The organism is Umezawaea tangerina (assembly GCF_003002815.1).
Classification (GTDB): Bacteria; Actinomycetota; Actinomycetes; order Mycobacteriales; family Pseudonocardiaceae; genus Umezawaea; species Umezawaea tangerina.
In genome coordinates, this window is record NZ_PVTF01000001.1 from 1,193,662 (window position 1) to 1,278,869 (window position 85,208).

The window sequence follows — 85,208 nt, forward strand, 5'->3', positions numbered from 1 at the left end:
ACAAGCAGGCGTTCGACCTCACCACCGGCGCCTGCCTGGACGACCCGGCCGTGTCGATCGCGGTCCACGAGGTCCGGGTGCTCGACGACGTCGTCCAGGTGAGGTGTCCGTGATCTCCCTGGACGTCGCCCCGCTGGCCGGGTACACCGTCGGCGTCACGGCCGCCCGTCGTGCCGACGAGCTGTCGGCGCTGCTGGAGCGCAAGGGCGCGACCGTGCTCCAGGCGCCCGCGATCCGGATCGTGCCGCTGTCCGACGACACCGAGCTGCTCGCCGCGACCCGGCGGCTGGTGACCGAGCCGGTCGACGTCGTGGTCGCGACCACCGGCATCGGGTTCCGCGGCTGGGTCGAGGCCGCCGAGGGGTGGGGGCTCGGCGCGCGGCTGCTCGACTGCCTCGGCCGCACGAAGGTGCTCTCCCGCGGCCCCAAGGCGAAGGGCGCGGTGCGCGCCGCCGGGCTGACCGAGGCGTGGTCGCCCGACTCGGAGAGCAACGCCGAGCTGCTGGAGTACCTGCTGCGGTCCGGTGTGGAGGGTCGGCGGATCGCCGTGCAGCTGCACGGGGAACCGCTGCCGCACTTCGTCCGCACGCTGCTCGAGGCCGGGGCGGAGGTCGTCGAGGTCCCGGTCTACCGCTGGACCCTGCCGGTCGACCCCGCGCCGCTGCACCGGCTGCTGGACGCGGTGCTGGCCCGGCAGGTGGACGCGCTGATGTTCACCAGCGCGCCGGCGGCCGCGAGCGTGCTGCGGGTGGCCCGCGACACCGACCGGCTCTCCGCGCTGCTGGCGATGCTGCGGCGGGACGTGCTGGTGGTGGGCGTCGGGTCGATCACGGCCGGTCCGCTGGTCGAGATGGGCGTCCCGGTCGTGCAGCCCGCGCGGTCCCGGATCGGGGCCATGGCGCGGGAGCTGGCGCTGGTGCTGCCCGAACGCGCGGTGCGGCTGAGGATCGCCGCGCGGGAGGTCGAGGTGCGCGGACAGGCGGTCGTGGTGGACGGCGAGCTCCGACCGGTCGCACCCGCCCCGATGGCGGTGCTGCGCGCGCTGGTGGACGCGCGGGGACGGGTGGTGTCGCGCAAGGAACTGCTGGCCGTGCTGCCCGGCGGCGGTGAGGAGCACGCGGTGGAGACGGCGATCGGGCGGCTGCGGACGGCGCTGGGCGAACCGCGGCTGGTGTGCACCGTGGTGAAGCGCGGGTACCGGATGGCGATGGAACCGTCGGGGGTGGCGGTGTGACGCTGGTGCTGGTGGCCCACGGGACGCGGGATCCGCGCGGGGCGGAAGTGGTGGAGGAGATCGCGGCGCTGGTGCGGGCGCGGTTGGGGGACGTGGGGGTCGAGGTCGCCTACGCGGACGTGCGGGGGCCGGACGTGGCCTCGGTCCTGCGGGGGATCGCGGGTGGTGCGGTGGTGGTGCCGGCCTTTTTGGCGGCCGGGTACCACGTGAGGGTGGACGTGCCGGGGCAGGTGGTCGCCAGCGGACATCCGGACGTGGTGGTCACGGAGCCGATCGGGGCGGCGTTGGTGCCGGTGCTGCGGGAGAGGCTGAAGGAGGCGGGGTGGCGGCCGGGGGACGCGGTGGTGCTGGGTGCCGCGGGGTCGTCGGACGCGAGGGCGTTGGGGGACGTGGAGACGGTGGGGAGGGCGTTGGGGGCCGAGGTGGGGTACGTGGCCACCGCTGCGCCGTCGGTGGGGGACGTGGTGGCGGGGTTGAAGGCGTTGGGGCGGAGGGTGGCGGTGGCGTCGTGGTTGTTGGCGCCGGGGGTGTTCCAGGGGAGGTTGGAAGGGGTGGGGGCGGATGTGGTGGCGGGGCCTATAGGGGCGCATTCGCGGGTGGTGGAGGCGGTGCTGTTGAGGTATTACGAGGCTCGGTGTTTTTTGCAGGTGGCTTGAGGGTGTGGGTTTTGTTGGTGTGTGTGTGTGTGTGTGTGTGGGTTTTGTTTTGGGTTTTTTGTCTGTGGTGAAGTTTGGTCTTCTCGCCTGTGGCGGAGTCTTGTTTCGGAGGCCCTACCTTTGGTGAAGTCCGGCTCCCGGCCGTCCCACCCCGCGAGTCTGGCTCTCGACCCTCCCACCCCTGGGAAGCCCGGCCCCCGGCGCGCGATTGTCTCAATGCCCGATCTTCGTTGTCAAGACGATAAAGCCATCTTGACAACGAAGATCGGGCAGGAGGGCGCTGTGGATCGGGGGCAGAGGGGAAGTCTGGCTTCGCCAGCATCGGCTTCGCCGACTCAAGCATCCTCGCTGCGCGTCGGACAAGGCCCCAGGCGCTTCGCGCCGGATGCGCGCTGGCGGGCTGCGCCCAATGTGTGTGGGGTGCTCGTTGTGCGTTGGGCCTAGAGGCGTCCCGTTAGAAGAGGGTGGGGGTGTTGTCTTCTTCTTGGGGTTTTACTGCTTCTTCCCAGCGGTAGGTGTGGAGGTTGATTTTGCCGTTGGTGGAGGGGACGCCTTCTTCTTCGAGCAGGCGTAGTTGTTCTTCGGCGATGTGGGGGGCGCAGGTGCCGTTGGCGCGGAGGACTCGGTGCCAGGGGAGGGAGGTGTGGTCGGTGTTGAGGAGGTGGCCGACCAGTTTTGCGGTGGGGGCGTGGGAGAGGTCGGCTATGTCGCCGTAGGTGGCTACGCGGCCGGCGGGGATTTTTCTGATGGTGTCGCGGATCATCTCGTGCAGCAGCTCGTCCACGGGACAAGTCTGGCAGTTGGAACTCCGGTGACCGGGCGGGGTCGGGGTCACTGCCCGGCCACCGGAGGAGACGGGGTGTGTGGGATCAAAATGGCCTAGACCACTGTGGGTGTCAAGATCTTCGGGGGTTTCTGTCGTCGCTGGTCCGGTGGTTGTGGGGTGTTCGGGCTTTCTCCGTCCTTTTCCTTCTTCTTTGTCACCGGGAGTGAGGTGGGGGCGACGCTGGGCCACCCGGCGGGTGCTCCCTCGTCTTGTCGGTGCAACGTGGTTCCATCACACCCGTGGTTTCCAACTCCTCACCCCTGCTGGTGCGCCGGTCGCCGGAGGACCGGCCCCGTCCGCAGTGGGACGAGTCGGCTCGGCGGGTGTTCGGGCACGGGGCGGGGTTCCTGCGGGTGTTGGGTGGGCCGGGGACGGGGAAGACCACGTTGTTGGCCGAGGTGGCGGCTGAGCGGGTGCTGCGGGGTGGGGCGGATCCGGAGAGCGTGCTGGTGCTGACGGCGAACCGGCAGGCGGCGGAGGCGATGCGGGCGCGGGTGACCCGGTTGCTGACCCGTGAGGCCGAGTCGGGTGAGGCGGTGTTGCGCACGGTGCGCGAGCCGCTGGTGCGCACGGTGCACTCGTACGCGTTCGCGGTGCTGCGCGCGCGGGCGGTGCTGGCGGGGGACCCGCCGCCGCGGCTGCTGTCCGGGCCGGAGCAGGACGCGCTGGTGCGGGAGCTGCTGGCCGGTGACGTGGAGGACGGGGCGTGGAACTGGCCGGAGCGGTTGCGGCCCGCGATCGGGCTGCCGGGGTTCACGGCGGAGCTGAGGGACTTGCTGCTGCGGGCGACCGAGCGGGGGCTGGGGCCGGAGGACCTGGTCGAGCTGGGGCGCCAGCAGGGGCGGGAGGAGTGGGTGGCGGCGGGGCTGTTCGGGCGGCAGTACGAGGAGGTGCTGCTGCTGATGGGCGGCGACTCCTCGCCGTCGATGGCGCCCGCGCTGGACGCCGCCGAGCTGGTCGACAGCGCGCTGCTGGCGTTCGACGAGGACCCGGAGCTGCTGGAGGCCGAACGGCGGCGGGTGCGGCACCTGTTCGTCGACGACGCCCAGCACCTCGACCCGCAGCAGTACGCGCTGCTGGAGCGGATCGGCTCGACGGCGGAGGAGTTCCTGCTCGCGGGTGACCCGGACCAGGCGATCTTCTCCTTCCGCGGCGCCGATCCCGCGCTGCTGGCGGAGGCCGACCCGCACGAGCGGGCCACGGTCGTGCTGAGCCAGGGCCACCGGATGACGCCGGAGGTGCGCGCGGCCGTGCACGGGCTCGCGGCCCGGCTGCCGGGGCACTCGCCCGCCCGCGAGGTGCTGGGCGCGGGTGGTGAGGGCACCGTGCAGGTGCGGCTGCTGGCGTCGGCCGCGCAGGAGGCGAGCTGGGTCGCCGACCAGCTGCGCCGCGCGCACCTCATCGACGAGGTGCCCTGGTCGGAGATGGCGGTGATCGCGCGGTCGGCGACCAGGGCGCTGCCGGTGCTGCAACGGGCGCTGCTCGCGGCCGGGGTGCCGGTGGCGGTGCCGGGGGACGAGCTGCCGCTGGCCCAGCAGCCCGCCGTGCGGCCGCTGCTGGCCGTGCTGCGCTGCGCCGCGGTGCCGGGCAGCCTGGACGAGGACACGGCGGCGATGCTGCTGTCGTCCGCGCTGGGCGGCGCGGACCCGTTGGCGCTGCGCCGGTTGCGGCGCGGTCTGCGCAGGCTGGAGATGGCCGCGGGCGGCGACCGGCCCAGCGGGCAGCTGCTGGTCGAGGTGATCGAGTCGAACGACCGGCTGGCCGCGCTGGAGGACGCCGAGGCGATGCCCGCGCGCCGGGTCGCGAACCTGATCAGCGGTGCCCGCAAGGACATCGCGGCCGCGCGCAGCGTCGAGGTCGTGCTGTGGAACCTGTGGCAGGGCTGCGGGCTGGAGAACCGCTGGGTGAACCAGTCGTCGCGGCGCGGCACGGTCGGCATGCAGGCCGACCGGGACCTGGACGCCGTCGTCGGCCTGTTCGAGGCGGCCGCGAAGTACGTCGACCGGCTGCCCGGCTCCACCGTGGAGGGCTTCGCGGACTACCTTGCGGCGCAACGGATCGCGGGCGACTCGCTGGCCGCGTCCGCCCCGGTCGGCGAGGCCGTCGCGGTGCTGACCGCGCACGCCGCCGCCGGTCGCGAGTGGACGGTCGTGGCGATCCCCGGCGTGCAGGAGGGCAGCTGGCCGGACCTGAGGCTGCGCGGGTCGCTGCTCGGCGTCGAGCGGATGGTCGACCTGGTCGGCGGGATGGACCCGGCGGACAAGGTGTCCGCGGTGGCGCCGCTGCTGGCCGAGGAGCGCAGGCTGCTGCTGGTCGCGGCCAGCCGGGCCCGCCGGACGCTGATGGTGAGCGCGGTGCGCGGCGAGGACGAGCAGCCCTCGCGGTTCCTGGACGAGCTGGACGACCTGACCACGGACGCCGTGGAGCGGCCGACGTTCACCCCCGAACGCGGGCTCGTGCTGGCCGAGCTGGTCGGCGAGCTGCGCCGGGTGCTGTGCGACGACGACACCGAACCGGACCGGCGGCAGCGCGCCGCCGTGCAGCTGGCCCGGCTCGCCGAGGCCGGTGTGCCCGGCGCGCACCCGGACTCCTGGTACGGCCTGCCGGAGGTGTCCACGGGCGTCCCGCTGTGGACCGAGGAGCACACGGTCAGCGTGTCCCCGTCGACCATCGAGGTGCTCGCCAAGTGCCCGCTGCGCTGGGTCGTCGAACGCCACGGCGGCCAGGACCCGGCCGAGCTGGCCTCGGTCACCGGCACGCTCGTGCACGCGCTGGCGCAGGCCGCGGCCAGCGGCGCGGACGAGAAGGAGCTGCGGGTCAGGCTGGACGAGGCGTGGACGGCCGTCGACGCGGGCGCGCCCTGGTTCTCCCGGCGCGAGCGCATCCGGGTCGAGAAGATGCTCGACACGTTCCTGGACTGGCTGGTCGGCAGCCGCGGGCAGCTCACCCAGGTCGCCGTCGAGGAGGAGATGCTCGTCGACGTCCCCAAGCTGGAGGGCGGCCCGTCGCTGAAGGTCCGCGGCCGGGTGGACCGGCTGGAGACCGACGCCGACGGCCGCCCCGTCGTGGTGGACCTCAAGACCGGCAAGCAGCCCGTGTCGCGCGACGACGCCGAGGCCCACCCGCAGCTCGCCGTCTACCAGCTCGCGACCGCGCTCGGCGGCTTCACCCACCTCGGCCTCGCCACCGAGCCGGGCGGCGCCCGGCTGCTGTACGTGGCGAAGGAGGACAAGAAGACCGGAGCCGTCGAACGGGCCCAGGCCCCGCTCGACGAGCAGGGCGTCCGCGTCTGGCTGGAGGCCGTGCAGGACGCCGCCGGCTCCAGCGTCGGCCCGCGCTACCAGGCACGGGAGAACTCCGACTGCGACCGCTGCCCCGCGCGCACGACCTGCCCGGTGCACTCGTCGGGCAGACAGGTGGGACAGTGACGTCCGTGGACGTCGACCGCCGGGTTCTGGCATGAGCTTCGCCAGCCCGTTCGAGGTCGCCACCGCGCTGGGGCTGCCCAAGCCGACGGCCGAGCAGGCGGCGGTCGTGGCGGCGCCGATCGAGCCCGCGCTGGTCGTGGCGGGCGCGGGCGCGGGCAAGACCGAGACGATGGCCGCCCGCGTGGTGTGGCTGGTCGCGAACGGCATCGTGACCCCGGACCAGGTGCTCGGGCTGACGTTCACCCGCAAGGCCGCCCGGCAGCTCGCCGAGCGCATCCGGCTGCGGCTGCGCAGGCTCGCCGGGTCGGGGCTGCTCGACGAGCTGGACCCCAGCGGCGAGCGGCGGGCGGCGGTGCTGACGGCCGAGCCGGTCGTGCTGACCTACCACGCGTACGCGGGCAGGCTGGTGACCGAGCACGGGCTGCGGCTGCCGGTCGAACCGGGCGTGCGGCTGCTGACCGAGACGTCGTCGTGGCAGCTCGCGCACCGGGTGGTGTCGACGTGGACCGAGGACCTGGACACCGACAAGATCCCCGCGACCGTCACCGGGTACCTGCTGGCGCTCGCAGGCGAGCTGGGGGAGCACCTGGTGAGGCCGGAGGCGCTGCGGGAGCACGCCGACCGGCTGGTCGCGGTCATCGAGAACGCGCCGAAGACCAAGCGGCAGAAGGACGGCCTGCCGGAGAAGCTGCGCGACATCATCGCGGCGCAACGCCTGCGGGTGAACCTGCTGCCCCTGCTGGAGGCCTACCAGCAGCGCAAGCGGCGTGAGGCGGCGATGGACTTCGCCGACCAGATGAGCCTCGCCGCCCGGCTCGCCAGCGAGCACCCGGAGGTCGCGCAGGGCGAGCGCGAGCGGTACGGGGCGGTGCTGCTCGACGAGTACCAGGACACCGGGCACGCGCAGCGCGTGCTGCTGCGGTCGCTGTTCGGGCGGGGCGAGCCGATGCCGGTCACCTCGGTCGGCGACCCGGCGCAGGCCATCTACGGGTGGCGCGGGGCGAGCGCGGCGAACCTGCCCCGGTTCACCACGGACTTCCCCGGCCCGGAGGGCAGACCGGCCACCCGGTACGGGCTGCTGACCAGCTTCCGCAACCCGCCCGAGGTGCTGACCCTGGCCAACGCCGTGTCCGGGCCGCTGCGCGACGCCGGCCTGGAGGTCGACGAACTGCGGGCGCGCGACGGCGCCGGGCCCGGTGACGTGCGGCTGGCGCTGCTGCCGGACGTGCGCCAGGAGCTGGACTGGCTGGCCGACTCCGTCGCGCGGCAGTGGCAGGAGCACCTGGACGAGAACGACACCCCGCCCACGGCCGCGGTGCTGGTGCGCCGCCGGGCGGACATGGGGGCCATCGCGGCCGCGCTGCGCGAACGCGGGCTGCCGGTCGAGGTCGTCGGGCTCGGCGGCCTGCTGGACGAGCCCGAGGTGCGCGACCTGACGTCCGCGCTGCGCGTGCTGGTGAACCCGCTGGCGGGCACGGCCGCGGCCCGGCTGCTGACCGGGTCCCGGTGGCGGGTGGCGGCGTTCGACCTCGCCGCCCTGTGGCAGCGGGCCCGCGAGCTGGCGGGCGCGCCGAGCCGCCAGTCCGTGGTGGACGACCCGCTGTCGGTGCTGGCGGACGCGCTGCCGGGCGAGCACGCCGAACAGGCCGGGCTGGCCGACGCCTTGGACGACCCCGGTGACCCGGCGGCGTACTCGCCCGAGGGCTACCGGCGGATCCGCAGGCTCGGCGGCGAGCTGGCGGCGTTGCGGCGCAGGCTGGACCAGCCGCTGTCGGAGCTGGTCGCCGACGTCGAGCGGACGCTGCTGCTGGACATCGAGTCGATGGCCAGGCCCGGCGGGGTCGGCCGCGCGCACCTGGACGCGTTCGCCGACGTCGTCTCGGACTTCGCCGCCGCGAGCCCGTCCGCGACGCTGCCGTCGCTGCTGGACTACCTCTACACCGCCGAGCACGCCGAGGACGGCCTGGAGCCCGGCGAGGTCGAGGTCGCCGAGAACCGGGTGCAGATCCTGACCATGCACTCCGCCAAGGGCCTGGAGTGGCACATCGTCGCCGTGCCGCACGTCGTGAAGGACGTGTTCCCCGGCCGCCGCAAGACGTCGTGCTGGCTCAAGGCCGTCGCCGAGCTGCCCGCCGACCTGCGCGGCGACGCCGCCGACCTGCCGACGCTGCGGATCCCGCGGGGCAGCGACCGCAAGGAGGTCGAGGTCGCGCTCGACCTGCACGCCGAGGAGTTCGAGGAGCGGCGGCTGATCGAGGAGCGGCGGCTGCTCTACGTGGCGCTGACCAGGTCCGAGCACAGCCTGCTGGTCTCCGGGCACTGGTGGGGCGAGACGGGCGAGAAGGTGAAGGGCCCGTCGCCGTTCCTGGTCGAGATCCACGAGCTGTTCAAGACCGCCGAGGACCCGCCCGGCGAGATCGTCACGTGGTCGGGCCCGCCGACCGACGACGAGGCCAACCCGCTGTCCAGCGAGGTCAAGACGGCCCAGTGGCCCGCCGACCCGCTGGGGAGGCGGCGGCAGGCGGTCGTCGACGGCGCGGAGATGGTGCTGGCCGCGCTGGACCTGCGGGCGCGGGCGTCGGCCCGGCCCGTCGAGGTCCCCGAGGAGCTGCCCGAGGACTTGGCGGGGCTGGTGGAGCCGCCCGAGGACGAACCGGACTACGAGCCGCCGGAGGACGAGCCGGAACCGCACGACGACCTGGCTGGGCTGGAGGAGCCGCCGGAGGACGAGTGGGACGAGCCCGCCTCCGTCATCGAGCCGGTCCCGGAGCCGGTGGTCGAGCCGGTCGCCGAACCGCTGGTGGAGCCGGTCGTGGGGCAGGCCGTGGAGTCGCTTGTCGACGAGGAGGTGCCCCCGGAGGACGAGGACGACCTCGACCCCGAGGGCTGGTCGCGAGACGTGGACGTGCTGCTCGCCGAACGCGCGGCGGCGGCGAACCGGCGCGAGCAGGTCACCATGCCGGGGCACCTGTCGGTCAGCCAGCTCGTCGAGCTCGCCGCCGACCCCGACCAGCTGGCCCGCAGGCTGCGCCGCCCGCTGCCGTTCCCGCCCAACCCGATGGCCCGCCGCGGCACCGCGTTCCACACGTGGCTGGAGAAGCGGTTCGGCGCGAGCAGGCTGCTGGACCTCGACGAGCTGCCCGGTGCCGCCGACGACGGCGCGGCCCCGGACACCGAGCTGGAACGGCTCCAGCGGGCGTTCCTGGCCAGCGAGTGGGCCGACCGGATGCCGCACGACGTCGAGGTGCCGTTCGAGGCGGAGGTCGACGGGATGTCCGTGCGCGGCCGGATGGACGCGGTGTTCGCGGACCCGGACGGCGGCTGGACGGTCGTGGACTGGAAGACCGGTGCGGTGCCGGACGCGGACAAGCTCCCGGCGCTGTCCGTGCAGCTGGCGGCCTACCGGCTGGCCTGGGCGGCGCTCGCGGGCGCCGAGGTGCAGAGCGTGCGGGCGGCGTTCCACTACGTGCAGCACGACCACACGCTGCGACCGACCGACCTGCTGGACGCGGAGGGCCTGAGGGCCCTCATCCGCTCGGTGCCCGACCGAACGGCTAGGAGGTGACGCGGGAGCTGGCCGGGACGTCCTTGAGCACCCGGTCGTAGAGCACTTCCAGCAGCCACCGGCCGAACAGCGACGGCCCGAACTCGGTCGACCGGTCCTCCGGCGGCACCAGCAGTTCGGCCACACCGGACTCCTGGACGGCCACGACACCGATGCCGTAGTAGTCGAGCTCGATCAGCGGCCAGGACTCGCGGCCCTGCGGTCCGGGGAGGACCACCGCGCACGGCGCCAGCGTCATGAGCGTGCCGCAGGACTGCAGCGCGCGGTCCACGGTGGACTCGCCCACCAGGACACCGACGAGCTCCACCGCGGACACCGGGAGCTGGTCGTGGACGGTCGGCTCGAACCAGGACCGGAACCACGACGGGTCGGCCTGGGGAGGCCAGCCGTTGGCGGTCCGCCACGCGTGCACGTCGTCGCGAACCCGGACTACGGCGGACACCTGGTGGCCGAGCACGGCCACGTCGGGGACGACGATGCCGCGCCAACCAAGTGCCGACGCGGCTTGGTGGAGGAGCGGTTGCACTCGGGCATCCTATGGGTCGTTGCGGGGTCAAGGACAGTGGTCGCCGGCGTTGGGTGCCTACCCGGCCGCTGAGCGTGATCAGATCACATCGACGGCGCTCGCGGCGGTGCCGAGTGGCAGTGGTCTCATGCGGCCGAACGGCGTACCCGCAGCGCCCAGATGATCAACGGGATCTGGCCCGGCAGCCGTCCCCACGCGATCGCCTTCGCGCGCGGTCCCCTGTCCCGGTAGTCGATCGCCATCTTCACGTTGGCCGGGAACACCGCCGCGAACAGGCCCGCCGCCAGCAGTCCGCCGAGCCTGCGCGTCCTCGGCACGGCCACCGCCGCCGCGACCGCGATCTCCGCCACACCCGACGCGTAGGTCCAGGTGCGGGGCTCGCCGGGCAGCACGCGGGGCACGATCGAGTCGTACGGCCGCGGCTTGGCGAAATGCGTCACACCGGCCACGCCGAGCAGCCCGGCCAGCGCGAGGGCCGACCGGGACCGGGAACGAGTGGAAGCCATGGGGCAACACTGTCACGAGCCGGTTCGGGCCGCACCCAGGGGGTTTATTCTTCCCGCTCGTGACCGCTGATCCCGCGAATCCCGAACATCCCGAGCGCGCGGCGGTCGCCGCCCTCGCGGACGACTTCCTGACCCGGCTGCGGGAATGGATCGCCATCCCCTCCATCGGGGCCGACCCGGCGCACCACGGGGACGTGGCCGGATCGGCGCACTGGCTCGCCGACGCGCTGCGCGCGGACGGCTGGCCGGAGGTCGCGGTCTGGGACGAGGGGCCCGCGCTGCCCGCCGTGCACGCGTGCTGGCCGTCGGCGGACCCGGCCGCGCCGACCGTCCTGGTCTACGCCCACCACGACGTGCAGCCGGTCGACCCGCTGGAGCAGTGGGAGCACCCGCCGTTCGAGGGCGTGGTCGTGGGCGAGGAGCTGTTCGGCCGGGGCGCCAGCGACGACAAGGGGCAGGTCGCGATGCACCTGCTCGCCGTCCAGGCGCACCTGCGGGCCACCGGCGCGACGGCACCGGCGGTGACGCTCAAGCTGTTCGTCGAGGGCGAGGAGGAGTCCGGGTCGCCGCACCTCGGCGAGCTGCTGGACCGGCACGCGGACGACCTGGCGTGCGACCTCGTCGTGTTCACCGACACCCCGATGTACTCGCGCGACGCGCCGACCGTGAACACCGGGCAGCGCGGGGTGCTCGGCGCCGAGGTGTTCTTCACCGGCGGCACCTCCGACGTGCACTCCGGCCGGGCCGGTGGCGGCGTGCCCAACCCGGCGACGGCCATCGCGCGGCTGGTCGCGGCCCTGCACGACGCCGACGGGCGGGTCCTGCTGCCCGGCTTCTACGCCGACGTGGTCGAGCCGACCCCGCTGGAGCGCGCCGACTACGCCGCGCTCCCGTTCGACGAGGCCGAGTGGCTCTCCGCCAACGCGGGCGGGGCGCGCGCCGGGACCGGGGAGGCGGGCTGGTCGACCCTGGAACGGGTGTGGGTGCGGCCGACCGCCGAGGTCAACGGGATCCAGGGCGGGTACACCGGGCCGGGCCTGAAGACGATCGTGCCCGCGTCCGCGTCGGTGAAGCTGTCCTTTCGGCTCGTGCCCGACCAGCAACCCGCGAAGGTCATGGCCGCGCTCCGCGAGTTCGTCGCGGCGAACACCCCGGAGGGCGTCGAGGCCGAGGTGGTGGTGCGCGGCGACGGCGTGCCGGCGTACGCGGCCGACGTGACCCACCCGGCCACGCTGGCCGTGCACGAGGCCATGAGCGCCTCGTTCGACCAGCCCGTCCGGTACAGCCGCACCGGCGGCTCCGGACCCGCCGGTGTCCTGCACGACCGGCTCGGCGTGCCCGTCGTCTACTTCGGCGCGACCTTGCCGGATGATCGGATCCACGCGCCCAACGAACGCGTGGTCCTGCCCGTGCTGCTACGGGGCGCCGAAGCCGCCGCCCGCTTGTGGCGTCTACTCCCCGAGAGGCTGTCATGATTCGGCGGCTCAACCCGGCCGACCGGCTGACCGACCGGCCCGACCACTCCCTGGTCGGCGTCATCCGGATGCCCGACCGCCCGGAAAGCCCGGCCCGCGCCATCATCAAGCGCGTCGTCGGCGCCACCGCGGCCCTGTTCGTGGCCGTGCTCATCGTCTACCTCGACCGCGACGGCTACCGCGACGTCAACGGCGACGGCCTGTCCTTCCTGGACGCCGTCTACTACGCCACGGTCTCCCTCTCGACCACCGGCTACGGCGACATCGCCCCCGCCAGCTCCTCCGCCCGCCTGGTCAACGTCCTGGTCATCACCCCGCTGCGGGTGCTGTTCCTCATCGTCCTGGTCGGCACGACCCTCGAGGTCCTCACCGAGCGCTCTCGGCAGGCCTTTCGCATTCAGAAGTGGAGGACCAAGGTGCGCAACCACGTGGTCGTGGTCGGGTACGGGACCAAGGGCCGTTCCGCGGTCAGCGCACTGCTCGGCGACGACGTGCCGCCCAGCCACATCGTGGTGGTCGACACCAACCAGGAGTCCCTCGACTCCGCGTCGTCCATCGGGCTGGTCACCGTGCACGGCTCGGGAACGCGCAACGACGTCCTCCGCGTCGCCGGGGTGCCCAACGCGCGCGCCGTCGTCGTGGCCGCGAACCGCGACGACACGGCCGTGCTGGTCACCCTGACCGCCCGCGAACTCGCCCCCAAGGCCCAGATCGTGGCCTCGGTGCGCGAACGCGAGAACGAACACCTGCTCCGCCAGTCCGGCGCGGACTCCGTCGTCGTGTCCAGCGAGACCGCGGGCCGCCTGCTCGGCATGGCCACCTCCACCCCGTCCGTGGTCGACATGGTCGAAGACCTGCTCACCCCGGACGCCGGATTGGCCATCGCGGAACGCGACGTCGAACCGTCGGAGATCGGCGGATCACCCCGACACCTGCCGGACATCGTGCTGGGCGTCGTGCGCGGCGGGAGGCTGTTCCGGGTGGACGCGGCGGAGGCGGACGCGATCGAGTCGGGGGACCGGCTGCTGTACATCAAGAAGGTCACCCCGCCGGACGAGGACTGACGGGGGTACGGGGTCATCTTGGTCGAGGTGGCCCCGTTTTCGATGGTGACTTCTGGTCTTGTGGTGCGTTGGGTCCTGCTTTGTCTCTTGTCCGGTTCTTCGTGCCTTGGGTGTCGGCCTCGGTTCGTGGCCGACACCATGCACGCTCATCCCTCACCGCCAGGAGCTTGGTGCGGTGTCCCGGTGCTGGGTTTGTCCGGTTTGGAGTGTCGCCTGAGTCTGGCTTCGGATGGTGCTGAGGTCCTGTGGCTTTCGGCGGCAGTCACGCCCATCCCGGTGCCGGGTGTCTCTGGCGTCACACCTCTCCCGCCCCCAACCTGCACCCCTGTCTATGCGTTTGCCTGTCACCGCGCACCGCGCACCGCGCACCGCCTGGACTCCGAACCCGTGCAGCGTGGCCTTCGACTTCCGACCCTCGACCCCGCGCAGCGCGCCCCGGCCCATGGGCCTCGGACTCCCGTGCAGCGTGGCTGGATGTCCGCGTGTCCCGGCCCCCGGCCCCGTGCAGCGTGGTTGCGAATCCCCGAACCCGGACCCCGCGCAGCGTGCCTCGAACCCCCGACCTCGGACTCCCATGCGGCGTGGCCGGATGTCGGCGTGTCCCAGACCCCGGACTCGACCCCCGACTCCGCCCCGGATCTCGGGTCCCCGACACGCGCAGCGTGCCTCAGACCCCCACCTCGGACTCCCGCGCAGCGTGGTCGGGTGCCCGTATGCCCCGGCCCCCGGACTCCGCCTCCGGACCTCGGGTTCGGACCCCGCCCCGGACCTCGAACCCCGTGCAGCGCGCCTGGTGACCGCTTGCTCAAGATCCGAAGTTGTCCACACCCACCCCACCCATCCACAGGCAAGATCCACATCACCCCCTCAGACCCCCACCACCGGTAAACTGGCCGAAGGGCCAGCCCCCCTGGGAGTGGCGGGGGATGTCCGGGATGCGGCGGCTTGAGTCGGTGGTTTGGGTTAGGTCCTCCAGTCGGTGGCCCGGTCAGCCCGGCGGCAGGCTGCGGCTGGTCAAGCCCGGTGTCAGGGGCAGGGTCAGGGCGAAGGTGGCGCCTGGTTCGCCGGGTTGGGGGGTGGTGCAGGTGAGGTCGCCGCCGTGGGCGCGGGCGACGCCGCGGGCGATGGCGAGGCCGAGGCCGGAGCCGCCGTGGCGGCGGTCGCGGGCTTCGTCGAGGCGGGTCAGGCGGTCGAAGATGCGTTCGCGGTCGGGGTTGGCGACGCCGGGGCCGTTGTCCTTGACGGTGAGCACGGCGCGGCCGGCGAACACGCCGACGTCCAGCCGCACCTTGCCCTGGGGGCCGGTGGCCTGGCGGGCGTTGTCGGAGAGGTTGACGAGGATCTGGGCGAGGCGTTGGGGGTCGCCGAGGACGACGACCGGGATGCCGTCGGCTTCGATGTCGAGGTCGGCGGCGAGGAGCCTGCTGCGCGACACCTCGGCTTCGGCGAGGGCGAGCAGGTCGACGCGTTCCAACTGGAGCTCCAGGCCCGCGTCGATGCGGGCGAGGGCGAGGAGGTCGTCGACGAGCCGTCCGGCGCGGCGGGACTCGCGGACGAGCAGCAGGTTCATCCGGTCGCGTTCCTCGGCGCCCGCCTCGTCGAGGCCGGTCTGCATGAGCGCCTCGGCGACGGCCTGAACGCCCGCGAGCGGGGTGCGCAGCTCGTGCGCGGCGTCCGCGACGAACCGCTTGGTCCGCTCCTCCGACGCCCGCGCGGTCGTCTCGGCGCCTTCCAGCGAGTCCAGCATGTCGTCGAACGCGGCGGCGGTCCGACCCAGCTCGTTGTTGGTGCGCAACGGGTTCAGCCGGTGGCCGCGGTCGCCGCCGCTGATCGAGCGGGCGAGCGTGGTCATCGCGTCCAGCGGTGCCAACGCCCGCTGCACCACGAACACCAGCGCGCCCGCCGTGACCGCCAGCGCGCTGAGCCCGACGGCCACCAGCAGGTTCCGCAACCGGATCTGCGCCGCGGACAGCACCGACGTGTCGCCGTAGAACGTCATCGTCGACCCGTCCGGCAACGTGCGGGTGATGGTCTTGAACCGCTCGTTGTCGTCGGGTCGGCCGCCGTAGGTCGCGCCGCTCTGCAGCACCAGCTCCACCTGGACGCCGCGGCCGTCGACCTTGTGCACCAGCTCGTTGCCCGACACCTTCTGCGTCTTCACCAGCTGCTGCGCGGTGCGCGCCCGGTCCAGCAGGACGGTCTCGATGTCGCGGCTCGACTGCGAGGCGAACAGCGCGTCGACGACGAACACCAGCGTCACCATCACCGCGAACAGCACGATCATCACCGACAGGGTGACCCGCCGCCGCAGGGAGACCGTCTTGAGCCTGTTCACGGCTCGTCGGCCCGCAACACGTACCCCAGGCCGCGCACGGTGTGCAGCAGGCGGGGGCCGTTCTCCTCGAGCTTGCGACGCAACGCGCTCACGTGCACCTCGACCAGGTTCGGGTCGTAGTCCTCGTAGCCCCACACGGCCGTGAGGATCTGGGTCTTGCCGACGACGCGGCCGCGCTGCGCCGCCAGGTAGCGGAGCAGCCTCAACTCCGTCGCCGTCAGGTCGACCGGTTCGGAACCGCGCAGCACCACACCGGAGTCGGCGTCCACCACGAGGTCGCCGATCTGCACGGTCGACGGCGTACGACCCAGCCTACGCAGCACCGCGCTCACCCTGGCCACCAGCTCGGCCAGCACGAACGGCTTCACCAGGTAGTCGTCCGCGCCCCGGTCCAGCCCGCGCAGCCGGTCCGCCACGCCGTCGCGGGCCGTCAGCATCACCACACCGGCCCCGCTCGACCGCCGCACGACCTCCAGCAGCGCGAACCCGTCCCGCCCCGGCAGCATCACGTCCAGCACCACGAGGTCCGGCCGGAACCGCCCGAGGTCGTTCTCCAGCTCCCGCCCGTCCGGGCGCACCTGCACCTGGTAGCCCGCGTCGCGCAACGCCGACCCCACGGCCGCGCCGATGGCCTCGTTGTCCTCGATGACCAGCACCCTGGCAGCAGTAGACACCCGCTCATTCTGGGGCCGCGCGGCGCGACCGGCCCACCACCTTCAGCATCCGCTCAGGTGATCATCAACTGCCGGGCGGGGTTACCAGGCACCGGCCGGTCTGCAACGATCCTCGGCGTGGCGGTCAGAAGGAGCCCGGTGACGTGGGGTCTGGTCCTGCTGGTCATCGCACTGGTGGGCCTGGGCACAGCGGTCGCCTTGTGGTGGCCGCTCACCGGCGCGGGCACCGCCGCCCTGCAACGCGCCTCGGCGACCGTGACCCGACCCGCGTCCTGCGGGGCCGGGGGGAGCGCGCTCGACGAGGTCGAGGTGAAGGTGGACGGGCAGGTCCGCAAGGCGAAGCTCGACGGGTGCGGGCACCGGCAGGCCGAGGTCGTCGAGGTGCTGCTGCCGGAGGACCGGTCGGGGGAGCTGACCGTGCAGACGGCCGGTGCCGCGTCGGACGCGCCGCCGCTGAGGGCGCGGCTGGAGACGTTGATGCTGTGCCTGAGCGGGTTGGCGGGCGGGTTCTACGCGTACCTGGTCAGCAGGCCGGTGCCGCGGCTGAGGTCGGTGTTCCCGGCGATCTCCTAGTCCGGGCGCGACACCGGGTCAGCCGACCTGGTCGGCGGGGGCCGCGTAGGTGTTGCACGAGGCGGTGCTGTTGGACTCGTAGCCGCTCTGGGCCCAGTTGCCCTGGTTGGCGGGGCTGCCGTGGGCGTTCTTGTCGGGGGCTTCCTCCATGGCGTACTGGAAGTCCTCCTCGGCGCGGTTGGCGAGCTCCGAGCTGATGGACCCCTTGCCGCCGGTGGCGCTGAGGAACATGCCCGCGAAGCAGTTGGCCTGGAGCTCGATGCGGCGGGACATCTCCAGGCCCGCGGGGGTCTTCTCGCCCGCGTTGACGATCTTCTGGTCGGCGGCCCGGAGGATGCCGGTCAGGGCCTGGACGTGGTGGCCGTACTCGTGCGCGAGGGTCGCGAGGTGGGTGGCGGGGCGGTCGCCGCCGCCGTTCTCGCGCAGCCTGCCGGTGGGCATGTAGATCATGCGGTTGCGGCCGCAGTAGTAGGCGACGGCGTCCTCGGAGGCGGGGGCGGCGCCGCAGGGGCCGTCCGACAACTCCGGCGAGGCGTCGAGCTGGGGCGGGTCGAAGGGGAGGTTCTCGGCCTTGAGGACGGGACCCCAGGCGTCGTTGAGGCAGAGGACGCCCGCCGTGTAGTAGGCGGCGAGCTGGTCGTCGGAGGTGCCGAACTTCGGGAGGTCGCAGGTGATCTCGGGCAGGGAGGTGGGCTTGACGAGCAGCGGGTGGTCTTCCAGGCGCTGGATGGCGCGCGGGCGGACGGGCTCGGTGCTGGACGGCTTGGCCAGCGCGAGCGGGGCGGCCACGGGCCTGCCGGTGACGGTGGTGGACTTGTCCATGCGGCTGACCACGGCCAGGCCGAGCACCGAGCACACGACCATGGTCAGCACGCCGACCAGCATCGCCGGGCTGTTCTTCTGACGGGTGGCGCGGGTGGTGCGGGTGGCCTGGGCCGGGATGACCGGGTCGGCGTCCGCGTCGTCGGAGTGCGCGCTGTCGGAGGCCTCGCTGTCGGGGTCCGAGGTGTCGGAGTCGGGGATGTCGGAGTCGGGGGTGTCGGCGTCCGGGGTGTCGAGGTCCGAGGTGTCCAGGACACCGGCGAACACGACCGTCTCGGCGTCGTCGAACGGGCGCGCCGACTCGTCCGCGGGCTCGTCCACGGCATCGAGGGCGTCGGAGGCGTCGGGTGCGTCCGCGTCGGGCGCCTCCTCGGGCCAGTCGACCACGTCGGCGGCCTCGACCACCTCGACGGGCCGCACGACGACGGTGCCGTCGGACACGTCCGCCGCCGGGACGTCCCCGACCGGCCGCATGATCGCGGTGCCGTCGGGCTCGACGTACTCCGTCCGCGCGGTCTCGGCGGCGGCCGGGGTCTCGGCGGCGGCCGGGGCGGTGCTGACGGGTCGCATGATCGCGGTCCTGTCGGGTGCGGTCTCGGCGGCAGTCGGAGCGGCCTCGACCGGTCGCATGATCGCGGTGCCGTCAGCCGGCGTGGTCGGACCGGACTCGGCGTCCTCCGCCTGCTCCTTCACCACCGCGTCGACGACCACGGCCTCGGTGGCGGGAACGTCCCCGACCGGCCGCACGACCACGGTGGCGTCGGCGCTCGCCTCGAACACCCGCACGGGGCGCACGACGACGGTGGCGTCGGCGCTCGCCTCGAACACCCGGACCGGCCTCACGACCACCGTCGCGTCCGCTCCGCCCGAAGCCGTCCCGACACCCCCGTCCGGTACCCGACCGGTGTCGACTTCGGACACGGGACCGTCCTCACCAGCCGCCGAATCCCCCGACACCGCACCCGCGGCGTCCACCGGCTCCTCAGCGACCAAGATCCGCCCCCGTCACATCACCGCGACCAACAGCCCCGACACCGTACGTCCCCGGCCGCGAGTCCGGTGCGGACACGCCCCCGTGAGCCCGGCTCAGCTGACGCTCTCCGCGTCCGACACCCACGTGTTGCAGGCGCTGGTCTGGTTCGTGGTGAACCCGCGGTTGACCCAGGCGGCGTTGCGCTCGGGCGCGCCGTGGTCGCGGTTGGGGTAGATCGGGTAGTCGCCGCGGGTGCTCGCGTCGCGCAGCGCGACGTCGATCACGTCGCCGGGGATGGCGCCGTGCGAGAGGGGCGCGAGGGACATGCCGCCGAAGCAGGTGGCCTGCAGCTCCTTGCGGCGGTTGAGGTCGAGCCCGGCCGGGGTGTCCCAGCCGCCCTTGTCGTACTGGGCCTCGCTCGACGCGCGCAGGACGCCGGACAGCCACTGGATGTGGTGGCCGTACTCGTGGGCGAGCTGGCCGAGGTACTTGCCGGGGTGGTTCGGGTTGTTCGTGCCCTGCTCACCGGCGTAGTAGTTCGCGGTCCAGTAGATCGTCCCGTCGCAGTACATGGCGGTCCGGTCCGGGCCCATCGAGCCGCACGGGTTGGTGATGGTCGTGGTCACGATGACCAGCTCGACCGGCTGGTAGGGCAGGTTGGCCTTGGTGAACGACGGCTTCCACATTGCCTCGATGCACGGCAGCGCGGCGCGCAGGAAGACCTCCTGGCCGGAGGGCGAGTAGTCCATGCCGGGCAGCGGGCAGCCGTCGATGTCGAACGCGCCGAGCCCGGCGCCGTGGATGGGGTTGTCACCGAGCTTGATGACCGCCTTGGGCCCGGCGGGCTTGGACGAGGTGGCCGACGTGGCGGAACGGCTGGTGGGGGTCCGCGCGCTGGTCGTCGTCGTGGCGCTGGTCGTGGTCGTCGTGGGGGCCGTGTAGCTGTAGGTCGAGTACCCGGAGTAGGCCGAGTCGCTGGCCCGCTTCGGCGTGCCGGTGGCCGCGACGACCCCGATGATCGCGATGCCGAGGATGGCCACCGCGAACAGGACGCCCGCGACGAGCGGACCGTTGTTCTTGCGGGGCGGCGGGTAGGGCGCGTACTGGGGAGGACCCCACTGCTGCGGGGGGAGCTGCGGCGGGGACTGCTGGAACGGCTGCCGGCCCCAGGGCGCGGGCGGCGGCGCGGCCATCGGCGGCGGCATCACCGGGCGGGGCGGCGGCAGCGGCGGCTGGCCCTGCGGGGGCTGCGGCCCGCCGTACCAGGGAGGGGGCGGCGGCGCCTGGTTGTGGGGCTGCTGCTGGGGGTGCAATGGCGCAGGCACGGGCGGAGGCCCGACCGGTCGCGGTGGCGGCCAGCCACCCGGCGGTGGTGGTTGCGTCATTGGTCGAGGTTCCCCCATTATCGCTTCTACCCGAATCAGCACAAGAGCATAGGCGGACTCCGCTATTGTCCGCGGCCGTGTTGAAAAACTGGGGAATGGCGATCATCGGCGCGGTCGCGCTGTGCGGTTTCGCGGGACCGGCTTTCGCCCAGCCCAGCCAGCAGCCGCTGCCCGGTGCCGTGGGCACCGACGTGCGGCTCAAGCTGGAACGCGACGGCAAGGTGACCGTCACCGAGGTGGTGACCGTGCCCGAGGGCAAGGCGGTCCACCGTTCCGTGCCTCTGCGGATCGCCGTCGGCGACAACCGCGACCGGGTGTTCGAGATCAATGACGCCTCCGTCGAGGGCTCTGGCTCGGCGTCCGCGAACGCCGAGGAGTTCACCGTCTCGTTGAACTCCGGCACCTCCACTGTGCACTACGTGCTGACGGGCGCGGTCGCTCAAATCGGCGACGCTTTGGAGCTGAGGTGGCAGCCCGCGAGCGGGTGGGACACCACCCTGGACTCGGTCTCCATCTCGGTGATCGCCCCCGACGCGCCGCGTTCGGTGACCTGCCTGGCCGGTCCTCCTGGCACTTCTTCGCCATGCACGACGGCCGAGCTCGGCGACGGCCGGGGCGTGCGCGCGAAGGAGATCTCGCTGGCCGCGGGCGACCGGGTCGACATCGCGATCGGCCTGCAGGACGGCGCCGCGCCGGCGAACGCCGTGGTCGTGGAGAGCGGGGGTCTGGCGGCCGCGTTCGCGCTCACCCCGGCCAGCGCGCTCGGCCTCGCGGTGCTGGTGGTCGCGCTGGTCGGCGGGTTCGTCCTGCTCTGGTTCCTGCGCGGCCGCGACGCCCGCGCGCTGGCCGCCGACGTCGGCCCGGTCGACGTCCTGGTCACCAGCCCCGGCGGCGGGGTCGCGTTCGCCTCGCCGGACGGCGTGCTGCCCGGCCAGGTCGGCACGGTGGTCGACGAGCACGTCGACGTGGTGGACGTGACGGCGACCGTGATCGACCTCGCCGTGCGCAACTACCTGTGGATCTCCGAGGTCGGCTCCGACGGCGGGGTCATGGACTGGCGGCTGGTCCGGCGCAACCCGGTCGACGACTCGCTGTCGGGCTACGAGCGGGCCGTGTGCGAGGTGCTGCTGCCCGAGGGCACCGACGCGGTGCTGCTGTCGGAGCTGCGCTCCCGCCGGATCGACCTGGCCGAGGTGCGCGACCGCCTCTACACCGACGTGGTCGACAAGAACTGGTTCACCCGCCGCCCCGACTCCGTCCGCGGCCGCTGGTCCCTCTACGGCGTCGTCCTGGCGGTCCTCGGCGCCGCGCTCACCGTCGGGCTCGCGCTCAGCGGCGGGGCGGCGCTGCTCGGCCTGGTCGTCGTGGTCGCGGGCCTCGCCCTCACCTTCGGCGCCCGGTCGATGCCCGCCCGCACCAAGCGGGGTAGCGCGCTGCTGGAGCACGTCCGCGGCCTGCGCGGCTACCTGCACTCGGTCGCGCCCGGCGACATCCCCGAGGCCGACCGCGAGATGGTCTTCTCCCGGTCCCTGCCCTACGCGGTGGTCCTCGGCGCCACCGAACGCTGGCTCGGCACGTTCGCGCCCCTGAAGTCGGGGGCGGGCGGCACGCCGGGGCTGTACTGGTTCGGCGAGTCCGAGGGCAGCGCGGACCTCGGCCGGTTCGCCCGGCACTTCCCGGCGTTTCTGGGCGCGCTCGACGGCGTGCTCGCCCAGGCGGGGCACCTCCGATCGCTCCGGGGGCAGAAGCCGTAGGCTGCTTTCATGGCGCTACCCGAACTGCACAGGTTCACGCTTCCCAACGGACTGCGGGTGGTGCTCGCCCCCGATACGAGTGCCCCGGTGGTCGGCGTGAGCGTGCACTACGACGTCGGCTTCCGGTCCGAGCCCGAAGGGCGCACCGGTTTCGCGCACCTGTTCGAACACCTGATGTTCCAGGGCAGCGAGAGCCTCGAGAAGCTCGCCCACTTCCGGCACGTGCAGTCCTCGGGCGGCACGTTCAACGGGTCGACCCACCCCGACTACACCGACTACTACGAGGTGCTGCCGTCGGCGGCCCTGGAGCGCGCCCTGTTCCTCGAGGCGGACCGGATGCGCGCCCCGAAGATCACCCAGGAGAACCTCAACAACCAGATCGACGTGGTCAAGGAGGAGATCCGCCTCAACGTGCTGAACCGGCCGTACGGCGGGTTCCCCTGGATCCTGCTGCCGCCGGTGCTGTTCAAGACGTTCCCGAACGCCCACAACGGCTACGGCGACTTCACCGACCTGGAGAACGCGACCGTCGAGGACTGCGCCGCCTTCTTCGACACCTACTACGCGCCGGGCAACGCCGTGCTGACCGTGGCGGGCGACTTCACCGTCGAGGGCGCGACCGCGCTGGTCGAGAAGCACTTCGGCGACGTGCCCGCCCGCACCGTGCCGCCGCGGCCGTCGTTCGCCGAGGAGCCCCCCAAGGGCGAGGTCCGCTCGGAGCACACCGACCCGCACGCGCCGTTCCCCGCGGTCGCCATCGGCTACCGCGTCCCGGACCCGGTGGCCGAGCTGGACGCCTACCTCGCCTACCTGGTGCTCGCGGGCGTGCTGACCGACGGCGACGGCTCGCGCCTTCAGCAGCGGCTGGTGCACCGCGACGCGATCGTCACCGACATCAACGCGGGCTGCGGCCTCTTCGGACCGCTCGAGGCGCGCGACCCCGACAGCTTCACGATCACCGCGATCCACGCGCCCGACGTGCCGGTCGAGCGGGTCGTCGCGGCGCTGGACGAGGAGCTCCAGCTGCTGGCCGAGCAGCCGCCGACGGCCGAGGAGCTGGCCAAGGTCACCGCGCGCTGGGCGTCCACCATGCACCGCGAGCACGACCGGCTGACCAACCGGACGCTGGGCCTCGGCTCCGCCGAGCTGCTGTTCGGTCGCGCCGAGCTCATCCACGAGCTGCCCGAGCGGATCGCCGCGGTGACCGTCGACGAGGTCGCCGCCGCCGCGAAGGCGCTGCGCCCCGACTCGCGCGCCATCCTCATCGTCAACCCCGCGAACGCCGGAGGTACCGAGTGACCACGCAGTCTCCGACGCTCGACTCTGCAGGCAGGTCCGCGCACCGCAGCGCCGAGGACATCGGTCGCACCGAGCAGGGGCCCCGTCCGCTGCCCGAGCTGAGCGAGCAGCGCGCGCCCGCCGACCTGTCCACTGTCGACACCACGATCGCCAACGGCCTGCGGGTGGTCGCGGTCCGCCGCGCGTCCGTGCCGATGGTCGAGGTCCGGCTGCGCGTCCCGTTCGCCGACCCGGCCCCCTCCAGCGTCGGCTCGCAGCACTCGGCGTGGGGGGAGGTGCTGGCGAACACCATCCTCACCGGCACCGCGACCCGCGACCGCGTCGCGATCGACACCGAGCTGGCGCTGGTCGGCTCCGAGCTGGACGCGGTCGTGGACCCGGAGCGCCTGAGCATCTCCGGCAGCGTCCTGGCCGCGGGCCTGGGCACCGTGCTCGACGTCGTCCGCGACGTGCTGACCGGCGCCACCTACCCGGCCGACGAGGTGGACCGCGAACGCGACCGCCTGGTCGAGCGGATCGCGCTGGCCAGGTCGCAGCCGAACGTGATCGCGCGCGAGGCGCTGCAGAAGCACCTCTACGGCGACCACCCGTTCGCCAAGGAGATGCCGGAGGCCGACGAGGTCGCGCGGGTGACCCGCGACGAGGTCGCCGCGCTGCACGCCAGGGCCGTGCTGCCCAAGGGCTCGGTGCTCGTGCTGGTCGGCGACATCGACCCGGACACCATCGTCGGCACGGTCGAGTCCGTTCTCGGCTCGTGGACCGGCGAGGGCACCGCGGTCACGATCAGCCCGTTGCCGCAGGTCACGCCCGGTGACGTCCTGCTGGTGCACCGCCCCGGCGCCGTGCAGTCGCAGATCAGGCTGGCGGCCCGCGCGCTGGAGCGCACCGACCCGAAGTACCCGGCGCTCCAGCTGGCGAACCTGGTCTACGGCGGCTTCTTCTCCTCCCGCCTGGTGGAGAACATCCGCGAGGACAAGGGCTACACCTACAGCGCCCGCTCGCACCCGGAGTTCACCCCGCACGGCGCCACCCTGATGGTCGACGCGGACACCGCGAGCGACGTCACGGCCGCCGCGCTGCTGGAGACCCGCTACGAGCTGGCCCGCCTCGGCCTGGTCCCGCCGAGCGAGGAGGAGGTGGAGGTCGCCCGCCGGTACGCCATCGGCTCGCTGCTGACCGCCACCTCGTCGCAGGGCGGTCTGGCCTCGTTCCTGGTGAGCCTGGCCGGTCTGGGGCTCGACCTCGACTGGTTCGTCGCCCACCCCGAGCGGTTGGAGAAGGTCACCGTCGAGGAGGTCGCCGCCGCCGCGCTGGAGTTCTTCGCCCCCACCGCGTTCACCGGCGTGCTCGTCGGCGACGCGGACAAGCTGGCCCCGCAGCTGAAGGCGCTGGGCGGTGTGAAGCTGCCGTGACCCACCCGTTCGAACTGCTCGACCTGCCCGCGCTCTCCCGGTTCACCGTGGACCGGCGGGAGCCGCTGCGAACGGATGTCGAGCGACTGGCCGCGCTGTGGCCGAAGTCCCGCGTGCTGGTCGTCGACAAGCGCGGCCGCACCCTGGTGGCGGACAAGGGGACCCGGCTGGTCGACCAGCCCGCCCTCGAGTTCGGCGACAACCCGCCGTCCGACGCCGTCCTGCTCGGCGAGCAGGACGGCGTGGCGTACTGGGGCGTGCCGTCGGTCGACGACGGGACCGAGGCCCAGGTCAGCCCGGCGCGGGCCTGGCAGTTCCCGGAGCTGACCGACGAACCGCAGCTGCTGGACCTGCGGGCTGTCGGCGCACTGCTGGACGACACCGGCGCGGGCCTGCTCACCTCGGCGGTGGCGGCCTTCGCCTGGCACCGCAACGCGCGCTTCTGCGCCCGCTGCGGCTCGCCGACCGAGTCGGTCAAGTCCGGCTGGGCCCGCGTCTGCGCGAAGTGCTCCCACGAGGAGTACCCGCGCACCGACGCCGCCGTCATCTGCCTGGTCCACGACGGTGTCGGCACCAACGGCGAGAACGTGCTGCTGGCCAGGGGAGCGGGCTGGCCGGAAGGCCGCTACTCGGTCCTCGCCGGTTTCGTCGAGGCGGGGGAGTCGCTGGAGTCCTGCGTCGCGCGCGAGATCGCGGAGGAGGTCGGCGTCACCGCCACCGCCATCCGCTACCTCGGCAGCCAGCCCTGGCCGTTCCCGCGCTCGCTGATGGTCGGCTTCACCGCCGTCGCCGACCCCACCGAGCCGCTGGTGCCCGCCGACGGCGAGGTCGCCCAGGCCAAGTGGGTCAGCCGCGCCCTGGTCCGCCAGGCCCTGGCCGAGCCGGGCAGCGTGGACGACCTGCTGCTCGCTCCCGGCGCATCCATCGCGTACCGGATGATCTCCTCCTGGGCCGAGGCTTCCTGAGCACGGGTGCGGTGACCACGCCCGTGGTCACCGCACCGCCGCTCGCAGCATCGCGTCCCAGGGCAGCCCGCGCACGAACTCGGCGTAGGTGTGCCAGCTGATCTCCGGCAGAGCGGCCCGCAGCGCGGGCACGTCGACGTCCATGCCGGGGTCGGTGAAGTAGCGGAACATCGCCGCCAGATCGGGCGAGTACCGCTCCACCACGTCCACCGGCGGCCTGCGGTGCCTGATCGGCTTCCCGATCGCCGCGCTCAGCGCCTCCGCCATCCCCACCGGCGTCAACGCCTCACCCGCCAGGTCGAGCCGCACTCCCGCGAACCGCTCCGGCTGCTCCAGCACGAGCACCGCGACCGCCGCGATGTCGGCCACCGCGACCAGGTGCAGCGCCCGTTCCGACGGCAACGGCAACCCCAGCACCCCGTCGCGCAGCCCGCTCAACGACCACTCCCCGAACTTGTCGTCCACGAACGCGGCCGGACCCAGCACCGTCCACCGCACCCCGCTGCCCCGCAGGTGCTCCTCGATCCGCTGCTTGCTGTCGAAGTGCGGGACCCCCGTACCCCGGTCGGCGTTCGCCGCCGACGTGAACACCACGTGCTCCACCCCGCGCACCGCGTCGACGAGCGCGATCCCTTGGCGCACCTCGGTGTCCACGTCCGTCCCGAACGGCGTCGACACCGCGAACACGGCCGTCGCACCGTCCACAGCGGCCTTCAGCGACACCGGATCGTCGAAGTCACCCCCGACCACCTCCGCCCCCGCCACCCGCAGCCGCTCGGCAGCAGGACTATCGGGACGTCGAGTAAGCGCACGGACCTTCTCGCCGTGCGCGAGAAGCAACCGGGCAACCGCCCCACCCTGAGCACCCGTGGCGCCGGTGACCAACGTTGTCATGCGCAAAGATTGACCGTAAAAACATCCCGACGTCAAACGAATTGCTACGATCGCGCCGTGACCGAACCGAGCGACGCCCTGCTGGCCTGGTTGTACGCGCACCAGGGTGTGGAAGCCGCGCAGGCGGCGATGAGCGAGCGCATGGAGTCCGTCGCGGGCTGCTCGCTGCTGGAGCACTCGGCGCTGTACCGGCTGAAGATGAACGGCGGCAGGCTCCGCATGCTCGACCTGTCCGACTACCTGTCGGTAAGCCCCAGCGGGGGGACCAGGCTGGTCGAGCGCCTCGTAAAACGCGGCTGGGTCGCCCGCGAGCAGCCGGAGGACAACCGCAGGCTGGTGCACGCCGTGCTGACCGCCGAGGGGAGGCGCGTTCTGGAGAGAACCACCGCCCCCGCCTACCGCGACACCGTCGCCGTGTCGTTCTCCGACCACCTGAGCGACCGCGACGTGGCCGACCTGAAGCGGATCGGCCGCAAGCTCCTCGAAGCCCACGGCCGGTGGGACGCCCAGCGCTTCGCCACCGACTAGCGCGGCGACCGCCGACCCCCGTCGGGGAGGTGTGGCCGGGCCCGGAGATGCCCGGTGAGGATCGTGGTCGCCGACTAGCGCGGGGGCGCGAACGACCCGATGTGGTCGATCATCGAGTCCAGTGCCGCTTCCAGTGCGACCGTGTCGCGGCGGACCTGGGTCAGCAGCAGTCCGCCCTGCAACGCGGTCAGCGTGGCGAGTGCCAGTCGGTCCGGGTCGGCGTCGGGACGCAGGTCGCCCCGGTCGCGCATGGCGTGCAGCCCGGCGCGGATGCTCGTCTCCCACCGGGTGTACCCGGTCGCGACGGCCTGCCTCGCCTCGTCGTCCACGTCGGCCAGTTCGCTGCCGAGCGATCCGATGGGACATCCGCCGCGGCAGCCGTAGCCCTGCTGGAGCGCGACCAGGAAGTCCCGCCACGCCCGCAGCGCCTCCAGGCTGTCCAGGGTGGACAGCAGGGGTTCCTGGGTGGTCAGCACGGCCTCGGTCTGGTGCGCGATGACCGCCAGCACGAGCGTCCGCTTGTCGCTGAAGTAGTGGTAGATCTGCGAGGTGCTGACGCCCGCCGCGGCGCGCACGTCGTCGGTGCTGGTCCCCGCGACCCCGCGTTCGAACATCAGCTCCGACGCCGCGGCGACGATCCGGTCGCGGGTCGCCTGCCCCTTCCGCGTCAGCCGCACCTCGGTCATGCCGAAGACCCTACGCCCATTTCTGGAGTTGACACTCCAAAAGTCCGCCGGCAGAGTGGAGTAATCACTCCAAAACGATGAGGGGTCAGCCCGTGACGAGCACCAAACCCACGATCGCCGATCAGGTCGGCGCCTTCCAGGCGACCCTGTCCACCCGGCTCCCGGCCGGGGTCGCGACCGCCTTCGCCGCCGAACGGGCGGCTTTCGCCACGTTGGGGACGCCCGCCGAAGCCGTCGGACCGGGTGTCGCGATGCCGGACGGAGCCCTGCTCGACGTCCACGGTGAACCGACCACGCTCGCCCGCGCCAGGGGAGGCAGGCCCGCGGTCGTGGTCTTCTACCGCGGCGCGTGGTGCCCGTACTGCAACCTGGCCCTGCGCGCCTACCAGGACCAGCTCGTGCCCGAACTGGCGGAACGCGGGGTGGGGCTGATCGCAGTCTCCCCGCAGAAGCCCGACGGATCGCTGTCGATGGCCGAGGCCAACGACCTCACCTTCACGGTGCTGACCGACCCCGGCAACGGGATCGCGGCCGCGCTCGGCGTCCTCAGCCCGGACCGCGACCCCGCCGTCCGGGACGCGGCGCTCTCGCTCGGCGTGGACGTGGCCGCGGGCAACGCCGACGGCACCGACGCGCTGCCGATGCCGACGGTGGTCGTCGTGGACGCGGACGGTGTGATCCGCTGGGTCGACGTCCACCCCGACTACACCACGCGCAGCGAACCGCGGGCGATCCTCGACGCCGTGGCGGATCTCCGGGGCGAAGAGGGGTGAAGCGGGTGGGAGGCCCGCCGGCCTCCCACCCCCTTCGGTCCGCCGGGCCCTACCCCCGGTAGGCCGCCAACGTCCGCGTGAACTCCCACGCCTGCTGCGACACCCCGGAACAGGTGTCGTCGTTCGGGTAGGCCCCTGGACACGGCCGGTCCCGGTTGCTCGACCAGAACGTCAGCCGCGCGATGTGCTTCTCCTGCGCGTACGCCAGGATCGTCCGGAAGTCGGCCACGGTGACCGTCTCGCCGACGTCCGTGATCCCGTTCATCGACGAGATCCCCGTGTTCCGGTAGGCCTGGTCGTCGCTGTACCCGTACGCGCTCTTGACCGCGTTCTTCAGCCCTTCCGCGGCCTGCCGCGTCAGGGTCCCCATGTTCTGCCCGTTGCCGCCGAAGTCGAACGGCATGATCGTCCACGCGGTGATGCCCAACCCGGACGACGCCGCCCGCCGGATGAGACCGCTGTCCGGTCCGCTGATGTTCGTCCCGATCGTCACGTACACCGCGATGCCCGCGTTGTTCGCCTTCACGACCTTCAGCGCGTCCACCGTCCGCTGCTGCACCGCCGGGTTGTCGTAGGCGGCGGCCTCCAGGTCGATGTCGATCGCCTTCAGCCCGTAGGCGTTGATCACCTTCTGGTAGGCCGCCGCCAGTTCGGCGGCCGACCCGCACGACGACTCCAGCTTGTTCCCGTTGGCGCCGCCGAAGGACACGACGACGTCGCCGCCGGCCGCGCGGATCGAGTTGACCATCGTCTGGTCGGGGCCGCCGGTCAGCGGCCTGCTGCTGTCCCACTGGGGGTTGCAGTACCCGTTGGACAGCATGAACGCCATGGTGAACCACTTGACGCCGGTCGCGGACATGACCGCCTGGGCGTTCGGCGGGTTGCCCCACCCGTTGTAGACGTAGGGCGCCACGGCCATCGTCGGGTCCCCTGGCGCCGGCGGGGTCGTGCCTCCGGTCGGCACGGTCCACTTCTGGTTCGCGCCACCGCCGCACGCCCAGATCTGGATCGGGGCGCCGTTGGCGGAGCTGTTGTCGGTGACGTCCAGGCACTTGCCCGTGGCCGGGTTGACGACGTCCTTGGCGCTGTTGGGTTTCCACTGCTTGTTGGCACTGGCCGAGCAGTCCCAGATCTGGAGCTTGGACCCGTCGGCGGTGCCGTTGTCCTTGATGTCCAGGCACTTGCCGAGCGCGCGCAGCGTGCCGTCGCTCTCGACGGTCCACTGCTGCGCCGCGGAACCGTTGCAGTCGTAGAGCTGCACGGCCGTCCCGTTGGCGCTGTTGGCCGCCGCGACGTCCAGGCACTTGCCCGCGAGCCCGGTGATCGGGCCGACCGGCCCGGCGGCGTCGGCCGCCGGGACCGTGATCAGGAACAGCGGCGCGACGACCGCCGCGACGACCGCGAGTGCGCGCTTCACGCGGTGACCGTCCACTTCTGGTTGGCCGCACCGGTGCAGGCCCAGACCTGGACGGGCGTGCCGTTGGCGGAGCTGTTGCCGGTCGCGTCCAGGCACTTGTTCAGCGTCGGGTTGACGATGTCGCGCCCGGCCGTGACCGTCCACCTCTGGTTGTTGCCGCCCGCGCAGTCCCAGATCTGCAGCTTCGTGCCGTCGGCGGTGCCGTTGTCCTTGATGTCCAGGCACTTGCCCAGCGCGCGGATCGTGCCGTCGGAGCCTGCGGTCCACTTCTGCGCGGTGCTGCCGTTGCAGTCGTAGAGCTGGACCGCGGTGCCGTTGGCGCTGTTGGCACCCGCGATGTCGAGGCACTTGCCGCCGAGACCGGTGATGGTGCCGCCCGCGGGCGGCGTCGTGCCGCCCTGCGTGCCGTTCCAGGTGAAGGTGGCCGACGTGCGGGCGGGCAGGCTGTAGGTGAACGACGAGTTGCCCCAGTTCACCTTCACGTTCTGCGTGCTGCCCGTCGTGTTGTACGCGATCAGCGCCTTGGAGCCGTCGGTGTTGCGCCACGCGACGTTCTTCACCGCCCCGTTGTCCGAGGACTCGATGCGCTGCGCGCCCGGCTTCACGAACTTGGTCAGGTGGCCCATCGTGTAGTACTCGACGGTGTAGTCGACCTGGCCGCGGCGGGAGTCGTTGTTGTGCACGGTGATGAAGCCGGTGCACGTGCCGCAGCCACCGTTGTGCGGGTTCATCGTCTCGTCGAGCGCCAGGCTCCACTTGACCACCGAGCTGCCCCAGTTGCGGGTGTAGTCGATGATGTTGGCCATGTCCTCGCCGTGCTGGTCGGAGATCCAGGTGCCGCCGGAGTGCTCGGTGTCGAACGCCTTGACGTTCGGGAACTCGTTGTGCGCCGTGGTCTGCGCGGAGACGTCGCCGACGTAGCCGTGCCACGCGATGCCGCCGAACAGCGGGTCGTTCACGATCGCCGGGTCCTGCAGCTGCGGCTTGACCCAGGTGTTGTAGCCGTCCCAGTTCCAGTCGTAGACCAGCACCTTGGTGTTGATCCCGGCCGCGCGGAACGCGGGGTAGATGCCGTTCTTGGTGAAGTTGATCAGGCCCGCGGTGTTCCACTGCATCGACGGGTAGCCGGGGCAGCAGCCGGGCTCGTTCTGCGGCGTCACGTAGTCGATCGGGATGCCCCGCGACTGGTAGGCCTGCACGTACTTGGCGAAGTACTGGCCGTAGGTGCCGTAGTACTCGGCCTTCAGCCAGCCCTGCCGCATCGAGTTGTTGTCCTTCATCCACGCGGGCGCGCTCCACGGCGACGCCACCACGCGCAGCGCCGGGTTCAGCTCCTTGGCCCGCTTGGTCAGCGGCAGCACGTCGGCGAGGTCGTGGTCGATCTTGAAGTCGTTGACGTCGCAGCAGGTGTCGTCGTAGGAGTAGTCGAACCGCGCGAGGTCCGTGGACGCCATCGGGTTGCGGGTCATCGACAGGCCGATCCCGTTGACCGGGTCGAACAGCTTCTTCATGGTGTCCTCGCGGGTGGCCGCGCTGAGGATGCCGCTGCTGTTCATGAGCCAGGCGGCGGAGTCGGTGAACGACGCGCCACCGCCCTCGAACGTCTGGTACCGGGTGTTCTCGTTGACGTTGATCGTCTGGCCACCGGTCCCGGTGCCCGCCGCGAAGGTCACCGGCGTCTGCTGCTGGAGCCCCCGCGTGACCTCCGTCCCGCGGTTGGCGCCGGTGGTGGTCGTGAGCCAGACGTTCACCTGTTCGCCCGCGGCCTGGGCGGGGGCGTTGGGCGCGGCGACCGCGGCGGTTGCCAGCAGTGCCGCGCCGAGCGCGGAGAGTAGTGACCTTCGAGGCGAGGACTTCGGCATGGCAGGGTTCCTCGTTCCGTGCGAGCAGACAGCTGGTCAGGGTCAGCTGGGCGTGGCGTCGACCTCGCGTTACCGGGTTCTCGTGCCGGCTGGCATAGTCGGGGTGTCCGGCATCACGCCTTATTTCAAGATGTGATTTAACCCATGCGACCTCGGGGCGTCAAGGCTTGGCAAAGGGGAGTGACAGTGCAGCGGAGCAAGCGGACGATGCGCGATCTGAGGACGAGCAACCGCGCCCGCGTGTTGCGACGGCTGTACTTCGACGGCCAGTTCAGCCGCCACGAGCTCGCGGGCGCGACCGGTCTGAGCCAGGCGTCGGTCAGCAACGTCGTCGGTGAGCTGGTCGACGACCAGGTCGTCGTCGAGGCGGGCCTGGTCGGCTCGGACGGCGGCAGGCCCCGCGTCCTGCTCCGCGTCAACCCCGACCACGCGTGCGTCGTGGGTGTCGACGTCGGCGAGACCCACGTGCTCGTCGAGGTCTTCGACCTCACCCTCCGCAGGCTCGCGATGAGCACCTTCCAGATGGAATCCATCGCCAACCGCGGCGAGGCCGTCGTCGAACGCGTCCTCGCCGGTCTCAGCCAGTGCATCGAGGACAGCGGCGTCGACCCCAGCCGACTCCTCGGTGTCGGTGTCGGCGTCCCCGGCCTGGTCGAACGCGGCTCCGAGCTCCTCGTCCACGCCCAGACCGTCGGCTGGAACGGCGTCCCCCTGGAACGCATGCTCCGCGCGGGCACCGACCTGCCCCTCTTCATCGACAACGGCGCCAACACCCTCGGCCAGGCCGAGATGTGGTTCGGCGCCGGCCGCGGCGCCCGCAACGCCGTCATCGCCCTCGTCGGCTCCGGCGTGGGCGCCAGCGTCATCGCCGACGGCGTCCCCTACCGCGGCGCTTCCGGCGGCGCGGGCGAATGGGGCCACACCACCCTCGCTCTTGATGGCAGGCCATGCAGATGCGGCGCCAACGGCTGTCTGGAGGCCTACATCGGCGCCAAGGGCGTCCTCGCCCGCCACCGCGAACTCGCAGGCCTCCCCGGCGTCGTCACCGACGAGGAAATCGCCCTCCGCGACCTCCTCGCCGAAGACTCACCCGCCGCCCGCGAAGTCCTCAACGAAACCGCCCGCTACGCGGGCGCGGGCATCGGCAACCTCATCAACCTGTTCAACCCCGAACGCGTGATCCTCGGCGGCTGGGCCGGCCTCCTGCTCGGCAGCCAACTCCTCCCCGCCATCCGCGAGGTAGCCGCCAAACACGCCCTCCACCACCCCTACCAACAGGCGAAGATCAAACTCTGCGAACTCGGCACCGAATCCGTAGCCATGGGCGCCGCCACCCTCCCCGTCACCGAATTCCTCAACGCCGGCGGCGTCCGCAACCCCGCCCTCATGCGCCCAACCGCCTAACCGCCTAGCTGCCTAACCAACCCCCCGAAGCGCAGCGAGCACGCCAACACCACGTTGGGCGCAGCCCGCCAGCGCCCATCCGGCGCGGAGCGCCTGGGGCCTTGTCCGCCGCGCAGCAAGGATGCCCTGTCCGACGGCGAAGCCAAGGATGCCCTGTCCGTCGCGGAGCGTCGGATGCCCTCCCCACCCACACTCCCCCCACGCACCCCGACGAGAAAGCCCCTCTATGCCCACCGCCGCTTGTCAAGACAGCTCCACCGTCTTGACAAGCGGCGGTGGGCATAGAACACTAGGCGACCGGGGTGCCCCTCACCCCCCAAACCCAGCCACCCTCCACACCTCCCCCTCCTCCAAAACGCCCCCCGGCACCCCCACCCCGAACGCCAACGCCACCCCCCGAACCACAACCCTCCTCACCACCTCATCCTCCAACTCCCCAGGCCACTCCCACTCCGGCCCCGCCAACACCACCTTCAACACCCGATCCGCCACCCCGATCACCTCGGCGAACCTCTCCTCCGGGATCCCCTCGTACCTCCGCACCTGCGCCAACCACCGCGACCTCCACGCCATCTGCCCCGCGGGCTCCTCGACGGCCCTCCCGTGCACGATCCGCAGCACCTCCACCAGCGACGTCCCCTCCTGCCGCAGGTGCTCGTCCAGCCGCACGAGCGACACCTGCCGCCGCGCCGCCACCTCCACCGGTTTGTGCAGCACCACGCTCAACGCCGACGCGGTCTCCTCGTCGGCCACCCGCATGCTGAACGCCGACTTCCCGGCTTCCATGGTCTCCACCGCGAGCCGCCACAGCTCCGCCAGTCCGGGCCCCCTGTACACCGCCCGCAACTCCTGATCCACGAACGCACCTCCTGTGACCACTCGAATACCCCTGGTCGCGAAATCTTCCGCGATCAAGTCCGAATATGTGGAAGATCCGTTGAACCGAACCTCCACAACTCCCGTACCGCCATCTGGCGGTGTTGTAGAGCGCTAAACGATTACCGCACATCCGGGAAGCGGGCGCAGTGGGTTCGGGCAGCCTTTGTTGATCATTGTTGACCCGCGTCCCGCGGTCTGGTCAAGTCGTTGTCGAAGGTTATGCGCAGGTTAAGGCTCCGGCTGTTCGCGCTGGGTGCCGTCCCGATGGCGGTGGAAGGCGCGGGTGGTCCCATGTGCTGGTTGCCCGATTCCGGTACGGCGACGGGACATTCCCATGTGTGACGTTTTCGAGGGTCCGCGGAGGCCCGAGAGATTTCGCGGGCCGATTTCGCCGCACTTCGCGAATGGCGCCCCGGTCAAGCACGTCGGCTACCTCTACGGATCCACCCGGTCCAATGCGGCGCCGTCCCAGGTCGTCTGGGTGCAGGCCACACCACGTCCGTTGCGGGGACGCAGGACGTCGTAGATGTGCATGCGGGGAATCCGGTCGGACACCCCCCACCCGCTGGGCCAGGTGATGACCCAGTCCATGTCCAGGTCGACCAGGAGCCCGAGCATCCGGGCGATCGTCGGGTCGTCCAGCCGCTCGAACGCCTCGTCCAGCAGGACCAGCCGCAGCGGGTCGAAGGACTCCGAGCCGCTGCTCACCGCGTCGTAGAACGAGGCGGCGGCCGCGAACAGCGTCACGTACGAGATCAGCCGGGTCTCCCCCGAGGACAGCTGCTTGAGCCGCCGTTCGCGCGGGTTCCCGTCGGGGCCGGTGTCGCCCACGGTCACCGTGAACTGGTGCCACGTCCGGTAGTCCAGGGCCCGCGACAGGATCTCCGCGTAGCCGCCGGTGTCGCTGTCCCGCTCGGCCTCGATCCGCTCGGTGAACACCCGCCGCAGCGTCGCGTCCTGCTCCGGCGTCCGCTCCGCGTACGGCAGCCTGACCAGCGCCAACGCCTGCCGCGTCTCCTCGTCCAGCGCGGAGGACGACTTCCACGACAGCTTCACGTGCACGCCCTGGCTGGAGCGGGCCCTGCCGAGCACGTCGTTCATCCGCTTGCACAGGTCCTCGGCGACCGCGATCTGCCCGCGCAGCCACTCGGCCAGGTCGCGGATCAGGTAGTCGGCGAAGATGCCCTGGTAGCGCTCGTCGAGGAACCCGCGCTGCTCGCCGAGCTTCACGGTCACCTGCCGGGCCGCCACGGCCACCGGCCGGGTGCCCTCCTCGCCGGTCACCGTCACGGTCAGCAGCCCGGCGTGCTGCTCGGCGGCGATGTCGTGGCTGCTCGCTAGCGACGTCTGCAACGCCTGGAGCTTGGTGATCACGGTCGCCTCGCCCGCGCCCCGGCGGTCGCCCGCCGCCGCGATGGCCTCCTGGACCGCGTCCAGGTCGTCCTCCACGTCGGGCAGCGCCGCGACCAGGACACCCGGCGCGGCGACGGTGGCCCGGAACTGGTCGGCCACCCGCGTGCGGTGCGCCTCGGCCGACCCGAGCTGCTCGCGCGCGCCGTCGAGCTGCGCCTCCAGCTTCGCGGCCTGCTCACGTGAGGACGCGACCTGCTCGCGCATGCCCTTGAGGTCCTCGCGGAGCTTGCGCCGCGACGACTCCAGCGACCCCAGCTGGTCCGCGATCTCCCGCGCCTCGCCGCCGATCGCCTCGGTCAGCTCGGCCAGCGTCGCCGCCTGGGTCGTGTAGTCGACGCACCTGGCCTCGGCGTCGGCCTCGGCGGCCACCCGGTCCTCGCCCGCCGCGTGGTAGCGGTGGGTCGCGTCGGTCAGGTCCGTCACGGCGCCCTGGCACTGCCTGCGCAGCAGGTCGCCGAGCCGGTCGGCGGTCCGCTGCGCGTCACCCGCGGCCTGCTGGGACTGCCGCAGCCCTTCGGTCTCCGCGGGCAGCCCCGCCTCGCCCGCCTGCCGCACCAGCTCGCCGCGCGCGGCCTCACCGCGGGCCTGGGCCTCCTCCAGCTCGGCCCGCAGCTCCCGCGCCCGCGCCTGCGCCCGGTCGGCCGACTCGCGCGCGGCCTGCTCACGGCTGTGCTTGGCGATCAGCTCGCCCTCGGACGGGAACCCGTCCAGGTGCGCCTCCCACCGCGCGACCAGGTCACCCGCGGCGGCCAGCTCGTCCTCGGCCACGCCCAGCTCGCCGCGCAGCCCGGCCAGCTCGTCCTCCAGCTCGCCGATCCGGCGCCGCCGGGCCGACTCGCGCGCGCCCGCGCCGATGAACTCCGCGGCGGGCTTGCGCCACGCGCCGCCGAGCACCCCGGCCCGCCAGCGGCCGTCGGTGGACAGCGCCAGCGAGTCGCCCGAGTCCAGCGACACCGCGGCCAGCAGCGCGGCGACCACGTCCGCGGCCACCGCCGAACCGGGCTCCACGGCCGGGACCAGCACCGACCCGAGCGACGGGCCGTCGACCGCAGGGCGGGCGGTGGCCATGATGTCGTCGGCCACCACGGACCCGTCACCGGTCACCCAGGCGTCCAGCAGGCCGCTGGCCTGCAACGCGGACTCCAGGCCCGCGCGCCCGGCCTCGTCCAGGTCCGGCCGGAAGTCGACCAGCCGGTAGAACGGGGAGCCGGTCAGCGGGTCGCGGTCCGCGGCCACGTACCGGCCGGGCTCGGGCACCCGCTCCTCGCCGGAGCGCAGCCCGGCCAGCTCGGCGTCCAGCCCGTCGATCCGGCCGCGCAGGTCGGTGCGCTGCCGGGTGAACGCGTGCGCCGCGTCGCGGGCCGCCCGGACCAGGGGAGCGGTCCACTCCCGCGCCGCGGCGGTCACCGCGCGGGCGGTCTCCGGGTCCACCGCCCCTGGCAGCTCGAACGACCGGTCCGGCAGCCCGTCGGCCAGCGGCCCGGTGCCGCACCAGCGCTCGACGTGGTCCAGCCACGTCCGGCCGACGACGGCCAGCTCCTGGCCCTCCCGCTCGCACAACGAGGTGGCCTCGGTGGCGCCGACCAGCGCGTCCTTCGCCTTCTGCCGCAACACCTCCACCCGCTGCTGCCGCTGGTCCAGCTCGCCCGCCTGCTGGTGCAGCGCGAGCGCCAGCGCCCCGCGCTGCCGGGCGGTCGACGCGATCCGCGCGGTGGCGTCGGCGGCGTCCGCCAGACCGGTCAGCACGGTCTCGGTCGCGGCCGTCGGCGGCACCCGCCGTTCCACCGGGAGCGGCCCGGCCTCCGGGTCGGGCTTCATCCGGACCTGCTGGGTCACCGTCGTGGCCTCGGCGTGCGGGACCTTCGGCACGACCGGTGCCAGCGCCGCGTCCAGCCCGGCCGCGCGCAGCTGCCTGCGCAGGGGCTCGGTCAGCTCGTCGGCCGACCCCAGGTCCTCCTGCAGGCGCCGCAACGACCTCAGCACGGCCTCGACCGCGCCGTCTTCCTGGAGCCGCTGCTTGTTCGCCATCTCCAAGGCCGCGATCGCCGAGGACCGCTTCTCCGCCACCAGCTTCTCGCGGGTCTGGAGGTCCTGGAGGTCGCGGAACGCGGGCAGCTCCTTGAGCGCCGCGATGGTCTCCTCGGCCTGGCCCTCACCGGTCTCCAGCGCCGTCTGCGCGCTCTCCGCCTCGGCGCGCGCGGCCCGCGTCCGCTCCAGGTTCCCCTCCAGCCTCGTGCACTCGCGGGCCAGCTTGCGCACCGCCTCCTCGGCCGTGCGCAGCCGCTCGCAGGACGTGCGCAGGCCGCCGAACGCGTAGTCGGAGTAGGTCTTGAGGAACGTGCCGAGCGCGGCGTCCGCCGACGACAGCCGGGTGATGTTCTCCCGGATGGACTCCAGGTCGTCGAACGAGGTCGCCAGCTGCTCGACCATCGTCTGGTCCAGCGGCGGCAGCGCGTCGGACAGGATCTGCTCCAGCTGCCCCTCCAGCACCTTCAGGCCGACGTCGGGGTTGCGCAGCGTCCGCTGGAGGTGCAGCAGGTCGCCGTACCGGGCGGCGGGCACGCCGTACACCGTCTCGGCGATCTTCGCCCGGAACGCGGCGTCCTCCAGCACGCAGTCGGCGCCGATGGCCTCGCGCAGGTGCGCCGGGCCGAGCGGGATCCGCTCGTGGCCCGCCAGCTGGAGGTCGCGGCCGACGCGGGCCGGGGTGATGAACCGCCACGAGTCGGTGATCGCCTGCGAGGTCTTGGACGCCTTCACGCCGAGCCCGCAGGTCAGGAACTCCTCGACGCCGTCGACCACCCGGCGCAGCTCGATCCACGCGTAGCCGATCCGGTTCGGGCCGCCGTTGTAGTCGTCCAGCATGAGCCGCCGCAGGCTGACCGTGTCGAAGCCCTTGGACCCGACCTGCCGCAGGTCGCCGTCCAGGCACAGCGGCAGCAGCAGCTCCAGCGTCCGCGACTTGCCGGACCCGTTGGTGCCCTGGAAGATCGCCCGCCCGCCGGAGAAGTCGAACGTCTGCTCGGTGTACTGCCACACGTTGACGATGCCGCCGCGGTGCAGCCGCCACCTGTCCCGCTCCTGCGTCACGACACGTTCTCCTCGTCGAACAGCGACCAGCTCGGCACTTCCGGCTCGATCGGGGCGGGGGCGGCGACCTCGCGCTCGGGGTCGCCGTCGGGTTCGGGTATCCACCGGTGGGCGGCCGGGGCGAGCAGCCAGCCCTCGTCGCACGGGACCGCCAGGCCCATGCGCCGCAACAGCTTCGTCACCTGGACGACGAGCTTGTCCGGGTCCTCCACGATCTGCTTCGACCACGCGGCCGGGTAGTCGTCGACCAGCTGGTCGCACACCTCGCGCAACCGGGCCGGGGACACCGGGTGCCGCCCGTCCGGACGGGTGATCGGCTCGTCGTGCTCGTCGTACTCCAGCTCCAGCAACGACGGCAGCGCGAGCAGCGCCAGGCGCGCGACCGTCGAGGAACCGGGGAAGTACATGTCCGTCAGGTAGTCCTCGGGGTCCGCCGCGAGCACGCCCTCCAGCCGCGACTCGGTGTAGAGCCCGAAGCACTTCTCCAGCAGCACGGACTCCTTGCGCTGGTTGCGCCGCAACCAGTCCGCCTGCTCGGGCGGCAGGTCCGCGTAGAGCACCAGCGGCGTCTCGACCAGCCTGCGCCGCACCGCGTGCTCGACCCCGCGCGGCCCCGGCCTGGCGGCCAGCTCCACCAGTCGCGACGGCGAGTCCGCCTCGGCCACCGGGCCGGTCAGCAGCTGGCCGAGCAGGTCGGTGTCGATCGTGATCAGCGCCTCGGTCTGCACGTCCGCGCCCACCTGGCCCTCGGTCTCGTGCAGCACGCCCAGCGACACCAGGTGCCGCAGCGCCGCCGTCAACGCGCGCCGGTCCACCACGTCGTCCACGACCTCGATGCCCGCCTCCACGGCGGCCGACCGGACGTCGGACACCAGGCGGGACAGCAGGGTCTGCCTGCCGACCCCGGTCAGCACGGCCAGCGTCAACGCGAGGTAGGCGTACGCGCGCGGCGACATCCCCGGCACCCCTCGGGTGTCGTCCACGCCCGGCCCGGACTTGTAGAGCCGCGCGAACCGCCGCTCCACCACCAGCCGGTAGCCGAGCAGGCCCGCGAACAGGTCCTGGAGCACGAACCGGTGCCGGTACACCAGTGCCAGCAGCTCGCCGTCCGGGCCGTCGCCGCGCAGCAGCGGCCTGCGCAGCAGCGTGCGCGCGCACCGCACCGCGTTCGCGGCGTCGATGTCGGGGAGGTCGTCCAGCGCCGTGCCGCTCATTCGCTCAGCGCCAGTCGTGCGTCGTGCAGGGTCAGGGTCCCGGCCTCCGAGGTGATCCTGGTGGTCTCGCCCAGCGCGTGGTCGACGGTGACCCGCAGCCCGCGCACCGGGTCCGCGGCCGACCCGGAGTCCGCCGCGCTCTCCCGCTGCGCCATCGCCAGCGTCAGCAGCTCGCACAGCACGCCCAGCGCGTCACCGGACAGCGTCGTCGAGGCCAGCCGGGGCGCGGCGGCGGCCAGCTCGGCCACCGACGCCGCGCGCTGCTCGTCGGCCTCGCGGGCCTGCGCCAGCAGCGACTGCTCGGTGATCGGGTCGTCCAGGATCCGCGACGTCCGGCCTCGCGCGCCCCGGTCGCCGCGGCTGCGGACGCTCACCGCCACGTCCCGCACCGGCCCGTCGCGCCACGGCGTGCGCTCGTTGTCGCTGTCGTGCTCCGGGGCGGGCAGCAGGTGCCGCGCCGAGTAGAGCCCGAACGCCGCCGCGTACAGCTCGTGCCCCTGCTCGCGGGTGCCGGAGTCGAACCACGCCGCCAGCTTCAGCAGCTCCGCCCGCCGACCGGGCAGCAGCCCGCCACCGGAGGTCGCCCGCTTCACCGACGCCAGCAGCGACCCGATGGCACGGGCCGTCGCCTCGCGCAGCGCCGTCACCTGGCTCGGGTGGCCGGGGCGGTCGACGAACCAGCCCGCCAGCTCCTGCCAGTCCGCCGCGGACCGGCCGCGCGCCCGTTCGACCTCGCCGCCGAGCCCGTCCGTGCCGCCGAGCAGCCTCAGCAGCTCGCCGCGCGCCTTGGCCAGGCCCGCGAGGGCGTCCGCGATGGCCGGGGTGTGCCGCAGCACGTCCTCCACCACCATCTGGATGTACTCGACCAGCAGGTTGCGGAACCCGGAGATCTCCTCGGGCGCCAGGTGGTGCCGCGTCACGACCTGCCCGAGGTAGGCGTAGAAGTCGCGGACCGTGGCCGCCAGCTCGGCGTGCTGGAGGAACACCGTCGTGACCCGCTCGGCCAGCACCTCGCGCGACCGCCTGCCCTCGCCGGTGACCAGCGCCTCGGACAGCGCGCCGCCCAGCTCGCCCAGGCCGCGCTCGATCGCGGGCAGCAGCTCGCGCGACACCTCGCGGGCGCCCTCGGGCACCCGCAGCAGCTGGTCGACGTCCCGCTGCACCCGCACCGCGAGCTTGCTCACCTGGTAGCGGACGCTGCCGTGCTGGAACTCCGCGATGCTCGTCGCCACGACCTCGCGCCGCCCCTGGACCAGGTTGCCCCACTCCACGAGCTGCCTGAGCCTGTTGATGACGTTCTCGATGCGGGACTCGCCCGCGTCGACGGTGCCCAGCCGTTCGGCGCCCGCGAGCGCCCCCGCGACCTCGCCCGCGGACAGGTCGGCCAGCAGCGTGGAGGTGAACAACCGCATGATCGCCAGGTAGGTGCGCTGGTAGTCGCGTGCGTCGAGGTACGCGTAGAGCTTCAGGCGGCCGGCGGGTTCCACGATCGGCCACCCTAATGCCGGGCACCGACAGTCCTGGCCACCGGGAACTCCGGCCCTACCTCGATCGAGTGAACGTGGACGCTATACGGTGCCGTGTCGACTTCGGGGAGGTCTGCCTTGGGCGTGGGACGAGCGGCGGGGTTGTTGCTGGGAGTGGCCGCCGACGCGGTCTTCGGCGACCCCCGGCGGCACCACCCGGTGGCGGTCTTCGGCCGCGCCGCGGGAGCGACCGAACGGACCACCTACCGCGACAGCCGCGCGGCGGGCGCCCGGCACACCGCCCTGCTCACCGGGGGAGTGCTCGCGCTCGGCGTGGCCGTGGAGCGGGTCGGCGGGCGCAGCGAGCTGGTCAAGGCGGCGACCACGGCCGCCGCGACCTGGGTCGTGCTCGGCGGGTCGTCGCTGGCCAAGGAGGGCACGGCCATGGGCCGCGAGCTCGACGGCGGCGACCTGGAGGCCGCCCGCGCCCGGCTGCCCAACCTGTGCGGCCGCGAGCCCGCCGCCCTGGACACGCTCGCGCTGGCCAGGGCCACCGTGGAGTCCGTGGCGGAGAACACGTCCGACGCCGTCGTCGCCCCGCTGCTGTGGGGTGCGGTGGCCGGGGTGCCCGGCCTGCTGGCCTACCGCGCGGTGAACACCCTGGACGCCATGATCGGCCACAAGTCGGAGCGCTACCTGCGCTTCGGCTGGGCCGCCGCCCGCCTCGACGACCTCGCCAACCTGGTCCCCGCGCGCGCCGCCGCGCTGCTCACCGTCGTCGCCGCGCCGGTCGTCGGCGGCTCGGCCGCGGAGGCGTGGGAGGTCTGGCGGCGCGACGCCTCGGCCCACCCGAGTCCCAACGCGGGCCAGGTCGAGGCCGCGTTCGCGGGCGCGCTGGAGATCCGCCTCGGCGGTCGCACGGTGTACTCCTACGGCGCCGAGGACCGCGCTGTGCTCGGCCACGGCCGCAACCCGGACGCGGGCCACGTGACCAGGGCCGTGGAGCTGTCGAGGGTGGTCGGGGCGCTGTCCGCGCTGCTAGCGGCCGCCCTGGCGCTGTTCGCCCGACGCCGCCAGCACTGACCCGGACCCGGCCCCGGACCCGGTTCCGGCCTCGTCCTCGGCCAGCATCTCGGCGACCGACTTCCGCTTCGGCCTCGGCTCGGCGAGGGCGCCGCCGGGCTGGATCTCGCGCCAGCTGAAGTACGCCCAGCCGCCGATCGCCATCACGCCGAACGCGATCCACTGCAACGCGTAGGAGAAGAACGGCCCGGACTCCATCCGGGGCAGCGGCAGCGAGTCGAGCACACCGGGCTGGCCCTCGGAGAGCTGGAAGTAGCCGGGCCGGATGTCGAGCCCCGCGGCCCGGCCGACGACCGCCGAGTTGATCGCGTACACCTGCCTGCGGCCGTCCTCGGTGAACGCGTCGCGGTCGTCGTTCTCGCCCGCCCGCACCCACGCCACCGTCGTCACCTCGCCGGTCGGCGCGGCGGCGAAGTCGGGCACGCTCACCCCGCTGGCGGGCCGCAGGTAGCCGCGGTCCACGAGCACGGTCTGCCCGCTGTCCAGCCGGAACGGCGTCAGCACCTCGAAGGCGGCCTCGCCCTGCACGGTCCGCAACCTGGCCACGGCCTCGCCCTCGGGGAGGAACTTCCCGGTCAGCGCCACCTTGTGCCACTCGACCTCGGCGTTCGGCCGGTCCAGCACGGTGCCCACCGGCACCGGGTCCGACTTCATCGCCGTCGACAGCGCGTTGTTCTGCGCCACGCGCTCGTCGTTGCGCCCGAACTGCCAGGGCATCAGCATCGTGAAGCAGGCGCCCGCGAACACCCAGACGGCCAGCGTCAACGCCAGCCAGCCTGGCCGCAACAAGAACCGGAACCGCACCCCTCCACGGTAAGCGCTGCGCGGATCAGGAGCGGACCAGGGTCCGTTCGAACCTCGCCTCGAACCCCTTGCCGGTGGGCGCCGCGCACATCACGCCCACCAGCGCGGGCACGCCCGGCGGGAAGTAGGCCAACCGCAGCATCGTCACCGGCTCGGCGTCGCCGAGGCCGTACCGGACGGTGACGGTGTCGCCGGTCCTCTCGGCGGAGATCGTCACCCGGTCCGCGGTCGCCACCGGGACGACCGACCAGTCGGAGACGCCCCTGGTCACGACCGCGCTGACCTGGAACTCGCCGTCCACCAGCTCGACCCCGGCCTTGATCCAGTTCTCCGCGTCGATCCGCAGCGCGACACCGGCCTGGTCGTACAGGTCGGTGTAGTCGGCGCCGAACGTCGTGGTCACCGCGCAGTCGCCGTCGACCCACCGGCCGCGGACGTGCCCGGTGTCGCGGACGAAGCCGTAGTGGGTGGTGCGCCAGAGGTCGGTGTCCGGGTCGGCTGTGACGAACAGCTCGCCGTCCGGACCGGTCGACCACTTCGCGGGCTCGTTGAACCACTCGTCCATGCCGCCATCGTGGTCCCCCGGCGGCCCTGGTGACCACCGGGGGACCACGGCGCCTCACGCCGCGTTGCGGCCCCCGTCGACGTCGAGGACCGCGCCCTGCACGAACGACGCCTGGTCGCCCGCGAGGTAGGCGATGGCGGCGGCGATCTCCTCCGGTGCCGCGGGCCGCCCGGCGGGGGCGAGCGAGGCGAGGTGGTCGAGCTGGTCGCCGAACACCGCGGTGCCCTCGGTGCGGGTCGGGCCGGGGCTGACCGCGTTGACCCGCACCCCGCTCGGCCCGAACTCCGCCGCCCACGACTTCGTGAGCAGCAGCAGCGCCGCCTTGCTCGACCCGTACAGCGCCATCCCCGCCACGCCGAACCGGGCGACCATCGTCAGCACGTTCACGACGGCCCCGTGCCCGCGCGCCGCCATCGCCGGGGCGAGCTCCGCGGTCAGCAGGAACGGTGCCCGCACGTTGACCGCGAACACCGCGTCGACCTGCTCGGCGGTGGTCGCGGCGGTCGGCCCCGCCGGGAAGACGCCCGCGTTGTTGACCAGCACGTCCACGCGCCCGCCACCGAGGTCCACGGCCCGCCGGGCCAGCGCCCGCACCGCCTCGGCGTCCCCGAGGTCGCTCGCGGCGAAGTCCGCCTTGCCGCCCGCCGCGCGGATCGCCGCGACGACCTCGTCCCCGCGCCCGGCGTCCCGGCCCGCGACGACCACGTGCGCGCCGCGCGCCGCCAGCAGCACCGCCGTCGCCCGCCCGATGCCGCTCGTGGCACCGGTGACCAGCGCCGTGGACCCGGCCAGGTCGTTGTGCTCGGGTGCCACGTCAGACCACCTCGTCCAGGATCGCGGCCAGCTCGGCGGCCCGGTTGACCATCGGCCAGTGCCAGCTGGGCAGCTCCCGGAAGACGAGCCCGTCGTCGGTCATGTGCCGGAACGCGGGGGAGGTCTCGGCCCGCGCCTTGAGCTGCTCCAGGCCGAAGCTGCACAGCACGTGCAGGCGCGGCAGCTCCTCCCACGCCCCGGTCAAGCGGACCGGTGCCGTGGCGGTGGCCCACGGCTGCGGCGCGGAGAGCTCCACCAGCCGCCGCACCGCCTCCTCGGTCACGCCGGGCACGTCCGCGGCCAGCTCCGCCCACGGCGGTGGCGGCAACCGCCAGCCGTCACCCACCAGCGCGGCGTTGCGCGCCTGCTCCTCCGGCGGCACGAACCCGCTCTGCGACATCCCGTCGGGCAGCGGCCCGCTGTCGACGAACACCAGCCGGTCGATCCGGTCCGGCATCCGGTCGGCCACGCTCGGCACCACGACGGACCCGGCGTAGCTGTGCCCGACCAGCACCACGTCGTGCAGGTCCTCGTAGCGGATCAGGTTCAGCACGTCGGTGACGTGCGTTTCGAGGTCGGTGTCCGGCCGCGCCAGGTGCACCCGCTCACCCAGCCCGGTAAGGCTCAGCGCGTGCACGTCGTGGCCGCGTCCGCGCAGGTCGGCGGCCACCGACCGCCACGCCCACGCGCCGAGCCAGAACCCCGGTAGAAGTACGTAAGTCGACATGCCGAGGACGCTAGGAGCGATACCGGGCAGGATCCGCCCGGTATCCGTGGTTGTCTTTCCGACGTGACCAGACCGACCGCACGAGTGCTGGCGTTGCTGGAGATCCTCCAGGCGGGCGGCACCCGCACCGTCGCCGACCTCGCGGCCAGACTGGGCGTCGACGAGCGGACGGTCCGCCGCTACGCCGAGCACCTGACCGCCCTGGACATCCCCGTCCGCTCCATCCGCGGCCGCTACGGCGGCTACCGGCTGGCCCCCGGCTTCCGCATGCCCCCGCTCATGCTCACCGACGAGGAAGCCCTCGCGGTCCTGCTCGGTCTCGTCGCCGGCCGCCGCGCCGGCCTCGTGTCCACCTCGGTCGCCGCCATGGAAAGCGCCGCCGCCAAGGTCCGCCGCGTCCTCCCCGACACCCTGAGCCGCCGCCTCGACGCCCTGCTCGACACCACCGAGTTCACCACCCGCCCCCGCCCCACGACCACTCCGGAGACCAGCACCCTGCTCCTGCTCGCCGAGGCCGCCCGCCACCGCACCCCCGTGGCCCTGACCTACACCGCCTGGAACGGCCGCCAGAGCAACCGCACCCTGCACCCCTACGGCCTCGTCGCCCACTCCGGCCGCTGGTACGTCACCGGCGCCGACTCCACCAGCGGCCAGATCCGCACCTTCCGCCTGGACCGCGTCGACTCCGCCACCGAGTCCACGGGCACCTTCACCGTCCCCACCGACTTCGACCCCACCACCCACGTCCTCACCGGCTTGGCCGAAGTCCCCCGCCCCCACCAGGTCTCCCTGCGCGTAGAAGCCACCCCCGACCACCTCCGCACCCACCTACCCCCCAGCGTCGCCACCATCACCCCCCTCCCCACCACCCCAACTTGGTCCCGCGTCCAATTACATACAGAACGCCTCGACTGGCTCCCCGCCCTACTAGCCAGAATCGACCGCCCCTTCGTCATCGAACAGCCACAATCCCTACGCACCCACATACACGCCCTAGCCAAACGCCTAACCAACTCAGCCGACGCCACGTAAAAGCAAAAGACAAAGACAAAGACAAAGAAAAAGACAAAGACAAACACAAACACAAAGACCCAACCCAGCTGGAAGCGAGCATGCTCGTCCGCTCGTGCGGTCGGCTTGACTTGGGGTTTTTGGGCTTACAATGAGTCGGCGGGCAGGCTCTACCACCTGCCCTTTTTCGCCCGACGAAGCCCAAAAAAGGGGCCCCAAGTCAAGCCGACCGCACCTAGGTCCGCTGTAGCGACACCCCCGGAGTCCGCGGCTAGCGACACCCCCGGAATCCACCGCAGCGACACCCGGTTTCGAGCAGCTGCCAATCAGACCCGACGTCGAGGAACAAGCCCATCACTTGCCAAGCGCGGAGGCTCAAACCCCCACCCTCACAACCGCTCCCTGACCCAATCCATCAACCCCGGCACGGCCGCCTCCGTCATCCCCAACACCTCGTCGAACCCCTCCTTCCCCCCGTAGTACGGATCCGGCACGTCCACCCCGTCCGCCTCCGGGTCGAACGACCTCAACAACCGCACCCGGTCCGGATCCCCCGACAGCCTCCGCAGCTCCCTCGCGTGCCCCGAGTCCAGCGCCACCAGCAGGTCCGCCCCCAGGTGCAGCTCCCCGACCTGCGCCGCCACGTGCTCGGCCGGGTACCCCGCCTCCACCAGCGACCGGGCCGCCCGGTGGTCGGCCGCGTCCCCGACGTGCCACCCGCCGGTCCCCGCGCTGGACACCTCCACCACGTCCTCCAGCCCGGCCCGCCGAAGGTGCTCCCGGAACACGATCGCGGCCACCGGAGAACGGCAGATGTTGCCCGTGCAGACGAAGGTCACATGCATGCCCCGACCCTAATCTCAGCGGCCTCTAAGCTCGCCCGCGAGACGATCGCGACGTGTCCACCACGACCGCTCCGACCACCGGCTTGTCGATCCCGGCCCTGGCGCGGGCACTGCCGCGCGTGGAGGACGAGATCCGCCGGATGGCGACCTCGTCCTCCCTCCCGATCGTGAACGAGTTCTCCGGCCGCATCACCGCGGCGGGCGGCAAGCGCTTGCGGTCCGTCCTGATCCTCGCCGGCGCGCTGGCCATGCGGGGCAGCGTCACCGACAAGGCCGTCACGTCCGCCGCGTGCGTGGAGGTGCTGCACGCCGGGTCGCTGGTGCACGACGACCTGATGGACAACGCCACCGAGCGGCGCGGGGTCAGGACCGTGAACGCGGACTGGGGTCCCGGTCCGGCGGTGCTGGTCGGCGACTTCATGCTGGCCCGCGCCAGCCAGGTCGCGCTGCGGGAGATCTCCCCGTTCGCCGCGGAGCAGCTGGCGGCGGCGGTCGCCGACCTGGTCGAGGGCCAGGTGCTGGAGGTGCTCGACCTGCACAACCCGGACCGGTCGCCGGACGACGCGCTGCGCTCGATCGCGCTCAAGACCGGGGCCCTGTTCCGGGTCGGCTGCGTGCTGGCGGCGCACTGCGCGGACGCCGACGAGGTGACGACGACGCGGATGGCGGAGTACGGCGCGAGCTTCGGGCTGCTGTTCCAGATCCTCGACGACCTGCTGGACCTGGCGTCGACCCGGTTGCGGCTGGGCAAGCCGGTCGGCACCGACCTGCGGCAGGGCGTCTACACGTTCCCGCTGCTCAGGGCGATGGACCCGGAGCTGCGCGCGCTGCTGGTCCGCGACCCGGACGACGACCGGGTGGCCGAGGTGCTGGCGGTGCTGCGGCGCGGGTCGCTGGTCGAGGACACCCTGGGCTACTGCCGCAACCTGGCCCGGCAGACCGTCGCGGCGCTGCCCGTGCTGCCCTCGTCGGAGACGGCCGACATCCTGCGCGAACTGCCGGGGGCCTACCTGGACTGGGCGGCCACCCTCATCGCCTGACGTGGTCGGGGCGGCGTGCCCGGCGCACTAGAATTCCAGGTGATGACCAGCCTGGACACCGAGCGCGCCCTCCTGCGCCACCACGGGGACGTCGACGCCGCTCCCGGCCTCGTCGACTTCGCCGTGAACGTGCGCGTGCCGCGCCCGCCCGCGTGGCTGCGCGACCGGCTGGTCGCCGCCTTGGACGACCTCGGCCGGTACCCCACGGACCTCGCGGACCTCACCGCGCGCCGGACGGTGGCCGAGCGCCACGGGCGCACGCCGGACGAGGTGCTCGTGCTCGCCGGCGCCGCCGAGGGGTTCGCGCTGCTGCCCGTGCTGGAGCCGCGGCTCGCCGCCGTGGTGCACCCGTCGTTCACCGAGCCCGAGGTCGCGCTGGTCGACGCGGGCGTCCCGGTGCACCGGGTGCTGCTGCGGCCCGAGGACGGGTACGCGCTGCGGCCCGAGCTGGTGCCGGAGGCCGCGGACCTGGTGGTGGTCGGCAACCCGACGAACCCGACCTCCGTGCTGCACAACGCCTCCGCGCTGCGCGAGCTCGTCCGGCCGGGGCGGGTGCTGGTGGTGGACGAGGCGTTCGCCGACACCGCGCCGGGCGAACCGGAGTCGCTGGCGGGGGAGCGGCTGCCGGGGCTGCTGGTGCTGCGCAGCCTGACCAAGACGTGGGGCCTGGCGGGGCTGCGCGCGGGCTACCTGCTCGGCGATCCCGCGCTGCTGGCCCGGATCGCCCGCCACCGTCCACAGTGGCCGGTCGGCAGCCTGGTGCTGGAGGCCGTGACCGCGTGCTGCGAGCCCGCCGCCGTCGCCGAGGCCCGCGCGGTCGCCGAGCGGACCCTGCCGCACACCGCGCACGCCGCCGCCGCGCTGGCCGACCTCGTCGTCGTGCCGCCGAGGGCGCCGTTCCTCCTGCTCCGCGTACCGGGCGGCGAACGGGTGCGGGAGGTGTTGCGGGACAAGGGGATCGCCGTGCGCCGCGGCGACACGTTCCCCGGCCTGACCACCGACCACCTCCGGGTCGCCACCCGGCCACCGGGGGAGTTCGACCACCTGGTCGACGCACTACGACTCGCGCTGGAGGAACGGTGACCACCACTCTCGGGCAGGTGATCGCGGCCCTGGAGGCCGCCTACCCGCCCCGCACCGCCGAGTCGTGGGACGCGGTCGGTCTCGTCTGCGGGGACCCGGCCGAGGAGGTCACCCGCGTGCTGTTCGCGGTCGACCCGACCGAGTCCGTCGTGGACGAGGCGGTCGAGACCGGGGCCCAGGCCGTCGTCGTGCACCACCCGCTGCTGCTGCGCGGCGTCACCGGCGTGCCCGCGGACGACCCCAAGGGCCACGTGGTGCACCGGCTGATCCGCGCGGGCATCGCCCTGTACTGCGCGCACACCAACGCCGACGTCGCCGACCCCGGTGTCTCGGACGCCCTCGCGGCGGCCATCGGCCTGACCGTGACCGGTCCGCTGAGCGCGAACCCCGCGCCGGAGCTGGACGTGCTCACCACGTTCGTCCCGCACGCCGACGCCGTCGACGTCCTCGCCGCCCTGCACGCCGCGGGCGCGGGCCGGATCGGCGACTACCGCGACGCCGCGTTCACCGTGGCGGGCACCGGCCAGTTCCGCCCGGTCGACGGCGCGAACCCCGCGGTCGGCACCCTCGGCGAGCTGGAGCACGTCGACGAGACCCGCGTCGAGGTCGTGCTGGAACGGCGGCTGCGCACCAGGATCGTCGACGCGCTGCGCGCCGCCCACCCGTACGAGGAGGTCGCGCTGAACCTCCACGAGATGGCGGACCTGCCCTCCCGCACCGGACTCGGCCGCGTCGGCGTCCTGCCCGAACCCGAACCGCTGCACGTGTTCGCCCAGCGCGTCGCCGACGCCCTGCCCGAGACGGTGCAGGGCGTGCGCGCGTCGGGTGATCCTGATCGCATGATCCACCGGGTCGCCGTCAGCGGCGGCTCCGGCGACAGCCTGCTCAAGACCGCGACCGCCGCGGGCGTCGACGCGTTCGTGACCGCCGACCTGCGCCACCACCCCGCGTCCGACCACGCCGCGGGCGGCGACGCCGTGCCCGCGCTCGTCGACGTCGCGCACTGGGCCAGCGAGTGGCCGTGGTGCGAGCAGGCGGCGGGCGTCGTGCGCGCCGCGTTCGACGGTACGGTCGATGTACTCGTCTCCACCCGCCGAACCGATCCGTGGACCGTCGGTGCGACGAGCCGAACCAGGAGGACCAACCAAAGATGAAGGCCGATCCCGCTGTGCAGCGCAGGCTGCTCCCGCTCGCCGAGGTCGATGCCGAACTCTCGCGCGTCGACCACCGCAGGCGCACGCTGCCGGAGATCGTCGAGATCGCCGAAGCGGAGAAGCAGCTGCGGCTGAAGACGGACGCGCTCACCACGATCGAGACCACCCTGGGCGACCTCAACCGCGACGTGAAGCGGCAGGAGACCGAGATCGACCAGGTCCGCGCCCGCGAGGAGCGCGACCGCAAGCTCATGCAGGGCGGCACCGTCGGCGCGAAGCAGCTCACCGAGCTGGAGCACGAGCTGGCGACCCTGGAGCGCAGGCAGTCCGCGTTGGAGGACGACCTGCTGGAGCTGATGGAGCGCCGCGAGGCCGTCGAGGCCGACGTGCAGCACTCCCGCGTCGAGCTGGAGAAGTCGCAGGCCGCGCTGGCCGACGCGGCCAGCCGCCGCGACGCGACGCTGGCCGACCTCGACTCCATCGAGGCCAAGCGCAAGGCCGACCGCGAGAAGGCGGGCGCGGGCTTCCCGGCCGACCTGCTCGCCCTGTACGAGAAGGTCCGCGCGCACAAGGGCATCGGCGCCGCGCTGCTGCGCTCCCGCCGGTGCGGCGCGTGCCGCATCGAGCTCGACCGCAGCGCGTTCTCGATGGTCAAGGAGGCCGCGCCGGACGAGGTCGTCCGCTGCGAGGAGTGCGGCGCGATCATGGTGCGCACGGCGGAATCCGGCCTGTGACCCGCAAGGTCGTCATCGAGGCGGACGGCGGCTCCCGCGGCAACCCCGGCCCGGCCGGGTACGGCGCCGTCGTCCGCGACGCGCTCACCGGCGAGGTGCTCGCCGAGCGCTTCGCCGGGCTCGGCCACGTGACCAACAACGTCGCCGAGTACCAGGGCCTCATCGCGGGCCTGCGCGCCGCCGCCGAGCTGGGGGCCGACGACGTCGAGGCCAGGATGGACTCGAAGCTCGTCGTCGAGCAGATGTCCGGCCGCTGGCAGGTCAAGCACCCGTCCATGCAGCCGCTGGCGGCGGAGGCCCGCTCACTCGCGCGGGGCTTCGCCCGCATCAGCTACACGTGGATCCCGCGCGAGCGCAACAAGCACGCCGACCGCCTCGCCAACCAGGCCATGGACGAGCAGGCGGGCACCCCCAAGCCCGACACGTCCCCCCAACAGCAGCCCCCCGCCTCCTGGTCCGGCGCCAGCGGCACCCCCACCCGCTTCCACCTGCTCCGCCACGGCCAGACCGAACTGTCGGTGGCCCGCCGCTACTCCGGCCGCGGCAACCCACCGCTCACCGAGACCGGCCGCCGCCAAGCCGCAGCCGCCGCCCAGCGCCTCGGCAAGCTCGACGACATCGCCGCCGTCGTCAGCTCCCCCCTCGACCGCGCCCGCGAAACCGCCGAAGCCGTCGCCACCGCCCTCGGCACCACCGTCGTCGTCGTGGACGACCTCATCGAAACCGACTTCGGCTCCTGGGAAGGCCTAACCTTCACCGAAGCCGCCACCCGCGACCCCGACACCCACCGCAAGTGGCTCTCCGACACCTCCGTCGCCCCACCCGACGGCGAAAGCTTCGACCAGGTCCACCACCGCGTCCGCCGCGCCCGCAACAACCTCATCACCGAACACCAGGGCAAAACCCTCGTCCTCGTCAGCCACGTCACCCCAATCAAGACGCTGCTGCGCATGGCCCTGGACGTAGGCCCATCACTGCTTTTCCGCCTCCACCTGGACTTGGCCTCACTCTCGGTAACCGAGTTCTACCCAGATGGCCACGCCTCAGTCCGCCTGGTCAACGACACCTCCCACCTCACCTGAGACAGGTGGGGGAGGCGGGCAAGGAAAGGCAAGGCAAGGCAAGCAAACCAGCAACAAGCCAGACAAAGCCAGCGAGCACCAAGCCGGGCAAGCCACGCAAGCCAGGCAAGCCAGCGAGGACCTAAGCAGGCAACCCGCAGCTTTCAACGCCCGACCCGCGCAAGCCGCTGGTACGCAACGAAAGCACGCAACCGTGGTCGATTTTACTTGGGGTTTTTGGGCCTACAATTGGTCGGCGGGCAGGCTCTACCACCTGCCCTTTTTCGCCCGACGAGGCCAAAAAGAGGGGCCCCAAGTCAAATCGACCACACCACCGCAGGTCGTAACCCCCACCCAGCCACGCACCAGGCGAACTCGCTACGCCTCGGAACCACGCAACCCCCACCGAGCCACCCCACGCACGGGACTCGCTACGCCTCGGAACCACGCAACCCCCCACCGAGCCACCCCACGCACGGGACTCGCTGCGCATCGAAACCCCGCACAACCCCACCCCCAGCACCTCCCACAGCACCACCCCCAACCCACCCCAAGATCAACTGTCGTACCCCGCCGGCAAGATGGAATCCGGGGGCCCACCCAACCAGGGGACCCCGCTTCAACAACGCCCACCAAGCCGCAGCACGACGGGACAGGACATGGCTTCCACCAGGCAGGACGGCGACACCTGGGACCTGGCGTCCAGCGTCGGCGCGACCGCCACCATGGCCGCGACGACCAGGGCGATCGCCACCCGTGAAGACCGTTCCCCCATCGACCCGTTCGCCGAACCCCTCGTCCGCGCCGTAGGCATCGACCTGCTGACCCGGCTCGCGTCCGGTGAGCTGCCGCCCGACGAGCTGGTCGGGCGGGTGGCGGTCGACGGGGCGAGGGTGCGCACCGCGTTCTACGACCGCTTCTTCCTCGAAGCGACGGCCGCGGGCACCACCCAGGCCGTGATCCTGGCCTCGGGCCTGGACTCGCGCGCGTACCGGCTGCCCTGGCCCGCGGGCACCGTCGTGTACGAGGTCGACCAGCCCCCGGTCGTCGAGTTCAAGACCCGCACCCTGGCCGACCTCGGCGCAACCCCGACCGCCGACCACCGGGTCGCCGCGGTCGACCTGCGCGACGACTGGCCCACCACCCTGCGCACCGCGGGCTTCGACCCGGCCATCCCCACCGCGTGGAGCGCCGAAGGCCTGCTCGGCTACCTGCCGCCCGACGCCCAGGACCGCCTGCTCGACACCATCACCCGGCTCAGCGCACCGGGCAGCCGCGTGGCCACCGAAAGCAGGCCCAACCCGCGACCGGGCGACGAGGAGCGGACCAGGAAGGGCCTCGACCGCATCTCCGCCCTCTGGCGCGAGCACGGCTTCGACACCGACATGGCCGAGCTGCGCTACTTCGGCCCCCGCAACGAGGCCGCCCCCTACCTCACCGCCCTCGGCTGGACCCTCACCAGCGCCACCATCCGCGACCTCTACACCGCCGCGGGCCTCCACCCCCTCGGCGACGACGAACTCCGCATGGGCGACGTGCTCTACGTCAACGGCGTCCTCGACAAGACCCGGTAAGACGCCGCGGCAGGGCACTGCGTTAAGCCACCCAGTCAAAGCACCGCCGCAAAGCGGCGGTAACCGGCCTGCGAGCGCTCCCGCACACCCCACCTCGACGCCGCCCCACACCGGCAAAACCCCTGGTCACCGCGTTTTGTCGGACCCCGCCACTACCCTGGAACTCGGGGGGCCATCCCGACCGGGCGACCCCCGCCCCGGCACGCTCACACCGCGGGCCGCAGGTGAGTCGCGGCGCGGCGCCGCCGGTAGCCCACGTCGGCCAGCGCAGAGGTGAACCGGTCGGTGGCCGCGAGCACCGCCAGTGCCGCCTCCGGATCCAGGGCGGCGTCGCCGAGCTCGGGGCGGATGCGGTTGTCGAGGACGAACTCGCCGCGGACGACGTGGTCCGCGCCCTTGCTCGCGAGCAGCGGGTTGAGGGCGTAGTCCATCGCGACGAGGAACCCCTGGCTGCCGCCGGTGGCGAGCGGGAGGACGGCGCGGCCGCGCAGGGCGCGCTTGGGCAGCAGGTCGAGCAGCGCCTTGACCAGCCCGCTGTAGGCCGCGCGGTACACCGGGCTCGCGACGACGATGCCGTCGGCGTTCAGGACGCGGGTGACGGCGTCGGCGATCCGCGGGTCGTTGAGGTCCTCGGTGAGCAGCGGCAACGTCGGCAGCTGCCGCACCTGCACCGTGTGCACCTCATGGCCCGCCTCGACCAGTCTCGCGTTGACGTAGGAGACGAGGACGCCGGTCCGTGCCGACGCCGAGGGGCTGCCGGAGATGGTGAGGATCGTGGACATGGTGTGGCACCTCGGTTCGTGCGAGGCCGGCGGCGCCCGGCGCTCGCGAAGTGCGTCGGGCACCACCGGTGTCAGGGGTGGCGGGGGCCGCCCGTGCGGCTGGTGGAAACCGTCGGGGAACCCGTGGGACGTCGGTCCGGATCTCGCGAATCGCGTGACGGAACCCGACTCCGCGAAGACCCGCGGCAACGCACGGGAAAAGCCGTGCGGCGAAAGGGAAGGTCATCAGGTGCGACAGAAGGAAGCGGCCACCCGACCGAAGTCGACGTGGCGGCGACGGGTCAACACCCCGGTTCCGGCCATGGATCGAGTAGACCAGCCACGCCCTGCCGCAACAAGGCCGCGGGCCCGGATTCCACAGCCTGGGACGCGCCCACTAAGCTGGTGCCGCGGATGAGTCGGCAGGGCGGCCGCGTCGACGGATTCACGTCTGTCGCCGAGGAAAGTCCGGACTCCACAGGGCAGGGTGGTTGTTAACGGCAACCAGGGGCGACCCTCGGGACAGTGCCACAGAAAACAGACCGCCCCGGTGTGAGCCGGGGTAAGGGTGAAACGGTGGTGTAAGAGACCACCAGCGCCCCTGGCGACAGGGGCGGCTAGGTAAACCCCACCCGGAGCAAGGCCAAGAGGGTGCCTCGGCACCTGCGCAGGCGATCGAGGGCTGCCCGCCCGATGCCTGCGGGTAGGCCGCAAGAGCCTGTCGGCAACGGCAGGCCGAGATGGATGGCCGCCAAGCGGAGCGCCGTGAGGTGCCCGTGAACAGGATCCGGCTTATATGCCGGCTCGTCCGCGCTTCTTCTTGGTGTTGGCTTGGTGTTGCTGGTTCGGTGTTGGCTTGGTGTTGCTGGTTCGGTGTTGGCTTGGTGTTGCTGGGTGGGTGTTGGGTGGTTGCGTGGGTGGGTGTGGTCGATTTGACTTGGGGCCCCTCTTTTTGGGCTTCGTCGGGCGAAAAAGGGCAGGTGGTAGAGCCTGCCCGCCGACGCAAGTCTAAGCCCAAAAACCCCAAGTAAAATCGACCACGGTTGCGTGCTTCCGTGGCGGGTGCGTGCTTCCGGGGGAAATGAAGGCTGCTTTTTGGGTGTGGTGGGTTGGGAATGTCGGCCGCTTGGTTGTGGTCGGTGAGGTGATTTCCGGGTGGTTTCAGTGCGAGGTCTAGCTCAAGGCCAGTTCTGGTTTGGCCCCGGCCTTCGACCCGGCTCTGGCCCTCGTTCGATCCGGTCCTAGTTCGTGCTCGCCCCTGGATCTGGTTCCGGCCCAGTCCAGCCGGTCTTGTCTGTATCTCAGCCACCGGCCCGCGTGACGACTGGAGCGTGGGGCTAGCCCCGCCTTGACGGGCGGCCGGGTGGCATTCGGTATACGGGGCGGAACGGGGTGCCGTCGTTGAACTTGCGTTCCAGTTCGCCGACGTACTCCTCGACGGCGGGGTTGACGATGTCGGCGAGGCTGCGGACGCCGGCTGAGGGCTCGTAGGCCGACAGGTAGGTCGCGGCCGCTCGGGCGCGTTCCAGGACCTCGCTGTCGAAGTTGATCGTCCGCTGCACCCGCCGCCCGGTTTGCCGGTCCCCACCGGTAGCCTCTGCGGTACCCAGCTCGGCAGTGGAGACGGTGATTTCCTTCACCTCCGCGGCCGTGTCGGGCGCGGTTTCGGGCGGCAGGGTCATGGGCGAGCCTCCTCGAGTCGTGACTTCGGACCGCACCCCCGTTCGGGCGAGTGGTCCGGCCGAACAGGTCAATCAGCTGATCAACCGAGCGAGGGGGCCGTGGTCGTGCACACTGTGCGTGACCCGCAAGTTCGCTTTCGGGTGAACTATGCCGGCAACCGGGAGAATCGGGCCTGGGTGGTTCATCTTCGACATCCCCTCACCCATGATGTGCGTGTTCAGATTAGACGTAATCGAGTACGAGGGGAACGGCTTTTGATCTACGCACCGCTCGGCGACTGATACACCTCATGTCGCAGACGTGTTCTACTCGTTAGCGCAAGCCCCGGACGGGACCCCTCGGACCCGCCCGGAGTCGCTCGGCGTACTCAGGAGTACGAGATGACCGCCATGGCCCTGGTAACACTCGCGCAGCAGCAGCAGCCTGGCGGCGGCCTGGGCACAACAGGCATCCGCGACTGGATCCTGAACAACCTGGTACCGCTGCTCCTCCTCACCGTCGCAGTCCTCCTGCTCTGGCTCGGTGGCGGCAAGGGCGACAACGCAGGCGTCATGCGCCGTCTCGGTGGCGTCATCGTCGCGCTGGCGATCATCGGATTGGCCGTGACCACGAACGCCGGCGCGAACATCGGCACGTGGATCGCTGGCCTGTTCACCGGAGGCTGACGGGTGCGGGTACGCACTGACGACGAGGTCTACCGGGTCGACGCCGTCTGGCTCGGCCCGCCCAAGGCGACCTTCCCCTGGCGTGCGCGCTACGTGGCCTGGGGTGTGGGCATCGCGGTGTTCCTGCTCGTGCTGACCGTGGAACGGCAGCTCGGGTACGGGTTCAGCTTCTTCACCACCGCGTGGGCCCTCATCATCACGGTCGTGCTGACGCGCTTCATCTGCGCGCGCATCAGCCACGAGCGCCCCCTGTCGGCCGCCATGGCCATGTGGGTCCGCGAACTGATCGCCCCCCGCGAACGCACCAGCGGCGTGGGAGGAGCGGCCAGCGCCGCCCGGATTCGGGTCAACCCCCAACGCCCCCGCAGGCGTGAGAAGAAGAAGCGGGGCAAGGGTTCGAGACGCTCCACAGCTTCCACCGTCCAGGTCTCGACAACGACCCAGAAGAATCGACGGCGGTCAGGCGGCCGTAAGAAGGAGGTACGCGGTGTTCGGACGCCGGCGAGACCGTGACCGACGCTCCGCGGCTCACGTGGCCCAACACGCGGCCGCCGCGGACCACTCGGACCGCAAGGTGTACAGCAAGCGCGGTCGACGGCTGACCGGTGAGCAGGTAATACCGAGCTACACCCCGTCGATCGCCGCCCGCAGCATCGACGGCCACCTGCTGCGCACCGGCCAGGAGGTGTACGCCTGGTACAAGCTCGCGCCGCAGCGCTGGTCGTTCCGCTCGGACTCGCAGCGCCAGGACCTCATCGCGGCCATCGCGGGCCAGTACGCGGAGCTCCAGGGCCGCTGGATGCACCTGCGCGTGACCACGCGCCCGTACCCGATCCGGATGTGGGCCGAGGCGCACGTCCACAACGCGGTGCGCCGCCTCCCGGACACCCCCGGCACGCTGTCGTTCGACGACTACATGGTCGGCGAGCAGCAGCAGCTGATGGGCCGCTCGATGGCGGAGAAGGAGGTCTACCTGGGCGTCCAGGTGCAGACCCGCAACATGATGGACCGCGCCGTCGAGCGCGCCGCCCCGGTGCTGCGCAAGGTCTTCCCGGACGCCGTGGACGCCGAGCTGGTCGCGTTGGACAGCGAGGTCGACCACCTCGACCAGGTGATCGGGTCCGCCGGTCTGGAGGGCCGCCCGGCCACGGCCGAGGAGATGTCCTGGCTGATGCACCGGTCGTGCTCGCTGGGCCTGCCCGCCCCGCGCAACCTGCCTGCCGTGCCGGGCGCGCCGTGGGAGCCGGAGGACCTGGCCAGCTTCACCGACGCCGCGGACTTCCACCAGGAGCCGTACTCACCCACCGTGACCGTCCGCGGTCGCACGGGGTCGAACGCGGGCATCCGGCGGCACGTCGTGGTGCTCACCGTGGGCCTGATGCACGGCCTGCAGATCCCCGAGGTCGACGACCCGTGGGTCCAGCGCGCCGACCGCCTGCCCGCGAGCGTGGAGTGGTCCGCCCGCATCTACGTGCGCAAACCCGAGGAAGTTTCGGGTGAACTTCAGCGCCAGATGAACAAGGTCCGGTCGCAGGTCCGGCACTACACCGACGAGCACGAGCTGGAACCGCCGCAGTCCCTTGCGCGCCAGGCATCCCGCGTGCTCGACATCGACGACGAGATGACCTCCGGCTTCACCGCGCTGGGCACCCGCGTGCGCTCGTGGTGGCGCCTGGCGGTGTCCGGGCCGACCGAGCGCGACGCGCTCCGACTGGCCCAGTCGCTGCTGGACCTCTACAAACCGAAGGTGGCCATCGAGCACCCCGAGGCGCAGTACGCCATCGCCAGGGAGTTCATCCCCGGCGAGGCCCTGTCGAGCGGCGCGTACCTGCGCCGCGGCTCGGTGCTGTGGGCGGCCTCGGCCGTCCCGACGGCCACGGCCGAGGTCGGCGACCGGCGGGGCATCCTGCTGGGCGAGACCTGCACGGCCACCCGCCGCCCGGTCGCCTGGGACCCGTGGATGGCGCAGGAGCTGCGCGACGCCTCGGGCCTGACGGCCATGGTCGCGGGCCTGGGCGCGGGCAAGTCGTTCCTCGGCGGCGGCATCGTCTACAAGACGCTGCGCGCCGGGGCGCACTGGACGCTGCTCGACCCGTCCGGCCCGCTGGCGGCGCTGTGCGAGCTGCCCGAGCTCAAGCCGTACGCGCGGCCGATCAACCTGCTCAACGCCCAGCCCGGCATCCTCAACCCCTACCGGGTGGTCGCCGAGCCGATGCTGGAGCACTTCATCGACGACGAGGACCCCGAGCGGGCCTGGCGCCGGGAGAAGGCGCTGGCCGCGGCGACCCGCCGACGGCTGGTGCTGGACGTGCTCAGCGGCCTGCTGCCCTACGAGGTCGCGAAGCTGCCGCAGACCCGGATCGTGCTGCTGCGCGCGGTCAGGACGGTCGGCGGCCGGTTCGACGCGCACCCCGGCCAGGTGTTCGAGGCGCTGCGCCGCGACGCCAGCGAGCACCACGAGCACGCGGTCGTCGTGGCGGACTTCCTCGACGAGATGCGCGAGCGCATGTCGCTGCTCATCCCGGAGCGCAACGCCGACCCGTACGACGAGCAGCGCGACGACCGGCTCACGGTGCTGACCATGGCGGGCCTCAACCTGCCCAAGGACAACGTGGGCCGCGAGCACTGGACCGACGCGGAGTCCCTCGGCGTCGAGATGCTGAACCTGGCCGCCTGGCTCACCCAGCGGTCGATCTACGAGCGCCCCAAGGACCTCCGCAAGGGCGTCTGGATCGACGAGGCGTTCTTCCTGTCCGAGGTGCCGACCGGCCGCGTGCTGATGAACCGCTTCGCCCGCGACTCGCGCAAGTGGAACGTCCGCGTGCTGCTGTCCTCGCAGGTCCCGGCCGACTTCCTGAAGATCCAGGGCTTCGTCACCCTGCTCGACTCGGTGTTCGTCGGCAGGCTCGACGACGACCAGGCGCAGTCGGACGCGTTGCGGCTGCTCAAGGTGCCGATCGGGTCCGGGTACGAGCAGGTCGTGGCGAGCCTGGGCCGCCGTCCCGGTGGCGTGCGCAACGCCGCCGAGCGCGACCGCGCGCCCCGCCAGTTCATCTTCGGCGACGGCGCGGGCGGCGTGGAGCGGATCCGCATCGACTTCAGCGGCCCCCACCTGGCGCACCTGCGCGAGGGCCTGGACACGACGCCGGACGCGCTGCGGCACACCGAGGGCGACCCGGTGGAGGTGTCCGCACCGCTGGAGGAGCGGCTCACCTACAACGAGCGCAACCACACCGACGACTACGACGACGAGCTGGCGGCCGACCTGGAGGTCGGGCTGGTGGACGACGACCTGGTCGACTCGACACATGGCGAAGGGGGCAACCGCCGCAAGGGCAGGGAGGGCGCCGCATGACGCTCCTCCTGGTGCTCCTCGCCCTGGCCGCCGCGCTCCGAGCGCGGCGGTTCTTCAAGCGCGAACCGGGACCGCGGCGGTGGCGCTCGCTCGCCGTGGTCGTGGCGATCGTCGGGCTCCAGGTCGTCATCGGCGCGCCGGTCGCGAACGCGGCCGCGTGCGGCGAGGCGCCCAACCCCGAGCGGCCGGGCTCCGGCATGGTCGGCGCGATCGACCCGCCGATCGGCAACGGCCTCAAGGACACGCCGTACCTGAACTTCGGCTACGCCGGCATGGTGTGGCACACGTTCCAGGAGAAGTGCACGGTGGTGCCGAACGCGAACGGCGTCATCGAGACCTGGGTCGGCAACGAGATGTTCAACGTCGGCAAGAACATCGTCGGCGCCACGAACGCCCTGCACTACACCGTCATGGGCCGCGGCCTGCTGGTGCCGCTGGACGACGCGGTGAAGTCCGGCGTCCAGAAGGTCTACGACAACGTCTACCTGCGCTGGTTCGGCCTGGTGGCGCTGCTGCTGGCGATCCTGATGTTCCGGCAGATCTGGCAGGGCGACCTCGCCACGATCAGCAAACGCGGCATGTGGGCGCTGGCCGCGATGTGGCTGGCGACCTCGACGCTCGCGTTACCCCAGTTCTACAGCCTGCTCGACAGCACGCTGGTCACCAAGACCTCCGAGATCCAGGCGGGGTTCATCGACTCGCCGGAGGACCAGGGCACGCTGCACGTCCTGCCCTCCAAGCTGCACGACGTCGTCGTCTACCAGAGCTGGCTGCGCGGCGAGTTCGGCACGCCGGACGCGCCGCAGGCGAAGGACTTCGGCACCCGCCTGCTCAACGCGCAGGCGTGGACGACCGACGAGCTGGCCCAGCACAAGGACGGCGACCAGGCGGCGCTGGACGCGAAGAAGGCCGACTACATCGCCATCTCCAAGGACCCGGCGATGGCACCGGTGAAGGGCTACTTCACCGGCGACGACGGCAGCCGGATGGGCGCGGGGTTCCTCGCGATGCTCCAGGCCGTCGCGTTCTCGCTGTTCCAGCTGTTCGCGAAGGCCGCCGTGCTGCTCGCCCAGCTGCTGCTGCGGGTGCTGACGCTGGCCGGTCCGCTGATCGGCCTGGTCGCGCTGATCCACCACGACCTGCTGCGCCAGGTCGGTCGGGCCGCCGCGGTCACCGTGTTCAACGTGCTGATCCTCGCGGTGCTGGCGGGCACCCACGCCCTCCTGCTGCAGGCGATCCTCAACGCGACCGGGCTGTCGCTGCTGACCAGGACGCTGCTCGGGCTGATGCTCACGGTCGTCTGCTTCATGATCGGCAAACCGCTGCGCCGGATGTGGCAGATGGTGGAGATGTCGGTCGGGTCGGCGAGCCGGGCGCTGCCGATGGGCGGCGGCCTGCTGTCCCGGATGCGCGGCAAGAAGGCCGACACCGGGCCGACCCCGCAGGACGAGTTCTGGGACACCGTCCGCGACACCGACCCGGACGGCGACCCCACGCCGCAGCGCGACCGCACTCGCGTCCGGCCCGAGGCGAACAACCCGGTCATGGCCACGTCCACCCGGCTCGACCGCGGCTCCGGGCCCGCCCAGCTGCCGTCGTCGTCGGGATCCGGCGGTGCGGGAGCGCCCGCGTTGCCGACCCGCGGCTACGGCGGACCGGCCGCGGCGCTGCCGTCCGGGCGGTCCAGCCGGGTCGTGGACACGGCACCGGCGTCCGACCGCGGGTGGGACCGGCAGGAGGACGCGGTCTTCGTCCCGTCGCGGACCCCGGCCTACAACAACAACTTCGCCCGCATCGCGGACAACCCGGTCGTGCCCGGCCCGCGCCGGGCGGAGACCGAGGTCGTCGCGGGACGACAGGTGCACGTGATCTACCGCCCGTCGCGCGGGCTCGAAGTCAGGGACAACTGAGATGCCGATCCGGACCAACCGTGGCCGCGCGGCGGTCTACCGACGCCTGTGGGGCTGGCCGCTGCGCTCGCCCAACCACCTGATCGCGACGATCGTCGGCGTGGCCGTGGTGATCATGCTGTTCAGCAGCGTCATCCCGGCGATCACCAAGGGGGCCAAGGGCGGCGGCACCACGAACGGCGCGGCGGCCAGCACGTCCCAGCTGCCCGGCCAGGTCGGCACGGTGCCCACGGGCGTCCCGACCATCTCGCTGCCCACCAAGGTGACGCCCCCGTCGTCCACGGTGCCGTCGGCCCCGGTCGCGCCGGACGCGCAGATCGTGGCGGAGAACTGGGCCGACGCGTGGGTCACCCATCCGGCGGGCATCACGAACGCGCAGTGGCTTGACAAGCTCAAGACCAGTACCAGCGACGAGCTGCTGCCCCGGATGGCGACCGTCGATCCGGCCAACATCCCCGAGGCCCTGGTGGGCGCGGTCAGTCCTACCGAGTCGCACGAGGACTCGGTCGTCTTCGAAGTCGGCTTGAAGGGTGGCGGCACGCTCGTCATGACGGTGGTGAAGCTGCCGGAGGGCTGGCGCGTGCACAAGTACGACAGGAAGTGACCGCATGGTGAAGCTCGGCGTGGTGGTGACCGCGGTCGTGGCCGTGCTGATCACGATCGTCCTCACCAGCGGGATCACCACCGTCGTCGGGAACAACAACAACGCCGCGGGCGGCATCGGGCTCGTCAACGTCAGCTGCAACGCCGCCATCGGACCGTGGGACGCGGGCGGCGCGGACAAGGGCAAGAACGACGCCAGCAACCTCAACGAGGAGCAGCGCGGCGTCGTCGCCAAGATCATCTCCATCGGTCAGGAGCGCCAGCTGCCGCCGCTCGCGTGGCAGGTCGCGATCCAGGCGGGCATGACCGAGTCCGGTCTGCGCCCGTTGAACTACGGCGACGCCGACTCCCTCGGCATCTTCCAGATGCGCCCGTCCATGGGCTGGGGCTCGCCCGCCCAGGTCATCGACCCGGTGTACGCGATCAACAAGTTCTACGACGTGCTGCTCACCGTGCCGGACTGGGCGTCCAAGCGCCCCGGCGACTCGGCGCAGGCCGTCGAGCGGTCGGCGTTCCCCGACCGCTACCACGCCTGGGAGGCCATGGCGGCCTTCCTGATCGGCGACCTCGGCCAGGTCGCCGACCCGGCGGGCTGCGGGGCCAGCAACGGCAACATCCTGGCCGCCTCCTCGGCGGCGGCCAAGGCGATCGCGTTCACCAAGGAGCAGCTGGGCGAGCCCTACCTGTGGGGCGGCAACGGTCCGGACGCGTGGGACTGCTCCGGCATCCTCGTCAAGGCGTTCGCGACCGCCGACATCCAGCTCCCGCGCGTGGCCAACGACCAGTACATGCACGGCGGCGCCTTCCTCCCGGTCAAGGAGGCGCAGCCCGGCGACCTGATCTTCTGGGCGACCAACCCGGCCGACCCGGTCACCGTGCACCACGTCGCGCTGTACCTGGGCAACGACGAGTACATCCACGCGCCGCAGACCGGGGACGTGGTGAAGATCAGCAAGATCAACTGGGACTACTACGAGTTGATGCCCATGGCCGTCAGGCCGGGTGTTTAGGTCCGTCGCAGGGCAGGCACGGCGACTGGCGAAGCCGAGCCGGCAAGGAGGGAGCGCCGAATGTTCACCCCTGATCCGATCCAGCGTCCCGTGGGGCCACCCGCGTCCACGACACCGGTGCGCGACTACCTGGCCACCCCCAGACCGGGTGTCGACAAGTCCTACGTGGTCCTGCCGCGCTCCCTGGTCGAGTCCATGCCGCTGCCCTGGCAGCAGCACATGGCCCACCTCCTGGCGGAGCTGCACCACCACGCCGCCCACCTCAACTGGCCCGTCTACCGCGTGGTCCCGTCCAAGCTGGAGAAGCTCGTCGACCTGGACGAGGAACAGCTGGCCGAGGTCGGCGCCATCATGGAGATCGACTCCGACGGCGAACTCGTCTACCGCGAACGCAACGGCGGCCGCATCCCCAACCCCGAGTCCCGCAACGTCATGGTCTCCTGCACCGACCCCATCCCCGCCTCTTACGCGAACGCCAACCAGAACACCCCACCCCGCGGCTTCCCAGCCCCCTACCCCACCTCCGGCCCCCTCCCACTCCAAGCCCCCCAACAACAAACCCAAGCCCCTTTACAAGCCCCGCAATGGTGACCTGACCAGGCCGACACACAGCGAGGGCGGCGAGCCGGACACCCCACCCACCCCACCCACCCCACCCCGTTGGGCGCAGCCCGCCACCGCGCATCCGGCGCGGAGCGCCTGGGGCCTCGTCGGCGCCAGCCGATGCCCTGTCCGCCGCGAAGCGCGGATGCCTTGTCCAACGGCGCAGCCGAGGATGCCCTGTCGAGCGCAGCTCGATGCCCGAGTCGGGCGGAGCCCGATGCTGGCGAAGCCAGATCCCCCTCCGCCCCCGATAAACAGCGCCCTCCTGCCCCACCCCTTCTTGTCAAGACAGCTTCACCGTCTTGACAAGAAGGGGTGGGGCATTGAGACAATCGCGCACCGGGGGCCGGGCTTCACCAGGGCCGTGACACAACGACCCGGCAGCCGGGCCCCGCGGGGTCCTCTCCCAAATCGACATGCACCCCCGCGCATGAAACCCTTACCCCATGGCTGACGACGAGAACGCCTGGTACTACTGCCTCACCCACAAGACCGTCGAACGCGGCGTCGGCTGTCGAGGCGGTGACCGCATGGGCCCCTACCCCGACGAGGCCACTGCTTCCCGTGCCCTCGACATCGCCCGTGAGAAGACCGCCGCCGCCGATGAGGCGGCGCGTAAATGGGACGGCGACTGATCGATCGCGGCTAAGGTGCAGGTGTGGCCTCCTTGGTGATCAGGACCGGTCGCGCCGAGCTGGACTTCAGCGGGATCCGCACCGAGTTCGGGTTGCCGCTGGAGTTCCCGCCCGCCGCGTTGGCCGAGGCAGAGCAAGCCGTTTCCCGCGCGCCGGGTGATCGGGAGGACGCGACTGACCTTCCGCTGGTCACGATCGACCCTCCTGGTGCCAAGGACCTCGACCAGGCGTTGGCGGTCGAGCGCCGTCCTGGTGGGAGGTTCCGGGTGCACTACGCCATCGCGGACGTGGGCGCGTTCGTCGTTCCCGGTGGTGCTCTGGACGCCGAGGTCCGCAAGCGCGGCCAGACCCTGTACCTGCCCGACGGCAACGTGCCCTTGCACCCCACCGTGCTCTCCGAGGGCGCGGCCAGCCTCCTGCCGACCCAGACGCGTCCCGCTGTCCTGTGGACGTTCGACTGCGGCGCGGACGGCGAGCCGGAGTCCGTGCGGGTGCGCCGGGCGATGGTCCGGTCCACCGCCCAGTTCGACTACGAGGGCGTGCAGGCCACCATCGACGCGGGCACCATGCACCCGTCGATCGAGGCCCTGCCCGACTTCGGCCGTCTCCGCCGGGAACGGGCGCTCGACCGCGGCGCGGTGGAGCTCCAGCTGCCGGAGCAGGAGATCGCCCCGGACGGCGAGGGCTGGAAGCTGGTGCTGCGGCCGCGGGTCGAGGTGGACGCGTGGAACGCCGAGATCTCGCTGCTCACCGGCATGTCCGCCGCCAAGGTCATGCTCGACGCCCGCGTCGGCATCCTCCGCACGCTCCCCGACGCCGACGAGGGCGCCGTCGAGGCCCTCAAGCGCTCCGCGCTGGCCCTGCACGTCCCGTGGGCCGACGGTGTCAGCCCCGCGAAGCTCCTGGCCGGGCTGGACCCGTCCCGACCGGAGTCGCTGGCGCTGTTCGTCGACGCGACCCGCCTGCTGCGCGGCGCCGGGTACACCGCCTTCAACGGCACCGTGCCGGAGATCGCCACCCACGCGGGCATCGCGTCCTCCTACGCCCACGTCACGGCCCCGCTGCGCAGGCTGGTCGACCGGTTCGCCACCGAGGTCTGCCTGGCCGTGACCGAGGGCCGCGAGGTGCCGGAGTGGCTGCTCAAGGCGCTGCCGGAGCTGCCGAGCCTGATGGGCGGGTCGGACTCGCTCGCGAGCAAGGTCGACCGGGCCTGCCTCGACCAGGTCGAGGCGTGGGTCATGGAGGACCGGGTCGGGAGTGAGTTCGACGCGGTCGTGCTGCGCTCCGAGGGCAACGGCGCGGACGTGTTCGTGCCGGAGCCGCCGGTCATGGGCCGCTGCTCCGGCGAGGACCTGCCCGAGGGCGAGCGGGTCAGGGTGCGGCTCGTGCAGGCCGACGCCGCTCGTCGCAAGGTCGCGTTCGAACGCGTGTGAAGATGGTGCGGTGACTACAACTCGTGAGCTGACCGTGGGTGTCCTGGGTGGTACCGGCGCGCAGGGCAAGGGACTCGCGCTGCGGTGGGCCAAGGCGGGGCTGAAGGTCGTGATCGGCTCCCGCGCGGCCGAACGGGCCGAGAAGACCGCCGAGGAGCTGCGCGACCTGGCCGGTGTGGACCACGTCACCGGGGCGGACAACCTCGGCTGCGCCGAGCAGGCGGACGTCGTGCTCGTCGCGGTGCCCTGGGACGGGCACGCGGAGCTGGTGGCGTCGCTGCGCGAGGCGCTCGTCGGCAAGATCGTCATCGACTGCGTGAACCCGCTCGGCTTCGACAAGCAGGGCCCGTTCGCGCTGGCCGTGGAGGAGGGCAGCGCCGCGCAGCAGACGGCCGCCCTGCTGCCGGAGTCCCGCGTCACGGCGGCGTTCCACCACGTCTCCGCGGTGTCCCTGGCCGACCTGTCGATCGAGTCGGTCGACATGGACGTCCTGGTGCTCGGCGACGACCGCGAGGCGACCGACGTCGTGCGCGAACTGGCCGAGACCGTGCCCGGTTTCCGCGGTGTCTTCGGTGGACGGTTGCGCAACGCCCACCAGGTCGAGGCGTTCACGGCCAACCTGATCGCCATCAACCGCCGCTACAAGGCCCACGCGGGCCTGAAGATCACCGACATCTGATGCTCCCGGTCGACGACCTCGGCGAGCCGGTCCCCATCCCGGACCGGCCCCGCCGGGTCGTCAGCCTGGTGCCGTCGTTGACCGAGTCCGTGCCCGAGGACTCGCTGGTCGGTGTGACGGACTACTGCCCGGTGGACACCGCCAGGGTCGGCGGCTCGAAGTACCCGGACGTCGACCGGGTGCTCGCGCTGGAGCCGGACCTCGTCCTGGCCAACGTCGAGGAGAACCGCGCCGAGGACGTGCAACGCCTGCGCGCCAACGGGATCGCGGTGTGGGTCACGGCCGCGCCCGCCACCGTCCCGCAGGCGCTCGCGTCGATCCGCAGGCTGCTGGCGACGGCGTGGGACGTCGAACCTGACTGGCTCGTCCGGTCCGAGGAGCTCTGGCGGCACGTCGAGCCCGTGTGGACGACCGCGGTGGTCCCGGTGTGGCGGCGGCCGTGGGTCGTGCTGGGCCGCGACACGTTCGCGGGTGACGTCCTGCGCAGGCTCGGTGTGGCGAACGCCTACGCCGACGACCCCGAGCGCTACCCGCGAACGTCCCTGGAGGACATCCGCGCGAAGGGCGCCGAGCTGGTCGTGCTGCCCGACGAGCCGTACGCGTTCAGCGCCGACGACGGACCGGAGGCGTTCCCCGGCACGAGGTGCGAGCTCGTGTCGGGGCGCCACCTCACCTGGTACGGGCCCTCACTGCTGGAAGCGCGCGAGGTGCTGCGACTGCGTCGTTGACGCGGTCAGTGGAACGTGTGCTCCGGGCCGGGGAACTGGTGGCCGCGGACCTCGGCGGCGAACGCCTGCGCGGCACCGCTCATCAGCCCCGCCATGTCGGCGTAGCGCTTGACGAACTTCGGCGCCCGGCCGCGGCGCAGCCCCATCATGTCCTGCCACACCAGCACCTGGGCGTCGGTGTCCGGTCCCGCGCCGATGCCGACGGTGGGGATGTGCAGGTCGTGCGTGATCTGCTTGGCGACCTCGGAGGTCACCATCTCCAGCACGACCGCGAACGCGCCCGCCTCCTCCAGGGCCTTGGCGTCCTCGACCACGGCGTCGAACGACTCCCGGCGGCCCTGCACCCGGTACCCGCCGAGCTGGTGCTCGCTCTGCGGCGTGAACCCGATGTGGCCCATGACCGGGATGCCCGCGCGCACGATCGCCTGGACGTGCGGCGCGAAGTGCTTGCCGCCCTCCAGCTTGACCGCGTGCGCCTGGCCCTCCTTCATGAACCGGACTGCGGTGGCGACGGCCTGCTCGACCGACACCTGGTAGCTGCCGAACGGAAGGTCTGCCACGACGAGCGCCTTCTTCACCGACTTGGTGACGCTGCGCACCAGGGGGATCAGCTCGTCGACCGTCACCGGCAACGAGGTCTCGTACCCGTAGACGTTGTTCGACGCCGAGTCGCCGACCAGCAGCACGGGGATGCCCGCCTCGTCGAACAGCTCGGCGGTGTACATGTCGTAGGCCGTGAGCATGGGCCACGGCTCACCCCGTTCCTTCATCTCGCGAAGGTGGGGGATGCGCACCCGCTTGGCGGGTGGGCCGGACTGCTGGGCGGGGCCGTTTCCGTACGGCGCCGCTACTTCGGCCGCAGAGGTCATGGTGGACCGTCCTTCCCTCGACGCCCGCTTCGTCGCGGGTCCCCGGGTCTGTTTGCACGGTTACGTCACAAGCGTGACACCGAAGGGGGCCTCTTGGCAGGGTGTGCGAGTAGCCTCACACCACTCGAGGGGGTGCCATGGCCTGCCGCATCACCGAACTCGTCCTCGACTGCGCGGACCCGGACAAGCTGGCCGACTTCTGGTGCGGCGTGCTCGGCTACCAGGTCCTGGACCGGGACCCGGACGGCATCGAGATCGGCCGGGCCGACCAGGCGCCGGAGGACCGGATCACGCTCGTGCTCAACCGCGTCAAGGAGCCGAAGAAGCAGAAGCTCCGGATGCACGTCGACGTCAACTCCACCGACCGCGACCAGGCCGCCGAGCTGGAGCGGCTGCTCGCGCTGGGCGCCAAGCGCGTCGACATCGGCCAGGGCGGGGTCCGCTGGATCGTCCTCGCCGACCCGGAGGGCAACGAGTTCTGCCTGCTCAGGCGGCGCGTGACGCCCTGAGCGCGTCGCGGACCGCCATCGCCACGGCGTCCGGGCGGTCCACCGGGATCATGTGCCTGCTCCCCGGCACGAGCACGTTGCGGCCCCACGGCGCCAACCGGGCGAGCGCCGCGTGCTCCGGCCACAGCCTGCGGCCCGCGGTCAGCACGTCGAACGGCACCTCCGGCAGCGGGTGCGTCGCTCGCAGGTCGTCCAGGTCGGCGACCTGGTCGGGGTAGGCGGCCAGCTCGGCGAGCACGGCCCTGGCCACGTGCGGGCGCCGGTACACGTCCTTGACCAGCGCCTCCGGTGCCGGGTCGAACCTGGCCAGCGTCGCCCCCTCGACCGCCCAGCGCCGCACCAGGTGCCCGTGCCTGCGCACGAACGCCGCCCCGGCCCCGCGCGGCACGAGCCGCTGCAGCCACCGGGCGACGACCGCGGACAGGTCGAACGGCCGCCCCGCGCCCGGCGACTCCGGGTCGGGGTCGAGCAGCACCAGCGCGCGCACCCGGTCGGGGTGCAGCCGGGCGAACGCCTCCACGTGCATGGTCGCCATCGAGTGCCCGACGAGGACGGCGTCCGGCGCGTCGCCGAGCACCGCCTCCAGCACCTCCACCTCGCGGGCCAGCGTCGGGTCGGCCGAGGTCGGGTCGCTGTCGCCCGTTCCGGGTCGATCGAAGACCACGACCCGCGCGTGCCCGGCCAGCAGGGCTACCGTGGCAGACCAGTCGAACCAGGCCCCGCCGAGGCCGGAGCTGAGCACGACCACGGGGTCGGTGGCCAGACCCGCCGACGTGACGTGCACTCCGCCTGCTCCGGTGGTGATCGTGGTTCGCACGACGTCAGAGTGCCCTGCGAACCTGTGGAGAAGTTGTGCCCGTGCCGAAGTGGAAGTGGCGCATCGCCGGAACGGTCGCCACCGTCGTCCAACTCGCAGCATTGGGCTCCCTCGTCCTGCTGGTCATCCCCGACGACAGCGCGGTCGCCGACGTCATCCGCACCGCGGGGTACTGGCTCGGCCTCCCGGTGGACGCCAACCTGTTCATCGTCCTGGTCTTCGTCGTGCTCGGCGCGGCGTTGCGCAGGCGCAAGCGCGCCGCCCTCTGGACGCTCCTGGTGTTCGAGGCGCTGGGCCTGGTGCTGGTGTCCTTCGTACTCGCCCTGTTCGCCTTCGTGCCCGGCGCGCTCGACGACGAGGGGGTGACCTGGTCGGAGGTGGGGGTGTTCTTCGGCGGCGGGGTCGCCGCCTCGGTGGTGATCATCGCGCTGCTGTGGCTCGCGCGGCCCGCGTTCCCGGCCCGGCTGGTGCCCGGCGCGTGGCTGCGCGCGATCGGCACGTTCATCATCGGCATGGCGGTCCTGTGCGTGCTCGGCTGGGGGCTGACCGAGATCTTCCCCGGCAGCCTGGTCGACACCGGCGAGAAGTTCATCTGGGCGGCGAACCAGGTCACCGGCGAGGTGCTGCCGCTGCGCAGGCTCGACGTCGGCGAGGGCCCGCAGTGGCTGAGCGTCGTGCTCGGCGTCGGCGGCACGCTGGTCGCGATCCACGCCATGTACGTGTTCTTCCGCGGGGAGCGCACGAGCAGGCTGATCAACGACACCGAGGAGCTGGGCGTCCGCAGGCTGCTCGCGGCGCACGGGGAACCGGACTCGCTGGGCTACTTCGCGACCCGCCGCGACAAGAGCGTGGTGTTCGCCCCGAACGGCCGCGCCGCGCTGACCTACCGCGTGCTCGGCGGCACGACCCTGGCCAGCGGCGACCCGATCGGCGACGAGGAGGCGTGGCCGCAGGCCGTGGCGGCGTGGCTGACCGAGGCCCGCGAGTTCGGCTGGCACCCCGGCGTGCTCGGCGCCAGCGAACGCGGCGCGCGGGTGTACACCGAGGCCGGGCTCAAGGCGCTGGAGATCGGCGACGAGGCCATCCTCGACGTCCGCGAGTTCACCCTGGCCGGTCCGGAGCGGCGGGCCGTGCGGCAGGCGGTGAGCCGGATCGAGCGCGCCGGGTACACGGCCAGGGTGCGGCGGCACTCGGAGATCCCGGCGCTCGAGATGGGCTCGATCCTGGCGCTGGCCGAGCGGTGGCGCGGCGCGGAGACCGAGCGCGGGTTCTCGATGGCGCTGGGCAGGCTGGGCGACCCGGCCGACGGCCGGTGCGTGATGGTCGAGGCCTACGACGCGGCCGGTGCGCTGCGCGGGCTGCTGTCGTTCGTGCCGTGGGGGCGGCGCGGGGTGTCGCTCGACCTGATGCGACGCGACCGCGAGGCCGAGAACGGGCTCAACGAGTACATGGTGGCGCAGCTGGTCGAGGCCAGCGGACGCCTCGGCGTGCAGCGGATCTCGTTGAACTTCGCGATGTTCCGCGCGGTGTTCGAGGAGGGCGAGAAGATCGGCGCCGGGCCGGTCCTCAAGGCGTGGCGGCGGATCCTCGGCGTCGCCTCGCGGTTCTTCCAGCTGGAGTCGCTCTACCGCTCCAACGCCAAGTACGGCCCGGACTGGCTGCCGCGCTTCCTCTGCTACTCCAAGGCGAGGCAGCTCACCAGGGTCAGCGTCGCGGCGGGCATCGCCGAGGGTTTCGTGCCCAGCCTGCGGTCCCTGCTCAAACGCGGCTCCGACCGGGCGCTGCTCGACGACCTCAACGACCCGGAGGCCGTCCGGTTCGCCACCTACGTCGCCGAGATCGAGGCGAGCGCAGCCCAGGTCGTGCTCAAGCCCAGCCGCAGGCCCGAGCAGGTGCGGGTGCGCATCGCCAAGGTCGACCGGCTGCGCGCCGAGGGCGTCGACCCCTACCCGGTCGGCTTCGCCCGCGACGGCCAGCTCTCCGGTGTGCGCGACCGGTTCGGCGAGCTCGCGCCGGACACGCGCACCGGGACGTCGGTGACCGTGACCGGCCGGGTGGTCGCCGCCCGCGAGGTCGGCGGCCTGTGCTTCGCCCGGCTGCGCGACTTCAGCGGCGAGCTCCAGGTCATGCTGTCGCTGGACCGGTTGGGGGACAAGGAGCTCCGCTCCTGGAAGTCCACTGTGGACCTGGGTGACCACGTCGGCGTGCACGGCGAGGTGATCACGTCCCGACGCGGTGAGCTGTCCGTGCTCGTGGACGAGTGGACGATCACCGCGAAGTGCCTGCACCCGTTGCCGGACAAGCGGAAGGGCCTCGCCGACCCGGAGACCAGGGTCCGCCAGCGCTACCTCGACCTGATGGTCAACCAGGACTCCGCGCAGCTGCTGCGGGTGCGCAGCGCCGTCGTGCGCGGCATCCGCGAGTTCCTGCACGAGCGCACCTACCTGGAGGTCGAGACCCCGATGCTCCAGGCCGTCCACGGCGGCGCCAACGCCCGGCCGTTCGTCACCCACATCAACGCCTACGACATGCGGATGTACCTGCGCATCGCGCCCGAGCTGTACCTCAAGCGGCTGTGCGTCGCGGGCGTGGACCGGGTGTTCGAGCTGAACCGCAACTTCCGCAACGAGGGCGCCGACGCCACCCACAACCCCGAGTTCACGATGCTGGAGGCCTACCAGGCCTACGCCGACTACACCACCATGCTGCACCTCGTGCGGGAACTGGTGCAGCACTGCGCGTTCGCCGCGCACGGCAAGCAGATCGCCCTGCGCCCCGACGGCACCGAGTTCGACATCTCCGGCGACTGGCCGATCATCCCCGTCCACACCGCCGTCTCCGAGGCGCTGGGCGAGGACATCACCCCCGGCACGCCCGTCGACCACCTCCGGTCACTGCTGGTGGCGCGCGGCATCGCGGTGGCCGAGGAAGCCGACCACGGCACCCTCGTCCAGGAGGCCTACGACAAGCTCGTCGAAGCCGTCACCGTGGAACCCACCTTCTACACCGACTTCCCCACCTCGGTGTCCCCGCTGACCCGCCAACACCGCGACGACCCCCGACTGGCCGAACGGTGGGACCTGGTGGCGTTCGGGGCGGAGATCGGGACGGCGTACTCCGAGCTGACCGATCCGCTGGAGCAGCGGCGGAGGTTGGAAGCGCAGTCGTTGAAGGCGGCCAGCGGGGATGTGGAGGCCATGGAGCTGGATGAGGACTTCTTGAGGGCGTTGGAGCACGGGATGCCGCCGACCGGGGGGCTGGGGATGGGGGTGGACCGGGTGTTGATGATGTTGACGGGGACGACGATTCGGCAGAGCGTGCTGTTTCCGTTCGTGCGGCCGCAGTAGGGGGTTGTGGTCGGTCGGCTGGGGTCGGTTGTGGGGTCGGTCGGCGTGGGTGCTTCCGCCGGGTCCGATTGGCTGGTCCCTCGACACCGGGTATCGCTGCGGCCGTGGGCGGTGCGGCCGGCTTGACTTGGGGCCCCTTTTTTGGGCTTCGTCGGGCGAAAAAGGGCAGGTGGTAGAGCCTGCCCGCCGACCAATTTTAAGCCCAAAAACCCCAAGTCAAGCCGGCCGCTGGCGGACGAGCGTGCTCGCTTCCAGCGTCGATGGGTGCGCGCCGTTTGCTCTTAGCGTGGTTGGGCGGGCGGCGCTTGTTTGCGGCAGGGCAGGGCTGGGCGTACGGAGCGTGTTGCGTGTTTGTCTTTAGCCCTCGCGCCAGCCGTTCGTGACCGGTAGGCGGCGGTCGCGGCCGAAGGCCTTTTCGCTGATCTTGGTGCCCGGTGGGTACTGGCGGCGCTTGTACTCGGCCTTGTCGACCATGCGCAGTACGCGGTCGATGAGGTCGTGGTCGAAGCCGGCCGCGAGGAGGTCGTGGTAGCCCTTGTCGCCGTCGACGTACTCGTCCAGGACGGAGTCGAGGAGTTCGTAGTCGGGGAGGGAGTCGCTGTCGACCTGGCCTGGTCGGAGTTCGGCCGAGGGGGGCTTGGTGATGGAGTTCTCGGGGATGGGTGGGTGTTCGCCGAGTTTCTCGGCCTCGTCGTTGCGCCAGCGGGCGAGGTCCCAGACGAGGGTCTTCAGGACGTCCTTGATGGGGGCGAAGCCGCCGACCGCGTCGCCGTAGATGGTGGAGTAGCCCACCGCCAGCTCGGTCTTGTTGCCGGTCGCGAGCACCAGGTGGCCGTGCTGGTTGGACAGGCCCATGAGGGTGACGCCGCGGCAGCGGGCCTGGACGTTCTCCTCGGACAGGCCGGTCAGGCCGAGTTGGTCGACGAACACCTTGACCATGTCGGCGATCGGCTGCTCGGTGTACCGCAGACCGGTGCGCCGGGCCATCTCGAAGGCGTCGGACCTGGAGTGGTCGGAGGAGTAGACCGACGGCATGGAGACGGCGTGGACGGCGTCGGGGCCGAGGGCGTCGACGGCCAGCGCGGCGACCACGGCGGAGTCGATGCCGCCGGACAGGCCGAGCACGACGGAACGGAAGCCGTTCTTCAGCACGTAGTCGCGCAGGCCGGTGACGAGGGCGTGCCAGACCTCGGCCTCGTTGGACAGCGGCTCGGCGGTCTTCGGCACGGGCAGCGGCTCGTAGCCGGGCACGGGCTCGTCGGACAGGGTGCGGCGGGTCACGGTGAAACCGCCGACGAGGCCGTCGGTGCGCGCCGCGCCGCCGGGGAGGTCGAGGTCGAGCACGGTCAGGTGCTCGGTGAACTGCTGGGCGCGGGTGATCAGCGTGCCGTCCGCGGCGACGACCATCGTGTCGCCGTCGAACACCAGCTCGTCCTGCCCGCCGACGAGGTTCACGTACGCCAGCGGCGCGCCCGCCTCGGCTGCGCGGCGGGCGACCAGCGGGAGGCGCAGGTCGTCCTTGTTGCGCTCGTACGGGGAGGCGTTGGGGGAGACGACGAGGTCGACGCCCGCCTGGCCGAGCGCGGCGATGGGGCCGCCGTCCTGCCAGAGGTCCTCGCAGATGACCAGCCCGATCTCCAGCCCGTGCAGGCGGACGATCTCCAGGCGGTCGCCGGGGGTGAAGTAGCGGCGCTCGTCGAACACGCCGTAGTTGGGCAGGTGGTGCTTGTCCTGCGAGGCGACGACCTCGCCGCCGTGCAGCACCGCGGCCGCGTTGCGCTTGCCGTGCTCGTCGCGGTCGAGGTAGCCGACGAACGCCGCCACCCCGCCGAGCCCGGCCTCGTCGAGCCGGACCGCGAGCGCGTCGAGCGCCTGCTTGGAGGCGATGGCGAACGACTCGCGCAGCGCGAGGTCCTCCACCGGGTAGCCGGTGAGCACCATCTCGGGGAAGACCACGAGGTGGGCTCCGGACTCGGCGGCCTTGCGGGTCCACGCGACGACGAGGTCGGCGTTGCCCGCGAGGTCGCCGACGGTGGCGTTGACCTGGGCGAGGGCGAGGCGCAGCTGCGGCATGCGCACATCCTCTCCCACGCCGTCACACCTTGGTGCGCGTTGTGGCCGACGCGTCACACCTACGATCGGGTGGTGCGACGCCACCTGCTGCTGTTCCTCGCCCTCCCGGTCCTGGCCGCCTGCTCGACCGCGGTGCCGGGCAGAGCCACCCCCGGAACCGCCCTCGAACAGCGCGGCCCGGCCGGTGTCGTCCCCGCGGGTCTGGAGAGGTTCTACGGCCAGCAGCTCGGCTGGGAGGACTGCGCGCCCTACGCCACGACCGGCACGACCAAGGCCGAGTTCAAGAACAAGGCGAACATCGAGTGCGCCCGCGTCGAGGTGCCGCTGGACTACGCGAAGCCGACCGACCGCACCATCAAGATCGGCCTGCTCCGGCAGCGCGCGGCCAAGCCCGACCAGCGCGTCGGCTCGCTCCTGGTCAACCCCGGCGGTCCCGGCGGCTCCGGCATGGCGGCCGCGGCGTCGTTGACGAAGAACCTCGGCGACCTGGGCGACCGCTTCGACCTGGTCGGCTTCGACCCGCGCGGCGTCGGCGCCAGCGAGCCCAGCGTCCGCTGCCTCACCGACGCCGAGCGCGACGCCGACCGGCTCGACCTGGACGTGGACACCTCGGCCGCGGGCATCGCGCAGACCGAGGCGGAGAACAAGGACTACGCCGACAAGTGCGCCCAGCGCAACGGCGCGGACTTCCTGGAGCACGTCGGCACCCGCGACGTCGTGAAGGACATGGACGTCATGCGCTCGGCGCTCGGCGACGCGAAGCTGAGCTTCATCGGCTACTCCTACGGCACCCGCATCGGCTCGGAGTACGCCGAGGCGTTCCCCGGCAACGTCCGCGCCCTCGTCCTCGACGGCGCCGTCGACCCCACCCAGAGCGACGCGGACTCGCTGGTCGCCCAGGGCGCCGGTTTCCAGAAGGCGTTCACCGCGTTCTCGACCTGGTGCGCCGCCCGCAAGGACTGCGCCCTCGGCACCGACCCCGCCAAGGCCAACACCGCGTTCCGCGACCTCACGCTGCCGCTCATCCAGCGCCCCGTCGACGTCTCCGGCCGCAAGCTGTCCTACACCGACGCCATCACCGGAGCCATCCAGGCCATGTACTCGCAGGAGTACTGGACCGCGTTGAACGCCGCCCTCACCGAGCTGAAGAACAACCGCGGCAGCACCCTGCTGCTCCTCGCGGACGCCTACTACGACCGCGACGACCAGGGCGTCTACTCCTCCATCACGGACGCGTTCACCGCGATCAAGTGCGTTGACGACCCCCGCCAGACCGACCGCGCCGTGCTCGCCGACACCGCCCGCAAGTACAAGGAAGCCGCCCCCTTCCTCGACGACGGCAACCCACCCGCCGCCGCCCTCGACGCCTGCGCCTTCTGGCCCGTCCCACCCACCGCCACCCCGCACGTCCCGAAAGCCGACGGCCTCCCCCCGATCCTCGTGGTCTCCACCACCGGCGACCCCGCCACCCCCTACGAGGCCGGCGTGAACCTCGCGAAGGCACTCGGCGGCGGACTGGTCACGTTCCAGGGCAACCAGCACACGGTGTTCCTCCAGGGCAACAAGTGCGTCGACAGCGCGGGCGACGACTACCTGATCAACCTGAAACTGCCCCCGACGGGGACGACGTGCTCGTGACCACCCGATCGTGGCGCGGTTGAGCTGCTAGTTTGACGGCGCAGGAGGAAACTCCCGTCCCGCCTTGGGCCCCGCCCCGTGCGGGGCCTTCGTGCATCTAGGGTTTCCAGCAGTACTGGTGCTCGATCCGACGCCACAGCGCGTTGTCGACCGGCACCACTCGATTGTCCGCAGTCACCGTGGTGCTGTGGATGCGGTGGTGCACGAAGGCGATCAGGTCGACCGCCTGCACCAGTCGGCCGGCCTTGGACGGGGCGAAGTGCAGGGTGTCGACGATCCCTTTGATGACACGCCCCCGGTGGCTCCAAGTTCCCTGCTGGCGGTACCTCGTCAGATCCGCTCGGTACTGGTCCTGGTGGTCGTGTTGACCGGGTTCGTCGGCGATCACCAACGCGTACTCGCCCGAGCGTTCCGCGTACTCGTCGACGCTTTCCAGGGCAACCAGCACACGGTGTTCCTCCAGGGCAACAAGTGCGTCGACAGCGCGGGCGACGACTACCTGATCAACCTGAAACTGCCCCCGACGGGGACGACGTGCTCGTAGTGGCACGTCGCGGCATCAACAACGACAGGCCCGCCCCCACCGCGCACAGCACCGCGGTGATCAGGAAGATCTCGTGGTACTCCGTCAGCAGCGCGTCGGTGAGCCCCCGCTGGTACGCCTCCAACTGCCCCTTGTACTCCTCCGGCGGCACGCCGAACGGCAGCGGTGTGTCCAGGGTGGCCGTGAGCTCGCGGAACCGGTGCAGCCCCCAGGCCGTGAGCGCGGCGACCCCCACGAGCATCCCGGTCATCCGCGCCACGACCACCGCGGCCGACGCCACCCCGTGCTGCGACGACGGCACCACGCGGAGCACCGCGGCGGACACCGGTGCGATCACGACGCCCAGCCCGAGCCCGGCCACGGCCAGGTCGCGGGTGAGCACGGGAGCGGACACGGAGGCGGGCCACTGGGCGATCAGCACGTACCCGACGGCCGCCACGACGAGGCCGCCGAACGACACCCAGCGGTCACCCAGCCGCGAGGCCAGGAAGCCGCCCAGCACCGCGCCCACGGGCAGCGCGACCAGGAAGCGGGCGAGCAGGGACGCGGCCGAGGCGGAGTCGCGGCCGAGCAGGGTCTGCGCGAACAGCTCCACGTCCACCAGCGTCACCATCAGCGCCGCCCCGGCGAACAGGCTCACCCCGAGGCACGCCAGGAACGGGCCCATCCGCACGCCCGCGGGGTCCAGCAGCCGGACGGACGCGCGCCGCTCCCACCACAGGAACGCCGCGAACACGACCACGCCGCCGCCGATCGCGGGCAGCCCCCACGACGGCAGCACCGAGTGCTCGGGGTCGGGGTTGTACAGGCCCACGACCAGCAGTCCGAGCGCCAGCGCCAGCAGCCCGCCGCCGACCACGTCGATCCGCACGGACGTGCGCCGACCGGCGGGGACGGAGAGCTGAACGACGGCCATCGCGATGAGCGCCAGCGGGACGTTGACCCAGAACACCCACCGCCAGCTCTGCGGCTCCAGCGACTCGAAGAACGTCCACGCGTTGAACAGCGACGCCAGCCCGACGCCGTAGAGCGTCCCGAGCACGGACCCCAGCTCCTGCGCCGCCCCGACGACCCCCAACGCCGAGGACCGCCGCGACGACGACCACAGGTCGGCCACCAGGGCCATCGTGACCGGCAGCAGCGCTCCACCGGCCAGGCCCTGGACCACCCGGCCCGCGACCAGCAGCGGCAGGTCGTCGGCCAACGCCGTCACGACGGAGCCGAGGGCGAACCCGGCCAGGCACAGGTGCAGCACGACCCGGCGCCCGAACCGGTCGGACAGCTGCCCGAGCAGCGGCATCCCGGCGACGTACCCGAGCAGGTACCCGGTGACCACGGGCGTGGCCTGCTCCAGGTGGTTCACCGGGATGCCGAGGTCGCGGACCATGTCGATCAGCACACCGACGACGACGTAGGCGTCCAGCGCGCCGAGCAGTACGGCGACGGCGCCCGCGCCGATCGCCAGGCGTCGACCGCTCACGCCGGCGGGGTGACTTCGACGGCCTTGTCCAGCTCGGACAGGGTGACCTCGACGGAGCCGCCGGTCAGCTCGAACCGGGCGGTCTTGAGCCGGAGGCTGTCCTTGTCCATGGTGAACCGCGAGGCCACGTCGGTGGCGATGCCGGGCACCAGCGAGGCCGCGACGTCCTTGGGGACGGTCCCGCTCACGACGGTCGTGCCGCCCTCGGAGCTCTCGGTCTTCGGGTCGCGCACGCTGCGCAGCACCTTCGACACGCCGCGGTCGGGGTTCAGGATCGCGGTGGGGTCGTACACCTGGCCCTTCAGCACGGCGGGCAGCTTCTGGAACCCGCCGGTCGGGCCCTTGATGTACAGGTCGCCCTTGGCCAGCACGAAGTCGACCTCGAGCAGCTGCCCGAACTGGTTCGTCTTCGCCTTGCCCTTCGCGTCGCCCGCGGCGTTGAGGTCGCCGTCGGCGCCCTGGACACCGAGCTGGGGGAGCTCGCCGTCGACCTTGATGGCGAAGTGGGTGCTCTTCACCCCGGCCATCGCGTCGGCGGACCTGGTGAGCACCTCCTTGGCGTCCGGCAACGAGGCCGGTGACGGTGTCGACGTGCACGCGGAGACCAGCGTGACGAGTGCGACCAGGGGCCCAACCAGGGCACGACGTGCGGACATGGGGGGATCGTAGTGCCCCGACACGCGGCCTTAACGGCCCTTACATAGGCTGCGCACATGGACCGCCAGCAGGAGTTCGTGCTCCGCACCCTCGAGGAACGCGACATCCGGTTCGTCCGGCTCTGGTTCACCGACGTCCTCGGCTTCCTGAAGTCCGTGGCAGTGGCCCCCGCCGAGCTCGAGGGGGCCTTCAGCGAGGGCATCGGGTTCGACGGCTCCGCGATCGAGGGCTTCGCGCGGGTCTTCGAGTCGGACATGGTGGCCAAGCCCGACCCGAGCACGTTCCAGGTGCTGCCGTGGCAGACGCCGGAGGGCACCAACTACTCGGCGCGGATGTTCTGCGACATCACGATGCCCGACGGCAAGCCGTCGTGGGCCGACCCGAGGCACGTGCTGCGGCGCACCCTGTCGAAGGCCAGCGAGATGGGCTTCACCTGCTACGTCCACCCGGAGATCGAGTTCTTCCTGCTGAAGAACCTCCCGGCCGACGGCAGCGAGCCCGAGCCCGCGGACAACGGCGGCTTCTTCGACCAGACCAGCCACGAGACCGCGACGCACTTCCGCCGCCACGCCATCGAGGCGCTGGAGGCCATGGGCATCTCGGTCGAGTTCAGCCACCACGAGGGCGCGCCCGGCCAGCAGGAGATCGACCTGCGGTACGCGGACGCGCTGACCATGGCGGACAACGTGATGACGTTCCGCTACCTGGTGAAGGAGGTCGCGATCACCCAGGGGGTGCGCGCCTCGTTCATGCCCAAGCCGTTCACGAACCAGCCCGGCTCGGGGATGCACACGCACGTCAGCCTGTTCGAGGGCGACCGCAACGCGTTCTACGACGCCGAGGACCCCTACCAGCTGTCGGACACCGGCAAGGCGTTCGTCGCGGGCCTGCTCAAGCACGCCCGCGAGATCTCCGGCGTGACGAACCAGTGGGTGAACTCCTACAAGCGGCTGATCGTCGGCGGTGAGGCCCCCACTGCGGTCTGCTGGGGCCACGCGAACCGCTCCGCGCTGGTGCGGGTGCCGATGTACTCGCCCGGCAAGTCGGCCTCGCGCCGGGTGGAGATCCGGTCGCTCGACTCGGCGTGCAACCCGTACCTGGCGTACTCGGTGATCCTGGCCGCGGGCCTGAAGGGCATCCAGGAGGGCTACGAGCTGCCGCCGCCCGCCGAGGACGACGTGTGGTCGCTCACCGACCGCGAGCGCCGGGCCGCCGGGTACGCGAACCTGCCGCAGAACCTGGGCGAGGCGCTGGCCGAGATGGAGAGCTCGGAGCTGCTCCCCGAGGCGCTCGGCGAGCACGTCTACGACTTCTTCCTGCGGAACAAGCGCACCGAGTGGGACGCCTACCGACGCAGCGTGACGCCCTACGAGCTCCGCTCCCTGTTGCCGGTCTTGTGAGCGAAAAACCCGTGTGGGTGGTCCACAGCGCGCGTCCGGAAAAGCTAGGTTTGCACACCGTGACAGAAGTGCCGTCCACAGGTGTCCTGATCGAGCCGGAACCCGAGACCGTCCTCCTGGCGTGCACGGTGGCCACCGCCGCCGAGCTGCCCGCCGTGAAGGTGCTCTCGAACTCCTTCCTGGCCAAGCACCCGGACGCGAAGTTCATCGCGCTCGTGGTGGACGCCCCGGCCACCAGCACCGGGCCGGGCCTGATCACGCCGTCCGACCTGGGCGTGGAGGCCGCGGAGCTGGCCGAGCTGGCGACCGCGTGCACGGCCGCGCAGCTGTGCGCGGTGCTGCGGCCCCGGCTGCTGGAGACGCTGCTCGCGTCCAAGCTGCCGGTGCTCTACCTCGACCCGTGGGTCCAGGTGCTCGACTCGGTCAGCGACGTCGTGCTGGCCGCGGTCAAGCGCGGACCGCTGGTGCTGGTGCCGCGCGCGCTGCGGCCGCTGCCCGACGACGGCCTGCGCCCCGACCCGGCCGAGCTGCTCGAGACCGGCGTGTTCGACCCCGGCTTCCTGGTGGTCGCGCCCGGCGCCGAGCCGTTCCTGCACAACCTCGCGGGCCAGCTGCGCCGCACGCCGGACGCGACGAAGGCCGTGCTCGACACGGCTCCCGCGCTGGTCAACCACCACGTGCTGCGCGACTCCACCATCGGCCTGTCGGTGTGGAACGCCAACCACCGCGAGCTGTCCCGCGGCGAGGACGGCGTGATGACCATCCTCGGCAACCCGCTGCGCACGGTGCACTTCGCCGGCTTCGACCCCAGGCGCCCGTGGCTGCTGTCGGCCGACTTCGCCGAACGGCCGCGCGTGCTGCTGTCCGAGCACCCGCTGATCGCGGACCTGTGCACGACCTACCGCGCCGAGCTGGTCACCCGCGGGTACACGGTGCAGCCGGTGCAGTACGGCTTCGGCGCGCTCGTCGACGGCTCGGTGCTGCCCGACGAGCTGCGCGTGGACTACCGCGAGGCCTCCCGCCGCAAGGCGCCGCCGCCCGCGTTCGGCCCCGACGGCGGGGCAGCGTTCCTGGCGTGGGCGTGCGAGCCGGTGCCCGACCTGCCCGGCAGCACGCGCTGGTCGGCGGCGGTGTGGCGGGCTGACGAAACGCTGCGCGGCCAGTTCCCCGACCCGTTCGGCGACGACAGCGCCGAGTTCCGCGAGTGGTGCGCGGGTGCCGGGGTGGCCAGCGGGCGGATGCCCGTGCCCGCCGTGCCGGGACCGCAACCCGTGGCGCCCGCGCTGCTCGACCAGCTCGGCGTGTCCGTGCTCGGCGACGGCCCGGTGGCACGGCTGGTGGAGACCGTGGCGCGCGCGTCCGGACTGCCGACGTCGACCACCGCCGGGTACCCCGTGGTGCTGCGCGCGGGCGGCGACGAGCCCGTCCCCGGCGACCGGTTCGTCGTCGACTACGGCCTCGACGCCGGAGCCCACCAGGACCGGCCGACCGCGCACGAGCTGTGGGTGCCCTCGGAGAGCACGAGGGCGGCCGCCGAGCGCATCGGCGGGCCCACCGTGCGGGTGGTGCCGCTCCCGGTCGTGGACACCGGCGCGCGCGAGGTCCCGGAGGAACGGGACGAGGTCGTGTTCGGCGCGCTCGCCGACCACGGCGAGGACCGCGCGGGCAACGTGCTGGGCGCCGTGTCGGCGTTCCTCGGCGCGTTCCCCGACCGCACCGACGTGCGGCTGCTGATCTCGGTGACCGGCGCGGCCGAGCACCCCGAGGCCGCCGAACGGCTCCGCCTGGCCACCGCCGCCGACCCGCGGATCGTGCTCGTCGAGGACGAGCCCGTCCCGGAGACCGTCGACTGCCTCGTCTCGCTGCACCGCGGCGGCGCCTGCGACCGGATCGCCGGCCACGTGGCCGAGCTCGCGGTGCGCGGCGTCCCGGTGCTGCTCAGCGAGCACGGCGCCGTCGCCGAGCTGTTCGACAAGGACTCCGCCGTGTTCGTCCCGTGCCACCAGGGCGGCGTCGAACCGGACGTCCAGGCGGCCGCCAAGCTGATCCGCAGCGTCGCGGGCGACCTGCCCACCGCCGTCGCGATCGGCCTGGCCGGGCGCGAGCACCTCCTGCACACCCGCTCGCTCGCCCGCGTGGCCGACCAGCTGCGCGAACGCGTCGAACACGCTTACCGGGGCTGGCGCGCGCGCCGCTCGGCGGCCAACCCCGCGCAGGTCGTCGACCCGCTGCGGGCGCTGCACTCGGCCAAGCACGCGCTGCTGCGGCAGCCGGACACCAGCTCCGCCAGCCGCATCCCGATGGCCCCCGCGCTGCGCAAGGTCGTGCTGCGCGTGCTGGACCACTACGACAACCACATGCGCGAGGTGCTGACCACCCTGGTCGACGGGGTGGAGCGCACCGCGAGCGAGCTCGTCCGCAGGCAGGACGACATCGACGCCGGGGTCGGCATCGGCGAGCTGGAGATGGTGCGCGCCGAGATCGACCGCGTGGCCGAGCGCCAGGCGCACCTCGGCGACCAGCTCGTGGGGACCGACGACGCCGTCGTGCGCAACCGCGCCGACATGGCGGCCCAGGCGCGGCGGCAGCGCGAGATCGAGGACGCGCTGGTCGGCGAGGCCACCAAGCGCGCGAAGCAGAACGAGGCGCTGGGCCAGCGGCTGGACAAGCTCACCCACGCGCTCGACCGCACCCTGGACCGGATCGACACGCTGGAGTCGAAGGTCGTGGAGGTGCTGCGCGACCGCGACCACCGGCTCGACGCCGGGGTGCGCGCGGCCAGCCAGGCCCAGTCGACCGCGGACGCGCTGCGCCGGGTCGTCGTGCGCGAGCACGAACGGCACAGCGAGAGCGAGCCCGACGTGCGCAGCTCCCTGGTGCTCTCCGACGTGGGCCTGCTGCGGCTGCCCGCCGACGACGCGTTCATGCTGCCGCTGCTGTCGAGCAACGGGGTGTGGGAGCCGGAGCTGTCCGAGCTGGTCGACTCCCTGGTCGAGCCGGACGGCGTCTTCCTCGACGTCGGCGCGTACATCGGCTACCAGACGATCCGGATGCTCGGCAGGCTCGGCACCAGCGGCGCGGTGGTCGCGGTCGAGCCGTCGTCGGCCGCGATGGAGCTGCTGCGGCACAACGTCGAGGTGAACCTGCCGGACCGCATCGGCGAGCGGCTCGTCGTCGTGCAGGCCGCGGCGTGGGAGAGCGCGGGCGAGCTGCGCGGCGACCCCGCGTTGACCGGGGGCATCTCGGTCGCGCCGCTGGAGGAGGACGCGCCCGCCGAGGTGACCCGCGTGCGAGCGGTCCGGCTGGACAAGGAGCTCGAGGAGATGCCGCAGCTCCACGGCATGAAGCTGTCCGTGGTGCGGGTGGACGCCCCCGGCCGTGGGCATCGCGCTCTCGCCGGCCTCGTGCGGTTGCTGCGCAAGGACCGGCCGCACGTGTTCCTGGAGTTCTCCGCGTCGGCGACCGCGGGATTCGGCGACGACCCGGTGACGGTGCTCAAGGAGTTCCGCATGTGGGGGTACGACCTGGTGCCGGTGGCGACCAGGCAGCCCGCGCTCCCGGAGCAGATCGTGTCGGCGATGGAAGGTCTCCGGTCGATCACGTTGTGGTTGCGGCCGAGGCCCGTGCAGGCGAAGAAGCCCGGTCCGGAGGTCGCCGTACCCGTGCGGCAGGCCGCTGACCAGCCGATTTGACTTCTGCACGCGCCATGCGTAACTTTCTCCAAGTCGCACGAGCCACACCGGGTCGAGCGGGGGTTGACCCCGCGTTCCGAACCGAGTAGCATCTGTGGCCGCCCCCGAACTAAAACTTTCAAGCCATATGCGCTGTGCGCCAATGTGACGTGGAAGTGGCGGATCGGATAGAACTTCCCAGAACTAAATGAACTCCAGTTCCTTGCTGGGCCGGTTTCCTCCAAGAGGCCGATTTGACAAGGGAAATGCGGTTCGGATAGCGTCTGGAACATAGAAAACTGAATGCGAAGCGAGTTTCTGCTGAGCGAAACGGCCCGAACCGGCCGATTTGACAAGGCGAAAACGGAGTTGCTAAGCTTCAGACACAAACGAAATGCCGAAACAAAACAAGCGCCCTCGCTTGAATCACTCGAAATGAGCGGTTCGAAACGGTGTGCGCGTGTTCTTTGAGAACTCAACAGCGTGCCGAATAGCCAGTAACTTATATGAACCCAGTCAATGGGTTTCCTTTGAGATTGAACTGGA

General features: G+C 72.0%; 68 protein-coding genes and 1 other RNA gene (1 of these 69 running past the window's edge). 41 read left to right on the forward strand and 28 right to left on the reverse strand.

Annotated elements, in window-relative coordinates; all coding sequences use genetic code 11:
• The 3 genes in view from nirD to CLV43_RS05720 are tightly spaced (each overlapping or abutting the next) and all read left to right on the forward strand, a layout consistent with a single transcriptional unit that may run on beyond the window.
• Nucleotides 1-113: the 3' end of a nitrite reductase small subunit NirD gene (gene nirD / locus CLV43_RS05710; protein ID WP_106185809.1), read on the forward strand. It extends 232 nt beyond the left edge of the window; only the last 113 of its 345 coding nucleotides appear in the window; its start codon lies off the left edge, out of view; its stop codon occupies nucleotides 111-113.
• Nucleotides 110-1,234, forward strand: coding sequence for a uroporphyrinogen-III synthase (locus tag CLV43_RS05715; RefSeq protein ID WP_106186064.1), 1,125 nt, complete (start codon nucleotides 110-112; stop codon nucleotides 1,232-1,234). The genes nirD and CLV43_RS05715 overlap by 4 nt, the downstream gene beginning before the upstream one ends.
• Nucleotides 1,231-1,890 carry a sirohydrochlorin chelatase gene (locus CLV43_RS05720; protein WP_106185810.1) on the forward strand — a complete coding sequence of 220 codons (660 nt, stop codon included), beginning with the start codon at nucleotides 1,231-1,233 and terminating at the stop codon, nucleotides 1,888-1,890. Before CLV43_RS05715 ends, CLV43_RS05720 begins: the two co-directional genes overlap by 4 nt.
• Before the next feature lie 454 nt (nucleotides 1,891-2,344).
• Here the strand turns inward: CLV43_RS05720 and CLV43_RS05725 are convergent, their stop codons facing one another.
• The gene (locus tag CLV43_RS05725; RefSeq protein WP_106185811.1) at nucleotides 2,345-2,674 is read right to left on the reverse strand and encodes an MGMT family protein; all 330 of its coding nucleotides are present in this window, start codon (nucleotides 2,672-2,674) and stop codon (nucleotides 2,345-2,347) included.
• A gap of 281 nt (nucleotides 2,675-2,955) precedes the next feature.
• Between CLV43_RS05725 and CLV43_RS05730 the strand changes: the two genes are divergently transcribed.
• Both CLV43_RS05730 and CLV43_RS05735 read left to right on the forward strand, forming a co-directional pair.
• Nucleotides 2,956-6,144, forward strand: a complete 3,189-nt coding sequence (locus CLV43_RS05730) for an ATP-dependent helicase (RefSeq protein ID WP_106185812.1) — start codon at nucleotides 2,956-2,958, stop codon at nucleotides 6,142-6,144.
• A 31-nt stretch (nucleotides 6,145-6,175) separates the two neighbouring features.
• Nucleotides 6,176-9,709 (forward strand): ATP-dependent helicase, encoded by a 3,534-nt coding sequence (locus tag CLV43_RS05735; RefSeq protein ID WP_106185813.1) that lies wholly within the window; start codon nucleotides 6,176-6,178, stop codon nucleotides 9,707-9,709.
• Here CLV43_RS05735 and CLV43_RS05740 read toward each other — a convergent pair.
• Nucleotides 9,699-10,235, reverse strand: coding sequence for a hypothetical protein (locus CLV43_RS05740; protein WP_106185814.1), 537 nt, complete (start codon nucleotides 10,233-10,235; stop codon nucleotides 9,699-9,701). The genes CLV43_RS05735 and CLV43_RS05740 overlap by 11 nt on opposite strands.
• Before the next feature lie 125 nt (nucleotides 10,236-10,360).
• Nucleotides 10,361-10,741 (reverse strand): DoxX family protein, encoded by a 381-nt coding sequence (locus tag CLV43_RS05745; protein WP_106185815.1) that lies wholly within the window; start codon nucleotides 10,739-10,741, stop codon nucleotides 10,361-10,363.
• 59 nt (nucleotides 10,742-10,800) lie between these two features.
• Between CLV43_RS05745 and CLV43_RS05750 the strand changes: the two genes are divergently transcribed.
• On the forward strand, nucleotides 10,801-12,216 hold the full coding sequence (locus CLV43_RS05750; protein ID WP_106185816.1) for a M20/M25/M40 family metallo-hydrolase: 1,416 nt from the start codon (nucleotides 10,801-10,803) through the stop codon (nucleotides 12,214-12,216).
• Complete coding sequence (locus CLV43_RS05755) at nucleotides 12,213-13,280, forward strand: potassium channel family protein (RefSeq protein WP_106185817.1); 1,068 nt, start codon at nucleotides 12,213-12,215, stop codon at nucleotides 13,278-13,280. Before CLV43_RS05750 ends, CLV43_RS05755 begins: the two co-directional genes overlap by 4 nt.
• 988 nt (nucleotides 13,281-14,268) lie before the next feature.
• Here the strand turns inward: CLV43_RS05755 and CLV43_RS05760 are convergent.
• Together CLV43_RS05760 and CLV43_RS05765 are read right to left on the reverse strand one after the other, a co-directional pair.
• Nucleotides 14,269-15,615: a sensor histidine kinase gene (locus tag CLV43_RS05760; RefSeq protein ID WP_245886146.1), complete on the reverse strand. Its 1,347-nt coding sequence runs from the start codon at nucleotides 15,613-15,615 to the stop codon at nucleotides 14,269-14,271.
• Nucleotides 15,612-16,289 (reverse strand): response regulator transcription factor, encoded by a 678-nt coding sequence (locus CLV43_RS05765; protein WP_106185818.1) that lies wholly within the window; start codon nucleotides 16,287-16,289, stop codon nucleotides 15,612-15,614. Before CLV43_RS05765 ends, CLV43_RS05760 begins: the two co-directional genes overlap by 4 nt.
• A 117-nt stretch (nucleotides 16,290-16,406) precedes the next feature.
• On the opposite strand from CLV43_RS05765, the gene CLV43_RS05770 reads away from it, so the two are divergent.
• Nucleotides 16,407-16,862: a hypothetical protein gene (locus CLV43_RS05770; protein WP_146174647.1), complete on the forward strand. Its 456-nt coding sequence runs from the start codon at nucleotides 16,407-16,409 to the stop codon at nucleotides 16,860-16,862.
• 18 nt (nucleotides 16,863-16,880) lie between these two features.
• On the opposite strand, the gene CLV43_RS49985 is transcribed toward CLV43_RS05770, so the two are convergent.
• Both CLV43_RS49985 and CLV43_RS05780 read right to left on the reverse strand, forming a co-directional pair.
• Nucleotides 16,881-18,605 carry a neutral zinc metallopeptidase gene (locus CLV43_RS49985; RefSeq protein ID WP_281262143.1) on the reverse strand — a complete coding sequence of 575 codons (1,725 nt, stop codon included), beginning with the start codon at nucleotides 18,603-18,605 and terminating at the stop codon, nucleotides 16,881-16,883.
• Between the two features lie 165 nt (nucleotides 18,606-18,770).
• Nucleotides 18,771-19,982, reverse strand: a complete 1,212-nt coding sequence (locus tag CLV43_RS05780; protein ID WP_281262144.1) for a neutral zinc metallopeptidase — start codon at nucleotides 19,980-19,982, stop codon at nucleotides 18,771-18,773.
• A gap of 137 nt (nucleotides 19,983-20,119) precedes the next feature.
• Between CLV43_RS05780 and CLV43_RS05785 the strand changes: the two genes are divergently transcribed.
• From CLV43_RS05785 to nudC, 4 genes are read left to right on the forward strand one after another with little or no spacing between them, the layout of a single operon-like run.
• Nucleotides 20,120-21,796 (forward strand): DUF2207 domain-containing protein, encoded by a 1,677-nt coding sequence (locus CLV43_RS05785; protein ID WP_106186067.1) that lies wholly within the window; start codon nucleotides 20,120-20,122, stop codon nucleotides 21,794-21,796.
• A 9-nt stretch (nucleotides 21,797-21,805) separates the two neighbouring features.
• Entirely contained in the window at nucleotides 21,806-23,095 is a 1,290-nt protein-coding gene (locus CLV43_RS05790; protein ID WP_106185821.1) for a M16 family metallopeptidase, read from the forward strand.
• Nucleotides 23,092-24,507, forward strand: coding sequence for a M16 family metallopeptidase (locus CLV43_RS05795; protein WP_106185822.1), 1,416 nt, complete (start codon nucleotides 23,092-23,094; stop codon nucleotides 24,505-24,507). Before CLV43_RS05790 ends, CLV43_RS05795 begins: the two co-directional genes overlap by 4 nt.
• A complete protein-coding gene (gene nudC, locus CLV43_RS05800) occupies nucleotides 24,504-25,472 on the forward strand; it encodes an NAD(+) diphosphatase (RefSeq protein ID WP_106185823.1) in 969 nt (322 codons plus the stop codon). The genes CLV43_RS05795 and nudC overlap by 4 nt, the downstream gene beginning before the upstream one ends.
• Nucleotides 25,473-25,499: 27 nt before the next feature.
• Here the strand turns inward: nudC and CLV43_RS05805 are convergent, their stop codons facing one another.
• Complete coding sequence (locus tag CLV43_RS05805) at nucleotides 25,500-26,366, reverse strand: NmrA/HSCARG family protein (RefSeq protein WP_106185824.1); 867 nt, start codon at nucleotides 26,364-26,366, stop codon at nucleotides 25,500-25,502.
• Nucleotides 26,367-26,423: 57 nt separating this feature from the next.
• Here CLV43_RS05805 and CLV43_RS05810 point away from each other — a divergent pair, with 57 nt between their 5' ends.
• Nucleotides 26,424-26,894 carry a MarR family winged helix-turn-helix transcriptional regulator gene (locus tag CLV43_RS05810; protein WP_106185825.1) on the forward strand — a complete coding sequence of 157 codons (471 nt, stop codon included), beginning with the start codon at nucleotides 26,424-26,426 and terminating at the stop codon, nucleotides 26,892-26,894.
• A 74-nt stretch (nucleotides 26,895-26,968) separates the two neighbouring features.
• On the opposite strand, the gene CLV43_RS05815 is transcribed toward CLV43_RS05810, so the two are convergent.
• The gene (locus tag CLV43_RS05815; protein ID WP_106185826.1) at nucleotides 26,969-27,580 is read right to left on the reverse strand and encodes a TetR/AcrR family transcriptional regulator; all 612 of its coding nucleotides are present in this window, start codon (nucleotides 27,578-27,580) and stop codon (nucleotides 26,969-26,971) included.
• Nucleotides 27,581-27,672: 92 nt separating this feature from the next.
• On the opposite strand from CLV43_RS05815, the gene CLV43_RS05820 reads away from it, so the two are divergent.
• Entirely contained in the window at nucleotides 27,673-28,353 is a 681-nt protein-coding gene (locus tag CLV43_RS05820) for a peroxiredoxin-like family protein (RefSeq protein ID WP_245886147.1), read from the forward strand.
• 49 nt (nucleotides 28,354-28,402) lie between these two features.
• On the opposite strand, the gene CLV43_RS05825 is transcribed toward CLV43_RS05820, so the two are convergent.
• Together CLV43_RS05825 and CLV43_RS05830 are read right to left on the reverse strand one after the other, a co-directional pair.
• Nucleotides 28,403-29,770 carry a ricin-type beta-trefoil lectin domain protein gene (locus CLV43_RS05825; protein ID WP_106186068.1) on the reverse strand — a complete coding sequence of 456 codons (1,368 nt, stop codon included), beginning with the start codon at nucleotides 29,768-29,770 and terminating at the stop codon, nucleotides 28,403-28,405.
• On the reverse strand, nucleotides 29,767-31,632 hold the full coding sequence (locus CLV43_RS05830) for a ricin-type beta-trefoil lectin domain protein (protein WP_106185828.1): 1,866 nt from the start codon (nucleotides 31,630-31,632) through the stop codon (nucleotides 29,767-29,769). The genes CLV43_RS05825 and CLV43_RS05830 overlap by 4 nt, the downstream gene beginning before the upstream one ends.
• Before the next feature lie 207 nt (nucleotides 31,633-31,839).
• Here CLV43_RS05830 and CLV43_RS05835 point away from each other — a divergent pair, with 207 nt between their 5' ends.
• Complete coding sequence (locus CLV43_RS05835; protein ID WP_245886148.1) at nucleotides 31,840-33,036, forward strand: ROK family transcriptional regulator; 1,197 nt, start codon at nucleotides 31,840-31,842, stop codon at nucleotides 33,034-33,036.
• Between the two features lie 309 nt (nucleotides 33,037-33,345).
• Here CLV43_RS05835 and CLV43_RS47620 read toward each other — a convergent pair whose 3' ends face one another.
• The 4 genes from CLV43_RS47620 to CLV43_RS05855 form a co-directional block, all read right to left on the reverse strand.
• Nucleotides 33,346-33,951, reverse strand: a complete 606-nt coding sequence (locus CLV43_RS47620) for a hypothetical protein (protein WP_170155691.1) — start codon at nucleotides 33,949-33,951, stop codon at nucleotides 33,346-33,348.
• 399 nt (nucleotides 33,952-34,350) lie between these two features.
• A complete protein-coding gene (locus tag CLV43_RS05845; protein WP_106185830.1) occupies nucleotides 34,351-38,418 on the reverse strand; it encodes a TIGR02680 family protein in 4,068 nt (1,355 codons plus the stop codon).
• Nucleotides 38,415-39,632, reverse strand: coding sequence for a TIGR02678 family protein (locus tag CLV43_RS05850; protein WP_106185831.1), 1,218 nt, complete (start codon nucleotides 39,630-39,632; stop codon nucleotides 38,415-38,417). The genes CLV43_RS05845 and CLV43_RS05850 overlap by 4 nt, the downstream gene beginning before the upstream one ends.
• Nucleotides 39,629-41,119 carry a DUF2397 domain-containing protein gene (locus CLV43_RS05855; protein WP_106185832.1) on the reverse strand — a complete coding sequence of 497 codons (1,491 nt, stop codon included), beginning with the start codon at nucleotides 41,117-41,119 and terminating at the stop codon, nucleotides 39,629-39,631. The genes CLV43_RS05850 and CLV43_RS05855 overlap by 4 nt, the downstream gene beginning before the upstream one ends.
• A gap of 117 nt (nucleotides 41,120-41,236) precedes the next feature.
• Between CLV43_RS05855 and CLV43_RS05860 the strand changes: the two genes are divergently transcribed.
• Complete coding sequence (locus tag CLV43_RS05860) at nucleotides 41,237-42,181, forward strand: cobalamin biosynthesis protein (protein WP_106185833.1); 945 nt, start codon at nucleotides 41,237-41,239, stop codon at nucleotides 42,179-42,181.
• On the opposite strand, the gene CLV43_RS05865 is transcribed toward CLV43_RS05860, so the two are convergent.
• From CLV43_RS05865 to CLV43_RS05880, 4 genes are read right to left on the reverse strand one after another with little or no spacing between them, the layout of a single operon-like run.
• Nucleotides 42,137-42,985 (reverse strand): SURF1 family cytochrome oxidase biogenesis protein, encoded by an 849-nt coding sequence (locus CLV43_RS05865; protein ID WP_106185834.1) that lies wholly within the window; start codon nucleotides 42,983-42,985, stop codon nucleotides 42,137-42,139. The two genes, CLV43_RS05860 and CLV43_RS05865, sit on opposite strands and share 45 nt — an antisense overlap.
• Before the next feature lie 25 nt (nucleotides 42,986-43,010).
• Nucleotides 43,011-43,550, reverse strand: a complete 540-nt coding sequence (locus CLV43_RS05870; RefSeq protein ID WP_106185835.1) for a DUF1349 domain-containing protein — start codon at nucleotides 43,548-43,550, stop codon at nucleotides 43,011-43,013.
• 54 nt (nucleotides 43,551-43,604) lie between these two features.
• Nucleotides 43,605-44,363 carry an SDR family NAD(P)-dependent oxidoreductase gene (locus CLV43_RS05875; RefSeq protein ID WP_245886149.1) on the reverse strand — a complete coding sequence of 253 codons (759 nt, stop codon included), beginning with the start codon at nucleotides 44,361-44,363 and terminating at the stop codon, nucleotides 43,605-43,607.
• 1 nt (nucleotide 44,364) lies between these two features.
• The gene (locus tag CLV43_RS05880; protein ID WP_106185836.1) at nucleotides 44,365-45,090 is read right to left on the reverse strand and encodes an alpha/beta hydrolase; all 726 of its coding nucleotides are present in this window, start codon (nucleotides 45,088-45,090) and stop codon (nucleotides 44,365-44,367) included.
• Nucleotides 45,091-45,153: 63 nt separating this feature from the next.
• Between CLV43_RS05880 and CLV43_RS05885 the strand changes: the two genes are divergently transcribed.
• The gene (locus CLV43_RS05885) at nucleotides 45,154-46,122 is read left to right on the forward strand and encodes a helix-turn-helix transcriptional regulator (RefSeq protein ID WP_106185837.1); all 969 of its coding nucleotides are present in this window, start codon (nucleotides 45,154-45,156) and stop codon (nucleotides 46,120-46,122) included.
• Nucleotides 46,123-46,490: 368 nt separating this feature from the next.
• Here CLV43_RS05885 and CLV43_RS05890 read toward each other — a convergent pair whose 3' ends face one another.
• A complete protein-coding gene (locus tag CLV43_RS05890) occupies nucleotides 46,491-46,946 on the reverse strand; it encodes a low molecular weight protein-tyrosine-phosphatase (protein ID WP_106185838.1) in 456 nt (151 codons plus the stop codon).
• 53 nt (nucleotides 46,947-46,999) lie between these two features.
• Between CLV43_RS05890 and CLV43_RS05895 the strand changes: the two genes are divergently transcribed.
• From CLV43_RS05895 to CLV43_RS05915, 6 genes are all read left to right on the forward strand, one after another.
• Complete coding sequence (locus CLV43_RS05895; RefSeq protein WP_106185839.1) at nucleotides 47,000-47,986, forward strand: polyprenyl synthetase family protein; 987 nt, start codon at nucleotides 47,000-47,002, stop codon at nucleotides 47,984-47,986.
• Nucleotides 47,987-48,028: 42 nt separating this feature from the next.
• On the forward strand, nucleotides 48,029-49,069 hold the full coding sequence (gene cobC, locus CLV43_RS05900; RefSeq protein WP_106185840.1) for an Rv2231c family histidinol phosphate aminotransferase CobC: 1,041 nt from the start codon (nucleotides 48,029-48,031) through the stop codon (nucleotides 49,067-49,069).
• The gene (locus tag CLV43_RS05905; RefSeq protein WP_106185841.1) at nucleotides 49,066-50,223 is read left to right on the forward strand and encodes a Nif3-like dinuclear metal center hexameric protein; all 1,158 of its coding nucleotides are present in this window, start codon (nucleotides 49,066-49,068) and stop codon (nucleotides 50,221-50,223) included. The genes cobC and CLV43_RS05905 overlap by 4 nt, the downstream gene beginning before the upstream one ends.
• Entirely contained in the window at nucleotides 50,220-50,957 is a 738-nt protein-coding gene (locus CLV43_RS48405) for a zinc ribbon domain-containing protein (RefSeq protein WP_211304222.1), read from the forward strand. Before CLV43_RS05905 ends, CLV43_RS48405 begins: the two co-directional genes overlap by 4 nt.
• Nucleotides 50,954-52,039 (forward strand): bifunctional RNase H/acid phosphatase, encoded by a 1,086-nt coding sequence (locus CLV43_RS48410; protein ID WP_211304223.1) that lies wholly within the window; start codon nucleotides 50,954-50,956, stop codon nucleotides 52,037-52,039. The genes CLV43_RS48405 and CLV43_RS48410 overlap by 4 nt, the downstream gene beginning before the upstream one ends.
• Before the next feature lie 638 nt (nucleotides 52,040-52,677).
• Nucleotides 52,678-53,592, forward strand: a complete 915-nt coding sequence (locus CLV43_RS05915) for an SAM-dependent methyltransferase (protein ID WP_106185842.1) — start codon at nucleotides 52,678-52,680, stop codon at nucleotides 53,590-53,592.
• Nucleotides 53,593-53,798: 206 nt separating this feature from the next.
• Here the strand turns inward: CLV43_RS05915 and ssuE are convergent, their stop codons facing one another.
• Nucleotides 53,799-54,374, reverse strand: a complete 576-nt coding sequence (ssuE, locus tag CLV43_RS05920) for an NADPH-dependent FMN reductase (protein ID WP_106185843.1) — start codon at nucleotides 54,372-54,374, stop codon at nucleotides 53,799-53,801.
• A 394-nt stretch (nucleotides 54,375-54,768) separates the two neighbouring features.
• Here ssuE and rnpB point away from each other — a divergent pair.
• An RNA gene (gene rnpB, locus CLV43_RS05925) (RNase P RNA component class A) lies at nucleotides 54,769-55,164 on the forward strand.
• A 526-nt stretch (nucleotides 55,165-55,690) separates the two neighbouring features.
• On the opposite strand, the gene CLV43_RS05930 is transcribed toward rnpB, so the two are convergent.
• Nucleotides 55,691-56,035, reverse strand: coding sequence for a hypothetical protein (locus CLV43_RS05930; RefSeq protein WP_106185844.1), 345 nt, complete (start codon nucleotides 56,033-56,035; stop codon nucleotides 55,691-55,693).
• 381 nt (nucleotides 56,036-56,416) lie between these two features.
• On the opposite strand from CLV43_RS05930, the gene CLV43_RS05935 reads away from it, so the two are divergent.
• The 11 genes from CLV43_RS05935 (at nucleotide 56,417) to CLV43_RS05985 (ending at nucleotide 67,657) form a co-directional block, all read left to right on the forward strand.
• On the forward strand, nucleotides 56,417-56,701 hold the full coding sequence (locus tag CLV43_RS05935; protein WP_106185845.1) for a hypothetical protein: 285 nt from the start codon (nucleotides 56,417-56,419) through the stop codon (nucleotides 56,699-56,701).
• A gap of 3 nt (nucleotides 56,702-56,704) precedes the next feature.
• Nucleotides 56,705-57,214, forward strand: a complete 510-nt coding sequence (locus CLV43_RS05940) for a hypothetical protein (RefSeq protein ID WP_106185846.1) — start codon at nucleotides 56,705-56,707, stop codon at nucleotides 57,212-57,214.
• Nucleotides 57,215-57,233: 19 nt separating this feature from the next.
• The gene (locus tag CLV43_RS05945; protein WP_245886150.1) at nucleotides 57,234-60,056 is read left to right on the forward strand and encodes an ATP-binding protein; all 2,823 of its coding nucleotides are present in this window, start codon (nucleotides 57,234-57,236) and stop codon (nucleotides 60,054-60,056) included.
• Nucleotides 60,053-61,966 (forward strand): hypothetical protein, encoded by a 1,914-nt coding sequence (locus tag CLV43_RS05950; RefSeq protein ID WP_106185848.1) that lies wholly within the window; start codon nucleotides 60,053-60,055, stop codon nucleotides 61,964-61,966. Before CLV43_RS05945 ends, CLV43_RS05950 begins: the two co-directional genes overlap by 4 nt.
• A 1-nt stretch (nucleotide 61,967) precedes the next feature.
• The gene (locus CLV43_RS05955) at nucleotides 61,968-62,570 is read left to right on the forward strand and encodes a hypothetical protein (protein ID WP_106185849.1); all 603 of its coding nucleotides are present in this window, start codon (nucleotides 61,968-61,970) and stop codon (nucleotides 62,568-62,570) included.
• 4 nt (nucleotides 62,571-62,574) lie between these two features.
• A complete protein-coding gene (locus tag CLV43_RS05960) occupies nucleotides 62,575-63,579 on the forward strand; it encodes a C40 family peptidase (protein WP_106185850.1) in 1,005 nt (334 codons plus the stop codon).
• Nucleotides 63,580-63,639: 60 nt separating this feature from the next.
• Nucleotides 63,640-64,170: a hypothetical protein gene (locus CLV43_RS05965; RefSeq protein ID WP_106185851.1), complete on the forward strand. Its 531-nt coding sequence runs from the start codon at nucleotides 63,640-63,642 to the stop codon at nucleotides 64,168-64,170.
• Between the two features lie 458 nt (nucleotides 64,171-64,628).
• A complete protein-coding gene (locus CLV43_RS05970) occupies nucleotides 64,629-64,817 on the forward strand; it encodes a hypothetical protein (RefSeq protein WP_106185852.1) in 189 nt (62 codons plus the stop codon).
• A 23-nt stretch (nucleotides 64,818-64,840) separates the two neighbouring features.
• Nucleotides 64,841-66,250: an RNB domain-containing ribonuclease gene (locus CLV43_RS05975; protein ID WP_425445725.1), complete on the forward strand. Its 1,410-nt coding sequence runs from the start codon at nucleotides 64,841-64,843 to the stop codon at nucleotides 66,248-66,250.
• Nucleotides 66,251-66,260: 10 nt separating this feature from the next.
• Nucleotides 66,261-66,929, forward strand: coding sequence for an NADPH-dependent F420 reductase (gene npdG, locus CLV43_RS05980; RefSeq protein WP_106185853.1), 669 nt, complete (start codon nucleotides 66,261-66,263; stop codon nucleotides 66,927-66,929).
• Nucleotides 66,929-67,657 carry a helical backbone metal receptor gene (locus CLV43_RS05985; RefSeq protein ID WP_106185854.1) on the forward strand — a complete coding sequence of 243 codons (729 nt, stop codon included), beginning with the start codon at nucleotides 66,929-66,931 and terminating at the stop codon, nucleotides 67,655-67,657. Before npdG ends, CLV43_RS05985 begins: the two co-directional genes overlap by 1 nt.
• Nucleotides 67,658-67,662: 5 nt before the next feature.
• Here CLV43_RS05985 and panB read toward each other — a convergent pair whose 3' ends face one another.
• A complete protein-coding gene (gene panB / locus CLV43_RS05990; protein WP_106185855.1) occupies nucleotides 67,663-68,526 on the reverse strand; it encodes a 3-methyl-2-oxobutanoate hydroxymethyltransferase in 864 nt (287 codons plus the stop codon).
• Nucleotides 68,527-68,663: 137 nt separating this feature from the next.
• Here panB and CLV43_RS05995 point away from each other — a divergent pair, with 137 nt between their 5' ends.
• Nucleotides 68,664-69,035: a VOC family protein gene (locus tag CLV43_RS05995; RefSeq protein WP_106185856.1), complete on the forward strand. Its 372-nt coding sequence runs from the start codon at nucleotides 68,664-68,666 to the stop codon at nucleotides 69,033-69,035.
• Here CLV43_RS05995 and CLV43_RS06000 read toward each other — a convergent pair.
• Nucleotides 69,013-69,852 carry an alpha/beta fold hydrolase gene (locus tag CLV43_RS06000; RefSeq protein ID WP_211304224.1) on the reverse strand — a complete coding sequence of 280 codons (840 nt, stop codon included), beginning with the start codon at nucleotides 69,850-69,852 and terminating at the stop codon, nucleotides 69,013-69,015. The genes CLV43_RS05995 and CLV43_RS06000 overlap by 23 nt on opposite strands.
• Nucleotides 69,853-69,887: 35 nt before the next feature.
• On the opposite strand from CLV43_RS06000, the gene lysX reads away from it, so the two are divergent.
• Nucleotides 69,888-73,199 (forward strand): bifunctional lysylphosphatidylglycerol synthetase/lysine--tRNA ligase LysX, encoded by a 3,312-nt coding sequence (lysX, locus tag CLV43_RS06005; protein ID WP_106185857.1) that lies wholly within the window; start codon nucleotides 69,888-69,890, stop codon nucleotides 73,197-73,199.
• A gap of 357 nt (nucleotides 73,200-73,556) precedes the next feature.
• Here lysX and CLV43_RS06010 read toward each other — a convergent pair whose 3' ends face one another.
• Nucleotides 73,557-75,272: an NAD+ synthase gene (locus CLV43_RS06010; protein WP_106185858.1), complete on the reverse strand. Its 1,716-nt coding sequence runs from the start codon at nucleotides 75,270-75,272 to the stop codon at nucleotides 73,557-73,559.
• Between the two features lie 72 nt (nucleotides 75,273-75,344).
• On the opposite strand from CLV43_RS06010, the gene CLV43_RS06015 reads away from it, so the two are divergent.
• Entirely contained in the window at nucleotides 75,345-76,910 is a 1,566-nt protein-coding gene (locus tag CLV43_RS06015) for an alpha/beta hydrolase (RefSeq protein ID WP_106186073.1), read from the forward strand.
• A gap of 97 nt (nucleotides 76,911-77,007) precedes the next feature.
• Here CLV43_RS06015 and CLV43_RS49110 read toward each other — a convergent pair whose 3' ends face one another.
• Nucleotides 77,008-77,358, reverse strand: coding sequence for a DUF3800 domain-containing protein (locus tag CLV43_RS49110; protein ID WP_245886151.1), 351 nt, complete (start codon nucleotides 77,356-77,358; stop codon nucleotides 77,008-77,010).
• Between the two features lie 3 nt (nucleotides 77,359-77,361).
• On the opposite strand from CLV43_RS49110, the gene CLV43_RS49115 reads away from it, so the two are divergent.
• Nucleotides 77,362-77,454, forward strand: coding sequence for an alpha/beta hydrolase (locus tag CLV43_RS49115; RefSeq protein WP_245886152.1), 93 nt, complete (start codon nucleotides 77,362-77,364; stop codon nucleotides 77,452-77,454).
• Here the strand turns inward: CLV43_RS49115 and CLV43_RS06025 are convergent.
• Nucleotides 77,414-78,934, reverse strand: coding sequence for an MFS transporter (locus CLV43_RS06025; RefSeq protein ID WP_106185860.1), 1,521 nt, complete (start codon nucleotides 78,932-78,934; stop codon nucleotides 77,414-77,416). The genes CLV43_RS49115 and CLV43_RS06025 overlap by 41 nt on opposite strands.
• Nucleotides 78,931-79,590, reverse strand: coding sequence for an LppX_LprAFG lipoprotein (locus CLV43_RS06030; protein WP_106185861.1), 660 nt, complete (start codon nucleotides 79,588-79,590; stop codon nucleotides 78,931-78,933). The genes CLV43_RS06025 and CLV43_RS06030 overlap by 4 nt, the downstream gene beginning before the upstream one ends.
• Nucleotides 79,591-79,647: 57 nt before the next feature.
• Here CLV43_RS06030 and CLV43_RS06035 point away from each other — a divergent pair, with 57 nt between their 5' ends.
• Both CLV43_RS06035 and CLV43_RS06040 read left to right on the forward strand, forming a co-directional pair.
• Complete coding sequence (locus CLV43_RS06035) at nucleotides 79,648-80,991, forward strand: glutamine synthetase family protein (protein WP_106185862.1); 1,344 nt, start codon at nucleotides 79,648-79,650, stop codon at nucleotides 80,989-80,991.
• A 59-nt stretch (nucleotides 80,992-81,050) separates the two neighbouring features.
• A complete protein-coding gene (locus CLV43_RS06040; protein WP_211304225.1) occupies nucleotides 81,051-84,683 on the forward strand; it encodes an FkbM family methyltransferase in 3,633 nt (1,210 codons plus the stop codon).
• Nucleotides 84,684-85,208: the final 525 nt, after the last annotated feature.

Coding starts and splice junctions, on each gene's coding strand:
- CLV43_RS48405 (WP_211304222.1), top strand. CDS start 50,220: ATGAAGGCCGATCCCGCTGTGCAGCGCAGGCTGCTCCCGCTCGCCGAG.
- CLV43_RS05960 (WP_106185850.1), top strand. CDS start 62,575: ATGGTGAAGCTCGGCGTGGTGGTGACCGCGGTCGTGGCCGTGCTGATC.
- panB (WP_106185855.1), bottom strand. CDS start 68,526: ATGACCTCTGCGGCCGAAGTAGCGGCGCCGTACGGAAACGGCCCCGCC.
- CLV43_RS05880 (WP_106185836.1), bottom strand. CDS start 45,090: ATGTCGACTTACGTACTTCTACCGGGGTTCTGGCTCGGCGCGTGGGCG.
- CLV43_RS05985 (WP_106185854.1), top strand. CDS start 66,929: ATGCTCCCGGTCGACGACCTCGGCGAGCCGGTCCCCATCCCGGACCGG.
- CLV43_RS05935 (WP_106185845.1), top strand. CDS start 56,417: ATGACCGCCATGGCCCTGGTAACACTCGCGCAGCAGCAGCAGCCTGGC.
- CLV43_RS05835 (WP_245886148.1), top strand. CDS start 31,840: ATGCGCGATCTGAGGACGAGCAACCGCGCCCGCGTGTTGCGACGGCTG.
- CLV43_RS05805 (WP_106185824.1), bottom strand. CDS start 26,366: ATGACAACGTTGGTCACCGGCGCCACGGGTGCTCAGGGTGGGGCGGTT.
- CLV43_RS05830 (WP_106185828.1), bottom strand. CDS start 31,632: ATGCCGAAGTCCTCGCCTCGAAGGTCACTACTCTCCGCGCTCGGCGCG.
- cobC (WP_106185840.1), top strand. CDS start 48,029: ATGACCAGCCTGGACACCGAGCGCGCCCTCCTGCGCCACCACGGGGAC.
- CLV43_RS05850 (WP_106185831.1), bottom strand. CDS start 39,632: ATGAGCGGCACGGCGCTGGACGACCTCCCCGACATCGACGCCGCGAAC.
- CLV43_RS06030 (WP_106185861.1), bottom strand. CDS start 79,590: ATGTCCGCACGTCGTGCCCTGGTTGGGCCCCTGGTCGCACTCGTCACG.
- CLV43_RS05890 (WP_106185838.1), bottom strand. CDS start 46,946: ATGCATGTGACCTTCGTCTGCACGGGCAACATCTGCCGTTCTCCGGTG.
- CLV43_RS05970 (WP_106185852.1), top strand. CDS start 64,629: ATGGCTGACGACGAGAACGCCTGGTACTACTGCCTCACCCACAAGACC.
- CLV43_RS05790 (WP_106185821.1), top strand. CDS start 21,806: ATGGCGCTACCCGAACTGCACAGGTTCACGCTTCCCAACGGACTGCGG.
- CLV43_RS05965 (WP_106185851.1), top strand. CDS start 63,640: ATGTTCACCCCTGATCCGATCCAGCGTCCCGTGGGGCCACCCGCGTCC.
- CLV43_RS06035 (WP_106185862.1), top strand. CDS start 79,648: ATGGACCGCCAGCAGGAGTTCGTGCTCCGCACCCTCGAGGAACGCGAC.
- ssuE (WP_106185843.1), bottom strand. CDS start 54,374: ATGTCCACGATCCTCACCATCTCCGGCAGCCCCTCGGCGTCGGCACGG.
- CLV43_RS05995 (WP_106185856.1), top strand. CDS start 68,664: ATGGCCTGCCGCATCACCGAACTCGTCCTCGACTGCGCGGACCCGGAC.
- CLV43_RS05950 (WP_106185848.1), top strand. CDS start 60,053: ATGACGCTCCTCCTGGTGCTCCTCGCCCTGGCCGCCGCGCTCCGAGCG.
- CLV43_RS06010 (WP_106185858.1), bottom strand. CDS start 75,272: ATGCCGCAGCTGCGCCTCGCCCTCGCCCAGGTCAACGCCACCGTCGGC.
- CLV43_RS05870 (WP_106185835.1), bottom strand. CDS start 43,550: ATGGACGAGTGGTTCAACGAGCCCGCGAAGTGGTCGACCGGTCCGGAC.
- CLV43_RS05815 (WP_106185826.1), bottom strand. CDS start 27,580: ATGACCGAGGTGCGGCTGACGCGGAAGGGGCAGGCGACCCGCGACCGG.
- CLV43_RS05735 (WP_106185813.1), top strand. CDS start 6,176: ATGAGCTTCGCCAGCCCGTTCGAGGTCGCCACCGCGCTGGGGCTGCCC.
- CLV43_RS05955 (WP_106185849.1), top strand. CDS start 61,968: ATGCCGATCCGGACCAACCGTGGCCGCGCGGCGGTCTACCGACGCCTG.
- CLV43_RS05915 (WP_106185842.1), top strand. CDS start 52,678: ATGGCTTCCACCAGGCAGGACGGCGACACCTGGGACCTGGCGTCCAGC.
- CLV43_RS05745 (WP_106185815.1), bottom strand. CDS start 10,741: ATGGCTTCCACTCGTTCCCGGTCCCGGTCGGCCCTCGCGCTGGCCGGG.
- CLV43_RS05755 (WP_106185817.1), top strand. CDS start 12,213: ATGATTCGGCGGCTCAACCCGGCCGACCGGCTGACCGACCGGCCCGAC.
- CLV43_RS05930 (WP_106185844.1), bottom strand. CDS start 56,035: ATGACCCTGCCGCCCGAAACCGCGCCCGACACGGCCGCGGAGGTGAAG.